Annotated in this window: 84 protein-coding genes, 1 tRNA gene and 3 pseudogenes; 52 read left to right on the top strand and 36 right to left on the bottom strand. The window is 63.6% G+C overall.

From position 1 onward, the window contains the following. A partial coding sequence (locus C501_RS0107155; protein ID WP_018134950.1) for an integrase core domain-containing protein occupies nt 1-230 on the top strand: 230 nt, incomplete at its 5' end. 386 nt (nt 231-616) lie between these two features. On the opposite strand, the gene C501_RS0107150 is transcribed toward C501_RS0107155, so the two are convergent. From C501_RS0107150 to C501_RS0107140, 3 genes are all read right to left on the bottom strand, one after another. After that, a complete protein-coding gene (locus C501_RS0107150) occupies nt 617-2,017 on the bottom strand; it encodes a GntP family permease (protein ID WP_018134949.1) in 1,401 nt (466 codons plus the stop codon). Between the two features lie 66 nt (nt 2,018-2,083). Then, a complete protein-coding gene (locus tag C501_RS14430) occupies nt 2,084-2,233 on the bottom strand; it encodes an MFS transporter small subunit (protein WP_018134948.1) in 150 nt (49 codons plus the stop codon). Beyond that, a complete protein-coding gene (locus C501_RS0107140) occupies nt 2,230-3,636 on the bottom strand; it encodes an OFA family MFS transporter (RefSeq protein ID WP_043568516.1) in 1,407 nt (468 codons plus the stop codon). Before C501_RS0107140 ends, C501_RS14430 begins: the two co-directional genes overlap by 4 nt. A 248-nt stretch (nt 3,637-3,884) precedes the next feature. Here C501_RS0107140 and C501_RS0107135 point away from each other — a divergent pair, with 248 nt between their 5' ends. Further along, the gene (locus C501_RS0107135; protein ID WP_018134946.1) at nt 3,885-4,721 is read left to right on the top strand and encodes a Bax inhibitor-1/YccA family protein; all 837 of its coding nucleotides are present in this window, start codon (nt 3,885-3,887) and stop codon (nt 4,719-4,721) included. Between the two features lie 109 nt (nt 4,722-4,830). On the opposite strand, the gene galK is transcribed toward C501_RS0107135, so the two are convergent. The 3 genes from galK to C501_RS0107120 are packed head-to-tail and all read right to left on the bottom strand — an operon-like array spanning nt 4,831 to nt 8,047. Continuing rightward, entirely contained in the window at nt 4,831-5,976 is a 1,146-nt protein-coding gene (gene galK / locus C501_RS0107130) for a galactokinase (protein WP_018134945.1), read from the bottom strand. After that, nucleotides 5,973-7,181, bottom strand: a complete 1,209-nt coding sequence (galT, locus tag C501_RS0107125; protein ID WP_018134944.1) for a galactose-1-phosphate uridylyltransferase — start codon at nt 7,179-7,181, stop codon at nt 5,973-5,975. The genes galK and galT overlap by 4 nt, the downstream gene beginning before the upstream one ends. Then, nucleotides 7,181-8,047: a DeoR/GlpR family DNA-binding transcription regulator gene (locus C501_RS0107120; protein WP_018134943.1), complete on the bottom strand. Its 867-nt coding sequence runs from the start codon at nt 8,045-8,047 to the stop codon at nt 7,181-7,183. Before C501_RS0107120 ends, galT begins: the two co-directional genes overlap by 1 nt. Nucleotides 8,048-8,158: 111 nt before the next feature. Between C501_RS0107120 and C501_RS0107115 the strand changes: the two genes are divergently transcribed. Next, a complete protein-coding gene (locus tag C501_RS0107115; protein WP_018134942.1) occupies nt 8,159-9,094 on the top strand; it encodes an aldose 1-epimerase family protein in 936 nt (311 codons plus the stop codon). Between the two features lie 173 nt (nt 9,095-9,267). Continuing rightward, nucleotides 9,268-10,554, top strand: coding sequence for a threonine ammonia-lyase (gene ilvA / locus C501_RS0107110; protein ID WP_018134941.1), 1,287 nt, complete (start codon nt 9,268-9,270; stop codon nt 10,552-10,554). A 145-nt stretch (nt 10,555-10,699) separates the two neighbouring features. Here ilvA and greA read toward each other — a convergent pair whose 3' ends face one another. Then, entirely contained in the window at nt 10,700-11,191 is a 492-nt protein-coding gene (greA, locus tag C501_RS0107105; RefSeq protein WP_018134940.1) for a transcription elongation factor GreA, read from the bottom strand. Nucleotides 11,192-11,412: 221 nt separating this feature from the next. Beyond that, on the bottom strand, nt 11,413-11,886 hold the full coding sequence (locus tag C501_RS0107100) for a DUF4307 domain-containing protein (RefSeq protein WP_083906568.1): 474 nt from the start codon (nt 11,884-11,886) through the stop codon (nt 11,413-11,415). 230 nt (nt 11,887-12,116) lie between these two features. Here C501_RS0107100 and mca point away from each other — a divergent pair, with 230 nt between their 5' ends. Beyond that, nucleotides 12,117-13,052 (top strand): mycothiol conjugate amidase Mca, encoded by a 936-nt coding sequence (gene mca / locus C501_RS0107095; RefSeq protein ID WP_018134938.1) that lies wholly within the window; start codon nt 12,117-12,119, stop codon nt 13,050-13,052. Nucleotides 13,053-13,118: 66 nt separating this feature from the next. After that, a complete protein-coding gene (locus C501_RS0107090) occupies nt 13,119-13,445 on the top strand; it encodes a hypothetical protein (RefSeq protein ID WP_018134937.1) in 327 nt (108 codons plus the stop codon). Nucleotides 13,446-13,465: 20 nt separating this feature from the next. Here C501_RS0107090 and trhA read toward each other — a convergent pair whose 3' ends face one another. Continuing rightward, the gene (gene trhA / locus C501_RS0107085; RefSeq protein ID WP_083906567.1) at nt 13,466-14,167 is read right to left on the bottom strand and encodes a PAQR family membrane homeostasis protein TrhA; all 702 of its coding nucleotides are present in this window, start codon (nt 14,165-14,167) and stop codon (nt 13,466-13,468) included. A 164-nt stretch (nt 14,168-14,331) separates the two neighbouring features. Here trhA and uppS point away from each other — a divergent pair, with 164 nt between their 5' ends. From uppS to C501_RS0107065, 4 genes are all read left to right on the top strand, one after another. Beyond that, complete coding sequence (gene uppS / locus C501_RS0107080) at nt 14,332-15,111, top strand: polyprenyl diphosphate synthase (RefSeq protein ID WP_018134935.1); 780 nt, start codon at nt 14,332-14,334, stop codon at nt 15,109-15,111. A gap of 250 nt (nt 15,112-15,361) precedes the next feature. Then, nucleotides 15,362-16,750, top strand: coding sequence for an RNA 5'-3' helicase PhoH2 (gene phoH2, locus C501_RS0107075; RefSeq protein WP_425393275.1), 1,389 nt, complete (start codon nt 15,362-15,364; stop codon nt 16,748-16,750). A gap of 104 nt (nt 16,751-16,854) precedes the next feature. Then, on the top strand, nt 16,855-17,340 hold the full coding sequence (locus tag C501_RS0107070) for a prepilin peptidase (protein ID WP_169332121.1): 486 nt from the start codon (nt 16,855-16,857) through the stop codon (nt 17,338-17,340). A 61-nt stretch (nt 17,341-17,401) separates the two neighbouring features. After that, complete coding sequence (locus C501_RS0107065) at nt 17,402-17,878, top strand: NUDIX hydrolase (RefSeq protein WP_018134932.1); 477 nt, start codon at nt 17,402-17,404, stop codon at nt 17,876-17,878. A 37-nt stretch (nt 17,879-17,915) separates the two neighbouring features. Here C501_RS0107065 and C501_RS0107060 read toward each other — a convergent pair whose 3' ends face one another. The 3 genes from C501_RS0107060 to C501_RS12785 form a co-directional block, all read right to left on the bottom strand. Then, on the bottom strand, nt 17,916-19,358 hold the full coding sequence (locus tag C501_RS0107060; protein ID WP_018134931.1) for a class II fumarate hydratase: 1,443 nt from the start codon (nt 19,356-19,358) through the stop codon (nt 17,916-17,918). Nucleotides 19,359-19,457: 99 nt separating this feature from the next. After that, nucleotides 19,458-20,090, bottom strand: a complete 633-nt coding sequence (locus C501_RS0107055) for a carbonic anhydrase (protein ID WP_026174708.1) — start codon at nt 20,088-20,090, stop codon at nt 19,458-19,460. A gap of 59 nt (nt 20,091-20,149) precedes the next feature. Beyond that, nucleotides 20,150-20,845, bottom strand: coding sequence for a DUF4245 domain-containing protein (locus C501_RS12785; protein WP_018134929.1), 696 nt, complete (start codon nt 20,843-20,845; stop codon nt 20,150-20,152). 236 nt (nt 20,846-21,081) lie between these two features. Here C501_RS12785 and glpX point away from each other — a divergent pair, with 236 nt between their 5' ends. Both glpX and C501_RS0107040 read left to right on the top strand, forming a co-directional pair. Further along, nucleotides 21,082-22,116: a class II fructose-bisphosphatase gene (gene glpX, locus C501_RS0107045; protein WP_026174707.1), complete on the top strand. Its 1,035-nt coding sequence runs from the start codon at nt 21,082-21,084 to the stop codon at nt 22,114-22,116. Between the two features lie 126 nt (nt 22,117-22,242). Continuing rightward, a complete protein-coding gene (locus C501_RS0107040) occupies nt 22,243-22,854 on the top strand; it encodes a hypothetical protein (RefSeq protein WP_018134927.1) in 612 nt (203 codons plus the stop codon). 76 nt (nt 22,855-22,930) lie between these two features. Here C501_RS0107040 and C501_RS0107035 read toward each other — a convergent pair whose 3' ends face one another. Genes C501_RS0107035 through C501_RS0107015 form a run of 5 tightly spaced genes read right to left on the bottom strand, consistent with a single transcriptional unit; the run spans nt 22,931 to nt 28,666 of the window. Further along, nucleotides 22,931-23,932: a lipid II:glycine glycyltransferase FemX gene (locus tag C501_RS0107035; protein ID WP_018134926.1), complete on the bottom strand. Its 1,002-nt coding sequence runs from the start codon at nt 23,930-23,932 to the stop codon at nt 22,931-22,933. A gap of 36 nt (nt 23,933-23,968) precedes the next feature. Continuing rightward, nucleotides 23,969-25,240 (bottom strand): mannose-6-phosphate isomerase, class I, encoded by a 1,272-nt coding sequence (gene manA / locus C501_RS0107030; protein WP_018134925.1) that lies wholly within the window; start codon nt 25,238-25,240, stop codon nt 23,969-23,971. Between the two features lie 47 nt (nt 25,241-25,287). Next, a complete protein-coding gene (locus C501_RS0107025; protein WP_026174706.1) occupies nt 25,288-26,889 on the bottom strand; it encodes an LCP family glycopolymer transferase in 1,602 nt (533 codons plus the stop codon). Continuing rightward, nucleotides 26,886-27,452: a 5-(carboxyamino)imidazole ribonucleotide mutase gene (gene purE, locus C501_RS0107020; protein ID WP_018134923.1), complete on the bottom strand. Its 567-nt coding sequence runs from the start codon at nt 27,450-27,452 to the stop codon at nt 26,886-26,888. The genes C501_RS0107025 and purE overlap by 4 nt, the downstream gene beginning before the upstream one ends. After that, on the bottom strand, nt 27,449-28,666 hold the full coding sequence (locus C501_RS0107015) for a 5-(carboxyamino)imidazole ribonucleotide synthase (protein ID WP_018134922.1): 1,218 nt from the start codon (nt 28,664-28,666) through the stop codon (nt 27,449-27,451). The genes purE and C501_RS0107015 overlap by 4 nt, the downstream gene beginning before the upstream one ends. A 326-nt stretch (nt 28,667-28,992) precedes the next feature. Here C501_RS0107015 and C501_RS12780 point away from each other — a divergent pair, with 326 nt between their 5' ends. Next, nucleotides 28,993-29,568, top strand: coding sequence for a GtrA family protein (locus C501_RS12780; RefSeq protein ID WP_018134921.1), 576 nt, complete (start codon nt 28,993-28,995; stop codon nt 29,566-29,568). Between the two features lie 16 nt (nt 29,569-29,584). Here the strand turns inward: C501_RS12780 and C501_RS13575 are convergent, their stop codons facing one another. Next, nucleotides 29,585-30,394, bottom strand: a complete 810-nt coding sequence (locus tag C501_RS13575; protein ID WP_018134920.1) for a TIGR03089 family protein — start codon at nt 30,392-30,394, stop codon at nt 29,585-29,587. A gap of 353 nt (nt 30,395-30,747) precedes the next feature. Between C501_RS13575 and C501_RS14760 the strand changes: the two genes are divergently transcribed. The 3 genes from C501_RS14760 to C501_RS0106990 are packed head-to-tail and all read left to right on the top strand — an operon-like array spanning nt 30,748 to nt 36,712. Beyond that, nucleotides 30,748-31,308, top strand: a complete 561-nt coding sequence (locus tag C501_RS14760) for a WhiB family transcriptional regulator (protein WP_018134919.1) — start codon at nt 30,748-30,750, stop codon at nt 31,306-31,308. An 11-nt stretch (nt 31,309-31,319) separates the two neighbouring features. Next, complete coding sequence (locus C501_RS0106995) at nt 31,320-34,790, top strand: glycosyltransferase family 2 protein (RefSeq protein WP_018134918.1); 3,471 nt, start codon at nt 31,320-31,322, stop codon at nt 34,788-34,790. Next, entirely contained in the window at nt 34,787-36,712 is a 1,926-nt protein-coding gene (locus C501_RS0106990; RefSeq protein WP_018134917.1) for a DUF5719 family protein, read from the top strand. Before C501_RS0106995 ends, C501_RS0106990 begins: the two co-directional genes overlap by 4 nt. Nucleotides 36,713-36,765: 53 nt before the next feature. Here the strand turns inward: C501_RS0106990 and C501_RS14755 are convergent, their stop codons facing one another. Then, entirely contained in the window at nt 36,766-37,074 is a 309-nt protein-coding gene (locus tag C501_RS14755; RefSeq protein ID WP_245532435.1) for a metallopeptidase family protein, read from the bottom strand. Nucleotides 37,075-37,348: 274 nt separating this feature from the next. Here C501_RS14755 and C501_RS0106980 point away from each other — a divergent pair, with 274 nt between their 5' ends. The 3 genes from C501_RS0106980 (at nt 37,349) to ahcY (ending at nt 39,869) form a co-directional block, all read left to right on the top strand. Further along, a complete protein-coding gene (locus C501_RS0106980; RefSeq protein WP_018134915.1) occupies nt 37,349-37,768 on the top strand; it encodes a DUF3499 domain-containing protein in 420 nt (139 codons plus the stop codon). A 256-nt stretch (nt 37,769-38,024) separates the two neighbouring features. Then, nucleotides 38,025-38,252 carry a Trm112 family protein gene (locus C501_RS0106975; protein WP_245532434.1) on the top strand — a complete coding sequence of 76 codons (228 nt, stop codon included), beginning with the start codon at nt 38,025-38,027 and terminating at the stop codon, nt 38,250-38,252. 123 nt (nt 38,253-38,375) lie between these two features. Further along, the gene (ahcY, locus tag C501_RS0106970; RefSeq protein WP_018134913.1) at nt 38,376-39,869 is read left to right on the top strand and encodes an adenosylhomocysteinase; all 1,494 of its coding nucleotides are present in this window, start codon (nt 38,376-38,378) and stop codon (nt 39,867-39,869) included. Nucleotides 39,870-39,982: 113 nt separating this feature from the next. Here the strand turns inward: ahcY and C501_RS0106965 are convergent, their stop codons facing one another. Beyond that, entirely contained in the window at nt 39,983-40,780 is a 798-nt protein-coding gene (locus tag C501_RS0106965; RefSeq protein ID WP_018134912.1) for an RDD family protein, read from the bottom strand. 90 nt (nt 40,781-40,870) lie between these two features. Between C501_RS0106965 and C501_RS0106960 the strand changes: the two genes are divergently transcribed. Together C501_RS0106960 and C501_RS0106955 are read left to right on the top strand one after the other, a co-directional pair. Then, nucleotides 40,871-41,863, top strand: a complete 993-nt coding sequence (locus tag C501_RS0106960) for a stage II sporulation protein M (RefSeq protein ID WP_018134911.1) — start codon at nt 40,871-40,873, stop codon at nt 41,861-41,863. A gap of 85 nt (nt 41,864-41,948) precedes the next feature. Next, entirely contained in the window at nt 41,949-43,052 is a 1,104-nt protein-coding gene (locus C501_RS0106955; protein WP_018134910.1) for a TIGR01906 family membrane protein, read from the top strand. Between the two features lie 62 nt (nt 43,053-43,114). Here the strand turns inward: C501_RS0106955 and C501_RS0106950 are convergent, their stop codons facing one another. Next, the gene (locus C501_RS0106950; protein WP_342662527.1) at nt 43,115-44,806 is read right to left on the bottom strand and encodes a dolichyl-phosphate-mannose--protein mannosyltransferase; all 1,692 of its coding nucleotides are present in this window, start codon (nt 44,804-44,806) and stop codon (nt 43,115-43,117) included. 42 nt (nt 44,807-44,848) lie between these two features. On the opposite strand from C501_RS0106950, the gene rsmI reads away from it, so the two are divergent. From rsmI to C501_RS0106920, 6 genes are all read left to right on the top strand, one after another. After that, nucleotides 44,849-45,739 (top strand): 16S rRNA (cytidine(1402)-2'-O)-methyltransferase, encoded by an 891-nt coding sequence (gene rsmI, locus C501_RS0106945; protein WP_018134908.1) that lies wholly within the window; start codon nt 44,849-44,851, stop codon nt 45,737-45,739. Between the two features lie 207 nt (nt 45,740-45,946). Next, nucleotides 45,947-47,422, top strand: a complete 1,476-nt coding sequence (locus tag C501_RS0106940) for an NAD-dependent succinate-semialdehyde dehydrogenase (RefSeq protein WP_156807679.1) — start codon at nt 45,947-45,949, stop codon at nt 47,420-47,422. 49 nt (nt 47,423-47,471) lie between these two features. Then, nucleotides 47,472-48,464 carry a TatD family hydrolase gene (locus tag C501_RS0106935; RefSeq protein WP_018134906.1) on the top strand — a complete coding sequence of 331 codons (993 nt, stop codon included), beginning with the start codon at nt 47,472-47,474 and terminating at the stop codon, nt 48,462-48,464. Nucleotides 48,465-48,811: 347 nt separating this feature from the next. Next, on the top strand, nt 48,812-49,993 hold the full coding sequence (locus C501_RS0106930; protein ID WP_018134905.1) for a resuscitation-promoting factor: 1,182 nt from the start codon (nt 48,812-48,814) through the stop codon (nt 49,991-49,993). Nucleotides 49,994-50,103: 110 nt separating this feature from the next. Next, nucleotides 50,104-50,988 carry a 16S rRNA (adenine(1518)-N(6)/adenine(1519)-N(6))-dimethyltransferase RsmA gene (gene rsmA, locus C501_RS0106925; protein ID WP_018134904.1) on the top strand — a complete coding sequence of 295 codons (885 nt, stop codon included), beginning with the start codon at nt 50,104-50,106 and terminating at the stop codon, nt 50,986-50,988. Nucleotides 50,989-51,085: 97 nt separating this feature from the next. Next, a complete protein-coding gene (locus C501_RS0106920) occupies nt 51,086-52,123 on the top strand; it encodes a 4-(cytidine 5'-diphospho)-2-C-methyl-D-erythritol kinase (RefSeq protein ID WP_051064489.1) in 1,038 nt (345 codons plus the stop codon). 36 nt (nt 52,124-52,159) lie between these two features. Here the strand turns inward: C501_RS0106920 and C501_RS12770 are convergent, their stop codons facing one another. Next, the gene (locus C501_RS12770; RefSeq protein ID WP_211206355.1) at nt 52,160-52,735 is read right to left on the bottom strand and encodes a DUF6790 family protein; all 576 of its coding nucleotides are present in this window, start codon (nt 52,733-52,735) and stop codon (nt 52,160-52,162) included. A 49-nt stretch (nt 52,736-52,784) separates the two neighbouring features. On the opposite strand from C501_RS12770, the gene C501_RS0106910 reads away from it, so the two are divergent. Further along, entirely contained in the window at nt 52,785-53,225 is a 441-nt protein-coding gene (locus C501_RS0106910) for a MarR family winged helix-turn-helix transcriptional regulator (protein WP_018134901.1), read from the top strand. Nucleotides 53,226-53,266: 41 nt separating this feature from the next. On the opposite strand, the gene C501_RS0106905 is transcribed toward C501_RS0106910, so the two are convergent. Together C501_RS0106905 and C501_RS12765 are read right to left on the bottom strand one after the other, a co-directional pair. Then, nucleotides 53,267-55,060, bottom strand: a complete 1,794-nt coding sequence (locus C501_RS0106905) for an ABC-F family ATP-binding cassette domain-containing protein (protein ID WP_018134900.1) — start codon at nt 55,058-55,060, stop codon at nt 53,267-53,269. Between the two features lie 76 nt (nt 55,061-55,136). After that, a pseudogene (locus C501_RS12765) lies at nt 55,137-56,534 on the bottom strand (purine-cytosine permease family protein). 314 nt (nt 56,535-56,848) lie between these two features. Here C501_RS12765 and C501_RS14865 point away from each other — a divergent pair. Both C501_RS14865 and C501_RS12760 read left to right on the top strand, forming a co-directional pair. Continuing rightward, entirely contained in the window at nt 56,849-57,289 is a 441-nt protein-coding gene (locus C501_RS14865; protein ID WP_018134897.1) for a hypothetical protein, read from the top strand. A gap of 6 nt (nt 57,290-57,295) precedes the next feature. After that, complete coding sequence (locus C501_RS12760) at nt 57,296-58,807, top strand: primary-amine oxidase (protein WP_018134896.1); 1,512 nt, start codon at nt 57,296-57,298, stop codon at nt 58,805-58,807. 11 nt (nt 58,808-58,818) lie between these two features. Here C501_RS12760 and C501_RS0106885 read toward each other — a convergent pair whose 3' ends face one another. After that, entirely contained in the window at nt 58,819-59,742 is a 924-nt protein-coding gene (locus tag C501_RS0106885) for a LysR family transcriptional regulator (RefSeq protein WP_026174699.1), read from the bottom strand. Nucleotides 59,743-59,859: 117 nt separating this feature from the next. On the opposite strand from C501_RS0106885, the gene C501_RS12755 reads away from it, so the two are divergent. The 5 genes from C501_RS12755 to C501_RS0106860 all read left to right on the top strand — a co-directional run bounded on the left by C501_RS12755 (nt 59,860) and on the right by C501_RS0106860 (nt 65,068). Then, entirely contained in the window at nt 59,860-60,999 is a 1,140-nt protein-coding gene (locus C501_RS12755) for a flavin-containing monooxygenase (protein WP_018134894.1), read from the top strand. 212 nt (nt 61,000-61,211) lie between these two features. After that, nucleotides 61,212-61,658: a RidA family protein gene (locus tag C501_RS0106875; protein ID WP_018134893.1), complete on the top strand. Its 447-nt coding sequence runs from the start codon at nt 61,212-61,214 to the stop codon at nt 61,656-61,658. After that, a complete protein-coding gene (locus tag C501_RS0106870; RefSeq protein ID WP_018134892.1) occupies nt 61,655-62,326 on the top strand; it encodes a DUF1028 domain-containing protein in 672 nt (223 codons plus the stop codon). Before C501_RS0106875 ends, C501_RS0106870 begins: the two co-directional genes overlap by 4 nt. Then, nucleotides 62,319-63,521, top strand: coding sequence for a M20 family metallopeptidase (locus C501_RS0106865; RefSeq protein WP_018134891.1), 1,203 nt, complete (start codon nt 62,319-62,321; stop codon nt 63,519-63,521). The genes C501_RS0106870 and C501_RS0106865 overlap by 8 nt, the downstream gene beginning before the upstream one ends. A gap of 47 nt (nt 63,522-63,568) precedes the next feature. After that, on the top strand, nt 63,569-65,068 hold the full coding sequence (locus C501_RS0106860; protein WP_018134890.1) for an aldehyde dehydrogenase family protein: 1,500 nt from the start codon (nt 63,569-63,571) through the stop codon (nt 65,066-65,068). A gap of 50 nt (nt 65,069-65,118) precedes the next feature. On the opposite strand, the gene C501_RS0106855 is transcribed toward C501_RS0106860, so the two are convergent. Continuing rightward, the gene (locus C501_RS0106855) at nt 65,119-65,721 is read right to left on the bottom strand and encodes a TetR/AcrR family transcriptional regulator (protein ID WP_018134889.1); all 603 of its coding nucleotides are present in this window, start codon (nt 65,719-65,721) and stop codon (nt 65,119-65,121) included. Nucleotides 65,722-66,029: 308 nt separating this feature from the next. Here C501_RS0106855 and C501_RS0106850 point away from each other — a divergent pair. The 5 genes from C501_RS0106850 to pth all read left to right on the top strand — a co-directional run bounded on the left by C501_RS0106850 (nt 66,030) and on the right by pth (nt 70,163). Further along, nucleotides 66,030-66,102: transfer RNA gene (locus C501_RS0106850), tRNA-Gln, on the top strand. 52 nt (nt 66,103-66,154) lie between these two features. Continuing rightward, a complete protein-coding gene (glmU, locus tag C501_RS0106845; RefSeq protein ID WP_018134888.1) occupies nt 66,155-67,726 on the top strand; it encodes a bifunctional UDP-N-acetylglucosamine diphosphorylase/glucosamine-1-phosphate N-acetyltransferase GlmU in 1,572 nt (523 codons plus the stop codon). Then, the gene (locus C501_RS0106840) at nt 67,726-68,706 is read left to right on the top strand and encodes a ribose-phosphate diphosphokinase (RefSeq protein WP_018134887.1); all 981 of its coding nucleotides are present in this window, start codon (nt 67,726-67,728) and stop codon (nt 68,704-68,706) included. Before glmU ends, C501_RS0106840 begins: the two co-directional genes overlap by 1 nt. A gap of 215 nt (nt 68,707-68,921) precedes the next feature. Continuing rightward, nucleotides 68,922-69,545, top strand: a complete 624-nt coding sequence (locus C501_RS0106830; protein ID WP_018134885.1) for a 50S ribosomal protein L25/general stress protein Ctc — start codon at nt 68,922-68,924, stop codon at nt 69,543-69,545. Nucleotides 69,546-69,578: 33 nt separating this feature from the next. Further along, nucleotides 69,579-70,163 (top strand): aminoacyl-tRNA hydrolase, encoded by a 585-nt coding sequence (gene pth, locus C501_RS0106825; protein ID WP_018134884.1) that lies wholly within the window; start codon nt 69,579-69,581, stop codon nt 70,161-70,163. 54 nt (nt 70,164-70,217) lie between these two features. On the opposite strand, the gene C501_RS0106820 is transcribed toward pth, so the two are convergent. Next, nucleotides 70,218-71,552 carry a UDP-glucose dehydrogenase family protein gene (locus C501_RS0106820; protein WP_026174697.1) on the bottom strand — a complete coding sequence of 445 codons (1,335 nt, stop codon included), beginning with the start codon at nt 71,550-71,552 and terminating at the stop codon, nt 70,218-70,220. A gap of 349 nt (nt 71,553-71,901) precedes the next feature. Here C501_RS0106820 and C501_RS0106815 point away from each other — a divergent pair, with 349 nt between their 5' ends. The 7 genes from C501_RS0106815 (at nt 71,902) to C501_RS13565 (ending at nt 78,159) form a co-directional block, all read left to right on the top strand. Then, a complete protein-coding gene (locus C501_RS0106815) occupies nt 71,902-73,200 on the top strand; it encodes an aminotransferase class V-fold PLP-dependent enzyme (protein ID WP_018134882.1) in 1,299 nt (432 codons plus the stop codon). Then, entirely contained in the window at nt 73,197-73,691 is a 495-nt protein-coding gene (gene sufU / locus C501_RS0106810; protein WP_018134881.1) for a Fe-S cluster assembly sulfur transfer protein SufU, read from the top strand. Before C501_RS0106815 ends, sufU begins: the two co-directional genes overlap by 4 nt. Before the next feature lie 222 nt (nt 73,692-73,913). Next, entirely contained in the window at nt 73,914-74,402 is a 489-nt protein-coding gene (locus C501_RS0106805) for an alternate-type signal peptide domain-containing protein (protein ID WP_083906564.1), read from the top strand. Between the two features lie 25 nt (nt 74,403-74,427). Further along, on the top strand, nt 74,428-75,033 hold the full coding sequence (locus tag C501_RS0106800; protein WP_018134879.1) for a hypothetical protein: 606 nt from the start codon (nt 74,428-74,430) through the stop codon (nt 75,031-75,033). After that, a complete protein-coding gene (locus tag C501_RS13570) occupies nt 75,030-76,337 on the top strand; it encodes a signal peptidase I (RefSeq protein WP_018134878.1) in 1,308 nt (435 codons plus the stop codon). Before C501_RS0106800 ends, C501_RS13570 begins: the two co-directional genes overlap by 4 nt. Then, entirely contained in the window at nt 76,334-76,960 is a 627-nt protein-coding gene (locus C501_RS0106790; protein WP_156807677.1) for a SipW-dependent-type signal peptide-containing protein, read from the top strand. Before C501_RS13570 ends, C501_RS0106790 begins: the two co-directional genes overlap by 4 nt. Next, nucleotides 76,957-78,159, top strand: coding sequence for a signal peptidase I (locus C501_RS13565; protein WP_018134876.1), 1,203 nt, complete (start codon nt 76,957-76,959; stop codon nt 78,157-78,159). The genes C501_RS0106790 and C501_RS13565 overlap by 4 nt, the downstream gene beginning before the upstream one ends. 78 nt (nt 78,160-78,237) lie before the next feature. Here the strand turns inward: C501_RS13565 and nhaA are convergent, their stop codons facing one another. The 3 genes from nhaA to C501_RS0106770 all read right to left on the bottom strand — a co-directional run bounded on the left by nhaA (nt 78,238) and on the right by C501_RS0106770 (nt 80,442). Then, nucleotides 78,238-79,557, bottom strand: coding sequence for a Na+/H+ antiporter NhaA (gene nhaA, locus C501_RS0106780; protein ID WP_018134875.1), 1,320 nt, complete (start codon nt 79,555-79,557; stop codon nt 78,238-78,240). Between the two features lie 133 nt (nt 79,558-79,690). Continuing rightward, the gene (locus tag C501_RS0106775; protein ID WP_018134874.1) at nt 79,691-79,912 is read right to left on the bottom strand and encodes an SCO4848 family membrane protein; all 222 of its coding nucleotides are present in this window, start codon (nt 79,910-79,912) and stop codon (nt 79,691-79,693) included. Then, a complete protein-coding gene (locus C501_RS0106770) occupies nt 79,909-80,442 on the bottom strand; it encodes a DUF2505 domain-containing protein (RefSeq protein ID WP_026174696.1) in 534 nt (177 codons plus the stop codon). The genes C501_RS0106775 and C501_RS0106770 overlap by 4 nt, the downstream gene beginning before the upstream one ends. Nucleotides 80,443-80,611: 169 nt before the next feature. On the opposite strand from C501_RS0106770, the gene mfd reads away from it, so the two are divergent. Next, the gene (gene mfd, locus C501_RS0106765) at nt 80,612-84,313 is read left to right on the top strand and encodes a transcription-repair coupling factor (protein ID WP_018134872.1); all 3,702 of its coding nucleotides are present in this window, start codon (nt 80,612-80,614) and stop codon (nt 84,311-84,313) included. A 45-nt stretch (nt 84,314-84,358) separates the two neighbouring features. Here the strand turns inward: mfd and C501_RS0106760 are convergent, their stop codons facing one another. The 5 genes and pseudogenes from C501_RS0106760 to C501_RS0106745 form a co-directional block, all read right to left on the bottom strand. Then, a complete protein-coding gene (locus C501_RS0106760; protein ID WP_018134871.1) occupies nt 84,359-85,795 on the bottom strand; it encodes a mycothione reductase in 1,437 nt (478 codons plus the stop codon). A 6-nt stretch (nt 85,796-85,801) separates the two neighbouring features. Then, complete coding sequence (locus C501_RS12740) at nt 85,802-86,074, bottom strand: hypothetical protein (protein ID WP_018134870.1); 273 nt, start codon at nt 86,072-86,074, stop codon at nt 85,802-85,804. A gap of 62 nt (nt 86,075-86,136) precedes the next feature. Then, nucleotides 86,137-86,790, bottom strand: a pseudogene (gene deoC / locus C501_RS14750) (deoxyribose-phosphate aldolase); the annotation flags it as partial. A 99-nt stretch (nt 86,791-86,889) separates the two neighbouring features. Further along, nucleotides 86,890-88,680: pseudogene (locus C501_RS12735) on the bottom strand (phospho-sugar mutase); the annotation flags it as partial. 77 nt (nt 88,681-88,757) lie between these two features. Next, nucleotides 88,758-89,609, bottom strand: coding sequence for a purine-nucleoside phosphorylase (locus C501_RS0106745; RefSeq protein WP_018134868.1), 852 nt, complete (start codon nt 89,607-89,609; stop codon nt 88,758-88,760). 214 nt (nt 89,610-89,823) lie between these two features. On the opposite strand from C501_RS0106745, the gene C501_RS0106740 reads away from it, so the two are divergent. From C501_RS0106740 to C501_RS0106725, 4 genes are all read left to right on the top strand, one after another. After that, nucleotides 89,824-91,245: an NAD(P)H-quinone dehydrogenase gene (locus C501_RS0106740; RefSeq protein ID WP_018134867.1), complete on the top strand. Its 1,422-nt coding sequence runs from the start codon at nt 89,824-89,826 to the stop codon at nt 91,243-91,245. Between the two features lie 146 nt (nt 91,246-91,391). Further along, nucleotides 91,392-91,676, top strand: a complete 285-nt coding sequence (locus tag C501_RS0106735; RefSeq protein WP_018134866.1) for a hypothetical protein — start codon at nt 91,392-91,394, stop codon at nt 91,674-91,676. Between the two features lie 2 nt (nt 91,677-91,678). Further along, nucleotides 91,679-91,951 carry a hypothetical protein gene (locus C501_RS0106730; RefSeq protein ID WP_043568476.1) on the top strand — a complete coding sequence of 91 codons (273 nt, stop codon included), beginning with the start codon at nt 91,679-91,681 and terminating at the stop codon, nt 91,949-91,951. Nucleotides 91,952-91,997: 46 nt separating this feature from the next. Continuing rightward, nucleotides 91,998-93,608, top strand: a complete 1,611-nt coding sequence (locus C501_RS0106725) for an alpha/beta hydrolase (protein ID WP_018134864.1) — start codon at nt 91,998-92,000, stop codon at nt 93,606-93,608. Here the strand turns inward: C501_RS0106725 and C501_RS0106720 are convergent. Beyond that, on the bottom strand, nt 93,584-93,796 hold a 213-nt coding region (locus C501_RS0106720), incomplete at its 5' end, for an integrase core domain-containing protein (RefSeq protein WP_018134863.1). The two genes, C501_RS0106725 and C501_RS0106720, sit on opposite strands and share 25 nt — an antisense overlap.

Raw genomic sequence — 93,796 nt, 5'->3', positions numbered from 1 at the left:
CCATGGGCCGGTCCTACGGAGCTGGCGATAACGCGAGCATGGAGAGTTTCTTCAGCCTGCTTCAGAAGAACGTGCTCAACACGAGATGCTGGAACACTCGCGCTGACCTCCGCCTCCCGATCGTTTCCTGGATCGAAACGAAGTACAACCGAAGACGCCGGCAACGCGGCCTCGGCAAACTCACTCCCGTAGAGTTTGAGACGATCTACACGGACGCGAAAGCGGCCTGATCACCCCAAACCCCAACTGTCAACCAAACCCGGGACAGACCCCCGCGGCCCGTCTGTAAGCGGCTTTTTGTAGTGTTGTTCATCAGGGAAGAGGGCTCCTGTAGTCTTGCAAACCTAGTAAGCGAGCGTTGCTGTCAACCCAGAAACTGCTGCACTCTGTTTGGCTATTGGAATCACTCAGTATCTTGAAGTTATTTTTAGAGAAATATGACAGTTTAGCGGCCTATAGCCAATCAATATAGAAATTTATCACATTAATAATGTACTGATTATCTCTGACCGCTCTGACCGCTCTGGCGGCATGGAGGTCATTCCGATGTTTCTATAGGCGCTATGGTGCGGTATCTGACAGCCTGAAAATTATAAGAAGAATTGATCCGTCTGACTTATAGCAGCGACGCCACTCCGAATACCGCGGCCGCGAAACCGAAGCCCAGCACGCCGATAGCGGTTTCCATCACGGTCCAGGTCCGCAAGGTGGTCTTCACATCCATGCCCATGAACCGCCCCACCAGCCAGAAGCCGGAGTCGTTGACATGGCTGGCGACAACGGAGCCTGCAGCCACCGCGATCACCAGCGCCGCCAGCTGCACGGGGTTGTAGGCAGATTCCGCCACCGCGGGGGAGATCAGCCCGGCAGCCGTGGTGAGCGCCACGGTCGCTGAGCCCTGGGCCACGCGCAGAATCGCCGAGATCAGGAAACCTGCAAGGATGAGATGGATTCCCAGGCCGCCGAGTGCGTCCTCCAACGCTCCGCCGATGCCGCTGGTGCGCAGCACCCCGCCGAACATCCCGCCCGCTCCGGTAATCAGAATCACCGAGCAGACCGGGCCCAAAGAGGATTCCAGAGCCTTCTCCAGAACGCTCCGCTCCGTGCCGCGACGCCTGCCGAGCACCCAGAGCGCGACAAGAAGCGAGATCAGCAGCGCCACCGGAGTCTCTCCGATAGCGCGCAGGCCCTGATACCACCACTCCTGAGTGCTGGCTTCACCGATCACTCCGGCAGCCACCAAAGTACTCAACCCGGTGTTCAAGAAGATCAGCAGCAGCGGCAGGATCAGCACGCCCAGTACGGTGCCGAAGGCTGGGGGATGAGCCTCCGCACCCGGATCCGCTTCGCCGAGCAGCGCCGGAACAGGCAGCACGAACCGCCGGCCCGCCCAGATCCCGTAAAGGTAGCTGCTCAAGTACCACGTGGGCACCGCGACGGCCAGGGCGATGATCACCACGATGCCGATATTGGCATCGAAGAAACCGGACGCGGTCACCGGGCCCGGATGCGGTGGAACGAAGATATGCATCACTGAGAAGGCGCCGGCCGCAGGAAGTCCGTAGCGCAGCACGCCGCCGCCGAGCCGCCGGGCGACCGAGAAGACCACCGGGAGCATCACCATGAGCCCGGCATCGAAGAAGATCGGGAATCCGAGGATCAGCGATGCCACGCCCAGGGCGAAAGGTGCGCGCCGTTCGCCGAAGAGCCGGATCAGCCGGTCTGCCAGCACCATCGCGCCGCCGCTGATCTCCACGATCCGGCCGAGCATCGCGCCCAGGCCCACCAGCAGTGCCACCGAGGCGAGGGTTCTGCCGAAGCCGTCGTAGAGCACCGGCACCACAGAGCCCAGCGGTATCCCAGAGACCACGGCGGTGAGCAGACTGACGATGATCAGCGCGATGAAGGCGTGCACCCGCCAGCGGATGATGAGCAGCAGCAGAAGAGCCACCGCACCGGCAGCGATGAGGAGCAGCGGGCCCGCGCCCAGGGTGGGTGTCCAACCGTCGATCGTCACCTGTCGATGCTACTGCCGGGCCGGGTGCAGTGAAAAAGGCTCAGCAGAAGCTTCACTGGAACAGCCTCACTGAAACAGTGCGGTGACCTTGACCAGGGTCTGCAGAACGCCGTAGAGCAGTGGCACCCCGACGACGATCCAGGCCAGTGCTGCGCGCCAGGAGAAACCTGAGGGGGTACCGGTACCATTGTCCGGGCGGGCTTCCGCGGCATTCATCGTGCTTCTCCCTTCGAGGTCGCCCCGGCTTCCGCCCGGGACTTCGGCTCGTGGTATTTCGCGGACACCGGGCGAACCAGCAGATTGGCCACCAGGCCCAGAACCAGCAGTGCCACCATGGTAAACAGCGCGGGCTGGTAATCACCGGCCATCAAGGTCCCCGGGGCACCCCGGGAATCGAGGATGCCGTTGACGATCAGCGGGCCCGCGATTCCGGCGGCAGACCAGGCAGTGAGCAGCCTGCCGTGGATCGCCCCCACCTGGTAGGTGCCGAAGAGATCCCGCAGATAGGCGGGAATCGTGGCGAAGCCACCGCCGTAGAAGCTCAGGATCACCAGTGCCAGAGCCACGAAGACCAAGGTCGTGGAGCTGCCCACCGTGGCCAGCAACAGGTAGAGGACGGCGCCCAGGCCCAGGTACAGCACATAGATGCCCTTGCGGCCCACCACGTCGGAGGTGGAGGACCAGATGAAGCGTCCCAGCATATTGCCCAGCGAGAGCAGGCCGACGAATCCGCCCGCCACCGCGGCGGAGACCGTCGAATCCCCGGAGGCATTGCGGAAGAAGTCCTGGATCATCGGCGAGGCCTGCTCGAGGATGCCGATACCCGCGGTGACATTGCAGAACAGCACGATCCACAGCAACCAGAACTGTGGAGTGCGGATGGCGTTCTTCGCCGAAACATTGGCCATGCCCTTACCTGGGGCATCATCGGAGGATTGCGCTGGCGGGTTGTAGCCCGCAGGCCGCCAGCCCTCAGCGGGAACCCGGATCATCAGGGCGCCCAGCAACATGTAGAAAGCGTAGATCACCGCCAGGGTGATGAAGAGCAGCCCCACCGCGGTGCCGCTGGGCACCCAGCCCGCTGCTCCTGAATCCGTCGGATCAAAGGCTTGTAGCAGAGTACTGGAGAGCGGGCTCGCCACGAGTGCGCCACCGCCGAACCCCATGATCGCCATGCCGGTGGCCATCCCGGGCCGGTCCGGGAACCATTTCATAAGCGTCGAAACGGGTGAGATATAGCCGATGCCCAGACCGATGCCGCCGATCACCCCGTAGCCGAGGTACACCAGCCAGAGCTGGCTGGTGAAGATGCCCAAAGCGCCGACCAGGAATCCTGCCGTCCAGCACAGTGCGGAGACCGCCATCGCCTTCCGGGGGCCGGCGCGTTCCACCCAGGTGCCGAAAACAGCTGCGGAGACGCCCAGCATCACAATGGCGATGGAGAAGATCACGCCGATCTCGGTCTGGCCGACATTGAAGTGCTGAACCAGTGCGGTCTTGTAGACGCTTGTGGCGTAGACCTGGCCGATGCACAGGTGCACTGCGAGTGCCGCGGGCGGGATCAGCCAGCGGTTGAATCCCGGTGGTGCCACAGTGCGCGCACGGTCTAGCCAGGGGATCTGGGGCCAAGGGGCGGATGCGGAACTGGCGGGCTGGCCGGCAGTGGTGCCGACGGCATTCGAATTCACTAAGCGGCTCCTTTGGCACGGCTGTGCTATGAGTGTTTCACAGTCGTGGTGAAACTCCGCGCCTCAGGCGCCTCGAAGTTGTGGTGTTGCGTATGAGCCAGCGGAACAACTGATTCTTCTTGAGCGTTGTGCTTGGTAGGATAGATCAATCACTCACCCTAAATTTGGAGGACGAAATCATGGCATTCGGTGGAAACCCGGTGTTTGCTAATAACAAGAGCTTCAGCGACAAGCCGCCGGTGGCCATGACGCCTCAGGGCTATGCGCAGCAGGGTACCCAGCCGCCCCTGTACTCACAGGAGCAGCTGGAGCAGATGTACCAGCAGCCGTCGGCCTCCAACGGGCAGATGCGGCGGATGACGTACGACGATGTGCTCATGAAGACCCTGGCCTGCCTTGGCTTGGTACTCCTCGGCGGCCTTGTCGGCTGGATGTTCCCGGTGGTGACCCTGCCCGCGGCGATCGCAGGCCTGGTGCTCGGCCTGGTCAACGCTTTCCGCAAAGAGCCCTCGAAGCCGCTGATCCTCGCGTATGCGGCGGTTCAGGGCCTCTTCGTCGGCGGACTCACCATGATCCTGGAATCCAGGTTCCCCGGCATTGCCGTTCAGGCAGTGCTCGGAACCGCGGTGGTCTTCGGGCTGACCCTGGCGCTTTTCAAATTCGGGAATTTCCGAGCCACGCCGAAGATGGTCAAGTTCTTCACGATCGCCCTGGGCGCTTACCTGATCTTCTCACTGCTGAACTTCGGCTTGGTCATGTTCGGTGCCATCGAGTCGCCGTGGGGTATGCGCGGTATCGAAATCGCCGGTATTCCCTTGGGCGTGATCATCGGCATCGTCGCGATCGGCCTGGCCGCGTTCTCGCTCATCATGGACTTCACCTCGATCGAGCAGGGCGTGCAGAACGGCCTGCCGGAGAAGTACTCCTGGTCCGCGGCCTTCGGCCTCACCGTGACCGTGGTGTGGCTCTACGTCGAGATCCTGCGTCTGCTCGCGATCCTTCGCGGGGACAACTAGACGCAGGCGGATTCTTCCAATCCGCTTTCTTCTCAACGAAAGCCGGAGGCGATGCATCGCCTCCGGCTTTCGTTTTTAACTGACCTTTAGCTGATTCCGCTGAGCCCGTTCAGCTCACCCGATGTGCCCCCGGCCCCGGCAGTACCGGGAAGAGGTCCGGCCGGGCGAATCCGGCTCCCGCGAAGGCCCGCAGGATCGCGCTGCCGATGCCGTCCATTCGATCCCAGGACGTCAGAGCGATCGCCGAACCACCGAATCCGCCGCCGGTCATCCGAGAGCCCAGAGCCCCGGCCTTGAGCGCCGTTGCTACCGCGAGGTCGAGCTCCGGGCAGGAGATCTCGAAATCATCGCGCATAGAGCGGTGGCTCTCGTTCAGCAGCGAGCCGATCTCGGTGGGCCCTGCTGCACGGAGCAGGGAGACAGTCTGCAAGACGCGTTCGTTCTCGGTGACGACATGACGTACCCGGCAGAAGGTCTCGGCGTCCAGGAGCTCAGCGGCCCGGACAAGATCCTCCGGCCCCAGATCCCGCAGCGCCGGTACGCCGAGGGCCCGCGCTCCGGCCTCGCAGGAGGCCCTGCGCTCCCGATAGCCGCCATCGGCATGAGAATGACTGACATTGGTGTCGATCACCAGGAAAGCCAGCCCCGCATCCGCCAGATCGAGCGGCACCGGGTCGAAAGCCCGGCTGCGGCAGTCCAGGAACACGGCATGTCCTTCCGTGGCCAGCAGCGATGCGGACTGATCCAGGATGCCCGTCGGTGCACCCACGATCTCGTTCTCCGCCCGCTGCCCGATTAGAACCAGTTCTTCACGGCTGAGTCCCGCTCCGCTGAGTTCATTGAGGGCCAGGGCGGTCGCCGATTCCAGAGCGGCCGAGGAGGACAGCCCGGCACCGCTGGGCACGGTGGAATCGAGGTACAGATCGAAGCCGTCCAGCTCTGCGCCTTGCTCGCGCAGAGCCCACGCCGCACCGAGAATATACGCCGACCAGCCGCGGGCTTCGCCAAGCCGGCTCAACTCGGTCTCCACCGGCTCGCTGAACGGGTAGGAAGAAGCGATCCGTACTCGCTGGTCGTTGCGCCGCCGAATGGCGACGGAGGCGGAGCGGTCTATCGCGAAGGGAAGGACGAAGCCTTCGTTATAGTCGGCGTGCTCACCGATGAGGTTCACCCGGCCCGGTGCCTGCCAGACTCCTTCCGGTTGGGTGCCAAAGACCCGGCTGAACAGGTGCGCAACCCCTGCATCATTGTTCATGACTGCGCTACCTTAGTCTCTAGATTCTCTAGCTGGGCGGAATCCTCGTTCCTCGCAGGACGCACTGGTTCTACGGAGCCTGGTTCTACGGAGCCTAGTTCTACAGAGCGCAGCTGAGCTGCGATCTGCTCCGGAGTGGCATCGACGATGAAGGCGCCCATGGCTGCTTCGCTTCCGGCGAGGAACTTGAGCTTATCCGCCGCCCGGCGCGGTGAGGTGACCTGGAAATGGAGCCGCCCGGACTGGCGCAGCGATGCTTTCAAAGGGACCTGATGCCACGCCGCAATATAGGGAGTGGGCGAGTCATAGAGTGCGTCCAGACGCCGTAGCAGAGCTAAGACGAGCCCGGAGAGTTCTTCGAGCTCTTCCGTGCTGACTTCGCTGAGATCGCTGATTTGCCGGTGTGGGACGATATGGGCCTCGAGCGGCCAGCGAGCGGCGAAGGGTACGAAGGCACTGAAGTGCCGCCCCTCGGCCAGCATCCGCTCTCCGCTGCTGCGCTCCTGGTTCAGGATATCCGCTAGCAGGACCCGCCCGGTCCTGCTGAAGTGGCGTTCAGCGCTTTCGGCGATAGCGGCCGCTCGGGGAGTGACATAGGGGTAGGCGTAGATCTGCCCGTGCGGGTGCTGCATAGTCACCCCGATCTGCTCGCCCCGGTTCTCGAAGGGGAATACTTGCCGGATGCCGGGCAGCCTGCCTAGCTGTTCGGTGCGCTGGGCCAGAGCGCCGAGCACCGTCATGGCTCTGCCTTGGCTCAACGAGCTGAAAGACCCCTCATGCTCGCTCGTGAAGGCGACCACCTCGCAACGGCCGTAACCTGGGGCCCGCACCCCCCAGCCGCCGGGACCACTCACCGGGGAGTCGCGCCTGCTCGGGGGCTCCGGGAGCTCGCCCAGTTCCGGGCCGAGGGAGGGGAAGCGGTTTTCAAAGACTGCGACATCGTACTCGCCGGGGATCTCAGAGGGGTGCCCGGGCTGGGTGGGGCAGAGCGGACACTGATCTGCGGGGGGCAAGTAGGTGCGGTTGCCGCGGTGCGCTGCTATCGCCACCCACTCCCCGGCCAGGGCGTCGTAGCGGACCTCACTTTCCGAAGGGCGGTCATCGAGCGGCCGCTTATCACGTTCCGGGTGCGGCCGAGGTGTTTCGTCGAAGTAGATCAGCTCCCGGCCGTCCGCCAGGTCGATGCTGGTGTGCTGCAGCTTCATCACGTGCCGACCTCCTCTACCTGCGCGGAATGAGCCGATATCGGAGCTACTGTGCGAAGCTCGGCCACGGCCTCCCGGTAAGGTTCAAGACAGGCTGCGGCTGGGCCGGGTGGGTCCGTGATGAGGGTCGATACCTGATCCAAGGCAGCGAAACTGGCCAGGGCATGCGTGCCGAATTTACTGTGATCGGCGAGTACGATGAGTCGATCGCAGGCCTCAACGAAGGCGCGGTTCGTCTGGGCTTCCGTCAGATTGGGGCTGCTCAGGCCCCGGGGGTGCACGCCATGCGCCCCGAGGAAGCACAGATCGGCGTGCAGAGCCGTGATCGCGGTGACCGCGAGCGGCCCGACCAGGGCTTGGGATACCGTGCGTTCGCCACCGGTGAGAATCACGGTATGCGGGATTCCGGGCCGGTCGAGGGCTTCGGCCGCGCGTAGGGAGTTGGTGATGATCGTGAGTCCACCGAGCCGCGCGGGGGAGTCCCCGACATTACTGACATCACTGATATCACTGATATCTCCGACATCACTGAGCAGCAGGGCGAGCTGATGCACCGTGCTGCCCGCGCCCAAAGCGATGGTCATGCCCGGCTCGATGAGCGAGAGCGCTTCTGCCGCGATGGCCCGCTTGGCTTCACGATGCATACCGGCTTTGGTGCTGAACTCGGGTTCTTCGGCTCCCGGGCTGCCGAGCCTGCTCGCCCCACCGTGGACTTTGCGCAGCAGGCGGTTCTCGGCCAGCTGCTCGATATCCCGGCGCACTGTCATCTCGCTGACGTTGAAGGCGCTGGCGAGGTCGGTAACGCGCACAGCTGGCGCAATGCGCAAAGCGTCAAGAATGAGCTTGTGCCGTTCCGCTGCCAACATGCTCCCAGCTTCGCACTGAAATCAAACAGAGTCAAACAATAATAAACATATGCGAACATAAATGATCAGTGAATGCCAGCAAGGGGAGGGGGCCTCGGATACGGTGAAGAGATGACGGCCTTTGACTCTTTCGGCGCTACCGCTTCCGGCTATCAGGAGATCCAGCTGAGCCATGGCCCAGGCCGCGCAGCGCTCTCCCCGTTAGGCGCTTCGTTGCGGAGCTATCAGCTGGATGGCATTGATCTCACCGAACCCGCAGCCCCCGGGCAGCTGCCTGCGCCGGGCGGCTCCGGGCTGGTCATGGCTCCCTGGGCCAACCGGGTAGCCGGTGCGCGCTGGTCGCTGAACGGTGAGGAGCAGCAACTCGATATCACCGAGCCGGCCAGAGGCCACGCGATCCACGGTCTACTGCGCAATACCGGCTACGCGACCACCAGCCGGAGTGATCATGCCGTCGAGCTGGCGGCTCGGATCTGGCCGCAGCACGGCTACCCCTTCCAACTGCTGCACCTCGTGCGCTACTCGCTAGACCCCGAAGGCTGGCTTTCTGTGCAGCAGGAACTCCGGAACGAGTCCACCAGCCCGGCCCCGGCGGCGCTGGGCGCGCACCCCTACCTCCGTCTGGGGGAGACCCCCACGGATGAACTGACACTGCAAGTGCCTGCGGAAACGGTGCTGGAGGTCGATGAACTGCTCATTCCATACCGCAGCCTGCCCGTGAGCGGAGACACCGATCTCCGTCAGCCGGTGTCAGTGCGCGGAATGCAGGTGGATCAGGCTTTCACCGGGCTCAGCCCAGCCTCGGACGGCTGGGTCTACAGCACGCTCCAGGCCCCTGATGGCCGCGAAGTATCACTGCGCCAGGACCCGCAGAGCTGCCCCTATGTTCAGCTCTTCATCACGGAGGGCCTGCCCGGCCGGAAGCGTGCCGTTGCGATAGAGCCCATGAGTGCCCCGGCTAATGCCTTCAACAGCGGGGACGGCCTGGTATGGGTCGAGCCGGGGGCGGCCTTCACTATTTCCTGGGGCATCGCTGCCCGGCTCTGAACTCGGTTCAAAGTAAGAAGCTCCGTTGATGCTGAATCGCTGAAGATGACTCGGCAACCCTGCTCTATGACAGCCGAGATCTCGCCGATTTCCGCGGCTGGCCTGTCGTGAGCAATGATTGAGCCACCCGCAGCGCGCCGAGCCGGAAGATCAGAACTGACCCAACCGAAGGGATGAGCAGCGAGATGAATACCGTGAGCACCAGTTTTCCCGGACTCCTCTCCGGGCTCCCCGTGCAGCTCGACGATATTTACCGGGCCCAAAGGCTGCTCGCTGGGATTGCGGAACGGACTCCGGTGGAGAGTTCCCGGGCGCTGGGACGTCTGATCGGTTCCGAAGTCTTCCTGAAATGCGAGAATCTGCAGCGCGCGGGGTCTTTCAAGGTCCGGGGGGCTTATGTGCACATGGCCGGCCTCAGCCCGGAAGCGCGAGCCCAGGGGGTGGTCGCTGCGTCTGCTGGGAATCACGCCCAAGGTGTCGCGGTAGCGGCCAAAGCACTGGGTATTCAGGCGCGGATCTATATGCCCTTAGGCGTGGCTCTGCCGAAATTGGCAGCAACCCGAGGGCACGGAGCGGAAGTCGTGCTGCACGGGCTCACCGTGGACGAGGCGCTCGCTGAGGCCCGGAACCACGCCGAGCGCACCGGGGCGATCTTCGTCCACCCCTTCGATAACGCGGACGTCGTCGCGGGGCAGGGGACTGTGGGGCTGGAGCTCCTGGAGCAGCTGCCGCAGCTGGACACGGTGCTGATGGGCGTCGGCGGCGGCGGCCTGCTCGCTGGGGTAGCGGTGGCGCTCAAGGCCAAAGCGCAGGAGCTGGGGCGGCAGATCCGGGTCATCGGGGTGCAGGCCGAGAATGCGGCAGCCTACCCGCCTTCCCTTGCCGCGGATGCACTCGTGCCGCTGTCCGGTATCTCCACGATGGCCGATGGCATAGCCGTGGGTCAGCCCGGCCAGATCCCCTTCTCGATCATCCGTGAACTCGTCGATGATGTACTCACGGTCAGTGAGGACTCGCTGGCGCGTGCGCTGATCTTCCTTCTGGAACGGTCCAAGATGGTAGTGGAGCCCGCCGGGGCAGTGGGCGTTGCTGCTCTACTGGATGGGGCGTTCAAGGCCGAGGACTTCGATCCGGGCACCACCGCGGTGATTCTCTCCGGCGGCAATATCGACCCGATGCTCATGCTCAAAGTCATCCAGCGCGGCTTGTCCGCCGCCGGGCGGTATCTGACCATCCGGATGCTCCTGGATGACCGTCCTGGCTCACTAGCGACGATCTCGCGGATCATTGCCGAATCCGATGCCAATGTCACCGGAGTCGATCACACCCGGATCGGCGGAGCGATCAATATGGGGGATGTCTCGATTACCGTGAACATGGAGACCAAAGGCCATGAGCACTGGGAGCAGGTGCTGCGGAATCTCCGCGCCGAAGGCTTCAAGCCCATCGTCGTCCACTGAGCGTCTCAGGTGCCCGGAAACGACTAAAACGGCCTCTGGCCTGAGAACAGGATCTTTGCCGGCGGCTGCTTCGCTTGATGCCGCCTACACAAAGCCCTTGTTCTCGGGCCAGAGGCCGTGAGAGCAGTGGTTCCGGAGTTCAGGCTCAGCCGGTGTACGGTTTGGCTGAGACGATTTCGACCTTGATCTCTTTGCCGTTGGGTGCCGTGTAGCTGAGTTTGTCGCCGGCTTTGTGGCCGTGGATCGCCTCGCCCAGGGGCGACTTCTCGCTGAAGACATCCAGATCGGTGTCCTCGGCGATTTCACGGCTGCCTAGCAGGAAAGTCGTCTTATCCCCAGCGATCTTGGCGATGATGAGCATCCCGGGGCCGACTACGCCGTTGTCCTCCGGGGCCTCGCCCACCTGGGCATCCCGCAGCAGTTCTGTCAGCTGGCGGATCCGGGCCTCGATCTTGCCCTGCTCCTCTTTAGCCGCGTGGTAGCCGCCGTTCTCCTTGAGATCGCCTTCGGAACGAGCCTGTTCGATTTTCTCGACGACTTCAACGCGCCCTGGCCCGGAAAGCTCCTCCAGCTCGGCGTTGAGTCGATCGTAGGCCTCCTGGGTCAGCCAGGTAGTCGGAACACTTGGGGTAGACACGACGGCTCTCCTTGGGTTTCTTGCATCTGCTTCTCTGCCCTGCCCGCCTCCTGCAAGCAAAGACCCCGCTGTGACAGCTACCAGAGCTGGAACCAGCCAAGCGGGGTTGAAACAGATATTCCATTTATTCTAGGCAAGCTTCTGGAAGAACCCAAGGCCGTTCGCCCTCGGCGTGTTCTAGCGGTTGCAGGCCTGCTGCCGTTTTCTCAGCTGCCGGTTCCTCAGTCGACGAGCCAGCAGCTATCCACCTGGCCGCTCACCGATAGCGCAGTGGTGCGCAAGGAGAAGGTGTGATTCGTCGTGGCAGAAGAGCCGCTATCCGCCGAATCCTGGGGTTCCGCCGCTATGTCGACGACCTTCCAGCCGACGATTCCGGAACCGCTGTCCACGGCCCGGAGCTCGCAGCGAACAGCCTGGTCCGGGGCTTTGGTCAGGGTGAAGCGGAGCACGGTCTCAGTGGCATCAGTGACGGCGAAAGAGCTGAGGTTGTAGTCGATGCCGGCGCCTTTGCCGAAAGCCACCCAGCCCAGGAAAAGCAGCGTCAGCAGGCCTGCGGAGCTGCCGAACCAGAGGAGCCGGCGGCGATTGACCGGGCGCGGCCGGGACCCCACGATCTGCTGGCCGTAGCGCTCAGCCATTCTGGACTGCGCTGCCGGTTCAGGTGCGGCAGTGTCGGGGGAAGGCGGAAGTGGCATTGCAGGGGCCCTGTCTGACGGACAGCACGGGGTGCGCTGTTTCTGCGTCTCGGTGGTGTCGTGTCTTGAGTGTTGTTCTGAGCTGTTCTTACTGTATTTTGCGCACCCGGTTGGCTCTTGCTCTGCCAACGGGTAATCTCCAGTCTAGTTCGCCTGCCCGTTCCTGCGCAGGCCGGGCACCAATGGGCCGGTTACTCGGCTGAATCAGCAGATTGAGGGGGCAGGCAGTTATGCACGCAGATGGCCGCGCGGAGCGTCTTCCGGAGAGCGCTCATGAGGGGCTGCGCCTGCTCGCAGTGCACGCCCACCCGGATGATGAGTCCAGTAAAGGGGCAGCCACGATGGCCGCCTATGCGGCACAAGGGGTCAAGGTTATGGTGGCCACATGCACGGGCGGTGAGCGCGGCGATGTGCAGAATCCGGCCATGGAGGGCGATCCTCGAGCGTCACGGGATATGGCTGGTCTGCGCTGGACGGAGATGGCGAAGGCGGCGCAGGCGCTCGAGGTGGAGCAGCGCTGGCTGGGCTTCATGGACTCCGGGCTGCCGGAGGGCGATCCGCTGCCGCCATTGCCCTATGGGGCTTTCGCCACTTTGCCGATCGAGCAGGCGGCTGCTCCGCTGGTGCGCCTGGTTCGGGAATTCCGCCCGCAAGTCATCCTCAGTTATGACGAGAACGGCGGCTATGGTCACCCCGACCACATCATGGCGCACCGGGTGGCCGTGGAAGCTTTCCACGCTGCCGGTGACCCCGAGCGCTACCCGGGTCTGGGCGAGCCGTGGTCGCCTTCCAAGCTCTACTACGATCTGGCTTTCAGTCAGCAGCGCTTCCAGGTGCTGCACCAGGCCTTGCTCGATGCAGGAATGGACTCCCCGTACGAGGAGATCATCGCAATGATGATGGCGGAGCAGGATTCCACCGAAGATGTTCATGGCGAGAGGCCGCAGCCGCATCAGGTAACGACGAAGATCGATTGCGGGGACTACTTCCCGGTTCGTGACGAGGCGTTGCGGGCGCACGCCAGTCAGGTGGATCCGGAAGGGTTCTTCTTTGCGGTTCCTACCGAGATGCAGCGCAAGGTGTGGCCTTGGGAAGACTACGCTCTCGCCGAGTCCCGGGTGCCTGCAACCCTGCCGGAGAACGATTTCTTCGCGGGCCTTCGCTAGGGCCACGCCGTAAGGCCCAGTGAAGGCGATTTCTTCCTCATCGCCCTGACACCCGATAATGGCAGTATGCTCCAACTCATCACGACGGTGGACATCTTTGCCTCCGGCGAGTCCCCCTCGATCATGCCGGAAATCTCGCCCTCTGATATTGGGCCGGGATTTCCGGGTTTCGTTCTGACTTTCAGCGTCGTCGTCGTCGCAGCGATACTCATCGTCGATATGGTCCGCCGGATCCGCCGGGTCCGTTACCGGGCGCAGGTGGCCGAACGCACCGCCGCGGAGAACGCGGAAAGCCCGGAGCCGGAAGCGCGGAATGAGTACCCTGCAGATCTGCCTGAAGCCCCGGCTGCGGGTACTGATGCGGATGCTGACAAAGGTCCACAGGATCGCTGAGCCCAGCCTTCAGCAGTAGCTCAGTGCAGGAACACCGCGAACATCACCGCGATGAAGTGGCAGGTGAAACCGGCCACGGTGAAGGCGTGGAAGAACTCGTGGAAGCCGAAGTGCGAGCGACTGAAGTTGGGTCTTTTGATGCCGTAGAAAACCGCTCCGGCGATGTAGAACGCCCCGCCGACGCAGATCAGCACCGCAGCGGGAACGCTCGCTGTGAAGAAGTCCGGGATGAAGAACAGGGACGCTAATCCCAACGCGCAGTAGATCGGTACATAGAGCCATCGTGGTGCATTGACCCAGAGCACGCGGAAGGCGACCCCGGCGATAGCCCCGCCCCAGATCAACCACAGCAGCAGCCTGGATTTGTCGTGGGGGAGAAGCATCACCGCAAGGGGGGTGTAGGTGCCTGCGATCACGAGCATGATGTTGGTGTGGTCGAGTCGCTTGAGCACTGACTTGACTCGTGGCGACCAATTGCCCCGGTGGTACACCGCGCTGGTGGCGAACAGGAGCAGCCCGGTGATCGCGTAGACCGCGGAGCTCAGCTTCGCTTCCGGACTGGGGGCCAGGCTCACCAGGACGATCCCGGCGGCCAGTGCCAACGGGGTCGCGCCCAGATGGATCCAGCCTCGCCAGCTCGGTTTGACCTCCGGGAACGGGGCTGGGGAACCAGTGGGATCAGCAGAATTAAGCACAGAGGTATCACTGCGACTTGAGCTCATACTTCCAGGATAACTTACGAATCAGTAAGTTACTTATCGGTAACTTGTGGGCATGAGCTTTTCCGTAGCTGGCGAGTAGGCTAGGAGAAACTGTTCAGGAATCTTCCTGACCTCGGGTAAAGGCAAAAGCACAGCGAGTTGAAGAGCAGGAGGCCGGAGGGGGAATGACCATGCCGCGTCTGCTCTACGGTTATTACGAGCGTCGGCTCGCCAAAGAGCTGCGCGGCCAGCCGATCCCGGGCCATGTCGCCATGGTTGTCGATGGCAACCGACGTTGGGCCAAGCAGTTCAATGCCTCCACCGGGCACGGTCACCGAGCCGGGTTGGAGAAGATCATCGAACTGCTGAGCTGGTGCCAGGAATTCGGTATCCGCACCGTAACCATCTACATGCTGTCCACGGAGAACATCAACCGCTCCAAAGAAGAGCTGGACGTGCTGCTGGGGATTATCGCTACGCTTATGGATCGGCTGGAGGCGGACGGATCGATCAGCGTCAGCGCGATGGGCGCCCCGGAGCTGCTGCCGGATTACCTGGCGAACCGGCTGGTCAGGCTCACTCAGCAAGCCTCAGTCGAGGCCACCGGCACCGGGCCGGAGAAACTGCATATCAACCTCGCCGTCGGCTACGGCGGGCGTCGGGAGATCGTCGATGCAGTGCGGGGTAGGCTGCGCGAGGCAGCGGCCCATGGCGAGGACTTGCAGTACCTGGCCGAGCGCCTCGATGTCGAAGATATTTCCCGCTATCTCTACACCTCCGGTCAACCCGATCCTGATCTGTTCATCCGGACTTCGGGCGAGCAGCGGCTCTCCGGCTTCCTGCTCTGGCAGGGGGCTTATAGCGAAATGTACTTCTGCGAAGTCCTCTGGCCCGCTTTCCGCAAAGTGGACTTCCTCCGCGCGCTTCGGGATTATGCCGGGCGGCACCGGCGCTTCGGCAACTAGCGCTGATTCCGGGCTGGTTAACCGGGTGTTCACCAGGGCGTTGCCGGACACGCGCCGGTGGGGGCTCGGATTTTGAACGAGTCCAGCGTACATTTTGTCTCATCAGAACCTGACCCTCGTTCTGATCGGGAGGAGCGTTCATGGAGCGGCTTTCGCGCCGGACCTGCAGCATTTCCGGTCTGCGCTGCTCCTCCCCGCGTCTATCAATGAATCTCTCACTGACCGGGCGCTGCCCGGGGTCTGGAGTCTCGTGGCACTGACTGAGAAAATCACTTCCGCAGCCGAGCCCAAGAAGCGCGGTACGCCGCAGCAATCGAGATCCGCAGAAGCTGCGGCAGCAGCCCTGACGGGGACCAAGTCCTATGTTCTGGATACCTCGGTGCTGCTTTCCGACCCACGCGCGCTCCTGCGCTTTGCGGAGCATGAGGTGATCGTGCCGATCGTGGTCATCGGGGAGCTGGAAGCGAAGCGGCATGATCCGGAACTCGGTTATTTCGCGCGTAAGGCGCTGCGCCTGCTGGACGATCTGCGCATCGAGCACGGCGGCTTGAGCCAGTCGATTCCGATAGGCGAAGAGGGCGGCACGCTCCGGGTCGAGCTCAACCACATCTCTCCGGACGTCCTGCCCGCCGGATTCCGCAGCGGTGATAACGACGCCAGGATCCTGGCGGTCGCCAAAAACCTCTCCGACGAAGGCCAAGAGGTCACCGTCGTCTCCAAGGACCTGCCGATGCGGGTCAAAGCCTCAGCCATGGGGCTGCCGGCTGAGGAGTACCGCAATGAGCTCGTCGCGGATTCCGGCTGGACCGGGGTCATCGAATTGGATGTCGCAGATGAGGCGGTCAACACTCTCTACACCCCAGAGCCGGTGTTCATCCCAGAGGCCGCGCAGATGCCGGTCAATACGGGGCTGGTGCTGCACTCCAACCGCGGGTCGGCGCTCGGCCGGGTTGGGGCCGATCAACAGGTTCGCCTGGTCCGGGGAGATCGGGATGTCTTCGGCCTGCACGGCCGTTCCGCAGAGCAGCGGTTGGCGATAGATCTGCTGATGGACCCGGAGGTCGGCATCGTCTCCCTGGGCGGGCGCGCCGGCACCGGTAAATCCGCCTTGGCGCTCTGCGCCGGCTTGGAAGCGGTGCTGGAACGTCAGGAGCACCGCAAGGTTGTCGTCTTCCGCCCGCTCTTCGCGGTGGGCGGCCAGGAGCTGGGTTACCTTCCCGGCACCGAGCAGGAGAAGATGAACCCTTGGGCGCAGGCGGTTTTCGATACGCTCGGCGCGCTGGTCTCCCCGGAGGTGGTCGAAGAGGTTATGGACCGGGGCATGCTCGAGGTGCTGCCGTTGACGCATATCCGTGGTCGCTCCCTGCACGACGCTTTCGTCATCGTGGACGAGGCGCAGTCGCTCGAGAAGAACGTCCTACTCACAGTGATGAGCAGGATAGGCCAGAACTCGAAGATCGTCCTCACCCACGATGTCGCGCAGCGTGATAACCTCAGGGTAGGCCGGCACGACGGTATCGCAGCGGTCGTGGAGACGCTCAAGGGGCATCCGCTTTTCGGGCACATCACCCTGACCCGTTCCGAGCGGTCGCCGATCGCCGCTCTGGTGACTGAGCTGCTGGAGGGCGCTGAGATCTGACCTGAGTTGTTGATCTGATCTGAGCTGCTGTTACCCACATCCAGCTCACGCTGCGGCCAGGATCCCGGATACCCGGCTTATGCTCCAGTATGCCGGATCGCATCATGCAGCTTGTGGAGAGCGGATCCTACGGGGTGCTGCCGCTTCTGGTTGTTGCGCTCTACTTCCCGGTACTGGCGCTCTGGCTCAGCGTGATCGATATCCGATGCCGGTTGCTCCCCGACCGGATCGTCCTACCTTCGCTCGCGGGAGTGCTGCTGCTCTTAGCGCTGGCATCTGCGCTAGGGCCCGGTATCGCGATCTGGGGCCGGGTGCTGCTCGCTGCGGGGGGCTGTTCTGGGCTTTACGCGGTGCTGCATCTGATCTCACCTTCCGGGCTGGGGCTTGGCGACGTGAAACTGGCAGCGGTGCTCGGGAGCTATCTGGGTTATCTGGGCTGGGAACAGGTGCTGATCGATATCGCCGTAGGTTTTGTCGCCGGAGGTGCTTTAGGTGCGTGGTTCCTGGCCCGGGACGGCCCTTGCACTGAGCTGCCCTTCGCGCCTTTTATGTTCGCGGGTGCAGCGGGACCACTGCTGCTCGTGCCATGATCGCCTCCAGCGCCAGCCCCGGTGGTCTCGCCCCACCGGAGGGTCATGACAGACTGAAGTCATGCCTGTACCAGAGTTCATCATCCGTTTGCGCGAAAAAGTTGGCAATGATCTGCTGTGGTTGCCCGGGGTCGCGGCAGTTGTGCTCAACGAAGCTGGAGAAGTGCTCTTGGTGCGTCGTTCGGATAATGGCCGATGGGCGCTCGTCACCGGCATCCTGGATCCGGGTGAGGAGCCCGCTGTGGGCCTGGCCCGGGAGGTCTTCGAGGAGACCGGAGTGCAGGTCGAGGTCGAACGCCTGCTCTCCACCGGTGTGGTCGGCCCGATCACCTTTCCTAACGGGGATGTGTGCACTTTCCTCAACCTGAGTTTTCTGTGCCGCTACCGAGCAGGAACCGCGCGGGTAAATGACGATGAGTCGCTGGAAGTGGCATGGTGCCACCCCCAGCGACTTCCGGAACTCAACCCCGGCCATCGGCAGGCCATCGCAGCGGCACGTGCTGAGCCGCAGCCCACGGAGTTCGTCAAGCCGGTTTAGCCGATTAGAAACTGCCAGAAACCGGCAGCAAAAGGTATTACTGGGGCGGTCTGGTCATGGAGAGCACGTCCAAGGCCGCATCGAGCTGCTTTTCGGTCAGTTCACCGCGCTCCACGAATCCCAGAGCCAGCGTGGCCTCACGCACGGTCAGCCCTTCGGCAACGGCTTTTTTGGCGATCTTCGCGGCGTTCTCATAGCCGATGAACTTGTTCAGCGGGGTGACCACAGAGGGGGAGGCTTCGGCCAGGAACCTTGCTCGGTCAACATTTGCGGTGAGCCCGTCGATCATCTTATCCGCCATGACTCGGGAAATATTGCTCAGCAGACGGATCGACTGGAGCAGGTTCGCAGCCATCACCGGGATCCCGACGTTGAGCTCGAAGGCTCCATTCGTCGAGGAGAGCGCGATGGTGGTGTCGTTGCCGATGACTTGAGCGCAGGCCATGATCGAGGCCTCGCAGATCACCGGATTGACCTTGCCCGGCATGATCGAAGAACCCGGCTGCAGATCCGGGATGGCGATCTCGGCCAGGCCAGTGTTCGGCCCCGATCCCATCCAGCGCAGATCATTGTTGATCTTCATGAGCGAATAGGCGATCGTCCGCAGCTGGCCGGAGGCTTCGATCAGCCCGTCCCGGTTAGCTTGCGCTTCGAAGTGATCCCGGGCTTCGGTGAGTGGCAGCTCGGTGTCCTGGGCCAGGAGTTGGATCACCCGCTGCGGGAAACCCGCAGGGGTGTTGATCCCGGTGCCCACGGCTGTGCCGCCCAAGGGTACCTCTGCGACGCGGGGCAGTGAGCTTTCAACCCGTTCGATGCCGTAGCGCACCTGCGCGGCATAGCCGCCGAATTCCTGGCCCAGGGTCACCGGGGTGGCATCCATCAGGTGGGTGCGGCCGGATTTGACCACGGTGGCGAATTCCTCTGCTTTGCGCTCCAGGGACTCCGCCAGGTAGCCGAGTGAAGGCACCAGCGTGTTCAGTAGCGCTGAAGTGGCCGCGACATGCACCGAGGTGGGGAAGACGTCATTAGAGGACTGCGAGGCGTTGACGTGGTCGTTGGGGTGCACCCGGGTTTCGCTACCCTCGGCGGCAAGGGTGCGGTTGGCCAGTTCCGCGAGCACCTCGTTGGTGTTCATATTCGAGGAGGTGCCCGAGCCGGTCTGGAAGACATCCACTGGGAAGTCCCCGTCGTAGTCTCCGCCGATCACCTGATCCGCCGCGGCGGCGATCGCCTGGGCTCGCTCTGCATCGAGCACACCCAGTTCAGCATTGGCGAGTGCGGCAGCTTTTTTAATCCGGGCCAGGGCCTCGATATGGGCCCGTTCCAGAGTTGCTCCAGAGATTGGGAAGTTTTCCACTGCGCGCTGGGTCTGCGCGCCGTAGAGGGCGTTAGCCGGAACCCGGACCTCCCCCATCGTGTCGTGTTCAATACGGTATTTCTGGGCTTCTGCGGTACCGGAAGCAGCGGACGTCTCAGTCATGGCTCCAGAATATCGAGGACGGCAAAGACAATGAAACCGGGGTATTGGGTATTGATGGTCTTCCCCCGGTGCCGCACAGATGAGGGAAGCCTCCAGCAGCTATACCGATGGTGAGGTGATCGCGTTACCGATGCTGTTGACCAGTTCGGCTCGCCCTTCTTCTAAGTGGTAGGCGAGGCCGATCACCGCGAGTTCTTCCGCCGCGACTGCTTGCGCGATCACCGGGGAGCTCTCCACGAGCCGGCCCGCGGTCTGCTTGATGTGCTCGACCATATGATCGTTGACGCTCTGGCCGCCCTCGCGTTGCGAGGCGAGCACCGAGGGGGTGATCCGTTCCACGAGGTTCCGCAGGAAGCCAGGCGGCATCTGCCCGGAGTCGATAGCTTCCGTTGTCGCCGTCACCGCCCCGCAGTGATCGTGTCCCAGGACTACGATCAGCGGCACGCCCAACTGTGCCACGCTGTATTCGAGGGAGCCGAGGACCGCGAGGTCGATCACCTGACCTGCGGTGCGCACCACGAAAACATCGCCGAGACCCAGATCGAAGATGATTTCAGCGGCGAGCCGGGAATCCGAGCAGCCGAAGACCACCGCGAAAGGATGCTGTGCGGCAACCAAAGATTCTCGTCGGAGAGCATCCTGATGAGGATGGTCTGAGATGCCCTGGATAAAGCGCTGGTTGCCTGCGGATAGCCGCTCCCAGGCCTGAGCGGGGCTGAGTCGGGGGGCCATGGGCTGGGCGGCGGAGCCGGGGGTCGGCTCTGCGGGTGAGTCTGGGGGTAACTGGGAGGTCATTGGGCGACTCCGGTTTCTTCTGGCTCTGCTGGTGATGCGGCTGGGGTAGTGGGAGCTGAATTTTTTTGCTGCACCGCGGCTGCAAGGGTTTCCAGGGCGGCGAAATTGGCGTTTGAGCTCTGCTTGGGGGCGTCTTGGGGCACTTCAACGCGCAGAACCACGGTGCTGTCCGGCAACGCGCCCACCCAGGATGTCGCGGTACCGACTTTATCCCGTACGTTCCAGTTAGCACCGGCGAACTCCCGATCCCCGGTTTCCGGGGCAGCATCAGTACGAGTGGCGAGCCAGGTCGGGTTCGGCTGGGCGGTCTGGACGAGCGTGGCGAAGCGCTGATCAGCCGTCGTGTACCCGATCTCCCAGGAAGCAACGCCATCGCTGCCCGCTCCGTTCCAACGGGCGTAATTGACGCTCCACCCTTCCGGCAGTGGTGCCAGGGTGCGGAATCCCGCAGCGTCCTGAGCCTGGCCTGCGATTTCCTGAGCATCCACGGTAGGCCGGATCTGGGATCCGGAAGGAAGCGGGCTCAACAGCGGTAAGAGTATAGCCAGTCCCAGGGTGATACCGGTAGCGATGAGCATCCCCATGACCGTGGCATTGGCGCGTTTGGCCGATGCTGCTTTGATCTGCGGGAGGGCTTCTGATGGTGCTGCATCGCTTTCAGGGGCCTGATCAGCCCCGGGTTCCTGGCTCATACCACCATGATCCCGTACTTGGCTGGGCTTGCGCACCTTGAGCCTGTCAGGAGCTCGGATGATCGGCTCAGTGCGCGGGGAAGCCGGAAAATATAAGGAAAACTGGAAAATGAAAAACAGGAGATGACTCGAGTTGTCCAGCTCACTCCGGCTCGCGGTAGCGGCCCGGGCAAAATATGCTGGTGGGGGAAGAGCTCACTCCATGAGCTCGATGCACTCGATGAAGAGGAATCCTCGTGACTGTTTTGCCCGAAGAATCTCAGTACTCTACGCTCTCGTCGTCACTGACAGTGGGCGATTCCGAACCGGACCGTAATCTGGCACTGGAGCTCGTCCGCGTGACCGAAGCCGCAGCTATTGCGGGAGGCCACTGGGCCGGTTTCGGCGATAAGCTCAAGGCCGATGGCGCGGCCGTGGATGCCATGCGATCTTTTCTGCGCACCGTCCACTTCAATGGCGTGGTGGTGATCGGTGAGGGAGAGAAAGATGAAGCCCCGATGCTCTACAACGGGGAAAGAGTGGGGGATGGTACCGGTCCGGAAGTCGATGTCGCAGTCGACCCGATCGATGGCACCCGACTCACCGCCCTGGGCATCAACAACGCGCTGGCGGTTCTCGCGGTGGCTGAGCGCGGCACGATGTTCGACCCTTCCGCGGTGTTCTACATGGAGAAACTCGTGACCGGCCCGGAGGCCGCGGATCTCGTCGACTTGCGCCTGCCGGTGAAGCAGAACCTGCACCTCATCGCCAAGGCCAAAGGCGTCAAGGTCAATCAGCTCAATGTGATGATCCTGGACCGCGACCGACATAAGCCGCTGGTCGAAGAGATCCGTGCCGCCGGTGCGCGGACCAGGTTCATCATGGACGGCGACGTCGCCGGGGCCATCGCCGCCTGCCGTAGCGGCACCGGGGTGGATGCGCTCATGGGCATCGGCGGCACGCCCGAGGGCATCGTGGCCGCATGCGCCATCAAGGCCCTCGGCGGGGTCATCCAGGGCAGGCTGTGGCCGACGGGCGAAGAAGAGCGACAGAAGGCCATCGATGCGGGTCTCGACCTGGATCAGGTGCTCAGCACTGACGATCTAGTGAAGGGCGATAACTGCTATTTCGCGGCGACCGGCATCACCGATGGCGATTTGCTGCGGGGCGTGCGCTACACCAAGGACAGAGTGGTCACCCAGTCCATCGTGATGCGTTCGAAGTCCGGTACCGTGCGGTTCGTCGATGCCGAGCACCACGCCAATAAGTGGGAGGGCTACGCCCGCGGCTGACCATGAGCTCGCTGCCGACCTGTTGATGACGGCCGGATCTGCCTAAGCTAGAGACGGGGGCCGCCGGGCTGCCGGAGTGCCGAAAGAGCATTCCCGGAAAAGTTCTTATTGAGAGGACAGGAAACTATGGCAGACAACATCATCGCGCTGATTCCAGAACAAGCACCGGCTGCTTATGAGGTTCTGGCCAAAGTCAGGAATTCCGACGATCTGCCCGAGGTGAAGATCTATGGTGCAGTGGTCCTGGAGACCGACGCCGAAGGCCAGCCCACGGTGCAGGAGAGCTACGACCCGTATGAGGGCAGCGGCCCGGTAGCCGGCGGCTTGCTCGGCGCCCTGGTCGGTGTGCTGGGTGGCCCGCTCGGGGTTCTGCTCGGTGCCACCGCCGGCAGCGCGATCGGAGCCGCACGGCAGGGCAGTGACGAGATCGATGCGTTTGAGGCGCTCCCGCTCATCGCTCAGAAGCTTGGCCCTTCGCGGACCGCCGCGATCATCCTGGCTGCTGAGTCTGATGATGCTCCGTTGGACGCACTTGGCAGCGAGACCGGATCGATGGTGGTACGCGGCAGCGCGGCAGCCCTGCTCGACGAAGTCCAGCAGCTCCAGGACGTCGCCGACGATGAAGCCTATAAGCAGGCCGCCGCTGAGCGCGCTGAGAAGCGTGAAGAGTTCAGCCGCAAGGCCGAGGACACCTGGGAAGACTTCAAGGCTAAATTCACTGGCGGTCACCAGAAATAAGCGGTAACGACTACGAATCAAGCCGGCTCGCCGCTCAGCCTCCGGGCTGAGGGGCGAGCTGCTTTTCTAGAGGCTTTTAGCGATTCACTGAGCGCAGCAGAGTCCTCAACCGGCCGCGCAGGGCCCGGGCTGTGGTGTAGAGGCGGTACCGCAGCCGGCGTACCGGAAGGTCCCATGTGCCGGGGTACTCCACCAGCCGTCCGCCGAAAGAAGCCTTGAAAGCGGTGAAACCGGCCCAACGGTGCTCCGGCTGATCTTCCGGTGCCACCCCCCAGAGATCCACATGGGCGAGGCCCTTTTTCTGGGCTTCGGCCATCAGGGTCACCACGAGCGGGATGCCGGCGCTGAGCTTCCGGTGGTCGGCGTCTATCGCCGCATGGGCATATGTTCTGGTATCGGCTGAGTCGTACACCAAGGCCGCGGCAATCGGTACCGCTCGGCTGTCAGTCTGCACCCGGTCCGGTAACTCGGGCGCATCATGCAGCTCGGCCAGGTAAAGCGTCGCCGCACCGTGGCGCATGAGCTCGCTGCCGATCCTGCGCAGATAGTCATCGCTGTGCGGGGTGAATCCCTGGCGCTGGGCGGTCTGCCGCAAGAAGCCGAGCAGCGTGGTGATCTCGGCGGGGTCCTGCGTGGCCCGGAAACTGACGCCCTTTTTGCCGATGTTCCGGTACAGATTGCGGTTGGCTGGCTTCATCTGCTTGAGCACCTGGGCGAAATCCTGGTCCAGGTCGATGATGCGGCTCAGCTCCGGCTGCTGCGCAGCAGGTGCCGGCTGCAAGCCGCGCTGCCGCAGCGCCCGACGCGCCTGTTCCACGGGGAGGTCCAGAGTGACCGGTTCGATCCGGATGAAGGCAGCACCGCGGTTCTTCGCGATGCTCCGGGCGGCTTTCAGAGCCGCGTCCAGGGCGGGCAGATTCTGAGCGACCGGACCATAGGGTAGATAGAGCACAGTGCCGAGGGGGTGGCGCTCTTCGATGCCGAGGAAGCTCCACCCGGGCCCCTGTTTGGTATGCACGGTCCGACCCAGGGCGCGTTGCGCATCAGCCCAGAGGGGGCTCTGCAGAATAGATTCCATCCCTTTTAGCGTACCGTTCTCTGCGGTGTCGCCCGCTCAGGCCTCAAGATCGGTGGTCACCAGGTCGGTGGTCACCGCGAAGGCCAAATACCCCTCTGGGCTTTGCTCTACCGGATGCAGCATAGCAGGAGCCTCAGCGGCGGCCACGAAGGCGCTCTGCCCCCGGTTCAGCTGCAAGTCCCCGCGCGGGGTGTCCAGCCGGGCTGCACCCTGCAGCACCAGGACCAGTAGCGGGCCGCGCTGCGCCAGCGGCACTGGCTGCGCCCCCGGGCCGGAGCTGATGCGCTGCAACTGGAATTCCGCGAAGCCGGGCCGGTAGATTTCTTGGCCGAGCTCGCTCAGCTCCGCGGTGACCCGGGGCACTGGCAGCGAGCGGAAGTCCACGGTGCGCAGGAGCTCGGGAATATCGATGTGCTTGGGCGTCAAACCGCCACGGAGCACGTTATCCGAAGAGGCCATGACTTCCACACCCAGACCGCTGAGGTACGCGTGCATATTCCCGGCGGGCAGGGCAAGGCATTCGCCGGGATCTAGGCTCACCCGGTTGAGGAGCAAGGAGATCAGCGCCCCCGGGTCCGCCGGATATTCTTGTGCTAGGTCCCGGAGCGTGGCAGCCGTGGCCGAGGGATTTCCTTGCGGCTGCAGGGAGTCGAGGGATTCGATCGCAGAAGAGCTCTCGACCGCCTGCTCAACAGCGTCGGCAACTGCATCACCACCGCTGATGAGCGATTCAACAATGCTGTGCAGGGCGGCGGATTCATCGGTCGCCTCAGTCAGGGTATCCGCGCAGAAGCGCAGCAGCCGGGCTCCATCGCCGTCCTGGCCCTGAGCAGCGGCGGCCAGCGCCTGGAAAAGCTGTGCGGATTCCGGCGCCGGCCGGAAACCGCACAGCGCCTCGAAGTCGGTCAGAGCCAGGATCATCTCCGGCTTGTGATTATCGTCTTTGTAATTCCGGTGAGGGGCTTCTCGCGGAACTCCAGCGCTATTTTCTGCAGCGAACCCGGCCCGTGCCTGCTCGAGTGTCGGATGCACTTGAAGCGATAGCGGAGCATCCGCAGCGAGCAATTTGGTGAGGAAAGGCAGCCGCGCGCCGAAAGCTGTCCGGGACGCTGCGCCGAGGTAGTGCTCAGGGTCCTCGGCGATCACCTGATCTAGAGGGCCTGTCGCTGTTGCGGAGGGTGCATCCGGGTGCGCCCCGATCCATAGCTCGGCCTCGGGCCGGCCGGACGGCGCTTTGCCGAGAGCCTCTGCGATGGCAGTGGTCGAACCCCAGGCATAATTCCGTATCTGGTTGTCGAGGAGATGCATGGCAGCCTTTCCGCGGTACTCGCTGATCTTCGTGAGTCTGCTCGGCCTCAGCCGGGACTGCAGTTGCCGTTATTGGACAGCAACTGGGTGAGCGTCGCGGAATCGCCCGCGATGGCGAGCCTCTGCAAGTACTCCTGGGTGATCTGCGGCTCCGTGGGGTCCGGTGTGCTCGGCGGCTCCGGTTGCACCGGCTCTCCGGGTTGATCCGGTTGGCTCGGTGGTTCCGGCTGCCCGGGGTCAGTAGTCTGCTCCGGTGGAGAAGAAGTCTGCGGTGCGGCATTGAGCACAGCTTGGACGCGCTGCTGGAGCACCGAGAAGTCCGGGTAGGTGGGGAAGTCCCGGTCGAAGTCCGGCGGGCCCAGAGTGAGCCGCTGCAAGGGGGAGTTCTTGGCTTTGAGAGCCAGATCGATGAAGCTGGCTAGCTGCTGCACCGGAATATCCGATTCGACTACTCGGGATCCGGTATCGGCGATCGCCTGGAATTTGCTCAGTACGGTGGCTGGGTCCATCTGCTTCAGGATCGCCTGCTGAATGCATTGCTGGCGCTGGCTGCGGGCGTAATCAGTGGTGTACTCCCGGGACCGGGCGTACCACAGCGCCTGATACCCATCCAGAGTCTGCACCCCCGGAGCGATCCACCCCTCAGGAGGCAAATGCGTACCGTAATTATCCAGCGCCGCCCCACTGATCGGCACCCAACCCCCAGCATTGATCTTGACTCCACCTAGAGCGTCGATGAGTTGGGAGAACCCGGCCATGTCGATCAACACGTACCCCTGAACGGTCAGGCCGAGGATGCCGCTAGTGGCGTCCATCATGGCCTGGGCACCCGGGTCTTTTTCACCCGGGTAGAGATTCTGATAGTTCTGAGTGACTTCGGTGTACAACGAGTTGATGATGCAGTTATCCCCGCAGTTATAGCCCTCCGGGTAGATCTGATTCATCGGCGAAGACGCCGGGAACGGAGCGTTCTGGAAATTCCTGGGAATCGAAATCGTGGTCGCCTGACCACTCTGAGCATCCACACTGACCACGATGATGCTGTCCGGCCGGCGCCCCTCCCGGTCCTCCCCAGCATCCCCGCCCATCACCAAAAAATTATACCGGCCATCCACCGGCTGGAGATCCGGGCCGGAAGCGAAAATATTGCCCAGGGCGTTGCGCCCGGAGTTCAGCAGCCACGCGGCGTAGCCCAGTGAGCCGGAGCAGATCACCATGAGCACCACCAGGGCGCCGCTGACGAAAATCCGCATCCCGGGCGCCAGCATCACCGGCCGAATAATCCGCAGTGTGTTGACGAACATCACCACCCAGCCGACGGCCAGCAGAACTAAGGCCACGATGAGCAGCAAAGAGCTGACCGGGTTCGTGAACAGGCTGATCAGTAGGTCTCTGCGGAAGATCGCGAGCAGGATCGCGGCGATGATCAGTAGCCAGACGGTGAAGGTGACTCGCAGGGCGAGCCGCCCGAGCCTGCGGTTGCCGGCGATGGCCTGCGCACTACCCGGAATGAAGACGGTCAAGAGCAGTAAGACGATGGCGCGCTTGGATCGCATTGGTGCTGAAGCCGATTGCGGGTAGCGCAGCGGGTCTGTGAGCACGGGAGGGCGACCCGACGGTTTGCTGGTCTGTGGCGAGGAGAAGGTCATCGTGCCTCGCTAGGAGAACTTTGGGAATTTTTGGATTGGTCAGCGGCGGCTTCCTGCCGCATTCTGGCACCCTTTTCGGAGGCCTGCTGATTGAGCCGGATCGCGAACTGTTCCAGCTCGTCCCGGAGTCGCAGGGCTTCGGAGTCCATGCCGCTGGCTAGGATCCTGACGGCGAGCAATCCAGCATTACGCGCCCCGCCGATGGAGACCGTGGCTACGGGAACCCCGGCGGGCATCTGCACGATGGAAAGCAGGGAATCTAAGCCATCGAGTGTTTTCAGCGGTACGGGAACGCCGATCACCGGCAGCGCCGTCACAGAGGCGAGCATTCCGGGAAGGTGCGCTGCACCCCCGGCACCGGCGATGATCACGCGCAGGCCCCGGTCAGCGGCCTTCTGGCCGTAACGGAGCATCTCCGCGGGCATCCGGTGGGCCGAGACTACATCGGCCTCGAAGCCTACCCCGAATTCTGCGAGGACGGCTGCGGCCTCGCGCATCACCGGCCAATCCGAGTCGGAGCCCATGACCACACTGACTACAGGGCTGTGCTGGTTTTCTGTCATTCTCTGCCTTTCTGGCCCTCAGCGAGATCGTCTTCATCCTCCGGCTGGGCTGCTGGAGCGAGGCCTTCCCTGATGATCGCGCTGGCCTGGCCCGCCCGCTCCCGGAGCGATTCCAGGGCCTCGCCCGGGGCCGCCAGGACATTGATGTGGCCGAGTTTGCGGCCTGGTCTCACCGCTTTTCCGTAGTGGTGCAATTTTATTCCGGGATCGGCTGCTAGGGCTGCGGGGTAGGCCGCAAAGAGATCCTGGTTCTCTCCGCCCAGGATGTTCTTCATCACGGTCCGGTCAGCTAGGCTGCGAGTCTCGCCCAGGGGCAGGTCCGCAACAGCACGCAGGTGCTGCTCGAATTGGCCGGTGAGCGCGCCATCCATGCTCCAGTGCCCGGAATTATGCGGCCGCATAGCGAATTCGTTGACCATGAAGCCGGGGCCTTCATCAGGGGTTTCGAAGAGTTCCACCGCCATGACCCCGACGACTCCGAGGGCTTCCGCGATCCGCATGGCAGCGGTTTGTGCGGCTTCGGCGGCCTTGACATCGAGCAGGGGAGCCGGAGCTATCACCTCATCGCAGACGCCATCGACCTGAATCGACTCCACGATGTCCCAGGCCCGGCACTGGCCGCCCGGGCGCCGTGCGACGAGAGCGGAGAGCTCGCGAGTGAAGGGAACTTTGGCTTCGGCTAATAAGGCTGAAGAGAAGTCGTCGAACCAGTCTTGGCAGGAGTGGGCTGCTTCTTCATCCGCCACTACCCGGACCCCCTTGCCGTCATAGCCTCCCCGGGGAGTCTTCAGGATGACGGGCCAACCGGTCCGTGCGCCGAAATCGATGAGTTCCGCCACTGACTCCACTCGGGACCATTGCGGATTGGGCAGCCCCAGCTGGTCCACCAGGCTGCGCATGGCGCGTTTATCCTGCGCGTAGATGAGAGCCTGCGGACCGGGGCGCAGGACAACCCCATCCGCAGCGAGAGCCTGCAAGTGCTCCGGCGGCACATGCTCATGGTCGAAGGTGAGCACGTCAACCCCGGTGGCGAAGGCCCGGAGTAGTTCCAGATCATGGTAATCCACCACTGGTGCATGGCGTGCCGCAGATACCGCGGGCGCTTCGGACGACTCCGCGAGAACTCTGACCTCAAGGCCCAGTTCAATAGCTGCGGGAACCATCATCCGGGCAAGCTGCCCGCCGCCGATGATCCCGATTACTGGAAAACTCACACGGATAAGGGTACCGAGACTCTGCGCACTCGTACTCATCCGGCGCGTCGCGACGGGTATAGCTGCAGGCGATTCATAGCCTGAGCGCGGTTCCTGCGGCCAGTTCTTGGCTAGTTCTTGGCTAGTTCGGGGCCAGTTCGGGGCCGGAGTCGCCGGGGCTCAGACCGGGCCGGGAGCAAGTCTGGAATGGAGCCTGGAATGGTGGGTGGAGTCAGGGGCATGGCAAAACAGGGGTAAAATACCTATTTAGCCCGGGTTTCCGGTCGCTGACTTGTAACCGCTTCGGGGGAGATGTTTCTAACGTGATCCAAGCCTTCGCCCGACGCATGAGCGGACTCGTCAACCTTTTCTGGCGGGAAGTGGCCAAATTTGGCGTGGTAGGCGGCTTGGCCTTTGTTATCGACTCGCTGATCTTCCTCTGGCTGCTCAGCGGCCCCATGCGCGGCAGCGAAGTCTGGGCCAAAGCTCTGGCTGCGGTAGTGGCCAGCATTTTCTCCTGGGTCGCTAACCGGCATTGGACTTTCCGCCATCGCAGACAGACCAATGTGGTCCGCGAAGCGGTGCTTTTCGCGGTGATGAACTTCATCGGCTTGCTGATCGCTTCCGCCTGCGTCTGGGTGGCGAAGTACCTGCTGGGAATGGACGATAAATTCTCCCTGTTCATCGCCGGTAGCGTCGTCGGGCTGTTCCTGGGCACGGTCTTCCGCTTCTTCGCCTATCGGTTCTGGGTTTTCAACGCCGAGCTCGATTCCGAGCCCGGATTCAGCCGGGACCATGAGCTCATCGAGTCGGAGAAAGAGGTCGAGCTGGAGAACGCGTCCTTACGGCCAGAGCAGGGCGAGCCAGGCCATCCGACTGCCCCCGTCACTGATCGGGCCGCCTCGATGCGAAGCGACAGCTGAGCCTCGTTCCGATTCTTCAGCCCTTGAGGAGCCGGGCGCGCTCAGCATCCAGTGCGGCTTCGCTCATATCGGCGGGATCTTCGAACAGCACGATCGAACCGCCCTGCCACCAGATAGCCAGAGCGTGCCGGATGAGCACTAGCAGAGGCATTCCTGCAGGGGGCAGCAGTTCTCCATCTGCTTTTGCCTTCTGTACGGCCAGTAGCCCGATCCGCGGCGCAGCCGGATCTGGAGACATCTCGTCAGGGAGCACCGAAAGCGCCCAGTTCTTCACCTCGGCGTAATTCACCCCGGGCAGCGCTGGATCCTGCGGCGCGGGGTCGTCGAATCGATCGAAGGCATCAGCGAACATCCGGATCTCCCGGGCGTAATCGTGCTGTCTTTGGGCTAACTGGCCGGGCCAACCCAGCGCAAGAGCCGGAAGGGCCACCGCGATGACGGCTTCCGCTTCTTGTGCCAGAGGCTCGAGGTCCGCCGGTGCCGAGGTGACGGCGACTAGAGGCCGCGATAGCCCTGACTGACAGGACGATGCCTTTGACCTCTCCGTGTCGGGGTCAACAGGTTCCAGGTAGGCTCCGGTGCTCAGCGCGCCCAACGCGATGCACAGTGATTTCCAGTGTGGCGGCATGACCAGAGCGATTCGGCTGCCGGGCTCTGCGTCGAATTCTTCGCTCAGAAAGTTCGCGGTTTTAGCCGCCCAGTTGTCCAGCACTCTCCCGGATAGCTCAACCCGCTCACCGCCCCGGCCGTACCAGGTCAGCCGGGGAGCAGTGGGATCGGCCCTGCGCAGCTGGTCGAGTAGCTGATCGATATCGTTCACCGTCATGGCCGGGGCCTCCTGTATCGCTTCTGTACCGCTGTTGCTGCCGCCTGTTGGTCCGTCGCTGGTTGAATTCTGACTCTTCTCACACCTTTTTCTTACAGTACGGACCTGACACGCCGAGTTATCCGCTGCTTTCCATGGCGTGGCGCTTCAGCTTAATACAGTTGCTTCTGGATAAAATCCCGTTCCTCTTGACTGAGCTGACTTACACCGTTGTAATTAGTTCTGAAAGCCGCGTCATTTTTTCAGCACACAACAGACATGGATATACATAGATATATGGGTGCCTTGATCACCTGTGTGGCATTCAACGGGGGCACAACACTACTGCGGCGGCGTAAACAGGAAGGACCAGCATGGGGCAGGCAGAGCGTAAGAGGACTTCTCCGGGTGAGCCATCTGATATCGCAGGCCTCGCCCTCGATGCCCAGTCCGCTGCGCTCTACCGGACGCGTGCGGTTCCTGCCGACTGGTATGTCGACCCCGCTGATCCCGAAGCTGCGGGGAAATTCGAAGAGCTCAACAGCGAAGCATTAGAGCAGCAGGCCACTGCTTACCTTGCCGCCTACGATGAATCAGAGGATGCGCAGGACGCCCCCGAAGATCCCAGTGCTTCCGCTGCTGCAGCAGAAGCTTCAGGGCAGGCAGTCTGGATCGGTTTGCCGCTCATGCCCGGGATGAATCCTGCTGATGAAGGCGAGCTCGCGTGGCAGGCAGATGCGCTCTGCGCGCAGACCGACCCGGAGGCCTTCTTCCCGGAAAAGGGCGGCTCCACGCGGGACGCGAAAAAAGTGTGCTCGACCTGCACGGTGCGTGCAGAGTGTCTGGAATATGCTCTTTCTAATGACGAGCGTTTCGGTATCTGGGGAGGGCTTTCCGAGCGCGAACGTCGCAGGTTACGGAAGCGAGCAGTCTGATTTCTGAAGCAATGCACGTCACGACCGTCGTGGTGAGCCACCACGGCTCTGTCTATCTACCCCGGGTACTCCGAGCGCTGGATGAGCAAACTCGTCAGCCAGACCGCAATCTCGGCGTGGACGCGGGATCACAGGACGGCTCCCCGGAACTTCTAGAAGATGCTTTCGGCAGGTTAAACGTACTCCGCGCCGGTCCGCAGAGCGGTTTCGGCGAGGCGGTATCCCTGGGGCTGGCCGAGCTGGGCACCGTAGAGGCGCCCGCGGTGCCAGTGGAATCGCAATACCTTTGGCTTCTCCACGATGACGCAGCTCCTGAACCAGAGGCTCTGGCGGAGCTATTGCACGCTGTCGAGCGAGCGCCCTCGGTCACCGTAGCCGGCTGCAAGCAGGTCGACTGGGCCAGGGAACGCAATCTGGTTGATGTCGGTCTGAGCGCGAGCCGCAAGGCCGAGCGGCTCACCATGATCGAATTCGACGAGCAGGATCAGGGGCAGTACGACGGACGCAGTGACGTTTTCGCGGTCAACTCCGCAGGGATGCTGGTGCGGCGGGATGTCTGGGACTCCTTAGGGGGCTTCGATCCTGCTCTGCCCGGCCCAGGCGATGACATCGACTTCTGTTGGCGCAACCGGCTGACTGGCAACCGGGTAGTCGTCGTGCCCAGCGCGGTCGTGCACCATGCCCAGGATCGCCCGGGGGCTCTTGCCCAGCCGACAACGGCACGGACCGCAGAAGTGCATACCAGGCTCAAGCACGCTCCTTGGTGGAAGCTTCCGCTGCTCTGGACCGGAGCTCTGCTCAACGGGCTGTGGTGGTTCTTCGCCGGATTCCTGTTCAAGTATCCGGGGCATGGCTGGCGGCAGTTCACCGCGACTGTGCGGGCTCTGTTCCGGTTCGGTGCGATCTCGCGCTCCAGAACCTCAGCTCGGAAGACTAAACGCCTCTCCCGCTCAGTGGTGCGGGCGCTCCAGGTCGACGCCCGCGATGTTCGCACATACCGGCGGGCGGTCGGCGAATCTATGCTGGGCGTCGATGAGGACGATGACGATCTGCTCGACTCGGGGAACGAGTTCGAGCCGAGCGGTGATGCGCAGCAGGACTTCGTCTCCCTGGCCACCACCCGACGTCTCTGGATCGGTACCGGGGCGATCGCCGCCGCCGTCGTGCTGATGCTGGCCGGGATCATCGCGCTGACGCGTTTCATCGGGGCCGAGGCGCTGACCGGAGCGGCGCTGCTACCGGCTTCATCGGCATTGGGCCAGATCTGGTACAACGCCACCTTCTGGTGGAGCGAACTAGGGGCTGGCTGGCCAGGAAGCGGCGAGCCTTTCGACTTCGTGATCTGGCTTATGGGCCTGATCGGCTTCGGCAATGCCTCGCAGACTATCGTGTGGCTTTTCCTGCTGGCCCTGCCTCTGGCTGGGTTGGGTGCATGGTTCTGCATCGGGGCGCTGACTTCGAGTCGCTGGGCCAGATTCCTGGCTGCCTTGCTCTGGGGCGCCTCTCCCGTCCTGCTCATCGCCATAGGCGAAGGCCGGATCGGTGCCCTGCTGGCACATCTGGTCATCCCGTGGGCCTTCCTCGGCTTCTTTCGCGCGCTCGGGGCTGCTCGGTCCCGACGCACCCCGGTGCTGATCAGTGCGTCAGCGGGGCAGGCTTCGCGCGGGCGCCAAAGTGCTGCGATAACGGCTAAGCCGGGCACCAGCGGGCGCGTCTCCTGGACCGCTGCCGCCGCCACCGGCTTACTTCTGGCCCTTCTGACGGCCAGTGCACCTAGTCTGTTCCCGCTCGCAGCTCTCATCGTCCTGCTGCTGCTCGCCTTCGGTGGACGCCGGGCCCGCACCCTCTGGTGGACGCTTCTGCCCTCAGTAGCCGTCTATGTGCCTTTCGCGCTGACGACCTTCAGCAATCCCCGGGCCCTCCTGGTGGACCCGGGCTTGCCGCTGCCCTTCCAGAACGCTCCGAGCTGGTTGCAGCTGCTAGGTCAGCCCACCGCGATCGCCTGGTCGGACGGACTCCCCGGGATGCCTTGGCTTCCCACCGGTGTGCCCTGGGCGTATCTGGCAGCCTTGATCATCGGGGCGCCCCTGGTGGTCATGGCCCTGGCCGCACTGCTCTGGCCGCATCGTGCTTCCGGCACGGTCCGGATCTTCTGGGGGGTGACGCTGGGGGCGCTGGTCACGGCTTTCGTCGCCGGCCTCATCGGCACCGGAGCCGCACTGCAGAACATCGTGACCCCCTTCAGCGGCCCGGCAGTGTCGGTCGCGATCTTCGCGGTGCTGTGCAGCGCGATGATCGGCCTGGGCGGTCTGCGCGAGCGTTCCGCTCAGTACACGGGGCGGGCATTCGCGAGGCGTTCCGCCACGGTGTTCTCGGTGCTTCTGCTCCTTGCTCCCGTAGTCTCCTTGGGTGGCTGGATCGTCCAGAACCAGAGCGGTTCCCCGCTCGCCGTGCAGCCGGGCAGTCAGCGTCTGCTGCCGGCGACCGCCAGTGATCGGGGGTTGAGCGAGGATCGCACTCGCACCCTGGTGCTGAGCACGGACCCGGATGGCCAGATCAATGCGAGTCTGATGCGTGGCGCTGGAACCAGCCTGGATACGCTTTCATCGGATGCTATTGCCGCCGACGTACGGGGCTGGCCAGGGGCCGAGACCGTGACCTCCGGAGATGCCGCCACGGAGACTATCCGCAGTGCGGTCGCCGCTATCGTCGCCGGGACCGGAGCTGACCCCCGTCCTCAGCTGAACAGCCTCGGTGCAGGCTTCCTCGTACTGCGCCAGAGCGACACCTCGGCTGAGCTCTTGGCGGGGCAGATCGATGCGGTGCCCGGGCTCGCAGCTGTCGGGCTGACGGATCAAGGATGGCTCTGGCGGGTCACCTCGGCGCTGCCCGGCGGTGAAGCCGATGTCATCGCTGCTCTGCGCACCGAGGACGCCCAAGGGCGCACCCTGAACTACCTTCCGATGACCGGCACCGCGCAAACGGATACCAGCATTCCGCCAGGCCCGGAGGGCCGCCTGCTGGTTCTCGCCGAGCGGGCGGATTCGGGTTGGAGTGCATGGCTGGATGGGCAGCCGCTAGAGCGTGCGACGGGCCAAGGTACGGCAAGCTGGGCGCAGGCTTTCGCGCTTCCGGAGCGGGGCGGTGACCTGGAAATACGGTACTTCCAGCCGTGGGCGCCACTCTGGGGCATCGTGCAGATCGTGATTCTGGCCTTGACGCTGCTGCTTGCGATTCCGATGCCGGCTCGTAGCAGTGGCCGGACTCTCTCCGCTGCGCGCATGGGCGCTCCGCGTCCGCCACAGCATGTGGTGGCCGAGCCCGGTGATGCCGGACTGCATGATGATGACGTTGATACTGCAACAAAAGCCTGGGCCCGGGAATCGGAAGTAGAACCAGAAGGACAGCGGCACCATGGTCCGGAACTGCATGCTGATGGTACTGAACGCGCAGAAGAACGGCCTCAAGGACCCACATCATGACCGATAAGAACCAGCCAACGGATCCGGAATTCCCCGCGCACGAGCCACTGAACAATCCAGTGGACAATGCGGAAGGCACTACGACACCTGCCTCGGGTTCGCAGAGCTTCCCGGCGGCGGGTGAGGCACTGGATCAGGGCGTTGAACCATCGGAAGCGCCGGAAGCCTCCGCAGTCTCTGCCCCAGCTGTTGAAAGCCGCGCTGCGCGGCGCAGTGCGGCCGGTGAGTCGCGGCGAAGCGTTTCGCGGCGCTCAGGGCGAAACTCAGAAAAGAATCCGGGCAAAAAGTCCGGGCGGCCTGCAGCGCAAGCAGGGATACAGGGGCGGGGGAGTTCATCCAGGCCCTTGGCGCGTTTGGTCTGGGGCACGATATCCGGCGTGGGTATAGCCGGTGCAACAGCGGCTGTGGTGTTCGCCGGTTCTCTGCCGGTAGCCGGTGATCTGGCTGCGGGAACGACCTTTGAAGTTCCCGCGGCACAACTACCCGCGGGTCAGAGCATGGCGGTGTGCCCAGCCCCGGCCCAGTTGCTGACGGGCTCCGCGGATAATACGGACCCCCAATTTGCCCCGGGTTCCTCAGATGCTCGTACCGCAGTGAGCGCCCTTGTCGGTGCTGACCCCAATGGTTCGATGCCCGCTAGCCGCCTCGCCCCATTGAGCACGGATCCATTAGCTTCCCTCGCCTCGATTTCGCAGGAGAACATCGTTCCGCCTCCGGAAGGCGTTCAGCCGCCACAGGCAGCCAACTTCGCCCGGTTGTCGGAGCGATCCGTGGACGGCGTGTCGGTGTTGCGCGTGGACCCCGTCGCGGACCAGCGGACTCCGTCAGCGGCGGTGCAGACCTACCGAGCTGGTAATGGAGATCTGCGTGGCCTGGCGGCTGCCTCCTGCCAAGCACCGGCTAATGACGGCTGGCTGGTCGGTGCGAGCACCGAAGTAGGCCGGACGGCGATTCTCTACTTGACCAATCCTTCCAGCACTCCGGCTACGGTGGACCTCGATCTGTATGGGGACTCCGGGATGATCCAGAGCGCGGGTGCACGTGGGATCCTGGTCCCGGCCGGCACGACGAAGAGCATTTTGCTGGCAGGCCTGGCCTCCGGGCAGAAAGAACTCTCCGTGCGCTTCCGCTCTTCTGGAGGCCCGGTTTCCGCGACCATTCAGCAGTCCGTGCTCCGAGGCTTGACCGCCGGGGGCGTGGACTACCTCACACCGCTTGCTGTGCCCGCGACCCGGCAGGTTATCACCGGAGTGCAGACGATGGCTCCGGAGTTGGCCGGGCAGATCTCCGGGCAGGACGGCTACCAGGACGCGCAGACTGCACTGCAGGTGGTAGTACCGAGCCCCGGTGATTCGGTCGTCGAGGTGAAGGTCTATGGGCCGAGCGGGCAGGTCTCGTTGCCTGATGGCGGAGTGTTTACGGCCAAGGGCGCAAGTACCTCCGAGCTGCTGCTCAACGGGCTTCCGGAGGATGTCTACACCGTGGAGATCACTGCCGATGCGCCGGTGACGGCGGCGGTGCGTTCGGTCCGAGGGAGCAACACAGGGGATCCGGTGGATCTCGCCTCCGCCAATGCTGCGGGCAGGCTCGCCGGCAATCAGCTGATCGTGCTGCCGGAAGGCAATATCTCGAAACTGGCCTTCGGCTTGCCCGCGGGCAAGGCAGAGCTTTCACTGGTTCCCATCGGCACCGACGGGAAGGCCCAGGAAGAGAAGACGGTAAGCGTCAACGGCGGAACCACCGTGGTTGTCAATCCTGAGGAATTGGCCGGTGGCAGCGTGGCGGGTTTCATCCTCACCGGGGTCACCGGTGACCCCGTATACGGCGCCCAAGTGCTGAGGGACGGCGATCGCATAGCCGTGGTGGATGTACCGCGCAGTATTGCCAGCCAGCAGAGCGTTCCCGTGGGGCTGAGCTACTAACGTAGGGCTGAGCTACTAACTCTGAACCACTGCGCCGGTAGAAGCCCGCAAGATCATTCTGCTCTGTACCGGGGATCCACTGCCTCCGGGGAGATGTTCAGGAACATCGCGATCTGCTCCACCACCGCATAGTGCACCAGTTCGGCGAGATCTTCGTCGTCGAAAGCGCTCTGCAGGGCCGGGCGGCGGTAGATGATGACCGTCGCGGATCGCGATGAGCTCTCATCGCGGAGCGAGGCGAGCGGCACAAGCTGATGCGCTGCCGTCAGTTCTTCGAGATTGTCCGGGATCTCATCGATGACGAACTCCACGTGGCTCAGCGTAGACCCCCAGAGTTCTTGCAACCGGTTTGCTGATTCCACCACCAGATCCGCAAAGGCGTCAGAGCGGCTCCGAGAACCCGGCAGGGGAGCTGGCAGTAGAGGGCCGCGGAGCCCCCGGCCATGGCGATCCCGGCGCCGCGACCGAAAGGATCTCACCCGTGGCCCGGCTGAGGTCGATCGCCGATCAGGCTCTGCGGACTTCCCGTGCATGCTGTGGATGCTAGACCTCTGGCTGCGGTCAGGCGAATCGATTGAAGCGTTGCGATGAGGGCGAGCTGAAGAAAGTCACTGCGGCGCGGTAGGCTACGTAATCGTGGGGAAGATGCGTCAGTGTTCCAGATCAGGTTGCCAGGCTTCGGCGGTAGCCACCCTGACCTATGTCTACGCCGATTCGACAGTAGTCATCGGCCCCCTGGCGATCTACGCCGAACCGCATACCTATGATTTCTGCGCCAAGCACGCCGAGAACCTCACGGCTCCACGCGGTTGGGAGATCGTTCGCCTGGTGATGCCGGAAGGCGGCCCGGAGCCGCACCCCGATGATCTGCTGTCCCTGGCCGATGCCGTCCGCGAAGCAGCCAGGAGTACTGCCGAACGGCAGGCGCAGGAATCCGGCCCGTCAATAGCCGCTGCCCCGCGGCAGAGCAAGCCACCATTGGAACCACCCGCTGAAGCGCAGAATCCAGATCGTCCCGGGCGGCGTTCATACCTGCGCGTCTTGAAAGACTCTTGAAAGACTGACTGCTGAAGAGCGCGCGTAGTATCATCGCTGGCCCGATGCCGAACAGCAGTGGAGAACGGCGGGCAAGAAGTCGGAAAAAGACGCGGCCTTCGGCCGCTAGGCCGGTGAAGCCCGGATACCGGTAGGCTGAGGATGCCAGCCGCCGGTGCTTCCGGCGCATCGTTGCCGAATAAGGCCCGAAAATGGTGACGGTACGGCTGAGCAGATGCTGGGCAGACGAACAAACGCTGGAAGGGTGGAGGAAACCATGACGGGTACGCACCTGGTGGTCAGGCTGAGCGAGGACTTGTTGGAGATTCTGCGCTGCCCACTGACCGGCCAGACGCTGCGCCAGGATGGCGCGGAGCTGGTAACTACTGGTGCCGGTCCGGAGGACACGCCGCTGCGGTACCCGATCGACGAGGGTATTCCGGTTCTCCTGCCTGCAACCGCCCCGGACGATACCTTTGGTACTTTGCCGGAAGCCGGACACTAGGCTGCCTCACCAGGCGCCTGACTCAGCCTCTTTTTCACTTTTCTTTCACTTTTCGCTGTGACCGTTTGCAATGCCCTAGTGGTTGCCTTCAGCCGCTAGTCGAAGAGTTCTTACGGAGATGACATGACACTGGATTACAAGATCGCGGACATCAGCCTGGCGGCTGCTGGCCGGCACCAGATTCGGCTAGCCGAGCACGAGATGCCAGGGCTGATGGCTTTACGGGAAGAGTTCGGCGAGAGCCAGCCGTTGCGCGGAGCGCGCATCGCCGGTTCCCTGCACATGACCGTGCAGACCGCGGTGTTGATCGAGACGCTGATCGCCTTGGGGGCTAAGGTCCGCTGGGCGTCGTGCAATATCTTCTCCACCCAGGATGAGGCCGCTGCCGCGGTGGTCGTGGGGCAGGGCACCCCGGAGGACCCGCAGGGGGTTCCGGTCTTCGCCTGGAAAGGTGAGACTCTGGAGGAGTACTGGTGGGCGACCGAACAGATCCTGAGATGGTCGGCAGAGGAGACCGGTGACGTCGGTATGCAGGGCCCCAATATGATCCTCGACGACGGCGGGGACGTGACTCTGTTCCTGCACAAAGGCGTGGAATACGAAGCCGCCGGGGCGGTCCCCGCGGCGACTGAAGAGGATCCCGAGGAATGGCGGGTGATCCTGGAGCGGCTCCGCGCAGCGCAGGCCGCCGATCCGGGGCAGTGGGGTCGTATCGCAGCGGATATTCACGGAGTCACCGAAGAGACCACGACCGGTGTGCACCGGCTCTACCAGCTGGCGGAGCAGGGTACCCTGCTGTTCCCCGCGATCAACGTCAACGATTCGGTGACCAAGAGTAAATTCGACAATAAATACGGCATCCGGCATTCCCTGCCGGATGGCATCAACCGGGCTACCGATGTGCTCATCGGCGGCAAAGTCGCGGTGGTCTGCGGTTACGGGGATGTCGGCAAGGGCGCAGCCGAAGCCTTCCGCGGCCAGGGTGCCAGGGTGATCGTGACGGAAATTGACCCCATCTGCGCGCTGCAGGCCGCGATGGACGGATATCAGGTCGCTCAGCTCGAATCAGTGCTGCCACTGGGCGATATCTTCATCACCACCACGGGCAACAAGGACGTCATCATGGCCGAGCACATGCTGGCGATGAAAGACAAAGCGATCGTCGGCAATATCGGCCACTTCGATAATGAAATCGATATGGCCGGCCTGGGCCGGGTTCCGGGCGTGCGCAAAGTGGAGATCAAGCCTCAGGTTCACGAGTGGGTCTTTGAGGCGGACAGTGCCCAGGAGCGCTCCATCATCGTGCTCTCCGAAGGGCGTCTACTCAACCTCGGCAACGCCACCGGGCATCCGTCGTTCGTGATGAGCAACTCTTTCGCCAATCAGACCATCGCCCAGATCGAGCTCTTCCAGGACTACCGGGAATCGGGTGCCGATCCGGCGCAGCGGTCCTACCAGCGCCAGGTCTACGTGCTGCCCAAAGTGCTCGATGAGAAAGTTGCCCGCCTGCACCTGGGCGCTCTCGGGGTGGAGCTCACGGAGCTGAGCAAAGCGCAAGCGGAGTACCTCGATGTCGATGTGGCGGGGCCTTATAAGCCTGAGCACTACCGCTACTGAGCTTTATCGCTTTATTTATTGCGGTTTCATCGCGACCACCGACGGCTTCGGTGGCTGGAACATCCCCTGGGCGTACGGGGTGTAGTGAGCGCAGCGCTAAACCGTGCGATCGGTTATTCGAAGGGCAGCCGGGTGAGCCGCGCACTGGTATCACTGGCGCGTTCCTGGGCAGTGCTCAGCCGCTGATAATCACGTTCCCGCCGCGCAGCGACAACCGCTGCCAGATAAGCCTCCGGATGCGTTCCCGGGGGCGGGGGCGGGGCAACCCAGAGCAGAGTCTCCTCCGCCAGGGACTTCCCCAGCCGATCGCGGGAAGGCGCTGACATCTCCGGAGCCTGGTGCAGGAACTGTGCGATACGGCGGCCGAGCCCGTCCGGGATCCTGCCGATATCGGCCAGGGCCAACCAGGGTGCCAGAAACGGCGGTGCGGTGATCACGGTGCGCGGTGGCTCCGAGGACCGCTCTCGAATGGCATAGGTGCCGGCGAGCAGATCGCCGAGCCGCTGCGAGCGCTCATTAACCAGTGCCGTGATTAGCGCTATCCCGCCGAGCGTCATGTAGATCTCTAGGATGGCGGTGAAGCTTCTCAGCAAGGCGTGCCGGAACCGGATCGCCCCGCCGTCCAAGCGCACGATCCTCAGCCCGGCGGCTAATTTGCCGATGGACCGGCCCCGGCTCAGCGTCTCCACGCAGAGCGGGATGATGAGCAGGCAGAACAGCAGCCAGCCGAGGCTCAGCGCCACGATAGCCGAGGGGTCCAGGTCTGTCACGATGGAGAAAAACGCTATATAGCCGACGATCAGGATCACTAGGAGCACGAAGGCATCGAGTATCGCGCCCAGGGCTCGGGAGGCGAACGAGGCGGGGCGCAGTTCCAGGACCACCGCTTCACCGGTGACGATGCTGCTCATCGCTCCAGCCTATGCCAGATATCAAGGCTCAAGAGTTTTGATGAGTCCGAATAAGGGCCGGGCAACGCTAGGACAGAGTAAGGTGAAGCTGTGGATCTGGATGCCTTCAGCGCAGTGCATCGTGCGGAATGGGAGCGTCTGCGCGAACTCTGCAAGCAGCCCCGGCTCAGCGGCGCGGACGCCGATGAACTGCTCCGGCTGTACCAGAGCGTCTCCACCCAGCTCTCCACCTTGCGCTCGATCTCCCCGGAGAGCGCGCTCTCCGGCTCCCTCGCGGCTCTGCTCGCCCGAGCTCGGACGCGGTTCACAGGAGCCCGTTCCGGCCCCTGGGCGCCGGTGCGCCAGTTCTTCGAATACAGTCTGCCCGCGGCCTGCTACCGGCTGCGCTGGCTGACCATCGCCATCGGGGTGATCTTCACCGGGGTGGCGGTGCTGTTCGGGCTCTGGGCTATGAACAGCCCCGATCTGCTGCGTTTCATGAGCAGTCAGCAAGACTTGGAACAGCTCACCGGACAGGACTTCGCCGCCTATTACTCGGAGAACCCGGCGACTTCTTTCGGCGGCCAGGTATGGGTGAACAATTCGTTTGTTGCCGCACAAGCCATATTCTTCGGGATCACCGGCGTGTGGGTTCCCTTCGTGCTGTACAACAACGCTATGAACATTGGGATCACCGGTGGCGTGATGTTCGCTTATGATCGCGGTGACACGTTCTTCAGCTATATCCTGCCGCACGGATTGATGGAGCTGACCGCGATCTTCTTGGCCGCCGCTGCTGGGCTGAAGATTTTCTGGGCCTGGATCGCGCCGGGATCCATGCGGCGCCGTGATGCACTGGCGCGGGAAGGTAGGGCTCTGGCCACGGTGGCATTGGGCCTGGTGGTGATACTTCTCGTTTCCGGGATAGTCGAGGCCTGGGTGACCCCATCGACGTTGCCGGTCTGGTTGAAGATCACCATCGGCGCCGCGGTTCTGGTCGGTTACTGGGCCTACACTGTGATCCTGGGCGGGCGCGCCGTCCGGGCGGGGCATCAGGGCGATCTCAGTGAGGAAGAGCGGGGCAGCCTCCTTCCCGCCGCCTGAAAGATTTGCGGCTCTACGCACAGGTTCTCCCATCTTCACGGGGTGGCAACGTGTTATCGCGCTGGTTCCTGGCTACTGTCGGAATGTGAGCAGCCAAAATGAGAACACTCCCGATTCCCGCCGTCCGGATTCCCAGGAGTCCGGTACTTCCGCTGAGGCCGAGGAGCTCGCTGCACAGTTGGCTGCCTATCAGAGCGACGAAGAGGCCGATGACTCCGCCGCCGAGCCGGCGTTCGACTGGCTTGCTTCGGCGAAAGCCGGGCAGCAGGGCCCCGAGCGTACTGCCCGTCCCTTGCCGGAAGCGGTCAAGCGCAGCGGCCAGGAGCCTGCCGCCTACACTGAGATGCTCTCGATCCGGCCCCCTGAGGAAGAAGTGGAGCGGCGCAGCTCAGAGCGGGTGCAGGCCGCGGATGCGCGTCCGGTGATGCCACGGATCTGGCAAGTGATCGTTGCCATCTGCTTCCCGGTGGTGCTCGTGGCCGCGGCCATCCGCCTGATCGCCTCGCCGCTTTTCCTCTGGGCCGAGTACTACCGGCCCGGCTTCCCCGCCGATGTCTTCGGGTTCTCTACTGAAGATCGCCTAACGTACGGCTCATACACCGTTGACTATCTGAACAATCTCGCCGGCTCTCGTTACCTGGGCGATCTGGTCGGTCCGAACGGGCAGCCGCTCTTCGCGGCCTCTGAAGTGAGCCATATGGCGGATGTGAAGCTCGTCTACGGCCTGTCCATGCTGGTGGCCTTCGTGTTGCTGGCCGTATTGGTCATCGGCGTGACCTATCTGCTGCGGAGAAACCCGGGAGGGGTTCGCAGGGCGCTTTTCGCCGGGTCCATGGCGATTCTGGTGATCATGATCGTGCTCGCCGTGCTGGCGCTCACCGGCTGGGAGCGCTTCTTCACCGGATTCCACCAGATCTTCTTCACCGATGGCACCTGGGTCTTCGCGGTATCGGATACACTGATCCGCCTCTTCCCGGGGCCGTTCTGGACGGATTCGGCGATCGTGATCGCCGCGCTCGTGCTCATCGTCGCCTCCCTGGTGTTCGCTTTCACCTGGCCCACCAAGCGCAGGCGCTCGAACAGTGCTGAAGCCCAGCGCTATGTGGACGAGCGGCGCACCGGGGAGGCAGGCCAAGACGACACCGACACCACGCAGCGTCGTCGCCAGGGCCGCCGGGCCGCTTCCTGAGCTGAATCTGCACTCAGAGCTAGAAAGTTGGCTCGGATTTGACCGCTTCGGACTTAAGGTGATCAGACCCAGCTGGGCATCCACATGTGCGAGCGCCACTCCTCGTAGTTGATGACCTCCGCGGTCCAGATGGACATGAAGAAGGCGCTGATCAGTACGGCGAGGATCAGGAACCCGAGGAGGAAGAGCGTACCCTGCTGCCGCCGCCACGGCGGCGCTTCTCGAGGCCCCAGGAGCAGCCCCAGGCAGAACACCAGGGCAAGGATCATGTACGGCGTATAGGCGATGACGTAGAAGAAGAAAATCGTGCGCTCCGGGTACAGCAGCCAGGGCAGGTAGCCGGCGGCCCAGCCGCAGAGAATGGCAGCCGCCCGCCAGTCCCTGCGCAGGATCCAGTATCCGACCAGGAAAAGCAGGGCTGCTGTACCGGACCACCAGATGAGCGGGTTGCCCACCGAGTTGACCACCTGGGCGCAGCGGTCAGCGCTGCAACCGGATGAAGGGTACTGGGCGAAGAACGATGTCGGCCGTCCCATCACCAGCCAGGACCAGGCGTTGGCCGAATACGGGTGCTCCGAGGTGATCGAGACGCCGGAGGTGTACATGGCCTGGTGATAGGCCCAGAGCGAGCGCAGCGAATCCGGCACCCACTCCCAGCCCTGAGCAGGGTTGCTCGCCGCCCAATTTCGGTTATAGGCATCGCTGGAGAGCAGCCAGCCCTTCCAGCTCGCCAGATAGGTCAGGGCCGCCACGGGGACGACACTGAGGAAGGCGAGTGGCGAATCCTTTAGGAAGGCCCCCGTGAACCAGCGCCTGATCCCTGCCTGCCGCCTGGCCGATGCGTCCCAGAGCACGCTCATCAGCCCGAAAGCGGCCAGGAAGAACAACCCGCTCCATTTGGATCCGATGCTCAATCCGAGGCAGACTCCGGCCGCGATCCGCCACCAGCGCAGGCCGAGGAAAGGCCCGTAGAGCATCTTGGCCGCTCTGGCCTCGCCGGTGGCCCCGCTGAGCTGCGCGGATAATCTGCGAGCCAGCCTGCGCCGACCGTCATCGCGGTCTAGCAACAGGGCTCCGAAGGCCAAGAGCGCGAAGAACATCACGTAGTTATCCAGCAATGCGGTCCGGGACATCACGATCGCCTGGCCATCTACGGCCATCAGCAGGCCGGCCGCGATGCCCAGCAGTGTGGACCGGAAGAGCTTCTGCGCGATCAGCGCGACCACGAGCACCGCGATAGTGCCGACCAGGGCTGTGCTGAACCTCCACCCGAAGCTACTCTCCGGTCCGAAAAGCTGCATCCCCGCGGCGATCAGCCATTTGCCGACGGGCGGGTGCACAACATATCCGGGGCCCGGTAGCAGCTCGGAGAAATCCCCGGCGGCGAATTGAGCGTTGGGGTCGCTGCCCCATGCACGTTCATAGCCGCTCACCAGATACGAGTAGGCGTCCTTGACGTAGTAGGTCTCGTCGAAGACCAGGGTGCGGGGTTCACCCAAGCGCCAGAAACGCAGGATGCCGCCGAGAACGGCCGTCAGCAGCGGTCCGAGCCAGAACCAGAGCCGCAGGCCAGGAGGCAATGCGCGGAATCCGGGGCCGCCCACTCCGAGGCGTTTCTGCAAACCGCTCAGACTCAGGGCCTGTTCTGCGCTGCTGAGCCATGCGCCGCGGGCGGTGCGCGGTTTCGCGCCCGCTGCGCCGCGCTCGCGAAGGTCCTGGCTCACCATGCCAATGGTACCGGTGGTACTCAGCACCTCAGCACCTCAGCACCAGCCCGGAAATACTAGGCTAGGGGTATGCGATCCTCCTGGGAGGCCGAATCGGCTGGTCAGATTGTGCTCGGAGCCACGCCCATCGGCAATCCCGGCGATGCTCCGGCGAGGCTGGTCGAGTGGCTGTCCCAGGCCGATATTGTCGCCGCGGAAGACACTCGGAGGCTGCTCAGGCTGACGAAAGCGCTCGGTATACGAATCGAGGGCAAAACGATCAGTTATCACGAGCACAACGAGCTCGCGAAGACCCCAGAGCTCATCGAAGCAGCCCAGGCCGGGGCCACCGTGCTGCTCGTCTCCGATGCCGGGATGCCTTCGGTCTCCGACCCCGGGTACCGGCTCGTCACAGCCGCGATCGATGCCGGCGTCCGGATCACCGCGATCCCCGGAGCCTCTGCCGCGCTCGCGGCCTTGGCGCTTTCCGGCCTGCCCACGGACCGCTTCGCCTTCGAAGGATTCCTGCCCCGTAAAGCCGGAGAGCGGGAGCGCCGGCTTCAGGAGCTGGCGGCAGATCCGCGGACTCTCATCTTCTTCGAAGCCCCGCATCGGCTCGCCGCGATGCTGGCCGCGCTTACCGCGGTGCTGGGTGCGGACCGGCCAGCTGCAGTGGCCCGAGAGCTGACCAAAGAATACGAAGAGGTGCTGCGGGGCGCGCTCGGCGAGCTGGCGGGCTGGGCGGAGGGGGCCGAAGTGCGCGGCGAGATCGCTGTGGTCGTCGGCGCGCAGAGCGCAGCGACGTCCGGGGCGGGCTCGGCCGAGGAGCAGGTGGCACAGGTGCAGCAGCTGATGCAGGACGGTTTGCGGCTCAAGGACGCGGTTGCTGTGGTGGCGGGAAGCAGTGGTACCAGTAAGCGCGAGCTGTATCAGGCGGTGCTCGAGGCCCGGGCCGCGAACACCGCTGAGCCTACTCCCTAGCTGCCATCCGGCTGCTTCTGGCAACTGTTCGTGCACTTGGGGATAAAGGGGAGAAGGGGGATCGGCTGATCCCACGTTGTGCTGGTGCACAATCGGGCTGCGGAGCAGCTGCCGATGAGGCATAGACAGCTCATGGCTCGGAGCAATAGCGTGAAGTGCAAGAGCTCGGTCCGAGGCTCGTCGTTCGTCAAAGGAGCTGGTATCACGATGGCTGTTTCCCCGGAGCGCATTTCCGCGCTGCTTGCTGAAGTCCCGACAGGGCTGCTCATCGACGGCCAGTGGCGTCCGGCGGCCAGCGGTCAGCGCTTCGCGGTGGAGAACCCGGCGACCGGCGAGGTGCTTGTCGAGATCGCTGATGCCGGTGCCGCAGACGCAGCAGCCGCCCTCGATGCCGCCGCAGCGGCGCAGGAGGCCTGGGCCGCGACCGCGCCCCGGGAACGCGGGGAGATCCTGCGGAGGGCTTTCACCGCGGTGACCGACCGCGCCGAGGACTTCGCGCTGCTGATGACCCTCGAGATGGGCAAACCGCTGGCCGAGGCTCGCGGTGAAGTGACTTACGGTTCTGAGTTCCTGCGCTGGTTCTCCGAAGAGGCAGTGCGGGCGTTCGGGCGCTATTCAATAGCTCCGGACGGTAAATCCCGGCTGCTGGTCACGAAGAAACCGGTGGGCCCCTGCCTGCTGATCACGCCCTGGAACTTCCCCTTGGCGATGGCTACCCGGAAGATCGCTCCGGCTGTCGCCGCCGGGTGCACCATGGTTCTCAAACCCGCAGCCCTGACCCCGTTGACCGCCCAGCTCTTCGCCCAGATCATGCTGGATGCGGGCTTGCCCGCCGGAGTGCTCAACGTCATCCCGACGACTACCGCGGGAGCCACCACGGGTGACCTCCTCGTGGATCCCCGCTTGCGCAAGCTCTCCTTCACCGGTTCCACCGAGGTCGGGCGCGCGCTGCTCGCGGACGCCGCCCCCAATATTCTGCGTACCTCCATGGAGCTCGGCGGCAATGCGCCGTTCCTGGTCTTCGAGGATGCGGATATCGATGCCGCCGTGACCGGCGCCATGGCGGCCAAGCTGCGCAATATGGGCGAAGCCTGCACCGCCGCCAACCGTTTTCTGGTGCATGAATCGGTGGCGGAGGAGTTCTCCCGCAAGTTCACCGCCGCGGTGGCTGCCAAGCATACCGGCCCCGGTATCGAGGAGGGCAGCGATATCGGCCCGCTCATCGACGCCAAGAGCCGGGATAAAGTGCATGAACTCGTCTCGGATGCGGTCTCCGCGGGTGCTGTGGCACTGACCGGTGGGGGCCCCGTCGCAGGCCAAGGATACTTCTACCAGCCGACGGTGCTGGGGCAGGTTCCGCAGGACTCCCGGATCCTCCAGGAAGAGATCTTCGGCCCGGTGGCGCCCATCGTGAGTTTCCGGGACGAGGATGAGGCCGTCCGGCTGGCCAATGCCACCGAATACGGCCTCGTCGCCTATGTCTACACCCAGGACCTCAACCGCGGCCTGCGGATGGGCGAGCGCCTGGAGACCGGTATGCTCGGGCTCAACGCCGGTGTGGTCTCCAACCCCGCGGCGCCCTTCGGCGGCGTTAAGCAGTCCGGGTTGGGCCGCGAAGGGGGAGTGGAAGGCATCGAAGAGTACCTCTATACCCAGTACATCGGCATCGCTGATCCGGCGTGAGCTCCCGGCGGCGAAGCCGGTGGTGAACTCGCCGGGCTAGAGTGGCTTTATGAGCACAGGCCCCGGTGAGGATCAGGACAATTCGGCCCCCGAGGTGGCTCCGGCCGCTTACCGGGTAGCGGATGATGCCGGGCAGGGCGTGGCCGGTGCCGCCGGGAGTTCGCAGCAGCGCTCCGGGACGGACGGCAGCGGCAAGCGGCGGAAGCTGGAGTATCCTCCGCTTCCGGAGCCGCTGCCCGTACCGGTGATCGATAATCACACGCATCTGGACTTCAGGGACGGTCTGGTCGAGGTCTCGGTAACCGATGCTTTGGACACTGCCGCGGAGGCGGCAGTGATGGCAGCCGTCCAGGTGGGCTGCGATATCGCTTCCTCGCGCTTCGTCATCGAGGCGGTGGAAACCGATCATCGGCTGCTGGGTGCGGTGGCGATCCACCCCAACGATGCTCCGCGGCTGGTGAGCCGCCAGGGGCGAGCGGCGCTGGAGGAAGCCTTAGCGGAGATCGAGCAGTTGGCCGGCCACCCCCGGGTTCGCGCCATCGGCGAGACCGGGCTGGATTACTTCCGCACCGAGCCGGAATTGCGTTCCGAGCAGCATTTCTCCTTCCGCCGCCATATCGACATCGCGAAGCGGCTCGGCCTGGCCCTGCAGATCCACGACCGTGACGCCCATGACGATGTAGTGCGCATCCTGGAGGAAGAGGGCGCACCGGAGAAAGTCGTCTTCCACTGCTTCTCCGGGGATGCCGGCCTTGCCCGGATCTGTAATGAGCGCGGTTGGTACATGTCCTTTTCTGGCACGGTGACCTTCAAGAACGCGGATCATCTCCGAGCCGCTCTGAGTATCGCCGAACCAGAGCTGCTCCTGGTGGAGACCGATGCCCCGTTCCTCACCCCGCATCCTTTCCGCGGCCGGCCGAATGCGAGCTATCTGCTGCCCCATACCGTCCGCGCCATGGCCCAGCACCGTGCAGCCGATCTCGCCGAGTTCGCCGATTCGCTCCGGCGCAACACCGAAACGGTCTACGGCTCCTGGGCTTAGCTGATGAATTGAGCTGAGTCGGGCTGAGCTGAGTTGAGCTGAAGCGGGTCAGCAGAGAGTCACCGGACGTCATCTTGCCCAGTTCGGACGTTACGGAACAGAGACTGCTTTGGCGCTTAGGTCACGATTCGGTTACATTAGATATTCAATAGCCGGGGTCGGGGAAGGCCTACGGATAACAGCGACCCGAGTGATACCCGGCTGAGGGATCTTGAGTTCTTGCCAGGCTGAGCGGGTGGGCGGCCCTGGCCGTGACGAAGGTGAACGCATGCCCTGCGGTAGCGCGCTTTCCTGCTCTGTGTCTGTAGAGGTTCCGTGCCCGGATGCTCTAGTAGTTACGGATACCTGTGTCACGTTTCTCCTCTTTTCGGTCCGCTCTCGGGGCCACAGTGCGCACCGGAGATGGCAAGCTCAGCTGGCCCAAGCTCACCGGGCAAGCCGTTGTCCTGATCGCGCTGATCGGCGGTCTGGTCGGCTTCGCCGGAGCTAATAAAAACGTCACCCTGATGGTCAACGGTGAGCAGCGTGCGGTTCAGACCTTCGGCGGCACAGTCCAGGACGTGCTGTCCCAGGCCTCGGTGAACGTGGGTGCCTCCGACCAGGTCACTCCAGCGCTCGATACAGCGGTCGCCAATGGCACCGAGATCAAAGTCAGCACGCCCAAAGAGGTTTCCGTGACCCTCGATGGCGCGCAGACCACCGTGCAGACCACCGTCGATCATGTCGGTGATCTGGTTAGCGAACTCGGCGTCTCCGGGAACGTTCAGCTCAGCGCCTCCCAGGAGACGGCGCTCAACGACAAGCTCCAGCAGCTCTCGATCTCCACGGAGAAGCGGGTCGAGGTGATCGCCGACGGACGCAACGTCACCCAGACCACCACCGCATCCACCGTTGACGAGCTGCTCTCCGGTGCCGGCGTGCAGGTCGGCCCGCAGGATGTCACCTCGCTTCCGGGCGGGGCGCCGGTAGTGCCCAATATGGTGGTCAAAGTATCCCGGATGAGCACCGGTGAGGTCAGCACGGTCACCGAAGACGTTCCTTTCAAAACCGAGCAGACCGTCGACCCCGAAGCCTTCAAGGACGAGAAGAAAGTGACCCGTAAGGGCACCCCGGGCAAGCTGGAGAAGAGCTTCGCCGTGGTCAGCATGGACGGCCGTGAGGTGAGCCGGAAACTCACCGGTGAGAAGACGCTCTCCGAGCCGGTGTCCGAGCAAGTCACCGTGGGCGGCAAGGATCGCCCCAAGCCGGAAGCGCCGAAGCCTGCGGAAGCAGCCGGTAGTGCCGGTGGCGCTGCCGCCGGGCTCAACTGGGCTGCGCTCGCCCAGTGCGAATCCACTGGCAATCCGCGGGCCGTCAACCCCGCCGGCTACTACGGCCTCTACCAGTTCTCCCAGAGTACCTGGGCCTCCGTAGGCGGAACCGGCAACCCGATCGACGCTTCGCCCGCCGAGCAGCTCAACCGGGCGCAGATCCTCTACAACAAAGCCGGTGCAGGTCAGTGGGGCTGCGGCGCTAATCTCTTCCGCTAAGGGATATCCGCTGATCTATTGATCCATCAGTGCATCATTGCGACGCCCGTGTCCGAGTTATCGGATGCGGGCGTCGGCTTGTCAGCCGGGTCTATCGGTAGACTGCTGCGGTGACTGAATCCCTGCCCGGTGCCGCCCCTCTCTTCGGTGCGGTGGAAATCCGTCGACTCGCCGCGGAGCTTGGCGTCCGGCCGACTAAAACGCTGGGGCAGAACTTCGTCATCGACGGCAACACGATTCGTCGCATCGTCTCCGCCGCTCGTCTCCGCCCCGAGGAGACGGTGCTGGAGGTCGGCCCCGGTCTGGGCTCGCTGACTCTGGGGCTGCTGGATGTGGCCGCTAAGGTCGTCGCGGTGGAGATCGATCCGGTACTGGCCGCCAGGCTCCCGCAGACCGTGCGCGAGTTCCGCCCGGACCGTACGGCTGCGCTGGAAGTAGTGCAGGCCGATGCCTTGCGGATCACGGAACTGCCGGTAGCCGATCCGGAGCATGAGCCGAGCGCGCTCGTAGCCAATCTCCCGTACAACGTCGCGGTGCCGGTGGTGCTGCACCTGCTGGAGCAGTTTCCGTCCCTGCAGCACGGTCTGGTGATGGTCCAGGACGAGGTTGCGGATCGGCTGGCCAGCGCTCCGGGAGGCCGGGTCTACGGCGTGCCTTCGGTGAAATCCGCATGGTATGGCCGGATGCGCAAGGTGGGGGTGATCGGGAAGAACGTGTTCTGGCCGGCACCCCAGATCGCCTCAGGTCTGGTCGAATTCACCCGGGGGGAGCCGCCCGCGCATGAGAGTCTGCGCGCAGAGGTCTTCGCGGTGATCGATGCCGCCTTCGCACAGCGGCGGAAAACCCTCCGTGCTGCACTCGCCGGCTGGGCCAGCGGGGCGGTGCAGGCCGAGGAACGGCTGCTTCGGGCTGGTGTGGATCCCGGGGCCCGAGGAGAGACCCTGGATATTTCCGCCTTCGCCAGAATCGCTGTGGCAGCCCGGGAGCTGAGTTGAGTACTGGGCCGGGGGCTGGCTTGACGATATGCTCTGAGCGCTACCTGCGGAAACCGCCCCGCATTGACCGAGGATTCTCATACAGTAGGTTAGGGCTATGAAGCAGCCGCGCACTGACCCTCAAAGCACGCAGCCTTCCCCCTCTTCAGAGCATCATCGTTCGCCCAATACGCTGCCGCGCGCTCACCGCAGTGTGCGAGCCAAAGCGCCTGGGAAGATCAACGTCTCTTTCTCGGTGGGGCCGCTCCGCGCTGATGGTTATCACTCTGTGGTCAGTGTCTACCTCGCGGTCTCGCTGTATGAGGAAGTCATCGCTACGGCCACCCCGGAAAGCGGCGTGACTGTCTCGATCCGCCCCCCGGAAGGTCAGCCGCAGCCCACGGATGTGCCTCTCGACGACAATAACCTGGCGGTCCGGGCGGCGAAGCTGCTGGCCGAGATCAGCGAACAATCCACCGGGGTGCATTTGGATATCGTGAAGCAGGTCCCGGTGGCGGGCGGGATGGGCGGCGGGTCCGCCGATGCCGCTGCTGCCCTCCTGGCCTGCGATGCGCTCTGGGGCTCCGGACTGGCCCGGGAGGAGCTGGCTCACCTGGGTGCGGAGCTGGGTGCGGATGTGCCTTTCGCACTGCTTGGCGGAGCGGCGATCGGCGTCGGCGTGGGTGATGAGCTCTCGCCGGTTCTGGCGCCCCAGCCCTTGCACTGGGTGCTCGTGCAGGCGGGGTACGGGTTGGCGACCCCCACCGTCTTCGACATGCTGGACCGGATGCGTGCCGCCGCTGGCAGCGAGCCGGCAGAACCGCAGGGTGTCGACCCGTTAGTCCTCCAGGCACTACGCGATGGCGATGCCGAGGCTCTCGCTCCACTGCTGAGCAATGATCTGCAAGTCGCTGCGGCCAGGCTGGCCCCGCAGCTGAAAGAAGTGCTGGCTCTTGGTGACAGGCTCGGTGCTCTGGCCAGTCTGGTCTCCGGTTCGGGGCCGACGGTGGCGCTGCTGGCCCGGGACCCCGAGCACGCTGAGGATCTGGCCACGCGCGTCGCGCAGGAAGAGCTGGCCGATGGTGCCCGGTGCTGGGCGTATACGGTGCATTCTCCAGCGCACGGCGCGAAAATCGTCACCGATCTCAACCTGTAGCGCGTTGAGGGTGCGCCGAGGCGGAAGCGGCGGAGTTCAGCGGGTGCCGAGTTCTGCTGAGGCAATCGGCGCTTGTTCTTGTGGGACGGTGGCTGTCGGCAGCTGAGCCTGCTTGCGGGCTTGCCGTGCGAAGACGATCAGCAGCGCTGGTAGCGCGAGATCGTAGATGAGCACTGCGCCGATATTGCCGGGCGCGGTATCGTCGTGTGCGAACCACTGGTAGAGATGGCCCAGGGTTGCGCCCCAGAGGAACATCCCGGTGCCGAGCGCGATGGTGATGCGTTCCCGGTACGAGGCGTGAACGGCGCGGAACCCCATGACTGCGAGGCCCAGGTTAGCGAAGGCTATTTCGGTGACGAAGGGTGTGTTCTGGAATCCGATCATCTCGGTCATGATTCCGGGGATGGTAAGGAAGGAAAGGGTCATCCAGAGGCTTCCGCCGCTGAGCGCGACAAGGGCCCACCAGCGGAACCAGATCTCCGCGCTAGCTGGACTGGTGCTGTGCTTACTGCGCCGGCTGCGGGCGTGAATGGCCGCGCCGATCACTGCGATGGCCGGGAAGAACAAAGGAGTGGCTGCTTCAGCGAGGTATGTCGTATCCATGCCTTTCATCTTGCATTGTTAATATTGCATGCGCAAGACTTGAGCTAGAATTAAATTCATGGATGAAGGACTTGCTGATCTGCTGCACCGGGTGGTCTCGCTTCTAGGCGGACATGCGCGTGAGCGCATGCAGGCTCAGGACCAGCTCGGTTACAGTCAGCTGAGGCTGCTTGGCACACTCGAAGAACAAGCGCCGATGACCCAGCATCAGCTCGCCGAAGCACTGGTCGTCTCCGATCCGGCAGTGAGCCGGGCACTCCGGCCGCTCCTCCAGACCGGGTTGGTGTCGATCAATCAGGACCCGGCGCATGGCCGGCGTAAGCTGGTCACGCTCACGGAGGAGGGCTCGCAGGCCTTCCACAACACCGGACGTCCGCTTGCCGATGAACTCAAGCAATCCCTGTTGGAGAGCGGCTTTCCCTATGAGCGCTACCTCGCCGACACCGCGCAGCTGGCCGGGCTACTGGGCGCGGGATCAGTCGATTCCCAGGAGGGGTGAGCAGGGCAGGCCGACTTTGAGTCAGCTGGAGTGCTGGGGTGCTAGGCCGAGGGCTCCAGCTGTTCGGACAGCTCCAGCCAGCGCTCCTCCAATTCGGAGGTCTCGACTTCCGCCGCGCGCAGCTGCTCGGTGAGCGCCTGCAGGCCGGCGAAATCGCTCTGGTCGTGCGCGGCCATCCGTGCGTGCACATCTTTGACATCGCTGCTGAGTTTATTCATGCGGCGCTCGATGGCGGATAGCTCTTTCTGGGCGGTGCGGCGCTCAGCGCCGGAGAGGGTCTCTGCGGTGCTGCTCTGAGCCGGTGAAGCGGCAGTGGCCTGTGCGGAGGTGGGCTGCGCCTGGCGCAGCCGGAGGTACTCATCGACCCCGCCGGGCAGGTGGCGCAGTTGTCCGTCAAAGATCGCGTATTGCTGGTCCGTGACGCGTTCCAGCAGGTAGCGGTCGTGAGAGACGACGATAAGCGTACCGGGCCAGGAGTCCAGCAGGTCCTCCATCGCGGCGAGCATATCCGAGTCCACATCATTGGTCGGCTCATCCAAGGCGATCATATTGGGTTCGCTCAGCAGGAGCAGCAGCAACTGAAGCCTGCGCTTCTGGCCGCCGGAGAGCTCGCTGACCCGTGCGGAGAGGTGCTCCCGCGCGAAGCCGAGGCGCTCCAGCAGCTGTGCCGGGGTGAGATCTTTTCCGTCGATCGTGAAGGTGGTTCGGGTGCGCGCCAGCACCTCGCGTACCCGATCCCCGCCGATCTCGGCAAGTTGCGAGAACTCTTGATCGAGTAGCCCCAGCTGCACCGTTTTGCCCTGCTTGACCCGCCCGGAGGTGGGTTCCAGGGCTCCCGTGAGCAGGCTGAGCAGGGTGGATTTGCCACTGCCGTTCGCGCCCAGAATTCCGGTGCGCTCACCCGGGGCGAGTCGCCAGGTCAGATTCCGCAGGATCTGACGGTCGCCGAAGGTGACGCCAGCCTCTTCAAGATCGACCACGTCCTTGCCGAGCCTGGCCACGGCCATCTGCTGCAGTTCGATGGGGTTCCGGACCGGTGGCACATCGGAGATGAGCTGATTGGCGGCATCGATGCGGAATTTCGGTTTCGACGTCCGGGCCGGGGCGCCGCGGCGCAGCCAAGCGAGCTCTTTGCGCATCAGATTTTGTCGCTTCTGCTCGGTGGCCGCATTGATCCGGTCCCGTTCGACCCGCTGGAGTACATAGGCGGCGTAACCGCCTTCGAAGGCCTCGACGATGCCGTCGTGCACCTCCCAGGTCTCCGTGCAGACCTCGTCGAGGAACCAGCGGTCGTGGGTGATGACCAGCAGCCCACCGGCGTTCTTAGCCCAGCGGTTCTTGAGATGGCCCGCGAGCCAGGCGATGCCTTCGACATCGAGGTGGTTCGTGGGCTCATCGAGGGCGATCAGGTCCCAGTCGCCGATGAGCAAGGCGGCGAGGGCGACTCGTCGTCGCTGTCCGCCGGAGAGCTCTCCGATCCGCGCGTTCCAGGGTACATCGGCGGCCAGGCCGCTGATCACATCGCGGATGGCAGGATCGCTCGCCCATTCGTGCTCGGGCCGGTCTCCTACGATGGAGAATCCCACTGTCGCCTCAGCATCCAGGTCATCGCGCTGGGTCAGGACGCCGAAGCGCACATCCCCGCGGCGGGTGACCCTTCCGGATTGCGGTTCGATGGTTCCGGCGAGCATCCCGAGCAGGCTGGACTTGCCGTCGCCGTTCCGGCCGACGATGCCGATCCGGTCGCCTTCCTCGATCCCTATCGACACCGAATCGAAGACGACCCGCGTGGGGTATTCCAGGTGAAGAGCTTCTGCCCCGAGGAGATGTGCCATGTCCTGATCATTCTACTTCCCCGCTGATCCCTCGCTGATCCCCCCGACCGGTCAGGTACGGAGGGTTGCGCGGCTTCTAATCCGCCGTACCTGACCGCTCAGCCCGTCGGAAAAGGAGCAGGTAGAGGGTTCCGCTGACCAGGAAGCCGAAGATCCAGGCGACATCGACGTAACCGAGGGCCGGGGCCAGCGGCCCGTTGTATAGAGGGGTGACTAGGAATGGCAGCTGGGATAGCAGCCCGATGGCATAGGTCGTCAGCCCGATAGCATTCCAGCGGCCGTAGCGTCCGCCGTCGCGCTGGAACAACTCGCCTACGGCGTAGTCTCCTCTGCGGGTGATGAAGTAGTCCACGAGATTGATAGCAGATCAGGGGATCAGCAGGTAGAGCAGGATGCTGACGAAATTCTGGAACATCGTCACGAAGTCGCTCTCGCCGGCGAGAGCGACTGCCGTAGCGATGAGGCCGCAGAGGATCGTGGTGATCACCCGGACCCGTGAAGTGGTCGTGACTCGCCGGAACGTCGAATTGACCGTAGTGAGCGCGCACATCACCCCGGAGTAAAGAGCGGCGGCATTGATCATGGCCGAGCTGAAGGCGAAGACGAGAAGCCCGATGACTCCGAAGGGCCCCAGGAGTGCCGAAAGTGCGTTCAGCGGGTGATCCGGGTCTGCGGAGCCCAGGAGCACGCCCAGACTCATAACGAAGACAGAGCTGAGAGTCAGGCCCAAGTAGGTGACCCAGAAGGCTTGCCGGGGCCCGGTACGCACCGGCAGGTACCGAGAGTAGTCAGAAACATAGGGCGCATAGGCCAGCTGCCAGACCACGCCCATGGCCAGCATCCCGAAGAAGCCTTCGAGCGTGAAGCCGGCAGCCGGTGCGGTTTGGGTCGCTGCCGGCTGAAGCCACAACAGGATCATCGAAACCACGACGATCACTGCCACGATCACCGATAGCGCCATCATGGCTCTGCGCAGCAGATCGTAGCCGTAAGCGGTGATGGCGATGCCTATTGCCGCGAAGACGATGAGGACAACCGTAGAGTTCAGATCCGGCAAGACAGCTAGGAGACTATCCTTCGCGACCACCAGGATGCTGGCGAAGAAGCCCAGGAACATCATCAAGGCGATGAACGCCAGGATCGTGCCTCCGTAGAAGCCGAACTGGGCACGTGCCTGGAGCATCTGCGGCACGCCGAGGCGCGGCCCCTGGGAGGAGTGCAGAGCGGCGGCAAAAGCGCCAATCACATTCCCGGCGAGAATCGCGGCGATGCTCCAGCCGATAGACAGCCCGAAGGTCGCGGTGGCGATCGCCCCGGTGACTACGGTGAGCGGCATCATGTTGAGACTCACCCAGATCGCCAGGAGTGAGGGCGCGGAACTCGTCCGCTCGTGTTCCGGGATCGGCAGGATGTGCCTGGTCTCGAAGACGATGAGCGACTGCGTTGTGGGCGATGGATGAGCCGTGCTGGTCATAGACCCCTCTCCAGCAGCGCCCGAGGCCCCGGCCGCTTCTTTGCATTGAATCTATAATCGGCGTTTACCACCCATCTGTTAACTTCATAAATCAGAAACATTAGATCAAAAAATTTGATTTTCTTCTGGTCTTGAGCGTTGGAACAGGAACGCCGGCTAGACGGATCAGCCCCGTGAGCATCCCGGACTTCAGAATCTGGCTAAATGATCCACTGCACCGCGATCGTTTATTGGCGCAACCGGTGCCGATGCGATGTACTCCTGGTACCCGGGGAGGTACCAGCCGACCCGGTTGAAGCTGGGAGGAGCAGCAAGTGACCACCGTTGTTACCGAAATCGAAGGGCAGAGCCATCCGCTCAACCCGCTCAGTGCTGAAGAGATCGCGGCGGTGCGCGACCACCTGACCGCTGCAGGTCGGCTGACGGAGACCGTGCGGGTCACTTATCTATCGCTTAAGGAACCGGCCAAGAACGAGATGCGGCGTCTGCGCGAGGGCGGTGCGGCCCCAGCGCGCCAGGCTCGTGCGGTCCTGTTGGATATCACCACGGGTGAAACTTGGGACGTCCTGGTGGATCTCAGTCACCGGGTGACCGTTGCCGAGACCCTGGTCGACCCGGAACTGGTAGGCCAGGCCCCGATACTTCTCGAGGAATTCGACGTTCTTGAAGAGGTGCTGGCGGCAGATCCTGATTGGGCTGAGGCGTTGGCCACGCGAGGGCTGACGCCGGGTCAGGTCCGGATCGCGCCGTTATAGGCAGGGGTGTTCGACTATGAAGGTGAAACAGGACGCCGGCTCTTGCGCGGCCTGGCTTTCGTACAGAAGCAGCCTGGAGAATACGCCTGGGGGAACCCGATGGATCAGCTCGTAGCCTTCGTGGATGTCATCGAGCGCTGCGTGGTGCGGATCATTGACGATGGCCCCACGGCGGACCCGATCACCGATGGGAACTACGAGCGTCCGGAACTCACCGGACCGTTGCGCACGGACCTCAAACCGCTGCAGATCATCCAGCCGGAAGGCCCGAGCTTCACGCTCGACGGCAATGTGCTGCGGTGGCAGAACTGGGATCTTCATGTCGGCTTCGATTCCAGAGAAGGCTTGATTCTCGGCGATATCGGTTTCGAAGACGCTGGCCGCCGGAGGCCGATCATCGACCGGGCTTCTATCGCGGAAATGGTGGTTCCTTATGGGGATCCGGCTCCGTACCGCTCCTGGCAGAACTACTTTGACACCGGCGAGTATCTCGTGGGCAGGGACGCAAATTCCCTGGAACTCGGCTGCGACTGCTTGGGGGAGATCACCTACCTCTCACCGGTTGTCGCCGACGCTTTCGGCAACCCCCGGGTGATCGACCAGGCGATCTGCATTCACGAAGAAGACTACGGGGTGCTCTGGAAGCACACCGATGACTGGGCTCAGCACCAGGCTTCCCGGCGGCAGCGCCGATTGGTCGTCAGTTTCTTCACCACGGTCGGCAATTACGACTACGGGTTCTACTGGTACTTCTATCTGGACGGAACCATCCAATTCGAGGCGAAGGCGACAAGGATCGTCTTCACCACACGGTATCCGGGCCCTGACTACCCCTATGCATCACAGATCGCGCCGGGACTCGCGGCCCCGTATCATCAGCATTTGTTCTGCGCGAGGCTGGATATGGCCGTGGACGGCGCGCGCAACACTGTGCACGAGCGCGATCTCAAGCGTCTGCCGCGGAGCGAGCAGAATCCGCACGGGAACGCTTTCTCGCGGACCCGGGAGGTCATCTGCCGCGAATCGCAGGGCCAGCGTGTGGCCGATGGTACAGTCGGCAGAGTCTGGGAGATTGTCAACAGCGGCACTAAGAACCGGGTGGGGGAACCGGTGGCCTATACGCTCTTCCCGGAAGGTCAGCCCACCCTCGCGGCGGCTGCTGACTCCTCCATCAGCCGCAGGGCTGCTTTCGCCACTAAGCATCTGTGGGTGACGCGTTTCGCCGAGGGGGAGCGCTATCCGTGCGGTGATTTCGTGAATCAGAGCATTGGAACCCCGGGGCTGCCGGAATTCGTCCGGGCTGACCGAGGGGTCGAAGATGAGGACATCGTGCTCTGGCACAGTTTCGGGCTGACGCATTTTCCGCGGACTGAGGACTGGCCGATCATGCCTGTCGACTACACCGGCTTCACGCTCAAACCGACCGGCTTCTTCGATCAGAACCCGACGCTCGACGTGCCTCCGTCGGAACGGCCCGATCACGCTGGGGAAGCCGGGGAATCTGCCTGTCAGTGCTGACCCTGTCGGGGTTAACCGGCGCTGGGGGCGAATATCGCGCGGGCGATGGCTCCGATCACCTTGGTCCGGGCTGTCGGCCGCACCTTGGTGACGCGGACGAACCCCACGTTCAGTGCGGAGACCGCTCCGGCAATGGGTATCGCGCGCAGCTCCCCGCCCCCGTAGGTGGTCGGCGATGCAGGGGCATGATTGAGAATGGAGTACCCCTGCCCACGGGCTACGAGCGAGCGCACTGTCTCATAGCTGCGTGATGAGTAGCGGATATTCGGCTCCACTCCGGCGTTCTTGAGCATGTCGAGGAAGTATTCGCGGGACTGCGGCAGGTCCAGGAGCACTAGGTCCTGGCCGGCCAAAGCTTCCAACTCGAGTTCTTCACGACGAGCCAGCGGGTGGTCCGCTGCGAGGATGATTTTCGGGGGTGCGGTATACAGCTTTTCGAAGGCGAGGTCGTGGATAGTCTCGAAGTCATAGGCGATGGCCGCCTCTACCGAGCCGTCAAGGAGTAGGCGGGTGGTGCCTTCGATATCGGCTTCGATGACTTCGATACGCAGTTCCGGATGCTCTGCTTCGACGCGCGAGACCAGCTCGGGCAGCACGAATGGTGCCAAGGTGACGAAGCACGCCAGGCGCAGCGTGCCTCTGACTTCGTGGTGCTGCCCGCGGACGGCGTCGGAGATCTCATCGACTTGGGCCAGTAGGGATTGGGCGTCCCGCAGCAGCTGCTCGCCGGCGTCGGTGAGGGCGAGCCCTTTGCTGCGCTGCCGGACGAAAAGCTGCACTCCAAGAGATTTCTCCAGCTGCGCGATGGCGGTTGAGACCGCAGACTGCGCTACATAGAGATCCGCTGCCGCTTCGGTCATCGAGCGGTGAATGGCTGCGGTGATGAAGTAGCGCAGTTGAACTAGGGTCATATCGGGGCGAGCAAGGCGTCTCACCTCAGATATGGTATCAACCTTTTTGATGCAACCCTTCAATATTCTCATCTGTACAGATGTAGTTGATTCTTCTTACGCTGAAGCTCAGAGGTCCGCGATGAAGCAGAGGAGAGCGTGATGTCGGCTGAGGAGACGGAAGTCGTCGTCGTCGGAGCAGGGCAAGCCGGGATCGCGATGAGCGAGCACTTGAGCAGGCAGGGCATACTGCACCTCGTGCTCGAGCGGCAGCGCATCGCCGAGCGCTGGCGCTCCGCGCGCTGGGACTCCCTGGTGGCGAACGGGCCAGCTTGGCATGACCGTTTTCCCGGCTTGGACTTCGAACTGCCGTTGGACGGCTTCGCCTCCAAAGAGCAGGTGGCGGACTACTTCGTCGCCTATGCGGAAAAGATCGACGCGCCGATCCGCACGGGCGTGGAAGTAACGGCTGTGCAGCGTCATAGCGGCCGGCCCGGGTTCTGGGTGGAGACCTCTGCGGGGACTATCTCAGCCAGGTATGTGGTGGCCGCGACAGGACCTTTTCAGCGCCCGGTCATTCCCGCCGTCATCCCGGAAGAAGCGGGCATCCATCAGATCCACTCCAGCGCCTACCGAAATCCGGAGCAGCTGCCAGAAGGCGGCTGTCTCGTAGTGGGCGCGGGCTCCTCGGGCGTGCAGATCGCTGATGAGCTGCAGCGCTCAGGGCGCCAGGTCTATCTGGCTGTCGGCCCGCACGACCGACCGCCGCGCAGCTACCGGGGCCGGGACTTCTGCTGGTGGCTGGGAGTCTTGGGCCACTGGGAGGCGACGACTCCGGCAGCTGGGGCTGAGCATGTCACAATCGCGGTCAGCGGGGCCCGGGGCGGTCATACCGTCGATTTCCGAGCCTTGGCCGCTAATGGCGTGACCCTGCTGGGCCGGGCCGAGTCCTTCCGGGACAGCACCGTGTATTTCGCTCCGGATCTCGAGGTCAACCTGGCCAGGGGAGACCGGAGCTACCTCTGCTTGCTCGACGAAGCGGACGCTTATATCGTCCGCAACGGACTGGACCTGCCGGAAGAGCCAGAGGCCAGGGTCTTCGCCGCCGAGCCGGATTGCGTCACAGACCCGATCCGGAGCATCGACCTTGAGGCTGCAGGGGTCTCCTCGGTGATCTGGGCCACCGGATTCGCTCTGGACTACAGTTGGCTCCAGGTTCCTGCTTTCGACCCGCAGGGGCGCCCGGTACACCAGCGGGGGGTCGCTCAGGAGCCCGGTATCTATTTCCTGGGCCTGCCCTAGCAGTCCCGTCGAGGGTCGAGCTTCATCTGGGGCGTCTGGTACGACGCGCAGTATCTGGCAGATCAGATCGCTATTCAACGCAGCTATCAGTCCTATCAACCTCAACCGCATTCTTCTGCTTCGTCCCTGGCACCACCGTCCTGCGCTGAAACGCCCTCTGCTGAGTTGGCGTATGAACAACAGTCCGTATCGATGAACTCCGGAGCAGTGTAATGCCGACGCACACACGTATTCGCCCTTTCAATACCCGAGAAACTTACCCCGAGCAGAACCTCGATAACGATCTCTGCCAGGCAGTTGTCGCCGGAGGAGTGGTTTACTTGCGCGGGCAGATCGGTCAGGATCTTGAGACCCGGGAATCGGTGGGCATCGGAGACGTCACCGCACAGGCTGAAAAAGCGATGGCCAATATCGCGATGCTGCTCGAAGAGGCCGGGTCCTCACTCCAGAACATCGTCAAGGTGGTCGTGTATCTCACCGATCCTCGGTACCGGGAGCCGGTATATCAGGTCATGGGCCGTTGGCTATCCGGTGTCTTCCCGGTTTCCACGGGTCTTGTCGTCAGTGCTCTGGCGCGCCCGGAGTGGCTCGTCGAAATCGATGCCATCGCGGTTCTCAGCTCGGCGAGCCCAGCACCTTCGACAGGAGAGGAAGTATGACATTCTCGCTCGTCGCCACAGATGCCTCCGGCGCGCTGGGCTCGGCGGTGTGCTCATCGTCTCAGGCTGTTGCTGCCAGGTGCATTCATCTTGCAGATCATCTCGGTGCAGTGAATTCGCAGAACATCACTGATCCGAGACTCGGGCCGATGCTGCTGGAGCTCTTGGATTCCGGTGCCACGGCGGCCCAGGCGCTGACAGAACTCGTCGAGACCACAGAGTATATGGAATTCCGGCAGCTCCTTGTGGTCGATGCGGCGGGGCGTGCGGCTGCTTTTTCCGGGGAGCGGTCCCTGGGAGTCTTCGGCGATGCCATCGGAGACGGTGTCGCAGCCGGCGGCAACCTCCTCGCCGATCCCGATATTCCACAGCGCATGATCGAGGCTTTCGAAGGAGCCACAGGAGACCTGGAACTCCGACTGCTCGCAGCGATGCGGGCTGCTCAAGCAGCCGGTGGGGAAGCCGGGCCGGTGCACTCTGCCGGCCTGGCTGTGGTCCGAGAGGCGGGCTGGCGAGTCACCGACCTCCGTGTGGACTGGACTAATGCCGACCCTGTCGATGAACTGACCGCTGTGCTGACGCGCTGGCTTCCGCAGCGCGATGATTACGTTGACCGTGGCTTGCACCCCGCGAAGGCTCCTGCCTACGGGGTTCCAGGTGATGACTGATCCGGCCGCTGCGCTCGCAGACAGTCCACGGACAGCCGCGCTCAAAGAGGCAGCCGAGAAGGCCGTCCTCAGCCAGTCTGCTGCGCTGATTGCGATCTCTGAGAGCCTGCACTCGCATCCGGAGACCGCGTGGCAGGAGTACCGTGCTGCCGGGTGGGTGGGGGATGCGCTCAGCGCAGCCGGGTTCCAGGTGAGCCTGAATTATCTCGGCCTGGAGACCGCGCTTCTGGCCGAAGTCGGAGACGGTCCCGTGATCATCGGATTGATGGCTGAATACGATGCGCTCCCAGGCCTGGGGCATGCCTGCGGACACAATTTGATAGCGGCCAGCACCGTTGGCGCCGGTGCCGCGCTGGCCCCGCTAGCCGATGAGCTCGGCATCACCGTGCGGGTCTATGGAACCCCGGCGGAAGAGGGTGGCGGCGGGAAGATCGAGATGATTGACGCGGGAGCGTTCAAGGATCTCGATCTGGCGATGATGGTCCACCCGGCACCGGTAGACGTTGCTGAGGCGCGTCCTTTCGCGGTGGCGCATCATCACATCGCCTATGACGGCGTCTCCGCGCATGCGGCGGCGTACCCGGATCAGGGAGTCAACGCCAATGATGCCTTCATCGTCGCGCAGGTCGCTCTCGGCCTGCTCCGGCAGCAGCTCCCCGCGGATACCAGAGTCCACGGCATTCAAACGGTCGGCGGATCGGCGCCGAACGCTATCCCGGAGCGCACCGAGGGGCGCTGGTACGTGCGGGCCAACACCCTCGCAGAGCTGGAGGAGCTGGAGCAGCGGGTGCGCAAATGCTTCGAGGCCGGTGCCCTCGCCACAGGCACTCGGCTCAGCATCACTCCGGAGTCACGGCCCTATGCTGAATTCCGCACTGATCACAGATTGCTGGATTTCTACCGTCGTAACGCTCAAGCCCGGGGCCGGGTTTTCGCCGCCGCGGATACCGCGAGCAGGATGAACCGGGCCTCGACCGATATGGGCAATGTGTCTCAGCTGGTTCCTGCGATTCATCCGTACATCGGCGTGGATTCCCTGCCCTACAGCAATCATCAGAAGGAGTTCGCGGAGGCCTGCCGCGGCCCGGCGGCGGAGAAAGCGCTGCTCGACGCCGCGGTATTCATGGCCTGGACTGTGATCGACGCGGTCACCACCTCATCGACTGAGTCAACCGACTCGATTGACTCAGCGTAGTTCCGCATCAATCTGCTCGACCCGGATAACCCCGTTCAGGAGGAACGATGACTACCACGAATCGCAACGATACCGACTGGGGCGCCCGTAGCCTGGAGCTCGCCATCGATGGCCGAGCAGTGATCGACGGCAGCCGCAGGGAGACGGGCGGGGCCAGTGTCAGCTCAGCGATCAGCCCGGGGTCCTTGCGGCCTATCGCTGAGCTGCATGAAGGAACGGATCAGGATGTCGACCTCGCCGTCTCGGCGGCACGGCAGGCTTTTGCGGACCGTCGCTGGAGCGGGATGAGCGCTGCAGAGCGGGGGCGGATCCTGATCCGCCTGGCGGATCTGCTGATGGAGAACCTCGATGAGCTGGCTCTTCTGGAGACTTTGGATTCGGGGGAGCCGATAGCGCAGACCCGCGTCGTCGACATTCCGGGTTCGGCAGAGACGTTCCGCTGGTACGGCGAGCTCGCCGATAAGCGCTTCGATGAGATCCCGGAGACCCCAGCAGGGTCCACCGCCCTGGTGCGCCGGGTTCCGCGAGGCGTGGTGGGTGCGATCGTGCCCTGGAATTACCCTCTCGAGATCGCCTCCTGGAAACTGGCGCCGGCGCTGGCCGGAGGGAACTCAGTAGTGCTCAAACCAGCCTGGGAGACTTCCCTGAGCGCGCTGCGCCTTGCCGACCTGGCGCTGGAAGCGGGGATTCCGGCCGGGGTGCTCAACGTTGTTCCCGGCCGCGGTGCGACCACCGGCAGCCGGATCGCGCGGCACCCGGATGTCGATGTTCTGGCTTTCACCGGATCCACCGCGGTAGCGCATCAGCTGCTCATCGACTCCGGACAGTCGAATATGAAACGGCTGGTGCTGGAGGCGGGTGGGAAGAGCGCTAATCTGATCTTCGCCGATGCCGACCTGCCCGCCGCCGCGGCGAAAGCGGCCTTCGGTGCTTTCTATAACCAGGGGCAGATCTGCTCGGCGAACTCCCGCATCCTGATCCAGCGGGAGGCACAGCAAGAATTCCTGGATCTGCTGGTTGCTGCGGCCAGAGACTATGAGCCCCGCGACCCCCTGGCGGCGGAAGCTGGCAACGGGAGCCTGATCAGTCAAGCGCATACCGATTCCGTCCAGGGCGCCATCCAGCGCGCGGCGGCGGACGGCACCCTGCTCAGCGGGGGAGAGCGCCTGACCATCACCGGTTCAGACGCCTACCTGCGCCCCGCTATCGTCACCGGCCTCGCGGCGGATCATGAACTGCATCGCAAAGAGATTTTCGGCCCGGTCGTCGCCGTGCTCCCTTTCGATACCGAAGCTGAAGCCATCCGGTTAGCGAATGACACCGATTACGGACTGGCCGCTTCGCTCTGGACCACGGATCTGTCCCGGGCGCACCGGGTCAGTGACCGTCTGGTCGCCGGTACCGTCTCGGTCAACACCGTCGATGCGCTGGGCCTCACCACGCCTTTCGGCGGCTTCCGGCAATCCGGCTTCGGCCGGGATCTCTCCCGGCACGCGCTGGACAACTACACAGACTGGAAGACCACGTGGATTCAGCACGGAGCATAGTGGTCCCACAGGTGCTAACGACCGCTCAGCGGCTGTTAACACCTGCGGGTTCAGTCGTTATGTAGCTGCGGATCAGCGCGCATCCCCGTGAGGCCGTGCCAGGCCAGGTTTACCAGATGCGCTGCTACGGCCTGCTTATCCGGTGAGCGGGCATCCAGCCACCACTGGCCGGTCATCGCCACCATGCCGACGAGCATCTGCGCGTACATCGAGCCGTCCGCGGGAGCGAAGCCGCGTCGATCGAACTCATCGGCCAGGATGTGCTCCACTCGGGCTACGATCCGGGACAGGAGCGTTGAATAGGCGCCTTCCGGTTCCGCCGGCGGCGAATCGCGAACCAGTATTCGGAAGCCGTCGCTGTGCTCTTCGATGTATCCCAGTAGGGCCAGGGCAGCACGCTCGATGAGCACCCGAGGGCCGGCGTCGTCGGTGCGGGCCAGGGCATCCGTCATGACCTGCAGCAGCAGCGCGGACTCCTTGTCCACCACTTCCCGGTAGAGCCCTTCTTTCGAGCTGAAGTGCTCGTAGATGATTGGCTTGGTGACCCCGGCGGTGGCCGCGATCTCCTCGATCGTGGTTCCGTCGAGTCCACGGCTGGCGAACAGCGACCGACCGATCCCAATGAGTTGTTTCCGGCGTTGCGGCCCGGTCATTCTAGCCCGGGTTGGCGTGGCACCGTCCTCGCTGCCAGCTGAGCCCGCCGGGGTGTGCAATGGAATAACCATGCTTCCATCATGTCAAGTGCGTTGCCGATCCCCAAGTACTACTGAGCTTTACGCGTGGCTGTCGCAGAGGTGAGCCGCTCGGGGCCTACTGGTCAGTAGGCGCCGGCTCATGCGAGCCCGCTGCCGAGTCGCGCGGCCAATGCGATACATGGCAAACTAAAGGGTCGTATCTGTGCAGGATTCTGTGTGTCTGAGGATTCGTGGATCTGTGAAATCATGGTTCTGCGCAAATGCGGTCCGCCTTGGTGTAATCGGCAGCACCCCGGCCTTTGGAGCCGTGGAGTCTAGGTTCGAATCCTAGAGGCGGAACGAGAAAGTCGCCGGAAATCGTGCCGAGTGAGGAGCGCCCGATTTGAGCCCTATGCCCGCTGATACGAGCTCAGCAGATGCCAATGCCTGGCCGGACGCAGAGGCGTCGGGTGCTTCCGCTCCCACGGTGATCGTGCTGGCGGCGGGTGCTGGCACTCGGATGAAATCCCGCACTCCTAAAGTTCTGCATGAGATCGGCGGGCTGCCGCTTCTAGGCCATGCGCTCGTGGCAGCGCGTGGAGTTCAGCCCGCTCGGCTTGCGGTCGTGGTTCGGCATGAACGGGAGCTGGTGGCTGCCGCTGCTGCCGAGTTGGATCCGGAAACCCTGATCGTCGATCAAGACGAGGTTCCCGGTACTGGCAGCGCCGTGCGTGCGGCTGTCCGGGCGTTCTCTGAGGCCCGAGCCGGCCAGCTTGAAGGTACCGTGTTGGTCAGCTACGCCGATGTTCCCCTGCTGAGTGCTGAGCTGCTGACGGAATTAGTTGCAGCCCACGAGCGCGATACCAACGCCGTCACGGTGCTCACGGCGCAGGTTCCGGACCCCACCGGGTACGGCCGGGTGCTCCGTTCCGCCGACGGTTCGGTGACCGGTATCCGGGAACACAAAGATGCCAGCGCCGAGGAGCTTGCCATTCAGGAGATCAGCTCCGGGATCTATGCCTTCGACGCCGTGGTCCTCAGCGAGGCCCTGGGCCAGCTCACTACCGATAACGCGCAGGGCGAGCTGTATCTGACCGATGTGCTGGGCATCGCCGCAGCAGCCGGTGGCCGAGTGGCCGCGATGAGGACCGATGACATCTGGCAGGTCGAAGGCGCTAATGACCGCGTCCAGTTGGCGGCGCTCGGGGCCGAACTGAACCGCCGGACCCTGGAGAAGTGGATGCGTGCCGGAGTGACGGTGGTGGACCCGCAGAGCACCTGGGTGGATACCCGGGTGCGCCTGGCCGAAGACGTCACCCTGTTGCCGGGAGTGCAGCTGCACGGCGAAAGCGCTGTGGAACGCGATGCGGTGATCGGGCCGGACTGCACGCTCAGCGATGTTCAGGTCGGCGAAGGCGCCACCGTGACTCGCACCCACGGTACTGAGGCGATCATCGCAGCAGGCGCTAAAGTCGGCCCCTACAGCTATCTGCGTGCTGGCACCGTACTGGGCGAGGCAGGCAAGATCGGCGCTTTCTATGAGACCAAGAACGTGCGGATCGGCGCCCGCAGCAAACTCTCCCACCTGGGCTACGCCGGGGATGCCGATATCGGCGAGGACAGCAATATCGGTTGCGGCAACATCACAGCAAATTATGACGGGGAGAAAAAGCACCGCACCGTGATCGGCTCCGGAGTGCGCACCGGTTCAAACACCGTGTTCGTGGCTCCCGTGGTAGTCGGGGACGGCGCGTATTCTGGCGCGGGAGCGGTGATCCGCAAAGACGTGCCGCCCGGTGCGCTGACCCTGTCCGTCGCCGCGCAGCGGAACCTGCCTGGCTGGGTGACCGAGCATCGTTCCGGCAGCGTTTCTGCAGAGGCGGCACAGGCCGCGCTTGCACAGCAGGACGCATCGGATCAAACCCGAGACCAATCCCCTGAGTCCCTTGAAGATCCGGCTGAGACAGAAGAGAGCCAGCGCTGATGAACGAGATCACTGTACGCGGAGAGAAGAAGCTGCTTCTGGCCTCAGGCCGGGCGCACCCGGAACTGGCACGAGAGATCGCCGCAGAACTGGGCACGGACTTATTGCCGGTGGATGCCTATGACTTCGCCAACGGGGAGATCTACGTGCGTGCGGCGCAGAGCGTGCGCGGCGCCGATGTCTTCGTGCTGCAGTCCCACCCCGCGCCGATGAACAACTGGCTCATGGAACAGCTGATCCTGGTAGATTCGCTCAAACGCGCTTCAGCGAAGCGAATCACCGTGGTCTCTCCGTTCTATCCGTATGCCAGGCAAGACAAGAAGGGGCGCGGACGTGAGCCGATCTCCGCGAGGCTCATCGCAGACCTGTATAAAACCGCGGGTGCGAACCGGCTGATGAGCGTCGATCTGCACACCTCCCAGATCCAAGGCTTCTTCGACGGTCCGGTGGACCACCTGATGGCCATTCCGTTGCTAGCCGATTACATCCGCGGCAAAGTTAACGTCGATGAGATCACCGTGGTGTCACCGGACACCGGCCGGGTGCGGGTCGCTGAGCAGTGGGCTGAGCGCCTCGGCGGAGCGCCGCTAGCCTTCGTGCACAAGAGCCGGGATCTGACCGTGCCGAACCAGGCTGTATCCAAGCAGGTGGTGGGAGATATCGCCGGTCGTACCTGCGTGCTGATCGATGACATGATCGATACCGGCGGCACGATCGCCGGAGCGGTCCAAGTGCTCAAGGACGCCGGTGCCCGGGACGTGATTATCGCGGCGACACACGCCGTGTTCTCCGGCCCGGCAACGGAGCGGCTGGCCTCGTGCGGGGCCCGGGAAGTCGTGGTCACCAATACCCTGCCGATTCCCGATGCAGCGCGTTTCGACACCCTCACCGTGCTCTCCATCGCGCCGCTCATCGCGCGGGCTATCAAGGAAGTCTTCGAAGACGGTTCGGTGACTTCGCTGTTCGACGGCAAAGCCTGAGCGGACCTGAATGGCAGGGCGCTCTTGCCGTCTTGTTATACTGAATGAGTACCCTGGCGAGGGGGAGGCCGCAGCAATGCGATTGACGGCATTCCCCGTGATCGACACGGTCTTGACTTCTCAGTGATCAGCCTGCAGAGCTGTGCCTGAGCGGTTTCGACAGCATGATCTCATCGAAGATCCCGATCCCGCCGTAACTGAGAAGGAGAGCAATCATGGTTGATAACAAACTTGCCGCCCAGCTGCGCACCGAATTCGGTAAAGGCGCTGCTCGCCGGGCCCGCCGCGATAACCTCATCCCGGCGGTCATCTATGGTCACGGCGAAGACCCCGTGCACATTGTCTTGCCGGAGCTGGCGACCGCCCGCGTGGCCCGGAACGCCAACGCCCTGGTAGCCATCGACCTCGACGGCAAAGAGCACCTGACTCTGATCAAGGACATTCAGCGGGATCCCGTGCTCCAGATCATCGAGCATATCGATCTGCTCACCGTGCGCCGCGGCGAGAAGGTCACCGTGGATGTCCCCGTGACCGTTGAGGGCGAGCCCGCACCCGGTGCTGTTGCCAACCAGGAAGCAACCACGGTGAGCATCGAAGCCGAAGCGACTGATCTGCCGGATAATCTGCTGGTGAGCGTCGAGGGCCGCGAGGCTGGGGCCCACGTCCTGGCATCTGATCTGTTGCTGCCCAAGGGCGTGGCCCTGTTGGTTGATGCGGACACTCTCATCGTCAACGTTGCCGAGCCAGAGGAGCAGGACCTGGGCGAGGAGGGCGAGGAAGAGCCGGCGGCGACTGAAGAGTCTGCCGAGTCCGAAGCTGAGGGCGAGGCCGCCGAGTAATCAGCCGGCGGCTTCCTTCACCGTACGCATCGTATGAGCGACACTTGGCTGGTAGTCGGGCTCGGTAACCCCGGGCCCGACTACAGTCATACCCGGCACAATATCGGTTTCATGGTGGCCGATGAGCTCGCTGGGCGTCTTCAGGTGAATTTCCGGGTGCATAAATCCAGAGCGCTTGTTGCGGAAGGCCGCCTCGGCCCCGGCGGCCCCAAACTCGTCCTGGTGAAACCACAGACGTACATGAACCTTAGCGGTGGTCCGGTAGCCGCGCTGGCTAAATTTTTCGATATCCCCGCGGAGCGGGTCATCGCCGTTCATGATGAGCTGGATATCCCCTTCGACACCATTAAGCTCAAACTCGGCGGTGGTGAGGGCGGCCATAACGGCTTACGCCATATCGCCAAGGCTCTGGGCACTAAAGACTTCTACCGGGTTCGGGTCGGCATCGGACGTCCCCCGGGTCGCTCCGATGCCGCAGGTTATGTGCTCAAGCCGTTCTCCGCAGCAGAACGCAAAGATCTGCCTTTTCTCGTGCAGGCCGGAGCGGATGCAGTGCAGCTGCTCATCGAGGCCGGGCTGGTCGCAGCTCAGCAGAAATTCCACGCCCCGGCCGAATAACAGAGTCGGCTTCCGGTTCGTCTGATTCACTCCAGCGGCACTCGCCGCGAGGTGTCAGGGGCGGCCGAGGCTCCGATACGTCCAGCCGGCTGCACGCCAGGCGGTAGGGTCTAGCACATTGCGGCCATCAACGATCTTCTTGCCGCTGACCTTCCCGGCCAAGGTGACCGGGTCGAGTTCGCGGTACTGATTCCACTCGGTGAGTAGTACCACGATATCCGCCCCTTCCAGGGCCGCATCCATATCTGCTTCATAAGCCAGGGTGGGGAAGCGCTGTGCGGCATTGGGAATGGCTTCCGGGTCTGAGACCGTGACGGTAGCCCCCTGCAGCTGCAGCTGCGCGGCGACATTCAGCGCAGGTGAATCGCGGACGTCATCGCTATCCGGTTTAAACGCGGCGCCTAGGACGGTGACTCGCTTACCCAGCAGCGGCGCAGCAGCGGACGCGCCGGGTTCGGCGAAGAGCGAGCGGACGAGTTCTACCAGTTTGATGCGCAAGCGCATATTGATGGCATCGACCTCTTTGAGGAAGGTCAGGGCCTGATCCGCGCCGAGCTCACCGGCCCGGGCCATGAACGCCCGGATGTCTTTGGGCAGGCATCCTCCGCCGAAACCCAGCCCGGCGTTGAGGAACTTCCGGCCGATTCGCTCATCCATGCCGATGGCATCCGCGAGCATGCTGACATCCGCTCCTGCGGCATCGCATACTTCAGCCATGGCGTTGATGAAGGAGATCTTGGTGGCGAGGAAGTAGTTCGCGGCGACCTTGACCAATTCGGAGGTCGCGTAATCCATCAGCAGTCGCGGGGTTCCCGCGGCCATCGGCTGTTGATACACCTTGTCCAGGAGCTCAGCTGCTTGTGCCCCGGAGTTACCGGTGGGCAGGCCGTACACCAGGCGATCCGGTGCCAGGGTGTCCTTGACCGCATGGCCTTCACGCAGAAATTCGGGGTTCCAGGCCAGAATCGCTCTGGGGGCGGTCTCCGCCAGCCGATCGGAGATGCGCTGTGCCGTGCCCACCGGAACGGTCGATTTGCAGACCGCCACTTCGCCACTGCCCAGATACGGGGCGAGCGCCTCGAAGGCAGCATCGACATAGCTCAGATCGGCAGCATAATCCCCTTTGCGCTGAGGAGTGCCGACGCAGACGAAGTGCACCTGGCAGCCCGCGACATCGGAGATGTCGGTGGTGAAGCTCAGCCGGCCGCTCTGCGCACCCTCGCTGAGCAGTTCGGGCAGCTGCGGCTCGAAGAAAGGAGCTCGCCCAGCTCGGAGTTCGGAGATCTTCGCTTCATCGACATCGACGCCGATCACTTCATGCCCTAATTTGGCTAACCCCGCAGCATGCACAGCACCCAGGTACCCGCAGCCGATCACCGAAATCTTCATGACCATACCTATTGTTATTTCGCCCCAATAATGTCCATAGCTGGACATTTTTTTACCTTACACTCCGCATCATTGATGAGCGAGCTGCCGAACCCGCCGCGGATTCGGTAGCCAGCGCCGGATTCCCGGGGTCCTCCGGGATGAGGTACGGCGGCAGACTCCGGCCCGGATGACATGAAGATCACATAGCGCATGCCTGAGCAAGGTTCCGGCGTGCAGCGGAAGGTGGGAGAATGATTAAGTTCGCTGCGCCGGTCAGCGATCAGATGCCAACAGCTCGTATCAGGAAATACCAAGGAGTCCAGTGCCCGCAGTAACGCAAGCGGCAGCCTCCGGGCATCCACAAGTCATGTTAGCGTCGACGGACGTCGAACGAATCCGTCATGACTTCCCGATTCTGTCGCAAAAAGTCAACGGCAAGCCGCTGACCTACCTGGACTCCGGGGCCACCTCGCAGAAACCACTCAGCGTGCTGGAGTCGGAGCAGGAATTCTACGAGCAGCGCAATGCCGCAGTGCACCGCGGCGCCCACTGGCTCGCGGCGGAGGCCACAGAGGCTTATGAAGCAGCCCGTCAGGTAGTGGCACAGTTCATCGGGGCCGATGAGCGGGAGCTGGTCTGGACATCCAACGCCACCGAAGCGCTCAATTTGCTCGGTTACTCCTTCTCCAACGCCAGCCTCCCGGGGGCCCCGGAGGCTTCGCGTCGTTTCGCCATGGGCCCGGGCGACGAGATCCTGGTTACGGAACTGGAGCATCACGCCAATCTGATTCCCTGGCAGGAGCTGGCACGCCGCACGGGCACACGGCTGCGCTATATCCCGATCACCGATCAGGGGGACCTGGACCTGGAGCAGGCCGCTGTGCTGCTGGGCCCGCAGACTAGAGTGCTCGCGCTGAGCCACGCCTCCAATGTCTTGGGAAGCATCACGCCGGTCGCTCAGCTCACTGCCCTGGCCAGGCGAGCCGGTGCGCTGGTCGTCCTGGACGCCTGCCAATCCGTGCCTCACTTGCCAGTCGACGTCAAAGCCCTGGACGTGGATTTCGCGGTGTTCTCCGGGCATAAGATGCTCGCCCCGACCGGGATCGGCGGGCTCTACGGGCGCTCTGAGCTACTAGCCGACTTGCCGCCTTTCCTCACTGGCGGCTCCATGATCACTTCGGTGACCATGGAATCCGCAGGGTACCTTCCGCCGCCGCAGCGCTTCGAGGCCGGGACGCAGCGGATATCGCAGACCATTGCGCTTTCGGTAGCGGTCAATTACCTTGCCGAGACCGGTATGCAGCGGATCGTCGGTTGGGAAGCGCATCTGGGGCAGCGTCTGGCCCAGGGGCTGCAGGAGATCCCGGGAGTCCGTCTGCTCGGCCCGAAGGCCGGCCAAGAACGTCTCGGCCTGGCGGCCTTCGACGTTGCGGGCGTCCACGCCCACGATGTAGGCCAGTTCCTGGACGACCGAGGCATCGCCGTGCGGGTGGGCCATCACTGCGCCCAGCCGTTGCACCGGCGGCTGGGGCTGACCGCGAGCGTACGGGCCAGTACATATCTCTACACCACAGAAGCGGAAGTCGACGCCTTCCTCGAAGCGGTGGCCGACGTCCGGGGATACTTCGGTACAGCGGATCAGACCGGAAAAGAGGAGCGGGCGTGAGCACCGGACTCGATGCGTTGTACCAGGAGATCATCCTGGAGCACTCCAAAGCCAGGCACGGTGCTGTGCCACCGGGTTCAGGGGTCATGACAGCTGGGATCCCCGCCGGGGCCGCGCACGCCGAATCCCACCAGATGAACCCCGTCTGCGGAGATGAAATCACCGTTCGGGTCGATGCAGTAGGGGACGAGGTCGCGGGGATGGTCTGGGACGGGGTGGGGTGCGCTATCTCGATGGCGTCGGCCTCGGTGCTCAGCGATCTCCTGAAAGGCCTGAGCCGAGCTGAAGCCCAAGAACTCATAGGGCACTTCCGGCAGATGCTCCGCTCCCGGGGACAGGCCTCCGACGGCCAGGAACTGGTGGAGCTCCTGGGTGAAGCCGCGGCCTTCGCGGGAGTCGCCCGGTACGTTGCGAGGGTCAAATGCGCGATGCTGGCCTGGGTCGCTGTTGAGGCCGCGCTGATGCAGCTCGAGTCGGGTACGACTGCTTGACGTGCTGCACAAAAATAGCTGATCGGCAGGGCAGATCTAGCCGGTGAGGCATATCACATCATGGTCATGGTGCCTACCGTGAAGAGTAAAGACCGCTTCAACCGGCTGTCTTGAACACTCGGATCAGAACTAAGGGGCCGGATCATGAATAAAGTAGCCAAGGCATCCGTAGCGGCGGGAATCGCGGGCCTGCTTCTGCTGGGCAGCGGAGGAACCTAGGCCATCTGGCAGGACAGCAAAGGCATCAACGCCGGCCAGATCTCCACGGGGCAGCTCAAACTGGTCCTGGGCGCCACGGGCGCTTGGAAAGACGTCTCCACCGGCGTGACCGGAGCGCTGACGATCGACCCGGCGACGTTCAAACTGGTTCCGGGCGACACCATCAAATTTAGCCAGAACCTGACGGTCAACGCGAGCGGAAATAACCTCAAGGACAGTGTGGGCATCGACCAGAACTCTCTGCAGACCGCTATCCCGGATGCATGGAAGCCCTATATCACCGTCAGCGTGGTTGCCGAGAACCTACCGAGCGGAATGACTCAGACCGGCGGAACAGTGCAGATCGATGCACCCGGTGATTACACCTTCGATGTCGGAGTCACCGTGGCCTTCGCCAAAGGCGGTACCGGTTCGGCCACTGATGACGAACTCGTCCAGAACCAGACCGCTAACCTGAGCGGCTTGGCCGTCTCACTCCAGCAGATCCGCTGACCGGCCCGGCAGGTCCGCTGAGATCATGAAAGTCTTCCGGATACGCCGTTTCCCAGTGCTTGCAGCCGTCGCTGCAACCGCTGTTCTCGCCGTGACCAGCGTGATGCTCTCCACTCTGGACAGCACAGCTGCGCTCTGGCAGGCCCAGAGCCGGATCTCCCCAGGCAGCATCAGCACGGGGAACCTGATGGTACTCAACGGCAATACAACGCGTCAGAGCAAAGACTTCCAGCTCAGCGAGTTCTCTGCGGATTCCCTGGCCCCCGGTGCCACCCGGCAAGCAGCCGTAGTGATCAAGAACGCCGGGAGCACCCCGTTCACGGTCAATCTCTCCGGGATCCGGGGCATCGCCAACGCTCAGGGCTCGCTTCTACTCGATCAGTTCCAGCTCACCATACGGTTGGTGAACGACGCGAACGGCTGCCCCACGGGCACCGCAGTGAGTAGCGGCGAGATCCTCTACCAGGGCCCGCAAGGGGGCGGTGCCGCTTTCACTCGGACTCCGCGCCTGGCTCTGGGCGAATCGCTTTTCCTCTGCCTGCAAGGGCAATTGCCCGGGAGCGCATCGCAGCCCGGTGGCCCGGCGAACTTCCAGCTGAGCTTCGGGTTTCTAGCGGAGCAGAGCTCATGACCGCGCAAGCCGTTATCGACAGTGTCCCTGCCGAGGACAAAGAAGGGGCACCCCGGGGTCTAGCCGCAGGGGGCAGCCGGCGCGGGCCCTTGCATCGGCTGAGCCGGATCTTCGCCTGGTGCCTCCTGTTGGTGCTTCTTGTTCTGCTCGCCGTCACGGTGATCGCGCCGCGTATGGTCGGTGGAGAATCCCTGACCGTTCTGAGCGGTTCGATGCGCCCTTTGCTGCAGCCCGGTGACCTCGCCGTCATCAAGCCGATCAGCCCGGAGGAGATCGGCCTCGGCACCGTGATCAGCTATCAGCTGCGTTCCGGTGAGCCGGAGCTCGTCACTCATCGGGTGATCGGGATGCTCGTGGGTGCGGGGGCTGGCGAGCGCCGATTCCTCACGCAGGGAGATGCCAACCAGAGCGTTGATTCGCAAGCCGTACGCGCCGTGCAAGTCCGCGGTGAACTCTGGTACTCCTTGCCCTGGCTGGGTTATCTTAGCGCGGCGGTGAACCCCTGGAAGCCGACGCTGCTGGTGGTATCGGTGACTGCCCTCTTTGGATATGCGGCAGGGATGGGCCTAGGGGCTGCGCGGGACGGGCTGCGGAACCAAAGCAAAAGTGGTCAAAAGCAGCAGTCCCGGCATCGCGCAGCCGTACCTGCCCTGCTGCTTATTGCGCTCGGAACCGGTTCTTCCGGATTCTGGAATGCGGCCCCTGCTGCACAGGCGGCACCTGCGGAGCGCCTGGAGCTGAGCAATGACGGTGCCGTGTGGGGCCCGGCTCTGACCGAGGCTGTTCTGCCCGAGGGGCAGCGGCTGATACCAGGAGAGCAGTTGACCAGGGATTTCTGGGTGCGGAATGCCTCCGCCGCTCCGGCTGATCTCACGGCTGTACTCAGTGCTCAGACCTGGCGCTCCCGCATCGCCTCGGGAGACCTCGTAGTGACTGCCACCGCCCGGGGTGCCTCGCATCGCCTGGATGACAGCGGCCAGGTGCTCTTCCCGGTAGCCGCGGGGGCCGTCGAGCGCATCGTCCTGACGGTGCACCTCAAAGAAGAAGCTGGTCCGGAAACCCAGATGCTGTCGCTGCCGCTCGGGCCCGATCTCGGCTTGCGGCAGGACGTGTCCGCGTCCACAACCAATTCAGGAAATCCAGCACCCCCGGCGGCCTCAGAGGGTTCGGCGCTCGCCGGCACGGGTTGGCCGGGCAACGTATGGATACTGGGCGCCGGTGCACTTCTGATCGTCGGAATGCTCCTGGCCAGGAGTGGGAAGTCCGCGGCAGGCCGCTACCAGAGGAGAAGAGGAATCAGATGATGGTCCGAGGACAACGTGGTCGCCATGCGCTCACGGGCGCAGGATGGCGCAAGTGGCTCACCCAGCATTCCCTCCAAGTGCGCTCAGTGCTGGCCCTGGGCGTTTTCGCAAGCTTCGGTGCGGTGGGAACCTTAGCCGCCTGGCAAGACACCAGCACCGTGACCTCGGGGAACTTCGCTGCGGGAACTATCGACCTGACGCTCAAGCAGAGCTCTGCTTCGATGCTGGGTGCTGTCGGGCTCAACCAGCCCTACTCCTTCAGTGACTTCAGCGGGAGCAATATGCTGCCGGGTGGTGCCGCGGTATTCAAACAGCTCACGGTGTCTAACGGCGGTACCTTGGACTTCGGCTACACTATCGCGGTGAGTGGCAGCGGAGCCCTGGCCGCCGATACCGCTGGACTGAATATCGGCATCTACGCCACGGCCACTTGCACCGCGACGACGAGCACCGGGCAGATCTACAGCGGTAAAGCGGGTGCGGCCGCCACTGCGGCACGAACGCTCAGTGCCGGTGCCAGCGAACCGCTGTGCGTCCGGGCGTGGCTCGACGCCAGTGCTCCTAGCAGCCTGCAGAACCAGAGTGCCAGTATGGTCTTCAATTTCGCCGCGGTACAGCGATGAAAGCCGATGAAGCGGTGCGTGCCGGGACTACGGTGCGCCAAGAAGATCTCCGGCCGAGATCTCTGGGTCGAAAGCACTCTGCCGGCAGAGCACCTGAGACCGTGTATCGGGCACTGCGCCGGATCTGCAGTCTGTTGCTGAGTGCGGCCGCGGTGCTCGGTGGATTTTCTCTTCTCGCCGTACTACTGCTGATGCTGACGGGCACGACCCCGGTGATTTTCCATTCCGGATCCATGGCTCCGGAACTTGATATCGGCGCATTGGCACTGGTGCGCACTGTTCCGGCTAACGAGCTCCAGCCCGGGGACGTCGTGAGCGTGATCAATGCCAGCGGTCAGCGGATCACGCACCGGGTGCTCAGCATCGAGCACCCGTCGAACAGGCAGGGCACAGCACCGGAGGCAGGGGCGGTGCTTCAGCTCAAAGGAGACGCTAATCCGCTTCCTGATCCCACGGCCTACCCCGTACAGGATGCTCAGCGCGTATTCTTCTCGATTCCGGCGGCCGGTTATGTGCTGGCTGCCGCTCAGAGTCCTGCTGCGGTTTTCACCGGGGGTGCGCTCGCTGCACTGGTGGTTTTCTTCGTTTTACGTCCCGCCGGGCACGCCACGCGCCGGGTGCAGGAACAGGGCCGGCACAAGGCCAGGACTCGCGGCCGGGGCCGGGCGATTGCCGCCGGTATGTTGCCGGTGCTCGCCGTGGCACCGCTGCCGCTCCTCGCGGGCTTTCCGTCGACGGGTACTTTAGCCGCTTTCGGGGATTCCAGTGCCGCAACGTCCGGGGTGCTTCGGGCCGCTCAGCTCAATGATGTTCCCGGGGCGATCGATTGCCGGGATAGCTCCCCGAACTCCACCGTCTCCTGGAACCCTGCACCGGCACTGCCTGTGGAGGGCAGCTATGCCATCCAGGTGGTCAGGCTGAAAACTGATGGCAGCGTGGATAAGGTGATGGGCTATGTCGGGACTACCGGCACTAGTTACACCTTCGGTCCCGAGGGGGCGCTGTTAGGGCTTCTGAGTGGTCCTACGCGTTTCCGTATCGATATTCTCGCGGTGGTGACAACGAGCGGAACCGTGACCAGCGACGGCAGTAACATTCTCTGGTCCTCACCTGTTTCCAGTGAGGCTACCCGCAGCGTGTACAACTACCCGGGAGTGCTGCTGGGGCTCGGAGCCCGGACGCAGTGCGCCCCCGGCTAGGGACTAGCCGGGGGCGCACTGTCGGATGAGCGCGGAGTCGAATTATATAGAATCTAACTCGTCTTGAGCCCGTTCGGGTCAGTTCTTGCCGTTCTCCATTTTGCTCTCCTTGAAGACGTCCGGAATGCCGTCGCCGTCGCTGTCCTTGAGTTCCAGCGCCTGGATCTTCCGGTAATGCTTGTTCCGGATCCGCAGGATGGTAGTGGCCAGCAGGGCTGAGGTGAGCGATCCGGTGAGGATCGCGACCTTGGCGTCATCGTTGTAGACCGAATCGCCGAAGGCCAGCTCGCCGATCAGCAGCGACACGGTGAAGCCGATACCGGCCAACAGCGCCACGCCGATGACGTCCGTCCAGGAGAGGCCTTCATCGAGCGTAGCCCGGCTGACGTTGGTGACCAGGAAGGTACCGCCGACGATGCCGATGGCCTTGCCGAGGATCAGGCCCGCGATGACTCCGATCGCCACGGGATCATTGAGCGCGGAGATGAAGCCGGTGATGCCGCCGATGGCTACGCCGGCGGAGAAGAAAGCGAAGATCGGCACGGCCACACCGGCGGATATCGGCCGCAGGACGTGCTCTAAGTGCTCTGCCATGCCGGGGCCGTTCTCCGGGGTGCGATCCTTACGCAGCACCGGTACGGCGAAGGCCAGGAGCACGCCGGCAACGGTCGCGTGCACGCCTGATTCATGGACCAGCACCCAGGTGATGAAGGCAAGGGGCAGTAAGAGGTGCCACTTGCTGATGCGTTTCTGCACGAGCCAGGTGAAGATGGCCAGTGGAATCAGAGCGAAAGCCAAGTACTGCGGCTGCACGCCGTCGGCGTAGAAGATGGCGATGATCGTGATCGCAAGCAGGTCATCGACCACGGCGAGGGTTAGCAGGAAGGTACGCAGCGCGGAGGGCAGATGGGTGCTGATCACGGCCAGCACCGCGAGCGCGAAAGCGATATCGGTAGCGGTCGGGATGGCCCAGCCGCGAAGGGTGGTCGGGCTGTTCAGGTTGACCAGCACGTAGATCAGCGCCGGCACGACGACGCCGCTGATAGCCGCGGTGATGGGCACGATGGCCCGGTCGAAGCGGCGCAGATCACCCGCGATGAATTCTCTTTTGAGCTCCAGACCGACGACGAAGAAGAAGATCGCCAGAAGTCCGTCCTGCGCCCAGGCACCTAGGCTCAGATCGAGTTTCAGGCCGAAGGGCTGGAAACCGACTTTCAGTTCGCGGAATGCGAAGTAGCTTTCCGCGGCACCGGAGTTCGCCCAGATCAGCGCCGCGACAGTGCCGAGGAGCAGCAGAGCGCCGCCGACAGTCTCCTTGCGTAGAATGGCACTGATCCGCAAATGCTCCGGATAGCTGCCGCGGCTGAAGATCTTTCGTACTGGCGAAGGCGTGGTCACAGGTCAGTCCTAATGTAAGGGGACAGTTTCTTCTTTAAGGCTGGGTGAACGTCAGCCGACCAGACTTCCCAGCACACCGCGTTCCAGTTTACGATGCATGCCGCTGAGGGAAAACTCCTGTGACCTTATGCATTCAATTCAACAGAGTGCGGATTCCGATGACGGCGGTCGCCAAGCCGAGGATCATCGAGGTGGAGACCAGCATCAGATGCACCGTTAGGAAGCGGGTGGGCCGGCCCTCTTCATCCCGAGCCCGGGGATCTTTGAGGACTCGTCGCAGAAAAGGTGGCCAGACGATGAGCGACCAGACTCCGGCGAGAATCAGTACCAGGCTGAGGGCTAAGGGCAAGCTCATGCGATGTCCTCCAAAGTTTTACGCGCTTCACTGATCTGTAGCCGCAGCGCCTCGGTCAGAGCGGGCTCGGCGGCCGCGGCGATTCTCTCTCCTAGGAAAGGGATGCTGCAACTGACGGTACCCGCTACTTCGACCCGGGTAGCGGATTGTGTGGCTGAATCGGCTGAAGCGGCTGAAGCGGTGTCCGGCAGCAGCCGCTGCGTCGCCACGATCTCCACCGGCGCCCCGGAGACGCTCGCGTGGATGCTGACCTCTCGGGACTCATCCGCCCCTGGGGCTGCCCATGTCTCGTTCTGCTGGATGCTGAGTCTGGCTCCGGCGAACTTCTGCACGAGCTCCGACAACTCGCTGGTCGGGAAGGAACGCGTGATGCCAAGCTCGAAAGCGCCTTCCGGATCACCGGTGAGGGTGAAGGAATCCAGCGACCCACCAGTGGCTTCGCTGACCCGCCGGATGAACTCTTCGCTGCGCAGCAGCTCGGTCACGCGTGCAACGGGAGCTGGCAACGACTCTGCTGAGTTCAAGGGCATCTCTTCCTCGATCCTTGCTGGTGCAGTTTCCGGCTTCCATCTTAGGCGAAATTACCTGGCGGATCCCCGGGCACCCGATAGCATGGAACCTCCACCCGGATCTCGAAGATTCCGGACTATTGTGCTGTCACCTGCACTGTTATCAGAACATCCACATCTGGAGCTGCTCATGGGATTGAACGGACTGCGGCAGGCCCTCGGCGCTGACCCTGCTTTTGCTAGACTCCGCTCTTTGAGCGAAGTCGAGCCCAGCCGACGGGGTAGCGAGCAGGATGAAGGATTGCAGATCGGCGCTCCGGATGGCCTGCGGCCGGCGCTGCTCGCCGAGATCGCGGATGGTCTGGCTGCCGCCCAGGACTCTGTTGGCCAGGCTGCAGGGTGCGGGCCGGGCGTGCTCCTGGCGGTGACCGCGACCGGGCGCGAAAGCGAAGACCTCGTGGCTGCGCTGCGCGCTTATCTGCCCGCCGCCGCGGTTGCTGAGTTCCCCAGCTGGGAAACCCTCCCGCATGAGAGGCTCTCGCCACGTTCGGACACTGTAGGGCGGCGGCTGGCGGTGCTGCGTAGACTCCGCAGCGCCGGGGCCGCTGAGGTTCCGGTCCAGGAGCGGCTACGAGTTGTCGTCGCTCCTGTGCGCGCCGTCCTGCAGCCACTGGCAGCAGGTCTCGCCGAGTTGCCCACGGTGGAACTTGACGTTGGGCAGTTCGTATCCTTCGACCAGGTCATCCAGGATCTCTCGGATGCCGCCTATTCCCGAGTGGATATGGTGAGCCGCCGTGGCGAGTTTGCGGTGCGTGGGGGCATTATCGATGTTTTCCCGGCGACTGAGGATCATCCCATCCGGGTGGACTTCTTCGGCGATGAAGTCGAATCGATGCGTTGGTTCTCCGTTGCGGACCAGCGCACCTTGGCATCGGTTTCCGATGAGCTCACGCAGCCTCAGCAACTCACCGCCGAGCCCTGCCGGGAGCTGCTGATCACGCAGACGGTCCAGGATCGCGCAGCCACACTGGTTCCGAGCTTTCCCGCTGCCGCTGACATGCTGGAGAAGGTCTCCCAGGGTCTCGCGGTAGAAGGCATGGAATCACTGACTCCGGTGCTCGTGGACCGAATGGTGCCGCTGGTCTCCGAGTTCCCTGCCGGATCGATCGCAGTGTTGTTGGAACCCGAGAGAATTCGGGGCCGGGCCCACGATCTGGAAACCACCAATGAAGAATTCCTGACCGCAGCCTGGAGCAATGCTTCCGAAGGTGGTTCAGTGCCTCTCGATGTCTCCGGTGTGCTTGCCTCAGCGAATTTCGCCTCACTGGGGCAGACCCGCTCCGCCGCGAAAGACGCCGGAATGTCCTGGTGGGCGATCTCCGCTCTGAACAGCGCTGGTGCCGGCAGTGATGCCGAACCGGCAGTGCAGCTGGCGGAGCACGATGTGCTGCAGATCCCGGCGCGCCCGCCCCACGGTTATCAGGGCAATGTCGCCGAGATGCTGGAATTCCTCGGCGCGCGGCTGCGCGGTACCGGAACCGGAACGGGCCTCGCCGAAGAGCAGCAGGGCGATCCCTGGCGGATCGTCGTCGTCACCGAAGGCCCGGGCCCGGCGCAGCGGCTGGCCGAACTGTTCCATGAAGCGGATATCCCGGCGGTGCGCATCGAATCCTTGGACGAGCTTCCGCAACCGGGGCTGATCGAGATCACCACCGCGTCCGCCGGGCGCGGTTTCGTGATCGAGGGGCTCCGCCTGGGGCTGCTCACAGAAGCGGATCTGCTGGGCCGTACCAGCATCGCCGGGGCCAGAGGGCCGCGGAAGATGCCCGCCAAACGCCGGAATGCGGTGGATCCCCTGCAACTGCGCGCCGGTGATTACGTGGTGCACGAGCAGCACGGCATCGGCCGTTTCGTCGAGCTCATCCAGCGCCGGATTCCCGGCACTCAGGGCAGCCGAGAGTATCTGGTGCTGGAGTACGCCCCGGCCAAGCGCGGAGCGCCGGGGGACCGGCTCTTCGTCCCGACAGATCAGCTGGATCAGGTCAGCGCGTATGTCGGCGGTGAAGCTCCGGCGCTATCGAAGATGGGCGGCTCCGACTGGGCCTCCACGAAGAGCAAGGCGCGCCGCGCGGTGCGGGAGATTGCCGGGGAGCTGATCCGACTGTACTCGGCCAGAATGGCCTCCAAGGGGTACGCCTACGGGCCGGACACCCCGTGGCAGCGCGAGCTGGAAGAAGCCTTCCCGTATATCGAGACTCCGGATCAGCTCACCACCGTCAACGAGGTCAAGGCCGATATGGAGCGCGAAGTCCCCATGGACCGCCTGATCTCCGGTGATGTCGGCTACGGCAAAACGGAGATCGCGGTCCGTGCGGCGTTCAAAGCGGTTCAGGACGGCAAGCAGGTCGCCGTGCTCGTGCCGACGACGCTGCTCGTGCAGCAGCACCATGAGACGTTCTCGGACCGCTTCTCCGGTTTCCCGGTACGCGTGCGCTCGCTTTCCCGTTTCCAGAGTGCCAAAGAGGCGCAGGAGACCCTCGACGGTCTGGCCGGCGGCACCGTGGACGTGGTCATCGGCACGCACCGGCTGCTCTCCGGTTCCGTCCAGTTCAAGGACCTGGGCCTGGTGATCATCGATGAGGAGCAGCGCTTCGGCGTCGAGCACAAAGAGCAGTTGAAGAAGCTACGCACCAATGTGGATGTGCTCGCGATGAGCGCCACACCGATTCCGCGGACCCTCGAGATGTCGCTCACCGGAATCCGCGAGACCTCGACCTTGGCCACCCCGCCGGAGGAGCGGCATCCGGTGCTCACCTATGTCGGACCGTTCACCGATCAGCAGGTGACCGCTGCGATCCGGCGCGAGCTCATGCGCGAAGGGCAGGTCTTCTTCGTGCACAACCGGGTGGCTTCCATTGAGCGGACCGCAGCGCATATCCAGCAGCTCATCCCGGAGGCGCGGGTCGCCGTGGCGCACGGCCAGATGGGTGAATCCCGGCTCGAACAGATCATCGTCGACTTCTGGGAGCGGCGCTTCGATGTGCTCGTGTGCACCACCATCATCGAAACCGGCCTGGATATCGCCAACGCCAACACGCTCATCGTGGATCGGGCGGATCATTACGGGCTCTCGCAGCTGCATCAGTTGCGCGGCCGGGTGGGCCGCGGCCGGGAGCGCGCTTACGCCTACTTCCTCTACCCCGCGGAGAAGCCGCTTGGCGAAGTGGCGCTGGAGCGGCTCAAGGCGGTCGCCACGCATAATGAACTCGGCGCGGGTATGCAGCTGGCCATGAAGGATCTGGAGATACGCGGTGCCGGGAACCTGCTGGGCGGCGAGCAGTCCGGGCATATCGCCGGGGTGGGCTTCGATCTGTACTTGCGGCTCGTGGGCGAGGCAGTCGCCGAATTCCGTGGTGAGGGCGAAGAGAAGCTCGCGGAGATGAAGATCGAGCTCCCGGTGAACGCGCACCTGCCGCACGACTATGTTCCGGGGGAGCGGCTGCGGCTGGAGGCCTACCGGAAACTCGCCGCTGCCAGCAGCGATGCTGATATCGAAGGCGTTGTGGAGGAGCTCACCGATCGTTACGGTGCGCCGCCGGAGCCGGTGCTCAATCTCATCGCGGTGGCCAGATTCCGCATCGCCGTCCGCCAGGCGAGCCTGAGCGAAGTCGGTGTGCAGGGGAACTTCGTGAAATTCGCGCCGGCGGATCTACCGGAGTCCAGGCAGCTGCGGCTGAAACGGATGTACCCCGGGTCGCTGCTGAAGCCCGCCCTGGAGCAGATCCTGATCCCGAAACCCAAAACCGCCCGCATCGGCGGCAAGGATCTGAGCGATGAGGCGATCCTGGAGTGGGCCGCCCAGGTGCTCACCGCGATCTTCGGCCCCGAATAACCCGAATAACTAGAGGCTGATCCGGCCCGCTCAGCTGTTCGATGGTTAGTCGAGCGGGTCGAAGTCCAGGCCCAGTACCGCGTTCTCCACGACTTCGGTGAGCGCGGGATGGATCCAGTACTGCCCCCGGGCGAAGACCCGCAGATCCGTGCTGAAACTCATCGCCTGGATCAGCGGCTGGATCAGTATGGATGCCTCCGGCCCGATGATATGCGCCCCCAGGAGCCTGCCCGTGGCTTTCTCCGCGATGACCTTCGCGACGGATTCAGTATCCTCCATGGCCCAGCCATAGGCGGTATCGCCGTAGCTCTGCACGTATTCGGTGATCTCGATGCCGTTCTCCGCAGCGTAGGTCTCGGCCTCCGGGGAGGTCATACCGAGCATCGCGATCTGCGGATGAGTGAAGACCGCGGCCGGTACCGGTGGCAGGGAGCGGGAGTGCAGAACCGCTTCCAGCTGTTCCGGATGCGTCATATTGTGGGCGACGACCCTCGCCTCGTGATTGGCCACATGCTTGAGCTGATAGTCGTTGGTGATGTCTCCCAGCGCCCAGACGCCGGGCACCGGCTTACCGTCTTTAAGCACCTGCTGATACTGATTGACCATCAGGGCTCCACTGGGCCGGGTATCGAAATCGGCGCCCAGAGCCGCGGTCGATGCCTTGCGGCCGATAGCGATCAGGACCAGGTCGAATTCTTCGGCGAAGCCGTTATTAGCGAAAACCCTCACGGTTCCCGGCCCGGCGGCTTCGATGCGATCGGCGGAGGTCTCCGGCAGCAGCCGCCACTGCTTCGCGGCCGCCGCGGTGAACTTCTGCGAGATCAGTGGATCAGCCGATTCCAAGAGCTGCGGGGAGCGGATGAGCTGGGTGACCTCGCTGCCGAAGCCGCTGAAGATCGCCGCGAATTCGGCGGCTATAGCCCCGCCGCCGATCACCAGCATGCGCTGCGGCAAGGCGTCGATGCGCATCACCGTCTCCGATGTGTGCACTTGGGGCAGATCGGCACCCGGAATATCGAGCAGTACGGGATGGGATCCGGCGGCGATCACGATCTGCCCGCCTTCGAGCACCCGGCCGCTGCTGGTGACCAGGGTTCTCGGCCCGGTGAACCGCACGGTCTCTTCGATGAGTGTTACGGCCGGATCCTCTGCGCGGTAATTCCGGCCGCTGCTGGAGATCGGGTCGATTCGGCCGAAGATGCGATCCCGGATCTGCTGCCAGCGCACCCCGTTCAGTTCAGTGTCCACGCCCAGCGGTGGTGCTTCCACTGCGGCGCTGCGTGCCAGCCCCGCAGGGTAGACGAACATCTTGGTGGGAATGCAGCCTGCGTTCAGGCAGGTGCCGCCGAAGGTCCCGGCGTCAATGATGGCAGCGGTTCTACTGCGCCCTTGTCCCGACTCCTGGCTCAGCCACTTCCGAGTGATCAGGGTGTTGCCGGAGCCCGAGCCGATGACGATGAGATCGAACCGCTCTGCTGTCATCGGTGTTTAGTGCCCTTGGTTGGGCTTGCGGTGATCGGTATCGACCATTTCCGCACCGGTGTCGCTGCGTCCCATGATGCCCAAGGGCACCCAAAAGGAAATCGTGATGAGCACGAGGCTGACGATGAAAGGCCAGATATTGTCGAGGCTGGCGTAGGAGAGTACGTAGACACCGCCCAGGAAGAACGCGAAGAAGATCACGAACAGTACCAGGGATTTCGCGGTGCTGTTTTGGTTGAGGTGATTCAGATCGCCGGGCTCTGCATCCTGCTGTGCCATATCTGCCTGTCTCCTCGTGTTCTGCCAGTTTCTCGTCAAGATTCTACCGGGTGCTTCGGGGTTCAGTAGCCACTGCCATGAGCTGCCGAGTCGGTGACGATCGCTACTCCGGAACTCGCCCCGATGCGATTCGCCCCGGCTGCGATCATCGCCTCAGCATCTTCCCTGCTACGAATACCGCCGGAAGCTTTCACACCGAGTTGCGGACCCACGGTGCGGCGCATCAGAGCCACGTCTTCGGCGGTGGCCCCGCCGCCGTTGAAGCCGGTGGAAGTCTTCACGAAATCCGCACCGGCGGCTACTGCAGCCTGGCAGGCGAAGATCTTCTGCGTTTCATCGAGCAGGCTGGTTTCGATGATGACCTTGAGAATCGCTCCGCCTTCATGGGCTGCCTCGGCCACCGCGGAGATATCGGCGATCAACGCATCCCGATCACCGGCCCGGGTCGCGGCGATATCGATCACCATATCGATCTCATCGGCGCCGTCGAGGACTGCGCCCCGGGTTTCGAAGACCTTGGCCCCGCTGGGCGTCGCGCCGAGTGGGAAGCCCACTACCGAACAGGTCTTCACAGGGCTGTTTCGCAATGCATTGTGCACGGTCTTTACCCAGATCGGATTGACGCAGACCGCGGCGAAGCCGTACTCGGCGGCTTCGGCGCAGATCCGCAGCACATCTGCCTCGGCGGCTTCCGGCTTCAGCAGGGTGTGGTCGATATAACCGGCCAGATCGGCGGCTTCAGATGTGGATTGAGGTTGAACCGTATCGCTCATCGCAGTGTTCCCCATCTCCGGGTTGTTATCCGTCGTCGGACGCCCCAGTATTTCCAGTAGTTCCGCGCGCAGTCCGTCCAGAGCCTGGCGGGCTGTTGCCCTGGCTTCGGGAAGATCATCGGCCGCTGCGACCGGTGTGATCACCTCCAAGTAGCACTTGAGCTTGGGTTCGGTTCCGCTGGGCCGGACGATGACCCGGCTGCCTGCCTCGGTTTCATAGAGCAGGCCGTCAGTGCCGGGAAGCCGGTAGGTTTCCGTTTCCAGCCCCTGGGCGAGGTCTATGCTCTGGCGTACCGGTGATCCGCCGAGGCTCTGCGGAGGCTCTTGCCGGAGCCGCTCCATCATCTCGGTCAGCGAACTGAGCGAAGCCACGCGCAGGCTCAGCTGATCGGTTTCGTGGAGGCCGTGCGCCACCGCCAGATCATCCAGGAGCTGGGGTAGCGTCCGCCCGGAGGCCTTGGCGTCGGCGGCCAGTTCCGCGAGTAGCAGCGCCGCGGAGATGCCGTCCTTATCGCGGACCAAAGCCGGCGCCACGCAGTAGCCCAGGGCTTCTTCGTAGCCGTAATCCAGCCCAGGCACTCGGGCGATCCACTTGAAGCCCGTGAGCGTCGGGAGGTAGCTGCCCCCGGCGGCCTCAGCGATCTTGGCGAGCATCCGGGAGGAGACGATGGAGCTGGCGAAGACCGGGGCCTGCGCTGCCCCCGCCGCTGCCTCCGGGGATCCGTTGCTGACCCGGCTCAGCCGGTCGAGGATATGGGCGCCGAGCAGCGCTCCGACCTCATCGCCGCTGAGCATCCGCCAGTTCCGCCCATCGGGCACCGCGACCGCGACCCGGTCCGCATCCGGGTCATTGGCGATGACCAGATCCGCTCCGGTCTCGGCCGCGGCCTGCAAGGCCAGGTCAAGCGCTCCGGGTTCTTCCGGATTGGGGAAGGCCACGGTGGGAAAAGCCGGATCCGGCATGCGCTGCGCGGTCACGGGGGTGAGTTCTTCGAAGCCCCCTGCGGTGAGGACGGATTCCAGGGTCTCTGCGCCGACCCCGTGCAATGCCGTGGTGACGATCCGCAACTGCCGGGCGGGGAAGTGTTCCGGGCGCAGCAGCTCGATGAGCCCCTGACGGTAGCCGGAGATGATCTCTTCCGGGACGGTCTGCCACCCGTTTTCAGCGAGCTGGATCTCCGCTAACGGCTGTGCCGCAACCCGGGCGATCTGCTCTGCGATCTCATCATCGTAGGGCGGGACAATCTGGGCCCCGCGTCCGGCTTCTTCTGCCGCATCCAGGGCCCGGCCGCCCAGGTAGACCTTGTAGCCGTTGTCCTGGGCGGGGTTGTGGCTGGCGGTCACCATGACACCGGCTTCGCAGCCGAGCGCGCGAACCGCGAACGCCAGCACCGGGGTGGGCAGAGGCGCCGGCAGCACGAAGGTTTCCAGCCCGGCCGCGGTGAAGATCGCGGCGCTTTCGGCGGCGAAGACGTCAGAGTAGCGGCGCGCATCGAAGCCGATCACGATGCGCGGTCGGTACCCCGTCTCCGCGCGATCTGCCTGATCCAGGAGGAAAGCTGCCAGCCCGGCCGCGGTCTGGCGGACCACCACGCGGTTCATCCGTCGCGGGCCGGCACCCAAGGCGCCGCGCAGGCCAGCCGTGCCGAACTCGAGCCGGCTGTCGAAAGCGTCCTTGATCTCCGCCCAGGCCTGTTGAGCCAGAGCGGGGTCCGCATCGGCGATGCTGAGGGCCTCGATCATGCCGTGCAGCTCTTCGGCCATCGCTTGGTCCGGGTCGTTCTCAGCCCACACCTGGGCCTGGCGCACCAGTTCGGTGTCCACAGTTTCCATCACAGCAGCCTAACGTCAGCTTCTTAATCTGGGCGAAGTAGAACTAGAAGTAGAAAAAGCCAGAGCGGAACCAGTACTCAGAGCCGGCCGATGACCTCTGCCAGCAGCGCGGAGATCCGAGGGCCGGCGTCTCGCCCTGCTTCGATGACCTCGTCATGGCTCAGCGGGGTGGCGGAGATCCCTGCGGCCAGGTTCGTGACCAGGGAGATTCCGAAGACTTCCATCCCGGCGTGCCGGGCGGCGATCGCCTCCAGCGCTGTGGACATACCCACTAAATCGGCCCCGATCCGCTGCGCATACTGGACCTCTGCCGGGGTTTCGTAATGCGGCCCGGTGAACTGCGCATAGACGCCTTCGGCCAGACCCGGATCGATCTCCCGGGCCAGCTGACGCAGCCGGGGCGAGTAGAGGTCGGTCAGATCGACGAAGGTGGCTCCTTCGAGCGGGGACGTCGCGGTGAGATTGATGTGATCCGAGATCAGCACCGGAGTTCCCGGCGCCCACTCCGGATTGAGCCCGCCGCAGCCGTTGGTCAGGATCAGGGTCTTCGCCCCGGCGGCGGCAGCAGTGCGCACGCCGTGCACTACCGCGCGGACGCCCTTGCCTTCGTAATAGTGGGTGCGGGCGCCGAGAACCAGGGCGTGCTTCCCACCGGGGGTGCGGATGGAGCGCAGCGTGCCGGAGTGCCCGGGGACGCCGGAAGCGGAGAAGCCGGGGACCTCGCTGGCATCCAGTACCGCGGTGGTCTCACCGATGAGATCGGCGGCACCGCCCCAGCCCGAGCCCAGGACCAGGGCGATATCGTGGCTGGGCACGCCGGTGCGGTCCGCGATGACGCGTGCGGCCTCGGTGGCCAGCGCTTCGGGGTCCACGATGCAGGCGGTTCGGGCCGCGGCCGTTGATGCCGCGTCCGTCGGTGCGGAGCCCATTGATTCAACGTTCATTGGTTCAGCGTTTTTTGGATCAGCAGAGTTCACGGGCTAAATCTACTTGTTTTCGGTCCGGTTTTTCTCCGGGCGCTCCGCAGTATCGCCTGCTGAGGTTTGGCCGCCATCTGGGCTTGGCTTGGCTCGGCCTGGAGGATGGTCCAGAATGGGGAGCGTGACGGACTCTGCATCCAGTGCTATCGCAAGCCCATCCCTGATGATCCTGGGCGGCGGCCCGGGCGGTTACGAATCGGCGATGGTTGCCGCTTCCCTCGGTGCCAAGGTCACCGTGGTGGAACGCGCGGGCCTCGGCGGTTCCGCGGTGCTCACCGATGTGGTGCCCTCTAAAACCCTGATCGCGACGGCGGATGTGATGAATCGCTTCGAGGCGGCCACCGACCTGGGCGTGCACTTCGAAGTGGGGGCAGAATCACCTCAGGACGTGGATGCCGATGCGGTTCCGCTCATGCGCGCGGACCTCAAGCAGGTCAACAGCAGGCTGCTCGGCCTGGCCCAAGAGCAGTCCGCGGATATCCGTGCCGCACTCGTGCAGAGCGGAGTCCGGCTGGTCTCCGGTGAAGGCCGACTCATTGATCAACACACCGTGGAAGTCACTTCGGCGAACAGCAGTGGTGAGATCCGGACCGAGCAGATCCGGGCGGATGCGATCCTGCTGGCAGTCGGTGCGCATCCGCGGGAACTGCCCACGCCCAAGCCGGATGGCGAGCGGATTCTGAACTGGGCCCAGATCTACAACCTCACCGAGCTGCCCGAAGAATTGATCGTGGTGGGCTCTGGGGTGACCGGAGCGGAATTCGCCTCGGCCTACACCGGGCTAGGCTCCAAGGTAACGCTCATCTCCTCGAGGGATCAGGTGCTGCCCGGTGAGGATAAGGACGCTGCCGAAGTCTTGGAGCAGGTCTTCGAACGGCGCGGTATGACCGTGCTCTCCCGCTCCCGGGCGGAGTCGGTGGAGCGCATCGCTGATGGCGACGGTGTTGTGGTCACCCTGTCCGATGGCAGGAAGATCGAGGGCACACACTGCCTGGTCTGCGTCGGATCGATCCCGAATACCGAGGGGATCGGCTTGGAAGAGGTCGGGGTGGTGAGGACCGAAGGCGGCTACATCAAGGTCGATGCTGTCTCACGCACCTCGGTGCCGCATATCTACGCTGCGGGGGACTGCACCGGAGTGCTGCCCCTGGCATCGGTCGCTGCAATGCAGGGCCGGATCGCCATAGCCCACCTGCTGGGGGATAGTGTCCGCCCGCTCAAGCTGAACCAGGTAGCCTCCAATATCTTCACCTCGCCGGAGATCGCCACAGTGGGCGTCTCCGAGGCGGATCTCGCCTCCGGCCGCTATCAGGGCGATGTGGTCAAGCTGTCCCTGCACACCAACGCCCGGGCCAAAATGCGCAATGCCCAAGACGGCTTCGTCAAGATCATCGCCCGTAAAGGCTCCGGCACGGTGATCGGCGGCGTGGTGGTCGGGGCGAATGCCTCGGAGCTGATCTTCCCGATCGCGCTCGCGGTCACCCAGAAACTGCATGTGGACGACGTCGCCTCCACCTTCACCGTCTACCCCTCGCTCTCCGGTTCCATCTCCGAAGCCGCCCGCCGGCTGCACGTGCGGATGTGAGCCCGGCCGCTGACTAACGAGTCACCGGCTACTGACTCTTGACCTTAATATCAGCTTCTGGGTAAGCTCTCATCTAATTAATAATAAGTTTTTATTATTAGATGAGAGTCGGCTTGCAGGCTACAGCGTCGTGGCAAGAGGGGCGGATGGCGAACTTACGCATCGAGCGGGATGCTTTCGATGCCGCCAGTCAGGCCACGCGGCAAGCCGGTGAGCCCCTCGGTGGGCTCAAGATCATCGTGCACGGTGACCTCGGCGGCGAGTCGCTCAGAAGGGCCGCTGATGAGGCGGCGTCGGTGTGGGCGAACACGGGGCGTGCGCTGGCCGAAGCCGTGATCATCGATGGGCAGCAGCTCATCGAGGTTGTACAAGCTTTTACCCGGGCCGATGATGGCCTGGCAGCTCTTGCCGCGGACGCAGGGGGTAACTGATTATGGGGCGTCCATGGGATTGGTCATTGCTCGGTGGCACGGACCCGGCTCCGGGTGATCTTGACGATGTTTTCAGGGCTCAGCGTGCCTGGGCGCAGAATGTCTCCTTGCTCGACGAGGCCGCGCAGCTCTTGCGAGGCCCCGATATCTCCGGGGAGGGTGCCACCGTTGATGCTGCGCGGGAGTTGTTGAGCCGGGATATTGCTCTGGTAGAGCTGTATCGAGGAGACTGCGTCTCCTGCGCAGAGGGGCTGGCTGGCTGGCTGGGTCAATAGCCTTGGTGACTTCCAGGGTGAGGCGGACCGGCTGCATGCGCAAGCGATGCAAGCACAGGATGAACTGGATACCGCCCGGCAACAGTTGCGGCGGGTCCAGGAAGAAGCCATCGATGCCAGTGGAGAAGGCGCGCCACTGATCGGCCTCGCGCTCCGGGCAACTCTTGCCGTGGCACCCGGGGTGGTGGATAACGCGTTTCTGGAGACCAGGTTCTACGCCGCCATCGACGAGGCGCAGAACCTGCTGGAAGCGCTCAGACGGCGCGCTGATGATCTCCGTGAACGGTACCGGGCGGAATCCGACCGGGTTGCCGCTCAGTTAGTGATCACTCCGGCCTCTGATGCGCTGGCGAAGGCGGGGCTGGAAGGTGATATTCCCGTCGGTGCCGGCTCCCTGGCGGCCCTGCTGGCCCCGAGTGCGGGAGCGAAGCTCGATGCCCTGGTCAAGCTCCGGGACCGCATCGACGCGGGCGATGACTTTGCTCGAGCGGAGTATCTGAGCGCCTTGAGCGCGCTCAGCCCTGCCCGGCTCGCGCTGTATCAAATGCGAAACCAGGGCCAGGCGCGCAACCCGCTGGCCGTTGCGAGGACCGCCGAAGAAGTGGCTTGGGTGCGTTCCTGGTGGCAAAGATTGGGGGTGCAGGAGCAGGGCGCGCTGATCCTGATGGTTCCCGGGATCATCGGCAACCTCAATGGCATCAGTTACCGGCAGCGCGCTCAGGCTAATCGGATCAATATGGAGAACATCCTTGCTGATCCGAAGACTAGCGACGATGTGCGGACGGCGCTCGGGGCGGTGCGTAATAAGCCTCAGGATCGCGACGGCAAACTCCTGTCGGATCGTGCGCTTATTTCACTCGATCTCCAGTGGGGCGGAAAGCCGTTAGGTGCTATTGCAATTGGTGATATGGATACCGCGATCAATGTCACTTGGAATATCCCGGGGATGGGGACGACATTGGCTGATGGCATCGACTCCTGGACTGATTCTGCTCTCGATCTTTATGAGGCACAGGTATATGCCGGTCAAATCTTGAATAAGGCAGATGGAAATTTGGCGGTGGTTTCCTGGATCGGTTATGAAACTCCGGATAAGCCGGGAAGTTTGGGAACCCTTGATGTGGGCTTGACCGATCAAGCTCGGGCCGGGGGCGACCGTCTTGCCGCGGCTCTGGATGGTTTCCGGGATACGCGTTCTGGTGGTTCGGCGCCACTGCCCAGCGTCAATCTGCTCGCTCATTCATACGGCACTATGGCAAGTGCTGATGCATTGATGAAAGTCCGGTACTCCGTAGATACCGTAACGTTCTTCGGCTCGGCGGGTATTGATTCGAATCAGATTGAGAACGCCGCTGCACTCAAGGTGGCTAAAACGCCGGAAGGCTCTCCCGCGGTGTATGTCACCCAGGCCAGTGCGGATCGAGTCGCCCCACTTGGCGTCGGTACCGCTGGTGCTCTCAGCATATTTCCGGGTCTTGGCGGGTACCGTCGCCATTCTCCTTCAGATGATTGGTTCGGTGGGATCAATTTCTCTTCTGAGGGCGGCTTGGATCCGCAGACCGGAGAGTACTTGAAACCTACGAACGGGCAGGGTCTGTCCCGGGTTTGGTTGACAGTTGGGGTTTGGGGTGATCAGGCCGCTTTCGCGTCCGTGTAGATCGTCTCAAACTCTACGGGAGTGAGTTTGCCGAGGCCGCGTTGCCGGCGTCTTCGGTTGTACTTCGTTTCGATCCAGGAAACGATCGCGAGGCGGAGGTCAGCGCGAGTGTTCCAGCATCTCGTGTTGAGCACGTTCTTCTGAAGCAGGCTGAAGAAACTCTCCATGCTCGCGTTATCGCCAGCTCC

This window comes from Acaricomes phytoseiuli DSM 14247 (genome assembly GCF_000376245.1).
In the GTDB taxonomy this organism is placed as follows: Bacteria; Actinomycetota; Actinomycetes; order Actinomycetales; family Micrococcaceae; genus Renibacterium; species Renibacterium phytoseiuli.
This window is presented reverse-complemented; position numbering and strand designations above follow the sequence as displayed.

Coding starts and splice junctions, on each gene's coding strand:
- C501_RS14430 (WP_018134948.1), bottom strand. CDS start 2,233: ATGAATGCCGCGGAAGCCCGCCCGGACAATGGTACCGGTACCCCCTCA.
- C501_RS0107135 (WP_018134946.1), top strand. CDS start 3,885: ATGGCATTCGGTGGAAACCCGGTGTTTGCTAATAACAAGAGCTTCAGC.
- galK (WP_018134945.1), bottom strand. CDS start 5,976: ATGAACAATGATGCAGGGGTTGCGCACCTGTTCAGCCGGGTCTTTGGC.
- galT (WP_018134944.1), bottom strand. CDS start 7,181: ATGAAGCTGCAGCACACCAGCATCGACCTGGCGGACGGCCGGGAGCTG.
- C501_RS0107120 (WP_018134943.1), bottom strand. CDS start 8,047: ATGTTGGCAGCGGAACGGCACAAGCTCATTCTTGACGCTTTGCGCATT.
- C501_RS0107115 (WP_018134942.1), top strand. CDS start 8,159: ATGACGGCCTTTGACTCTTTCGGCGCTACCGCTTCCGGCTATCAGGAG.
- ilvA (WP_018134941.1), top strand. CDS start 9,268: ATGAGCAGCGAGATGAATACCGTGAGCACCAGTTTTCCCGGACTCCTC.
- C501_RS0107100 (WP_083906568.1), bottom strand. CDS start 11,886: ATGCCACTTCCGCCTTCCCCCGACACTGCCGCACCTGAACCGGCAGCG.
- mca (WP_018134938.1), top strand. CDS start 12,117: ATGCACGCAGATGGCCGCGCGGAGCGTCTTCCGGAGAGCGCTCATGAG.
- C501_RS0107090 (WP_018134937.1), top strand. CDS start 13,119: ATGCTCCAACTCATCACGACGGTGGACATCTTTGCCTCCGGCGAGTCC.
- trhA (WP_083906567.1), bottom strand. CDS start 14,167: ATGAGCTCAAGTCGCAGTGATACCTCTGTGCTTAATTCTGCTGATCCC.
- uppS (WP_018134935.1), top strand. CDS start 14,332: ATGACCATGCCGCGTCTGCTCTACGGTTATTACGAGCGTCGGCTCGCC.
- C501_RS0107070 (WP_169332121.1), top strand. CDS start 16,855: ATGCAGCTTGTGGAGAGCGGATCCTACGGGGTGCTGCCGCTTCTGGTT.
- C501_RS0107065 (WP_018134932.1), top strand. CDS start 17,402: ATGCCTGTACCAGAGTTCATCATCCGTTTGCGCGAAAAAGTTGGCAAT.
- C501_RS0107060 (WP_018134931.1), bottom strand. CDS start 19,358: ATGACTGAGACGTCCGCTGCTTCCGGTACCGCAGAAGCCCAGAAATAC.
- C501_RS0107055 (WP_026174708.1), bottom strand. CDS start 20,090: ATGGCCCCCCGACTCAGCCCCGCTCAGGCCTGGGAGCGGCTATCCGCA.
- C501_RS12785 (WP_018134929.1), bottom strand. CDS start 20,845: ATGAGCCAGGAACCCGGGGCTGATCAGGCCCCTGAAAGCGATGCAGCA.
- C501_RS0107040 (WP_018134927.1), top strand. CDS start 22,243: ATGGCAGACAACATCATCGCGCTGATTCCAGAACAAGCACCGGCTGCT.
- C501_RS0107035 (WP_018134926.1), bottom strand. CDS start 23,932: ATGGAATCTATTCTGCAGAGCCCCCTCTGGGCTGATGCGCAACGCGCC.
- manA (WP_018134925.1), bottom strand. CDS start 25,240: ATGCATCTCCTCGACAACCAGATACGGAATTATGCCTGGGGTTCGACC.
- C501_RS0107025 (WP_026174706.1), bottom strand. CDS start 26,889: ATGACCTTCTCCTCGCCACAGACCAGCAAACCGTCGGGTCGCCCTCCC.
- purE (WP_018134923.1), bottom strand. CDS start 27,452: ATGACAGAAAACCAGCACAGCCCTGTAGTCAGTGTGGTCATGGGCTCC.
- C501_RS12780 (WP_018134921.1), top strand. CDS start 28,993: ATGAGCGGACTCGTCAACCTTTTCTGGCGGGAAGTGGCCAAATTTGGC.
- C501_RS13575 (WP_018134920.1), bottom strand. CDS start 30,394: ATGACGGTGAACGATATCGATCAGCTACTCGACCAGCTGCGCAGGGCC.
- C501_RS14760 (WP_018134919.1), top strand. CDS start 30,748: ATGGGGCAGGCAGAGCGTAAGAGGACTTCTCCGGGTGAGCCATCTGAT.
- C501_RS0106995 (WP_018134918.1), top strand. CDS start 31,320: ATGCACGTCACGACCGTCGTGGTGAGCCACCACGGCTCTGTCTATCTA.
- C501_RS0106990 (WP_018134917.1), top strand. CDS start 34,787: ATGACCGATAAGAACCAGCCAACGGATCCGGAATTCCCCGCGCACGAG.
- C501_RS0106975 (WP_245532434.1), top strand. CDS start 38,025: ATGACGGGTACGCACCTGGTGGTCAGGCTGAGCGAGGACTTGTTGGAG.
- ahcY (WP_018134913.1), top strand. CDS start 38,376: ATGACACTGGATTACAAGATCGCGGACATCAGCCTGGCGGCTGCTGGC.
- C501_RS0106965 (WP_018134912.1), bottom strand. CDS start 40,780: ATGAGCAGCATCGTCACCGGTGAAGCGGTGGTCCTGGAACTGCGCCCC.
- rsmI (WP_018134908.1), top strand. CDS start 44,849: ATGCGATCCTCCTGGGAGGCCGAATCGGCTGGTCAGATTGTGCTCGGA.
- C501_RS0106940 (WP_156807679.1), top strand. CDS start 45,947: ATGGCTGTTTCCCCGGAGCGCATTTCCGCGCTGCTTGCTGAAGTCCCG.
- C501_RS0106935 (WP_018134906.1), top strand. CDS start 47,472: ATGAGCACAGGCCCCGGTGAGGATCAGGACAATTCGGCCCCCGAGGTG.
- C501_RS0106920 (WP_051064489.1), top strand. CDS start 51,086: ATGAAGCAGCCGCGCACTGACCCTCAAAGCACGCAGCCTTCCCCCTCT.
- C501_RS12770 (WP_211206355.1), bottom strand. CDS start 52,735: ATGAAAGGCATGGATACGACATACCTCGCTGAAGCAGCCACTCCTTTG.
- C501_RS0106910 (WP_018134901.1), top strand. CDS start 52,785: ATGGATGAAGGACTTGCTGATCTGCTGCACCGGGTGGTCTCGCTTCTA.
- C501_RS0106905 (WP_018134900.1), bottom strand. CDS start 55,060: ATGGCACATCTCCTCGGGGCAGAAGCTCTTCACCTGGAATACCCCACG.
- C501_RS12755 (WP_018134894.1), top strand. CDS start 59,860: ATGTCGGCTGAGGAGACGGAAGTCGTCGTCGTCGGAGCAGGGCAAGCC.
- C501_RS0106875 (WP_018134893.1), top strand. CDS start 61,212: ATGCCGACGCACACACGTATTCGCCCTTTCAATACCCGAGAAACTTAC.
- C501_RS0106870 (WP_018134892.1), top strand. CDS start 61,655: ATGACATTCTCGCTCGTCGCCACAGATGCCTCCGGCGCGCTGGGCTCG.
- C501_RS0106865 (WP_018134891.1), top strand. CDS start 62,319: ATGACTGATCCGGCCGCTGCGCTCGCAGACAGTCCACGGACAGCCGCG.
- C501_RS0106860 (WP_018134890.1), top strand. CDS start 63,569: ATGACTACCACGAATCGCAACGATACCGACTGGGGCGCCCGTAGCCTG.
- C501_RS0106855 (WP_018134889.1), bottom strand. CDS start 65,721: ATGACCGGGCCGCAACGCCGGAAACAACTCATTGGGATCGGTCGGTCG.
- glmU (WP_018134888.1), top strand. CDS start 66,155: ATGCCCGCTGATACGAGCTCAGCAGATGCCAATGCCTGGCCGGACGCA.
- C501_RS0106840 (WP_018134887.1), top strand. CDS start 67,726: ATGAACGAGATCACTGTACGCGGAGAGAAGAAGCTGCTTCTGGCCTCA.
- C501_RS0106830 (WP_018134885.1), top strand. CDS start 68,922: ATGGTTGATAACAAACTTGCCGCCCAGCTGCGCACCGAATTCGGTAAA.
- pth (WP_018134884.1), top strand. CDS start 69,579: ATGAGCGACACTTGGCTGGTAGTCGGGCTCGGTAACCCCGGGCCCGAC.
- C501_RS0106820 (WP_026174697.1), bottom strand. CDS start 71,552: ATGAAGATTTCGGTGATCGGCTGCGGGTACCTGGGTGCTGTGCATGCT.
- C501_RS0106815 (WP_018134882.1), top strand. CDS start 71,902: ATGTTAGCGTCGACGGACGTCGAACGAATCCGTCATGACTTCCCGATT.
- C501_RS0106800 (WP_018134879.1), top strand. CDS start 74,428: ATGAAAGTCTTCCGGATACGCCGTTTCCCAGTGCTTGCAGCCGTCGCT.
- C501_RS13570 (WP_018134878.1), top strand. CDS start 75,030: ATGACCGCGCAAGCCGTTATCGACAGTGTCCCTGCCGAGGACAAAGAA.
- C501_RS0106790 (WP_156807677.1), top strand. CDS start 76,334: ATGATGGTCCGAGGACAACGTGGTCGCCATGCGCTCACGGGCGCAGGA.
- C501_RS13565 (WP_018134876.1), top strand. CDS start 76,957: ATGAAAGCCGATGAAGCGGTGCGTGCCGGGACTACGGTGCGCCAAGAA.
- C501_RS0106775 (WP_018134874.1), bottom strand. CDS start 79,912: ATGAGCTTGCCCTTAGCCCTCAGCCTGGTACTGATTCTCGCCGGAGTC.
- C501_RS0106770 (WP_026174696.1), bottom strand. CDS start 80,442: ATGCCCTTGAACTCAGCAGAGTCGTTGCCAGCTCCCGTTGCACGCGTG.
- mfd (WP_018134872.1), top strand. CDS start 80,612: ATGGGATTGAACGGACTGCGGCAGGCCCTCGGCGCTGACCCTGCTTTT.
- C501_RS0106760 (WP_018134871.1), bottom strand. CDS start 85,795: ATGACAGCAGAGCGGTTCGATCTCATCGTCATCGGCTCGGGCTCCGGC.
- C501_RS12740 (WP_018134870.1), bottom strand. CDS start 86,074: ATGGCACAGCAGGATGCAGAGCCCGGCGATCTGAATCACCTCAACCAA.
- C501_RS0106745 (WP_018134868.1), bottom strand. CDS start 89,609: ATGGGCTCCGCACCGACGGACGCGGCATCAACGGCCGCGGCCCGAACC.
- C501_RS0106740 (WP_018134867.1), top strand. CDS start 89,824: ATGATCCTGGGCGGCGGCCCGGGCGGTTACGAATCGGCGATGGTTGCC.
- C501_RS0106735 (WP_018134866.1), top strand. CDS start 91,392: ATGGCGAACTTACGCATCGAGCGGGATGCTTTCGATGCCGCCAGTCAG.
- C501_RS0106730 (WP_043568476.1), top strand. CDS start 91,679: ATGGGGCGTCCATGGGATTGGTCATTGCTCGGTGGCACGGACCCGGCT.
- C501_RS0106725 (WP_018134864.1), top strand. CDS start 91,998: ATGCAAGCACAGGATGAACTGGATACCGCCCGGCAACAGTTGCGGCGG.